Origin of the sequence: Bradyrhizobium sp. HKCCYLRH1030, assembly GCF_051168395.1 — a bacterium.
Lineage (GTDB): Bacteria > Pseudomonadota > Alphaproteobacteria > Rhizobiales > Xanthobacteraceae > Bradyrhizobium.
Window position 1 is genome coordinate 55852 of sequence record NZ_JBNPUY010000005.1, and the last position, 111706, is coordinate 167557.

Here is a 111706-nt window from a genome sequence, read left to right on the forward strand (position 1 = left end):
TCCGGCCCGACTACGTCGAGGCCTGGAACCGTCGCGCGACGATCTATTACCTCCAGAACGATTACGGTCGCTCGCTTGCCGACATCCAGCAGGTCCTGCTGCGTGAGCCGCGGCACTTCGGCGCGCTCGCGGGTCTCGGCATGATCATGCAGGATCTCGGCGAGGAGAAGCGGGCGCTGGACGCGTTCCGCAAGGCGCTCGAGGTCAATCCGCACCTGGACAAGGTGCCGGAGCTGGTCAAGACGCTGACCGAGAAGGTCGAAGGCCGCGACATCTAGCCTTGGCGGTCGATTAACCATGTCAGGACGGCCGTCCTTGCCGGCCGATCTGCGCCATCCCACCTGCCGTTGATCGGAGGACATCCGGCGAGGAGGTGGCGCAATGAGGCGTGCAGTGCTGACGGCAGCGCTCATCGGAATGACGGCGACGGCCGCCTGGGCCGAGGATCCGGATCTGTTCTGGGTGGTCGGCAACCGCGCCACCAATCGCTGCGAGATCGTGACCAGCAATCCGATCGTCACCCCCACCATGGGCGACATCTGGTTCGCGTCCGGGCCGTTCAAGTCGAAAGACGACGCCAAGCTGGCGCGATCGACGATCAACGCGTGCCCGAACAAGGACATCACGTCCGAGGACTGATCGGCGCAATCCGGCCCGGTCAGCCGACTCAGTGAAATGCGGTGCTGCGGCGGTCCGGCATGCCGTACTGCGCGGCTGCGGCATACAGCTGCGCGATCTCGGCCTCGAGATGCTCGTTGACCAGCAGCAGGGCCTTCAGCGCGCCGCGGAGATCGCCATTGCAACTTGCGACGATCTCGTCGATCGCAGCCTCGCTCGAACGAAAACTCATCGGTAACCCCCTCCCAAAACACCAAACAAAACGCAGGGCCGGTCATCGTGTTCAAACGACGCAATGATCTGACCGCAAGTAATTCACGGCCATCAGCCGATTGCGAGGAAATGTCCCGACCATGGTTATAAAATGGCCGACGACGCCATGATGACAGGATTGGCTTGACGGGACGTGGAATTGCGCGCTTTCCCGCGCAACCGCCTTCGTTCTGCTCCGTATCTGTCAGCGTGACACGTAGAAAAATATCAATGATTTCAATCACTATTGCGGTCGTTCTCGGTGGGCTCGCACTGGCCACGCGGGCCGGTATTGCGATCGTCGAAAAGCGCTATCCGCAGCAGGGGCAGGCGATCCCGGTGGCCGGTGCGACCATCAATCTTGTGGATATCGGGCCGCGCAACGCGTCCGGACCGCCGCTCCTGCTGCTCCATGGGGCGAGCTCGAACCTCGAGGCCATGCGCCGTCCGCTGGGTGATCTCCTGGCGCAGCGCCACCGGGTGCTCCTGGTCGACCGTCCCGGCCACGGCTGGAGCCCGCGCGCGCGCCCTGAGGATTCCACGCCCGCGGCTCAGGCCCGGATGCTGGACGAGGTGCTGGCGCGGCTCGGCGTCGGCCAGGTCGTCCTGGTGGTGCATTCCTGGAGCGGCGCGCTCGGCCTGCGCATGGCGCTCGACTTCCCCGACCGGATTGCGGGCCTCGTGATGCTGGCGCCGGTCGCCTATCCCTGGCGGGGCGGGGTCGGGCGCTACAACGAGGCCGTCACGACGCCGGTGGTCGGGCCGTTGCTGGCGCACACGATCACGCTGCCGCTCGGCCTGGCGCTGATGGCGCCCGGCGCCCGCGGCGTGTTCGCGCCGCAGGTGATGCCGGACGATTTCGTCGACCGGACCGCGACGCCGCTGCTGCTGCGCCCGCGCGAGTTCATGGCCAATGCCCGCGATCTCGTCACCCTGAAGCAGGCGGTGATCGAGCAGGCGCCGCGCTATGGCGAGATCAAGGTCCCGGTCACGATCGTGGCGGGCGAGGCCGACCGGACGGTCTATACCGACATCCATTCCCGCCCGCTCGCGCGGGTCGTGCCGCAGAGCCGCCTGATCGTCCTGCCCGACCTCGGGCACATGGTCCAGAACGCGGTGCCGGAGCTGGTGGCCGGCGAGGTCGACCGGATCGTCGCCGCGGTGACCCTGGCCGACGCTGTGGCGCCGTGATGTGAAAAAGCCCCGGCGGTCCGCCGGGGCTTTGCAGTCGAGGTGACGTGTCGGCCGGCGGCCGCTTACTGCTTCTGCTTGCCGTCCTTGTCGAACGACGAGACATAGGCCCAGAGGTTGTTGATCTCGGTCTCGTTCTTGATGCCGGCGAAGGTCATCTTGGTGCCGGGGATCTTGGCCTTCGGGTCCTTGATGTATTCCTTGAAGACCGCCTCGTTCCAGGTGATGCCCGAGTTCTTGTTGGCTTCCGAATAGTTGTAGTCCGGCGCGCTGCCCGACTTGCGGCCGTCGAGGCCGTTGAGTTCCGGGCCGACCTTGTTCTTCGCGCCCTCGCCGATCGCGTGGCAGGGCAGGCACTTGTTGAAGGACGTCTTGCCGGCGGCGGCATCCTGCGCCAGCGCGGCAGATGCCAGCGACGACGAGGCGAGGACGACGAGCGCGCTCAAAGTCATTTTCTTCATGGATCAGGCTCTGTGGGTTACGAGACGAGTTTGCGCGCAGGTTGTGGCATGGCCTCAGGCGACGCACAAGCGGGGAAGCACTGAGGCAAATCAGCATAATGGCGGAGCTTGTTGCTCTGCCGCAAACTTCGATGCGGATCCGCTGCCTATCCAAACCGTTTCCGTTGTGATTGATATGCCAGCACAAATCGAGGGCCGGAGGAACGCGATGGCGATCATGATGCCGGAAGCTGATCGGGCGGTGCTGGCGCGCCGCGACGAGATCGTTGCTGCACTGCGTGCGATCGTGCCGGGCGAAGGCGTCATCGACAGCGCCGCCGAGATGCTGCCTTACGAGTCCGACGGGTTGATGGCCTACCGCCAGCCGCCGATGGTCGTGGTGCTGCCGGAGACCACCGCGCAGGTCTCGCAGGTCCTGAAGTATTGCCACGGGCAGGGCATCAAGGTGGTTCCGCGCGGCTCGGGCACCTCGCTGTCCGGCGGCGCGCTGCCGCTGGCCGACGGGGTGCTGCTCGGGCTCGGCAAGTTCAAGCGCATCCGCGAGATCGATTTCGACAACCGCGTCGTCGTCACCGAGCCAGGGGTCACCAACCTCGCCATCAGCCAGGCGGTGGCGCATGCCGGCTTCTACTATGCGCCGGACCCGTCGTCGCAGATCGCCTGCTCCATCGGCGGCAACGTCGCCGAGAATTCCGGCGGCGTGCACTGCCTGAAATACGGCATGACCACCAACAACGTGCTCGGCTGCGAGTTCGTGCTGATGACCGGCGAGGTCCTGCGCATCGGCGGCAAGTGCACCGAGAACGCCGGCTATGACCTGATGGGCCTGATCACCGGCTCGGAGGGCCTGCTCGGCGTGGTCACCGAGGTGACGGTGCGCATCCTGCAGAAGCCGGAGACGGCCCGCGCCCTGATGGTCGGATTCGCCGAAGTGGAGGCGGCCGGGGAATGCGTCGCCCGCATCATCGGCGCCGGCATCATCCCCGGCGGCATGGAGATGATGGACAAGCCGGCGATCCACGCCGCCGAGGCCTTCGTCCATGCGGGCTATCCGCTCGACGTCGAGGCGCTCTTGATCATCGAGCTCGACGGCCCTGGCGTCGAGGTCGACGAGCTGATCGGCCGCGTCGAGGCGATCGCGAACGGCTGCGGCTCGACCACCTGCCGCATCTCGACCTCGGAGGCCGAGCGCAATCTGTTCTGGGCCGGCCGCAAGGCGGCGTTTCCGGCCGTCGGGCGCATCTCGCCGGACTATCTCTGCATGGACGGCACCATCCCGCGCGGCGCGCTGCCGAAGGCGCTGGCGCGCATCCGCGAGCTCTCGGAGAAGTACCAGCTCGGCTGCGCCAACGTGTTCCATGCCGGCGACGGCAACCTGCATCCGCTGATCCTCTACGACGCCAACAAGCCCGGCGAGATGGAGCGCGCCGAGGCGTTCGGCGCCGACATCCTGCGCTGCTGCGTCGAGCTCGGCGGCGTCCTGACCGGCGAGCACGGCGTCGGCATCGAGAAGCGCGACCTGATGCCGGAGATGTTTACCGAGATCGACCTCAACCAGCAGCAGCGCGTGAAGTGCGCCTTCGACAGCCAGGGCCTGCTCAATCCCGGCAAGGTGTTTCCAACCTTGCACCGCTGCGCCGAGCTTGGGCGCATGCACGTGCATGGCGGCAAGCTGGCGTTTCCGGATCTGCCGAGGTTCTGAGACCGGCGCCGCAGGGCAGGGCACCGTCATGTGACACCCCGCTCTCTCCCCGCGTCATTACGGGGCGCCCGCAGGGCGAGCCCGGAATCCATAGCCACGGGCCGATACGTGAGGCACGCGGGCAGCTCCATCCCGCTCGACCAACATCCGCCTGTGGTTATGGATTCCGGGTTCATCGCTGCGCGATGCCCCGGAATGACGGGGAGAGAGTCGTCCTCATCGCATCCATCTCCACTCCGCCGACACACGTCCGCATCCCCGCGACGTCCTCCGCCCGAGTGATGCCATCGACACCGCCCTCCAAAACCAATCGAGAGGGCGCAGGGAATGCCGGGTGAAGGCCTCACCCATGGCCCGCCTGCGAAAAAAAATGCAGGCGGCAGGTACCACAGGTTCAGCCGAACATCCGGCATTCCCTGCGCGGCGGTCTTAACGCTTATACGTGATCTCCTCGGGGACCGGCGTTCTTGCCCCCGTCGCCCGGATGCCCGTTGAAGAGCATCGCAGGGCTTGGCCTCAGCAACGGGAGGCCAGGACCACACGATTTCACGTCCGCATCGACGTCGTTCGTCGGCATGACCGGAATCACGCTGCGACCCGACACGGCCACCGCATCCCCGCCTCGCATATCGTGACGACCGCGCGTACGCCCCTCTCGGTGAGGCGGGATGGGCGCAGGATTGCATGATTTCTGTAAAAGCGAAAGATGAAAATTTGGTCGTCCGGAGGAGGCTCTGCGGTTGGCGTTGAAATAGTTGGCGAAATGACCTTTTCCGCGCGAGCCCTTTTTGCTTCCGCCGGCCCGCTTCCGTGCGGCGAGTTTGCGCAAAACAGCAAAGGTGATTTGCCCGACGCCTCGGAGAGGATCCTTTCCAAGGGCGTCTCAGCCGCAACGAGCAAAGCCGAATTACGGTGCACTCAGCTCCCAAGGGGCGTCATGATGCGTACCATATAGCTTCTTTATAACGATCTATTAAGTGCCGTCACCGTCATTGCGGAGGTAGCTCAAATTCGATGAGCCGATCTCGTTGCGAAAGTTAGTCGCACGGCACTATAAGATCTCGAAACCGTGCCCAGCCGTAAATGAATTCACGTATTTCGGCGACACGGCCTTCAGTTGCCAACTTGCCACTGCGCATAGAGATTGAAGCGGATTTCGCTAGCAACAAGTTTACCAGGCCAAGCCGATCAAAATACTGATCTTCATCGCTGTACCCAGGATTGAGCCATTGGATGAAAATATCGAAGTCGGACTTTGTAACGTAGTCGATGGTCTTGCTCACTTCCTCGGTATACTGCATAGAGCACAAAACGATCTTCGCGGTTTGATCGTCAAGAATGTCGCCAGCGTATTCGTTTCTCTCTTCGAAAGATCCGCTTACGAGGTAAACATCAACGCATTCTCCAGCTCTCAGTTCAAGAGGTCGCGAATACTTTCCACGCCGGACCGTTGCGCCGAAGAGGTCGTTCCAGGTTGATGACTTACCTGAGTTGCGATTCCCCAATGCGCCCACGAATAAACGATCGCCCATAGTTGCCCTCGCCAATCTTAGTATCAAAGGTTGTCACATCCGGCGTGCGCCGACAACGCCGATCAAATTGCGCGAGCCCGTGCTTTTCGGCGCGAATTACGAAGACAGTGGCACAGTAATTCTAGTTTCGTGAGGCTGCTCGAATTACCCTTGTGACCACGAAAGAAGCTGGGTCGTTGATCCAGACGCCGAGCGTCTTGTCGTAGTTCTGTTTGAAGTGCAGCTCAACATCCAATGCGTCCCCGGCTCCGAGAAGTACGTCACGCCGGTCAAGTTGATCGAGAAATCTCGCATCCGCTATGGGGGCCGATACCGGCTCACCGTTCCACTCGAAAGACCATTTCCGCTTTGCGTGGTTGAGCCACGCCTTTAATACAAAGAGGCGAGCACGCTTCTTCGTCGTTCGTGAAGTTGGCTCCTCATCGATCTTCGCGGGCCAATGGGCGATCCTAGGAAAGTCAGCGCGCGGGATGTTGAACTTCGGCGCAGGATCGCCGATCGAGCCTGTAATGCCGAAGTCTTTTACATTCTCGTCGGCTTCGAGCGCTGCAAACGTCTTCGCTAAGCCGCTTTGAACGGCAGGGTTTTTCTTCGCGTTCTCGGTGCCGGATTGTATCGCAGGCGTGATGATGATGGTGTACTTCCCTGTTTTGACGATCGTGCCGTCGGCGTTCACGATCACTTGGGGCGGCGGGTCGTTTTTCACATAGTTGTCGTAGATGTAATTCGAGACAATGCCCCAGAAGATGCCGCCCGCAACGGTGAGCAGTCCCCCATAGTCTTTCTTTATCCGGCGGATGCGAGTGCGGTAGCTTCCCGGTCCCGTGGCTTCGACCAGGATCTCTATGTCGGTGCCGGGATCGACGGTCGCGCTGATGGCGCGGGCCATATCCGCGAACCCGATAAGGGCCTCCGCGAGGGTATAGGCGTCTATGCTTCCTTCGGGGCCGCCGAAGTGCAGCACGATCGTATCGTCTTCGAAATCGTCGAACCGTAGAGTTTCAATTGCCATGTTTGCCCCGAGGCCATCCTACGGTTGCAGCCTTAGAGCGACAAGTTCCTAACGGAGCTGGCTCTAAAGTCGGCGAGCGCCGGTCGTAAACATCGGTGTCGTGAACAAAAGGGGAACTTTCTTGGCTTCAACCAAGGCCTTGAAGAATCGGTGCGTAGGGCGGATTAGCCGACGTAATCCGCCATGTGACGGGCAACGCTTCGCTAACCCGCCCCTACGGGCTCAACCCCCTAGCGCTTAAATGGTCCGGGGATTCTGCATGACTCAGACACTGAGAGACCTATTGGCTCTAGCCGGAGGTGGCGCCGTTGTCATCGGGGCTATCGCGGGATTCAGCTATTGGATTTTCAAGACCTTCAGCGAAAACTGGCTCGCGGCAAAGTTCAACGAGCGTTTGGAGGACTACAAGCATAAGCAGCAGCGGGAGTTGGAAGAGCTGCGGTTCAAAATTAACGCGCTCATGGATCGAACAACCAAGCTCCACCAGCGTGAATTTGACGTGCTGCCCGAGGCATGGGGTAAACTAGTGATTGCCCATGGAAACGTACAAGGGGTCGTTGCCGCTTTGCAGCAACATCCCGATGTCGATCGCATGAGCCCGGAGCAACAGGCCGAGTTCATTGACAAGTCAGCGCTGCGGGATTGGCAGAAGCAGGAATTGCGAAAGGCACCGAACAAAACTGAATATTATCAATCCGCGAGCCGCTGGGTGCGTTTTTGGGAAGTCCGAGACTTGTATCGTGACTATTTCATTTATCAACGGAAGAACGGCATCTTTATCCGAAGCGAGATAAAGTCGGGCTTCAAAGCAGTCTCCGATCTCATCCATAATGCGTTGGTCGAGTTCGAATTTGAGCTGCGACATGGCGCCGATTTCCGGCAGTGGGACGCGCGAACGAAACTCTCAAAAGAGAGTGATGATCTCATGGATGCGTTGGAAACGGTGGTCCAAAAAAGACTTTGGGACTCGCAAACTATCGAGCCAGATCAAGCGAAGCCGCCTCAATCATCTTAATCAGCTGGCTCAGAATGGCCGTGGGAATTAGGGTGATAGTGCTGGAGTGCACTTTGTTGAGCGGAGCGCGCCGGACGTTGTCGTTTGGGCGATAATGGATGCATAGATGCGAACCGCATTGTTACTCGATTGCAGGATTGCGCCATGGCTGACATTTCGAAGCTTGTGGATGAATTGTCGAACCTGACGCTGCTCGAATCCGCGGAACTCGCCGCGATTCTGAAGAAGAAGTGGCAACGGGCACAAGTGTCTCTGGCCGATATCAAGCGCGATCTTCCGCACTGGCCGGATGAGGTCATTGAACAATGGCTGTTTCACCTCGCCAACCGTGGCGATACGGGTTGGCCTCCACCGGAGCCGCTCGCCCTTCATGCGTGGGCCGCCATCCTCGGCTTCAGGCCGCTCTCATGGTGGCGCGAAGTTAGCTGGAAGCGCGAAAGGGCGAACTGTGTCTTCGTAAATCTTTGCAACGGCACGAAGGCTATCGTTACCGAGATGCTGGAGGAGAAGGCGAGCGGTACGATCGATGACGCGACGGCGAGGCGTTTCAAGAGAGGCGCCGACTATCTGATGAGAAATGGCGTGTTCGAAAAGCCGCCCCTCGCGATGAGGCTCACCGATGGTTTGAGCATCATCGACGGCAATCACCGGATAAGTGCATTCTGTGGCCTGGAAAATATACCCTCCGAGTTGCTGGAGCCGCGCGGCCTGAAGAAGCCAGCACCAGACCAGGAGCTGTGGATCGGAACGCACAGTCGCGGCGAGGTGCCGTTGGATTATCCGCCCGGCCTTTAGGTTGCATCGCCACGATCCCGCCTGCCGCGGAGTCCTGGAAGCTCCGCCGGAGCCCGTCCGCGGGCTCGCCAAAGGCGAGGCCCGGGGACGGGGTATCACAGCATTGGGATGACAAGAGCCCGAGGGCCAATTCCAAGGAAACGGTCGTCTAAATCAGCCCGTACTGCATCCGCTCGCGCCGTGCCAGCAGCGGCAGGGCCTGGCCGGCGATGTAGGTCTTGAAGTGATCGCTCTCCTGGTGGGCCTTGAACGCGGCTTCGTCGCGGAACAGCTCGTAGAACAGGAACTGCGCCGGGTTGTCCTTGGCGCGGGAGATCAGGAACAGTTTTGCGCCGGGCTCGCGCTGCGCCTCGGGCAGGAAGCGCGACAGGATCTCGGCGACGCGGTCGGCCTCGCCGTCCCTGGCCTCCCATTGCGCCACCACCAGCAGGCCGCCGCCGCTGACGGCCTCGTTCACGGTTTTCGTTGAGATGGCATATCCGGTCATTGTGATCGGTCCTTTCGTTGAAGTGCTGCAAGGGCAACGATACCGCAGTTCCTGCATCTGATCCTTCGATGGCGGAGGAAGGATGGATGTGCACATGAGGGCGTAGGGCGCATTAGCCGAAGGCGTCATCCGCCATGTGTCTCGGAAGGCGGCGGGTTACGCTTCGCTTACCCGCCCTACGGGCTGGGGAGCACGCGATGCCCGGGCTTGTTCCACCTGCGCGGCCCGGCGCCTCGCGGGGCGAAGGCCCGGCATCGACGTCTTTCCTTCTCCGGGTTCGACGACGTGGATGGCCGGGCCTTCGCCGCGCCGAAGCGGCTTCGGCCGCGCAGGCCGGGACAAGCCCGGCCATGACGACGTTGAAACAGCTCGGCCGGACTCTGACGGCGTCATATGCGATGGTCCTGCAGGGCAGCGAGGTCTCGATGCCGCAGAGCACGACGGCGGGGCCATGCAGATCGCGCGTGAACGTTCCGTCGTGGCCGCCCTTGTGTCCGGCCGGCAACGCTTTAGAAGGGCTGCAACGCCGGTGGCCGCGCGTCGCGCTGGGCCGCCGGTCATCATCAACGAGCAAGGCGAGCAGTGGTGGACGCCCTGAAAGTACGCAACGCAGCCGACGTGGAGGAGGTGGTCCGCTCGGCCATCGCCAATGAGCAGCCGCTCGACGTGATCGGCCATGGCTCGAAGCGTGGGATCGGCCAGGTCACCGCGACCAATGCCGTGCTCGACCTGTCGGCGCTGAGCGCGGTCGTCGCCTACGAGCCGAACGAGCTGATCATCACCGCGCAGGCCGGGGCGCCGCTCGCCGACCTCCTGTCGCTGATCGATTCGAAGAGCCAGCAATTCGCGTTCGAGCCGATGGATACGGGGCCACTGCTCGGCACCACCGGGCGCGGCACGCTGGGCGGCATGATCGCGGCGGGGCTGGCCGGTCCGCGGCGCATCCGCGCCGGCGGGGTGCGCGACCATCTGCTCGGGGCGCATGCCGTCTCCGGCTTCGGCGAGAGCTTCAAGACCGGCGGCAAGGTGGTCAAGAACGTCACCGGCTACGATCTCTGCAAGCTGCTGGCGGGCTCCTGGGGCACGCTCGCGGTGATGACCGAGGCGACCCTGAAGGTGATGCCGCGGCCGGAATCCGAGCGCACCCTGGTGCTGCGCGGGCTCGACGACCTCAAGGCCAACCGGGCCATGACGGCGGCGCTCGGCTCGCCGTTCGATGTGTCCGGAGCCGCGCATCTGCCGGCCTCGACGTTGCGGCCGGAGGTCGCCGGGCTGAGCCCGACCGGCTCGCCGCGCGAGGCGGTCACGGTGATCAGGCTGGAGGGCATCACGGCGTCCGCGGCGCATCGGGCGGCGTCGCTCGCCAAACAGCTCGCGGCCTACGGTGCGGCCGAGATCATCGCGGACGACGCCTCCGCCGATGTCTGGAGCGCCGTGCGCGACGTGTTGCCGTTCGCGGCCGATGGTCCGCTCGGGGCCTGGACGGCGTGGCGGATCGTCTGCCCGCCGGTGTCGGGCGGCGCCATCGGGCAGGGCTTGACGCGCCAGACCGGCGGCGAGGTGATCTATGACTGGGGCGGGGGGCTGATCTGGGCCGCGCTGCCGCCGCAGCCCGATGCGTCCGCGGGGCTGGTGCGCAAGCAGGTGGAGGCCGTCGGCGGCCACGCCACCCTGCTGCGCGCCTGGGACGAGATGCGGCTGGCGGTCGACGTGTTCCACCCGCAGCCGCCGGGTGTCGCCGCGCTGGAGGAGCGGGTGCGCGTCTCCTTCGATCCCAAGACCATTCTCAACCGCGGCAGGATGCGTCGGAGCGTTGCGCCATGAAGACCGAGTTCACCTTGGCGCAGCTCGCCGATCCCGACATCGCGGTCGCCGACAAGATCCTGCGCGCCTGCGTGCATTGCGGCTTCTGCACCGCGACCTGTCCGACCTATGTGCTGCTCGGCGACGAGCTCGACAGCCCGCGCGGGCGCATCTACCTGATCAAGCAGATGCTCGAGAAGGATCAGGCTCCGACCGCCGACGTGGTCAAGCATATCGACCGCTGCCTGTCCTGCCTGTCCTGCATGACGACCTGCCCGTCGGGCGTCCACTACATGCACCTCGTCGATCAGGCGCGGGTGCGAATCGAGCAGCGCTACCAGCGCCCGCTGACCGACCGGCTGCTGCGCGCCGTGCTCGCCTATGTGCTGCCGCGGCCGCGCGAGTTTCGGCTGGCGATGACCCTGGCGCGGCTCGGCCGGCCGTTGAAGGCGCTGCTGCCGGCGTCCTCCGCGTCGCGAACACCTGCGCCAAGCCTGCTGCGGCGCGTCAGGGCGATGCTCGACCTGGCGCCTGCCGCGGCGCTGCCGCCGCCGGGGCCGGCGGGCGGCAGCGTGTTCGCGGCGCAGGGCGCGCGGCGCGGCCGCGTGGCGCTGCTGCAGGGCTGTGCGCAAGCGGCGCTGGCGCCGCGCATCAACCAGGCCGCGATCAGCGTCCTGACACGGCACGGCGTCGAGGTCGTGCTGGTCAGGGACGAGCAATGCTGCGGTGCGCTGACTCACCACATGGGGCAGGATGCCGACGCGCTGGCGCGGGCGCGCGCCAATGTCGACGCGTGGACCGCGGAGATGAAACGCGGCGGTCTCGACGCCATCCTGGTGACGACCTCGGGCTGCGGCACCGTCATCAAGGACTACGGACACATGCTGCGCGAAGACCCGCAATATGCGGCGGCCGCGGCCGCCGTGTCGGCGATGGCGAAGGACATCACCGAGTATCTCGCCGGTCTCGAACTGGCCTCCGCCTCTCGGCGCGACGACATCGTCGTCGCCTATCACTCGGCCTGCTCACTGCAACATGGGCAGAAAATCACGAGCATTCCGAAAGAATTGCTTTCCAAGTCCGGATTCGTGGTGAAAGATATACCGGAGAGTCATTTGTGTTGCGGTTCGGCGGGGACCTACAACATTCTCCAGCCTGACATCGCGATGAAGCTGCGCGATCGCAAGGTCGCCAACATCGCGACCGTCAAGCCGAATGTGATCGCGGCGGGCAATATCGGCTGCATGATGCAGATTGCCAGCGGCACCTCTGTCCCCGTCGTGCACACCGTTGAGCTTCTCGACTGGGCGACGGGCGGTCCGCGGCCAGGAATGATTTGACGGATGGGCGCGTGCTGACTGCCGGCCCGTCCCGCCGGACGAGCTGATCGAACGGCGGCAACTGGAGGGTTTCTGATGGCGAAGGACAAGAAGGCGAAGAAGGACAAGAAAGAAAAGAAGAAGCTGATGGCGCAGGCCAAGTCAGCGAAGAAGGCGACGAAGAAGTCCGCCAAGAAGGCTGCAAAGAAGTCTGCACCGAAGTCCGCGAAAAAGGCCGCCAAGAAGGCTGCCAAGGCGCCCGCCAAGAAGGCGAAGAAGACCGTGAAGGCCGCGGCGAAGAAGGCGGCCAAGGCGCCTGCCAAGAAGGCTGCTGCGAAGAAGGCTCCCGCCAAGAAGGCCAAGACGTCGGCCGCAAAGGCTCCTGCCGCGCCGAAGAAGAAGGCCGCCAAGAAGCGGGCTCCCAAGATGGCTCCGCTGGTCGAGACCCCGGCGGTGAACGAGACCGAATCGGCTGCCGAGACCAGCTGGGCGATGCCGAGCGCGGCACCCGAGGAGCACGAAGACGGCGAGGGGACCGCCCCCGGAAACTGATCTTTCCGGTCCGGATCGTTCTCACCACCAGACGAATTCACATCGGGAGGCCGCGGCGGCAACGCTGCGGCCTTCTCGTTTGTTGCCGGCGCCTGTCGTCTGGCTTCTGGCTTCTGGCGTCTGCGTCGGCTCCTAATTGCCGATGGATCTGTTCGTCGGAGCCGTCGCCCCCCGCAGATCTACGGCCGGGCGAATCCGACCTCGCTACGCCGTGTCGTTTTGCTTGGGACACCACGATTCCAGCGCGTCGGCACAACCGAATGTGCGTCCTGGCGTGCGTTCGGACACGGAGATTTGTTGTTCAAATGCAACACGCGCTGACTACCTGCCGTAGAATTGTCAAAACGCCCAAAAAGGCGGCAGATGCCGCGCTTTTTTGCTTCACGTGCGGCGAGACCCTGGCACAAATTGCGTCTGGATGACGCAGCCGGTCTTGTTTGCGCCCTGGGGGGCCAAGGTGGGGCAGGCTTTTCGAAATAGGTAATGGGGATCGTCATGAAGAAGTGGGCTTTGCTGGCAACGGCGCTGGCAATGGTTTCGGGATCGGCTTCGGCGGCGGACATGGCGGTCAAGGCCTATAAGGCTCCGCCTCCGGTCGCGTTCGATCCCTGGGATATCGCGTTCGGCGCGGCGATCATGAACGACTACGTCTTCCGTGGCGTCACCCAGTCGAACCACAAGCCGTCGGTGGCCGCCTATTTCGAGCCGCGCTTCAACGTCAACAAGGACCTGCAGTTCTACGTCGGCGTCGCCGGCGAGAGCATCTCCTTCCCGAACCGCGCTGCTGCCGAGATCGACATCTACGGCGGTGTCCGCCCGACCTTCGGCGCCTTCGCGTTCGACATCGGCGTCTGGGGCTATCTGTATCCGGGCGGCACCTGCTACTACGGCGGTGGCGCCACGACGGACTTCGCCGGCCGCGCCCTGAGCGCCGAGTGTCAGGCCAACACCTTGACGAACTTCAACACCATGAAGAAGGACGTCAGCTTCTTCGAAGTCTATGGCAAGATGAACTACACGGTGAACGACAACTGGACGTTCGGCGTCACCGAATTCTACACCCCGAGCTTCCTGAACTCCGGCGCCTGGGGCAACTATACCTCGGTCACCGGCAAGTGGACCGCGCCCAGCACCACCTTCGGCTCCAGCGGCGTCGGCATGTATGTGTCGGGTGAGTTCGGCCGCCAGTGGTTCGGCACCACCGACAGCTTCTACGGCACCGCGGCCTTCCCGAACGGTATCAAGTACGCCGACTACAACACCTGGAACCTCGGCGTCGGCTTCACCTACAAGGTGTTCACGCTGGATCTGCGCTACTCCGACACCAACCTGTCGAAGGGCAATTGCAACGCCTTCACCGGCGACTTCACCGCCAGCGGCACCACCAACGTCACCCCGATCAACCCGGGTGGCCTGGGCTCGAAGTGGTGCGGCGCCACCGGCATCGCCAAGCTCTCGGTCGACCTGACGGCGATGACCAACCTGAAGTAATCACCGCAAGGCGGATCGAACTCATCACGAAGGGCGGCAGAGCAATCTGCCGCCCTTCTGCTTTGCTGGCGCAGCGGCGCTCGCGTCAGCTGCCTCCATCCGCGGTCGCGTCGGCCGCCTGTCCGGCCGGCCGCAGCGAGAACCGGTCGCCATCCCGAATCAGCTCGACCTTCCGATCGTGAAACTCGTGTAGGGTCGAGCGGTGGCCGATCGAGACGACGGTGGTCTGCGGCAGCCGTTCGGCGATGACCCGATAGATCCTGGCTTCGCTCGGCTCGTCGAGCGAGGCCGTGGCCTCGTCGAGGAAGAGATATTGGGGCGCGTGCAGCAGCGCGCGGGCAATTCCGAGCCGCTGCTGCTCGCCGAGCGACAGCATCCGGTTCCAGTGCGAGTCCTCGTCCAGGCGGTCCGCCAGTTGCGGCAGACCGACGGCCACCAGCGCCTCCCTGACCTGCTCGACGCTGAAAGCGTCCGCCGCCGCGGGATAGACGATCGCCGCCTTGAGCGCGCCGATCGGGAAGTAGGGCCGCTGCGGCAGCATCATCAGCTTGGCATGCGAGGGCACGCTGATGGCGCCGCTGCCGAACGGCCAGACGCCGGCGATGGCGCGGAACAGCGTCGACTTGCCGGCGCCGGAGGGCCCGGTCAGCAGCGTGCGCTCGTTGTTGCCGATGCTGAACCCGTCGGCCGCGACCAGCGGCAGGCCATTGGGCAGCTTCAGCAGCAGCTGGGCGAGATCGATGCTGTCGCCGGCATGGTCGACGACATCGATCGTCTGCGGCTCGCCCGAGAGCTTGTGCGCGCTCTCGATGGACATGTCGAAGCCGTCGAGGCGGGCGACGGTCGAGCGCCAGTCGGCAAGCGTCCGGTAAGTCGTCACGAAGAACGACAGCGCGCCCTGCACCGTCGAGAACGCGGACGCCGTCTGCATGATGCCGCCCATCTGGATCGACTTGGCGAAGTAGGCAGGCGCAACGAGCACATAGGGAAAGATCACGGCCGCCTGCGAATAGCCCGCCGTGAAGGCCGTCAGCCGCTTGGTCCGGCTCATGATCTGGTACCAGTTCTGCACGACCCGGCCGAAGCGGGTTCCGAGCTGACCTTGCTCGGCGCCTTCGCCGCGCAGCAGCGCGATCTGCTCGGAGCTTTCGCGCACCCGCACCAGGTTGAAGCGGAAGTCGGCCTCGTAGCGCTGCTGCTCGAAGTTGAGATTGACCAGCGGCGAACCGATCCAATGCGTCAGGATGGTCCCGAAGATCGCATAGATCAGCGCGATCCAGACCAGGTAGCCGGGGATCGCGATGTCGGTGCCGAACAGCTGCAGCGGGGCATCGGTCGACAGCCCCCAGAGCACCACCATGAACGATGCGAGCGAGACGATCGAGCTGAGCAGGCCGATGGTGATGTTCAGCGTCTTGTCGACGAACAGCTGCACGTCGTCGGCAATGCGCTGGTCCGGGTTGTCGGCGATGTCGCCCTTGAGCTGCATGCGATAGTGCGTGGCGTTGTCCAGCCAGCGGCGCAGGTAGACGTCGGTCATCCACCGCCGCCAGCGGATCTGCAGCCATTGATTGAGATAGAGCTGGTAGACGGCCAGGATGATGAAGATGGTCGCCAATACGGCGAACACGCCGATTTCCCAGATGAAGCTGTTCCAATCATACTGCTGCAGCGCGTTGAAGAACCTGTTCTGCCACTGGTTCACCAGCACCTGGATCGCAACGAGCGACAGTTCGATCGCAATGACGGCGGCGAGCAGGACGCGCCCGGCGACCTTGTCCTCGGAGCGGAAGTAGGGAATGGCGATCCGCCAGACGGTGGCGACGGTCGAGCGCAGATTGTTCACAGAGGGGCTGCTCCTGAGAAAATGTCTTAACGGGCTGACGAAAAACGAGAAAATCGCTGGTGTCGCCGCCTGCCTAGACTAAAGTCGTAATCTGGCGGGTGGCCGCCGGCTTGTCGGTCGCGTGTGACAAACCGTAGCATGGGGCAGGGGAGAGGGACTGCGACCGCCGCCAGATTTCGCGAGAATTTGAGCAGAGTTGGGCGTTGCCGGTTTTGTGATCTGCTTTTCCGACCTGTGCCAGGCTTGGGGGCCTGGGCGAGCAGACCTGATCCGTCCCGCCGGCCTCAGGTCCAACAACAAGAACGTGGGGGGAGAAGTCACGATGTGGAATCAAATCTACGACCCGCTGGGGAGCCCGGCGCTGTCGACGCTGGCCGCCGCCGTCCCGGTGGTGACGCTGCTGGTGCTGATCGCCAGCGGCAAGGTCAAGGCACACATCGCGGCGATCATCGCCGTGATCCTGACCAACCTGATCACGATCTTCGTCTTTACGATGCCGGCCAACATGTCGCTGCGCGCGACGTTTCTGGGCGTCATCACCGGGTTCTTTCCGATCGGCTGGATCGTCCTGAACGTCATCTTCCTCTACCAGGTCACGGTCTCCACCGGACGGTTCGAGCTTCTGAAGCGCGCCATCGGCGGCGTCACGGAGGACCGGCGGCTGCAACTGTTGCTGGTCGCCTTCTCCTTCGGCGCGTTCTTCGAAGGCGCGTCCGGCTTCGGCACCCCGGTGGCGATCACCGGTGCCGTGCTGATCGGTCTCGGCTTCTCGCCGCTCGCGGCCTCCGGCCTGTCGCTGATCGCCAACACCGCCCCGGTCGCCTATGGCGCGCTGGGCACGCCGATCCAGGGCCTCGCCTCGGTCACCGGTCTCGACCCTTACATCCTCGGCGCGATGGTCGGCCGGCAGCTGCCGGTGTTCTCGCTGATCGTGCCGTTCTGGGTGATCTGGGCGTTCGCGGGCTGGAAGGGCATGAAGGACATCTGGCCGGCGATCCTGGTCACCGGCGTCTCCTTCGCGGTGCCGCAATTCCTGATCTCGAACTACATCAATCCGTGGATCGTCGACATCGGCGCCTCGCTGATCTCGATGGGCGCGCTGATCCTGTTCCTCAAGGTCTGGCAGCCAAGGCAGCTGTGGCTGTCGCCAGCGTTGCGCGGGCGTGACGAATCGGCCGCCACGATGACGGCGGCGAAGCCGCTGGACCGCACGCCGCTGACGCAAGCCGAGCTCTGGGGCGCGCTGCTGCCCTGGATCATCGTCTGCGTCATCATGCTGATCTGGGGCAACGGCGCCTTCAAGGCCTGGGCGAACTCGATCTTCACCTGGAACTATCCGGTGCCCGAGCTCGACAAGCTGATCAACAAGATGCCGCCGGTGGCTGCGAAGCCGACGCCGGAAGGCGCGGTGTTCTCGTTCACCTACCTGACCTTCACCGGCACCGGCATGCTGATCGCCGCGATCATCTCCGGCTTCCTGATGGGTGTCGGACCGGGCAGACTGATCGCGGAATACGGCCGCACCATCCGTCTCTGCGCGATCTCGCTGATCACGATCTCGGCGATGCTCGCGATCGGCACGCTGACCCGGCTGTCCGGCGTCGATGCCACGCTCGGCTTGGCCTTCGCTGCGACAGGCGTGCTCTATCCGTTCTTCGGCACCTTGCTCGGCTGGTTGGGCGTGGCGCTGACGGGATCGGATACGGCCTCGAACGTGCTGTTCGGAAACCTGCAGAAGATCACCTCCGAGCAGCTCGGCCTGTCCCCTGTCCTGATGGCGGCCGCCAACTCCTCCGGCGGTGTCATGGGCAAGATGATCGATGCGCAGTCGATCGTCGTCGCCTCGACCGCCACCAACTGGTACGGCCACGAGAGCTCGATCCTGCGCTACGTCTTCCTGCATTCGATCGTGCTGGCCTGTCTGGTCGGCCTGTTCGTCACCTTGCAGGCCTATGTCTATCCGTTCACGGCGATGGTGCTGAAGTAGCAACACCGGCAGCGACAAAAGCCCCGCGCCGTAGCTGCGGCGCGGGGCTTGCTATGTTTGGAACACATTTGTGCGGGAGCCGTGCTGGCGGTCGCCGGGCCGATCGCTTAAGAGGCGAGCCCTGCACGTGATGATGTGTCGAGAGGAACGATGCGAGTAGTGAAGCGAGCTTGCGCCAAACTGGCTGCGGCCCTGTTGATGTCGGCCGTGCCCCTTGCCGCCGCCTCGGCGGAGGAATTTCCCTTCGGCATGGAGATGACGCTGGATGCGCTGCCGCAGCCGGGCTCGAAGCGGGTGCCGGATCTCGACATCGGCGACAACGGTGATGCTGTGCTCGAGCTGTGGTGCAAGGGCGGCAAGGGGCAGTTCTCGGTCGCCGGCAACACCATCGTGTTCATCGCCGGCAAGATCGAGGACCGCAACTGCCCGGCGGCGCGCGCGCAGGCCGACGACGAACTGATCGCGGCGCTGAGCGCGGTGACGAACTGGAAGCGTCAGGGCGACCTGATCATCTTCATCGGACCGAAGACGCTGCGCTTCCGGCTGAACACGAATTGAGTCGGGACGGTCGTTTCTAAATTCCCAGCCACACTGATCCAAGTGGAGCCCCGTCTTTCACCCTCCCCTGGAGGGGGAGGGTCGCCTCTCATGAGCGCAGCGAATGGGAGGCGGGGTGGGGTGATCTCTCCACGTGCCCCGGTGCCCGCGGCGTCACCCTACCCCGCTCGCCCGCTTCGCGCGCGATCGACCCTCCCCCTCCAGGGGAGGGTGGCATCTGAGATCGCGGCGCCATGCCGTCATGGCTCGCCTTACTTCCAGACCGAGTTGTCCGCATCCCAGCGCTTGGCCTTGAAGGCCTTCGCCAGCTCGTCGATGGCGCCGCCATCATCCCGCGTGTCGCCTTCCTCGTCGCCCGAGGATTCGTCCGACAGGATCAGCTTGGCGCTCGAGGCCTCATCGATGGTGGTCGTCGTCGGGCTGCTGATCCAGAGCATCAGCGCGTCGGCGCCGCCCGGCTTGTCCGCCGAGACGAGGCCGGTGACCTCGATGACGTCGGTGAGCTCCAGGGCCGGCATCAGCTGGCTCGGCCGCTTCAACGTCAATTTCAGCTTGCCGCTGACCGGATTCCACGCCGCGCTCGTCGGCTTGGCATTGTAGGTCCTGGCCAGGACGTCGGAGATGGCGCCCGCCAGCTTGTCGCGGTTGATCTTGTCACCGTCGCGCCAGTCGGCCGCCGCAAAGCGGATGGTGCGGTCCATCTCGATGGTGCCTGCGGTCCAGCCGGCCGTCACGACGCCGTTCATGCTCCGCGCTTTCGCGATCAGCGCGCCGGCGCGGTCAGGGTCGACCGTCATGCTGATGGTCTGCTCGCCCGCGCGCAAGGCATCGCAGCTCACGATCAGGCTCGACAGCGAGACTTCGACGTTCTCGCCCTTCAAGCTCTTGAGGAAGTCGGTCATCGCGTCGAGCTTGAGCCGGACCGAGACCGCCTCGGGCGAGACGTCGGTGAAGTCCTTCGGCTGGGCGCTGATGCCGTCGTCGCTCGACTGGCTCTCCTGGAACTCCTTCTCGCTGACGTCGGAATTGTCGGTCGACGCCACCTCGGTGACGCTCTTGCCGATCGTGATCTGGCCGCGGAACTCGAACGTGTCGCCGGTCGGCTTGCGATTGAGCTTCACCGTGACCGGCTCCTTGGCGCCGTTGCTCTGGGTCGCGCCGGTCAAGGTCTGGCCGTTGACCGTGAGGCTGACCACGAAGCGGTCCTTGCGATCCGAATTCTTTGCGACGGGATAGCAGACGTCGAGCGTGGCGGCGGTGACGGTCTTGCCCTGGCGCGTCTCCTTCAGGATCACGTCGGCATTGCCGTCCATCAGGCCGTCGATCGCGGTGAAATACCGAGTCTCGTTGGCGGGGGCCTTGGTCCCGCTCTTGCTCTGGGCCCAACCGAGTTCCGGCGCGGCCGCTGCAATCACGGCCAGCGCAAGCAAAATCGCGCGCATCTGAAAATCCTTGTGGGGGCAGAATCGGCCTTAAGCTGTAGCGCCGATTTGCGGTCGCTGCACCCCCGGTGCGGACACTCGGCCAAAAAGAAGGCCGCCCGGAGGCGGCCTTCCTGAATGTGAGATGTCGAAAGCAGGGCTCAGAAGCCCATGCCGCCCATGCCACCCATGCCGCCGCCGGCCGGCATCGCCGGAGCAGCATCCTTCGGCAGCTCGGCGACCATGGCCTCGGTGGTGACCAGGAGGCCTGCGACCGACGAGGCGTCCTGCAGCGCGGTGCGGACCACCTTGGCCGGGTCGATGATGCCCTTGGCGACCATATCGACATAATCCTCGGTCTGCGCGTCGAAGCCGAAGGTCTCGGACTTCTCGTCCAGGATCTTGCCGACCACGATCGAGCCTTCGACGCCGGCGTTCTCGGAGATCTGGCGAATCGGAGCCTCGAGCGCCTTCAGCACGATGTTGATGCCGGCCTGGACGTCCGAATTGGCGTTGGTGATGCGGCCGACCGCCTTCTTGGCGCGCAGCAGCGCCACGCCGCCGCCGGGGACGATGCCTTCCTGCACCGCAGCGCGGGTCGCGTTGAGGGCGTCCTCGACGCGGTCCTTCTTCTCCTTGACCTCGATCTCGGTCGCGCCGCCGACGCGGATCACCGCGACGCCGCCCGCGAGCTTGGCCAGACGCTCCTGCAGCTTCTCACGGTCGTAGTCCGAGGTGGTCTCCTCGATCTGCGCCTTGATCTGGCCGACGCGCGACTCGATGTCGGCCTTCTTGCCGGCGCCGTTGACGATCGTGGTGTTCTCCTTGTCAATCACGACCTTCTTGGCGCGGCCGAGCATCTTGATCGTGACGTTCTCGAGCTTCATGCCGAGATCTTCCGAGATCAGCTGACCGCCGGTCAGGATCGCGATGTCCTCGAGCATGGCCTTGCGGCGATCACCGAAGCCCGGCGCCTTGACGGCGGCGACCTTGAGGCCGCCGCGCAGGCGGTTGACGACCAGCGTCGCCAGCGCTTCGCCCTCGACGTCCTCGGCGATGATCAGCAGCGGGCGGCCCGACTGCACCACGGCTTCGAGCACCGGCAGCATGGCCTGCAGGCCCGACAGCTTCTTCTCGTGCAGGAGCACGTAGACGTCGTCCAGCTCGGCGGTCATCTTCTCGGCATTGGTGACGAAGTAGGGCGAGAGATAGCCCCGGTCGAACTTCATGCCTTCGACGATGTCGACCTCGGTATCGAGCGACTTGTTCTCCTCGACCGTGATGACGCCCTCGTTGCCGACCTTCTGCATCGCCTGGGCGATCATCTTGCCGATCGCGGCGTCGCCGTTGGCGGAGATGGTGCCGACCTGGGCGACCTCGGAGGACGAGGCGACCGGCTTGGCGCGCTTCTCGATGTCCTTGATCACGGCGGCCACCGCGATGTCGATGCCGCGCTTGAGGTCCATCGGGTTCATGCCGGCGGCAACCGCCTTGGCGCCCTCGCGCACGATGGCCTGGGCCAGCACGGTCGCGGTGGTGGTGCCGTCACCGGCGGTGTCGTTGGTCTTGGAGGCGACCTCGCGCAGCATCTGCGCGCCCATGTTCTCGAACTTGTCCTCCAGCTCGATCTCCTTGGCGACGGTGACGCCGTCCTTGGTGATGCGCGGAGCGCCGAAGCTCTTCTCGATGACGACATTGCGGCCCTTCGGGCCGAGCGTCACCTTGACGGCGTTGGCGAGAATGTCGACGCCGCGCAGCATGCGGTCGCGTGCGTCGCCGGCGAATTTGACGTCCTTGGCTGCCATTTCAGAATTCTCCTGGAGTAGACCTCGACGGCGAGGGGCGTGATCGCCCGTCTGTCGCCGGAACGAGGTTGCAGAGCATTTTCGCCCGGGGCGGCTGATCGCCGCCCCCGACAGGTCGGGATCAGGCGACGACGCCCATGATGTCGGACTCCTTCATGATCAGGAGTTCCTCGCCGTCCAGCTTGACCTCGGTGCCGGACCACTTGCCGAACAGCACGCGGTCGCCGACCTTGACGTCGATCGGGATCAGCTTGCCGCTCTCGTCGCGGCCGCCCGGGCCGACGGCGACGACTTCGCCCTGCGAGGGCTTTTCCTTGGCGCTGTCGGGAATGATGATGCCGCCCTTGGTCTTCTCTTCGGCGTCGATGCGCTTAACCACGACGCGGTCGTGCAGGGGACGAAACTTCGATTTGGCCATGACGGATCCCTTTTGGGGTGCTTGGATAAGTGTTGCTGTCGGAGGAAATCTGAATGCGGCCACATTGAACGCCCACTTGGCGCCAACTGGCTCGCAGCCTTAGCAATCCCGCCCTCCGAGTGCTAAAGACCGCTCGGGGAAATATGGCTTGCGGCTGTTCCTGTCAAGCAACGGCCAGCCGTTAAGCCGTTCTTGAGGCTGTTAGGGGATGTTGTCCCGGGCCAGACATGTTAGTGGAGCGGCGTCGTCATCCGACGTCATTGCTCTGACGAGCGTTTTGCGCTTGGTTGCCGGACGGGGCAGCCATGATCTTGTTCCTAAGGGGATGCCATGACGAGTTCACGGTGCGCGCGGCCGGTTGCCAATCTCGCGATCGCGTCAGCGCTCACGATGCTTCTGGGAGCGTGCACGGGCTTCAGCCTGTCGCCGTCGACCCCCATGCAGCAGACCGAGGCGCCGGTCGAGCCCGAGGTGCCGGCCACGATTCGCGCCGAGGATCTCGTGGGCAAATGGGGGCTTGCCGCCTACAACAACCCGAATGACCGCCCGCGCACCGAAAAGATGGCTTTGGCGCAGTGCAAACAGCCCTACGTCATCGGGGCAGGCACGTCCGGTGGTGTCGTGATGCACCTGGCCGACCAGGCGACTCCCCAGGAACTGCGCTTGAAGGGATCGGCCAGCGGCAAGAACTACATCGGCCCGGCCGGACCGCCCGGCGGCGAGCAGGACCGCGAGGTCGTCTCCTTCGACGGCCGTGTGCTGATCACCCGCTTCGTCGACAAGGATGCGGCGACCCGTTACCAGACGATGGTCTACGTCCGCTGCGGACCGCGCGCCTGAGATCCGGGCGAACATCCCGCAAAGGTCGAGAGTCGAACGAAAAACGCCGGCGATAGCGCCGGCGTTCCTGTATGGTGACGTTGCCTGGAGCGGTCGCTGGGACTGGCCGAGGTCAGTTGAACATCGCGTCGATGTCGTCCTGCGAAGCGTGGCCGACGTCGCCTTCCGCCTTCGGGCCGTTCAGCAGCCGGGCGTCGCCCTCGCGGTGGTCGACGATCGGCGGCGTATGCGCCTTGATGGCGTCGACGCCGCCCCAGATGTCCATCATCACCACGATGTGGTGCTCGATGAACTTCATCGTGGTCATGACCTTGTTGATGCGCTGACCGGTCAGGTCCTGGAAGTTGCAGGCCTCGAAGATCGAGACCACGCGCTCCTGGATCTCTTCGCTCAGGATCTTCTGCTGGTCGGCCGAGTCCACCTTGGACAGCGCGCTGGCGGCCTGGTCGATCGCCTCCGCGGCTTCCAGGATCTGCTGCGTCGCTTGCTCGGTGCCGCCGACGACCGCGCCGAGCTCGCCGTTGACCTTGGCCATCTCCTCGCCGTTGAAGCTCTTGGCATGGAGGGTCGCGATCTCGCCCTTGGTGCGGTTGATCGCGTCGTGGATCAGGTCGAGCTCGACCTTGAGCTTTTCGCACTGCTCGATCTGGGCGCGATAGGTCTCGAGCAGCGCGCGCGCTTCGGCGACCTCGCGTGCGGCGGACTCTTCGATGGCGGCGTTCGCCGTGTTGCTGCCGCCGCTGCGGATCGCATTGGCCATCTGGGAGCGGATCGCGCGCAGCTCGTCCATGATTTCCTTGTGGTTGGGGCCGATCTCGCCGCCCACGAATTCAGGCTCCGGCATATGGCCGACGATTGCTTCTTCGATACGGAAACGCTTGCGAACAGCCATGATAGTATCCCTGACCTTTTGCTCGGATCAGTTCTACGCAGAGGCTATTTAACATCGCGTTCACGCCAGGAACCGCCGTTGAGCAACGCTGGCGTGCATCGTGCGTCAACTATTAACCATGCTCCGCCGGCCTTCACGCAAAATAAACGCTAGCGATCAAAACCGCCGACGTATGCAGCGATGGTGAATCCCGGCGCCTCCCGCGTTTACCAAAGCGATCGGGTTTTGCTCTTTATTGACGATACGCGGCGGCGTTGCCGCCTCGCGCGACGAACAGTCTCCAGACGAAACAGTACAGAGTACGTCGATGTTCAAATCATTCTCCACAGCGCTGCTGGCCGGCGCATGCGCATTCCATTCAGGTCTGGATCGGGCTGCGGCCCAGGGATTTCAGCAGCCGACCGTGATTTACAACGGGCCGCCGCAGCAGTCCGCGCCGGTGCGCACCGCCTATGTCGAACGCTCGCGCATGGGTGGCGGCTTCATCGAATTCCTGTTCGGGGATCCGCAAGGCGGCCGCGGCGCGCCTCCGCCGGGACAGCCGATGTACCAGCAGCAGCCGTCCTACTACGAGCCGCAGCGGCTGGCGCCGGGCATGGTCCCGCAGCAGGGAGTACCGGATGAGGAGGCCTATGAGCAGACGCAGCGGCCGCTCGATCCGAAATACGAGAAACAGATCGTTGACTACGACGGCAAAGAACGGCCGGGCACGATCGTCATCGATACGCCGAACAAGTTCCTCTATCTGGTTCAGGGCGAGGGCAGGGCGCTCCGCTACGGCATCGGCGTCGGCCGCCCCGGCTTCACCTGGTCGGGCGTGAAGACGATCTCGGCCAAACGCGAATGGCCGGACTGGACGCCGCCGCAGGAAATGCTCGCGCGCCGGCCCGACCTGCCGCGGCACATGGAGGGCGGACCGCAGAACCCGCTCGGCGCACGCGCGATGTATCTCGGCTCGTCGCTGTATCGGATCCACGGTTCGAACGAGCCATGGACGATCGGCACCAACGTTTCGTCAGGCTGTATCCGGATGCGCAACGAGGATGTCATCGACCTCTATGGCCGCGTGAACGTCGGTGCTCGGGTCATCGTGCTCTGACGACCGCCGCTGCACGACATCCGCAACTGAAAAAGGCCGCCCGTGGGGGCGGCCTTTCGCATTCTTCAGTTCGCTGCGACCTGGGAGCATCAAGCGTAGTCGCTGCCACCGTCGTCGTCGCCATAGCCGTCATCGGCGTCGAAGTCGGCCGCGTCGTTGTCATTGCCGCTGTCGTCATAGTTCGCCTGGTCGAACAGGCCGGCACGGCCACCGTCGCCGCCCGAACGGCCGATGTCGTCGAGACCGGCGTCGCGCGCCAGCGAGCCGCTGGACTGGTCGCCGCTCCACGGGCCGGCACCACCGCCGCGCTCCTCGATGATCGTGGTGTCACCGAACGCCTGATGCGACCCGCCGCCCATCATCGAGCGGATGCCGCCGAGCAGCAGCGAGCCGCCGACCATGCCCGCCGCAGCGGCCGCCGCCGTTCCGAGGAACGAGCCGCCTCCACCGCCGAACATGCCGCCACGCGGCTGGCCGAAGCCGCCCTGATCGTAAGGGCCGGGCTGACCGGGATAGCCGGGCTGGCCCTGGTAGCCCGGGGGCATCGCCTGACCGCTGTTCCAGACCGGTCGGCTCTGCGACGGCGGCGGCACGTTGGGGACCGAACCGCGGCTGCCCGAGCCGAAGATGCTGTCGCGCATCGAATCGAGGAAGCCGCCGGACTGGGCCTGCTGCGGGGCCTGGGCGTGCTGCAGCTCCTCGATGCGGGCATTGGCGCGCTTCAAGGCTTCGTCCTGCACCAGCACCGTCTGCACCAGCGCGTAGACGGCATTGGGAGCCCGCTGCAGCGCCTGGGCGATGGCGGCGGCGGCCTCCGGATCACGCGGTGCACTCTCCAACTTGGCAAGCCGGTCGAACAGATCGTCGATGAGTTGGCGTTCTTGCGGTGTCATGTCGTTCTCCTGCCGCTTGCCTTGTTCCGGCCAAGCGCGGGCAAGATTTAGGGGGACTTTGTGGCCCGGCCAGCCGGGGCGCGGATTAAATTTCCGTATGCGACACAGCGTCTCTCGGGCTTGCGCAGCGTTTTGGACCTCGATGTTGCCCGCACTACAGGAGGAACGCAGCCGGGCGGCCTTTTGTTCGTCGCAGACCCGCAAGATCCGTTCAGGCCAGCGTCATCCGCCGGCGGTCGAGCAGCGCTGGAAAATGCTCGCCGGCGAGATAGGCGTGCTCGTGCTCGCGCTGGACGGTCAAAGGATCGAGCTCGATCAGGACGTCGTCGACGAAGCCGGGGTGGCACATCACCAGCCCGTCCTCGGGCAGCTCGTCCAGGAAGCCGTCCATCAACGTGGCGAAATCCGAGGTCTTGCTGAAGTCGTAGGCGCCGGCGAAGGCAGGATTGAAGGCGATCTCGGCCCGCTTGGCATGACGGCGGAATTGGGCGCTCAGGACGTCCAGCAGCAGCGCCTTCGGTGCCGTCAGCCGCTGCATCAGCGGCACGTTCCGCCCCCCCTGACGCACCCAGGCCGCCGGCGCGGCTTCCTTGACCGCGGCGAGGAAGCCCTCGCGCACCTGCGGATAGAGCTGGGCATGCTGATGGCCGTCGACGAAATCCGGGGCGCGGCCGAACAGCTCGCCGAACGCCGCAAGCTGCACCAGCACCTCGGCGCGGATCAGCTCGGGATCGAGCCGGCGGGACAATCCGGCGCGCAGCAGCTTGGGAAAGGGCAGGAACATGCCGCCCTCCGACGGGCGGAAGTGCATGGTGAGGGGCCGGAACGGCGCGGTCAGCGTGACATGCAGGCCGATGGCGCAGCGCGGGCTGTCGGACGCGACCTTGGTCAGCTCCGTCACCTCGTCGCGCCCGATCGCGGCGCCCACGGTCATCACCGAGGTGGCGTTCAGCCGACCGCGCGCGATCAGGTCGCGGATGGCGCTGTTGACCCCGGGGCTGATGCCATAGTCATCGGCGCACAGCCAGATGCGCCGGTGCGGCGTCGCGTTCATTCGGCGGCGTTCCTCTCGGCGCCGTCGCTCCGCGCATCGAGCGCTGCACGCTTCTCGCTGTGCTCGGCGACGAAGTAGATCGGACGCGCTTTCAGCTCGGACAGGATCTTGCCGATATACTCGCCCATGATGCCGATCATGATCAGCTGCACGCCGCCGATCGTCATCAGGCCGACCATCAGCGAGGGATAGCCAGGCACCGATTTGCCGGTTGTGAAGGTCTCCCAGAGGATCGAGAGGCCGAACAGGAACGCGGCCGAGGCCAGCAGGATTCCGAGCAGACTGGCGAAGCGCAAGGGCGCGACCGAGAACGAGGTGAGACCTTCGATCGACAGGCCTAGCAGGCCGGTCAGGTTGAAGGTTGTGACGCCATGGGCGCGGGCCGCTGGCTCATAGTCGACGCGGATCTGACGGAAGCCGATCCAGCTCGCCAGGCCCTTGAAGAAGCGGTTGCGCTCGGGCAGCTGCCGTAGCGCGGCCACCGCGCGCGGCGAGAGCAGGCGGAAGTCGCCGGCATCCTCCGGAATCTTCTGCCGCGCCCCCCAGTTGATGAGCGCGTAGAAGCCGTGAACGGCGACCCGGCGCAGGAACGGCTCGTTGTCGCGATGCGCCTTGGCGGTATAGACGACGTCGTAGCCGTCCTTGATCCAGTGCGTGACGAGTTGCTCGACCAGGGCCGGCGGATGCTGGCCGTCGCCGTCCATGAACAGCACCGCGCCGCGCCGGGCATGATCGAGGCCGGCCATCAGCGCGGCCTCCTTGCCGAAATTGCGCGACAGCGACACGACCTGCACATCGAGCGCATCGGCCTGCAGGGTGCGGGCAATCGCGAGCGTGTTGTCGCGGCTGCCATCGTCGACATAAACGAGCTCACAGGCGAGACCGAAGCGCTGACGCAGGGTGCGTGCGAGATTATTCAGCCGCTCGTGCAGCGCCGTCAGTCCCGCGCCCTCGTTATAGACGGGGATAACGATCGACAGTCCCTGCGACGCGGCGTCGGCCGCGGTCGTGGTCAGGTCGGACACGTCAGTTCCCAGCATCGCTCAGAGTCCTCGTTCTCCTACCAACATATGGTAGTCGCGCTCACCTGTCGCTACGATGAACGGCGATTTATGATCGCAGGAAGGCCTCGAGGCGGGCAAACAGCGGATTCTCGCGGTCGAGCACGTAGTCGAGCGAGGCGACCGAGACGGTCTCGGCACCATGCGCGCGCAGAAAGCTGCCGAGCGCGTAGATCTGCGCCGGCGGGCAGTGCAGGGTGAGCATGCCGGACGAGGTCGGGCCGCCGAACGGCGCCACGACGCCGAAACGGTTATGCGCCTCGGTCAGCATTGCTGCGTCGCACCCTTTGAAGCGGGTGCGGACCTCGCGGTATTTGCTGGCGCGGGCGCGGGCATGGATGTGGTCGAGAATGATCCGGGCGCTCTCGCGCGGACCCTCCGACCAGTCGGCGTCGCGCGAGGCGACCAGGTTGGCCTGGCTGCGCAGGATCACGCCGTCGTCCAGCACCTTCAGCCCGTTGGCGGCGAGCGTCGAGCCGGTGCTGGTGATGTCGACGATCAGCTCGGCGGTGCCGACCGCGGGCGCGCCCTCGGTGGCGCCGGCGCTCTCGACGATGCGGTAATCGACGATACCGTGGGCGGCGAAGAAGCTGCGCGTCAGGTTGATGTACTTGGTGGCGACGCGCATCCGGCGATTGTGCTGGGCACGAAAACCGGTGGTGACGTCGTCGAGATCGGCCATGGTCCGGACGTCGATCCAGGCCTGCGGCACCGCGACGACCACGTTGGCGCCGCCGAAGCCGAGCGTGTCGATCAGCAGCACGCGCTTGTCGGCATCGGTGATGCTCTCGCGCACGAGATCCTCGCCGGTGACGCCGAGATGCACGCTGCCGCGCGCCAGTTGCGAGGCGATCTCACTCGCAGAGAGATAGGCGATCTCGACATTGTCGAGACCTGCGATGGTGCCGCGATAGTCGCGCGCGCCGCCGGGCTTGGACAGGTTCAGCCCGGCGCGGCCGAAGAAGGCTTCGGCATTCTCCTGCAGACGTCCCTTGGAGGGAACGGCGAGGACGAGGGGGCCGCTCATGATGCTCTCCCGACCGGGGACTTGCCCGCGGCGCTGCTCTGGGCCAGGCGCTCGATCCAGATCGAGAAGCCGACGGCCGGAATCGACTCGGCGGCGCCGAGCTGGCTCAGCAGGCCGTCATAACGGCCGCCGGCGACCAGCGGCTCGTCGCCATTGTCAGGATGATGCAGCTCGAACTCGAAACCGGTGTAGTAGTCGAGGCCGCGGCCGAACGACGTGGCGAAGCGCACCTTGGCGATGTCGATGCCGCGCTGGGCCATGAAGCGGGCGCGGGCCTCCAGCGCGTCGATCGCGGCCGAGATGTCGAGCTTGGCATCGGCGGCGAGGGCGCGAAGCTGCTGGACGGCTTCGGTCGGGCTGCCGCTGATGGCCAGGAAGCGCTTGATGCGGTCCAGCGCGTCACGCGGCAGCGCCCCGCTCTTGAGGGTGGACTGCTCGAGGAAGCGGTCGGCGATCTCCGCCACCGTGCGGCCGCCGACGGCGGTTGCGCCGGCAATCGACATCAGGTCGGTGACCAAAGCGAGCGCCGCCTTGCGGTCGGAGCCGGCCAGAGCGGCGAGCACGCCCTCATACTCGTTGCGCGGCGCCACCGAGGCGATCGCCAGCCGCTCGAGGTCCTGCGCCAGGGTGCGCTTGCGGTTGAAGTCCTTGATCAGCCGCCGCCGCCAGACCGGATAGAGATCGAGGGCGTCGATCAAGGCCGTGAACAGCGCGACGTCGCCGGTGCGGATATCCACCGCGGCAAGGCCGGCGGCGGCGGTCGCCTCGATCGCCAGCGCCAGCATCTCGGCATCGGCAGCGGGCCGGTCCTGGCGGCCGAACGATTCGATCCCGGCCTGCAGGAACTCGCTCGGGCGGCCCTCGCGGTAGCGAAATACTGGACCAAGGTAGCTGAAGCCGGCCGGCTGCCCGGCGCGGGCCGAGCCGAGGTAGTCACGGGCGACGGGAATGGTCAGGTCGGGGCGCAGGCACAGCTCTTCGCCAGCGGCGTCGCTGGTCAGATAGAGGCTCTTGCGGATGTCCTCCCCGGAGAGGTCGAGGAACGGCTCGGCCGGCTGCAGGATCGCCGGCTCGGCCCGCTCATAGCCGGCCTGGGCGAAGGATTGCAGCAGCGTGTCCGCCCACGCGGCGGGTCCGGTCGGAGCGGGTCCGGTCATGTCGATTCGAGTTCCAAAGTGGCTTGGGCGCCCGCTGGAAGCGGCGGCTGCCCCTTAGCATGGCCGTTTGACGGTTTCGACTGGGAATGGCCGCGGCGCGCCACAATTGGTCGGATGCCTTAACCGCGGGCTCCGGCCCAGTCTCCGAGCGTCGCCTGAATCACGGCGAGGGCGGCGACGCCGGCCGTATCCGCGCGCAGGATGCGCGGGCCCAGGGCCAGCCTGATCACATGCGGCTGGCGCAGCAGCAGCGTCCGTTCATCGTCGGCGAAACCGCCCTCCGGTCCGATCAGCAGGTCGATGCCGGCCGCATTCTGGCCGCCGCGCAGGGCCTGCAGCGGATCGGCCAGTTCGGCCGCCTCGTCGCAGAACACCAGCAGCCGCTCGGGTTGCCGCTGCGCGAGGAAGCGCTCCAGCGGCACCGGGTCCTTGACGTCGGCGAGGCTGAGGATGCCGCATTGTTCGGCGGCCTCGACCACGTTGGCGCGCATGCGCTCGCTATTCACGCGCGACACCTGGGTGCGACGGGTGATCACCGGCTCCAGCCGCGCGGCGCCCATCTCGACCGCCTTCTGCACCATGTAGTCCAGCCGCGCGTGCTTGAGCGGTGCGAAGACGTAGGCGATGTCCGGCAGGTGATCCTGCGGCCGGCTCTGCTGCTGGATCGTCAGGCCATCCGGCCGCTTGCGGCCCTCGATCACGGCCCGCCATTCGCCGTCGCGGCCGTTGAAGGCCAGCACGTGATCGCCGGCGCCAAGGCGCAGGACGTTGCCGAGATAATTTCCCTGGTTGCGGTCGAGCGCGACCGAGCCTCCCTCCTGCAGGGGCGCGTCGACGAACAGGCGCGGGGCGTTGAAGTCGTATGCGGGCATGGAGCGAAGCGGAGCCGATGATGGACGTTGCTTACCGGACCCACGCGCCAGCCGCAAAGCCGGAAGGGCCGTCACGTGGTGTTGTATCGGATATCGGCGATGGCGCCTTTCGGCCGTGCTGTCGACAGATTTTACCGTTTCGATCCCGCCGGTCGTCCCCCCGGGACGGACATCCGACGATTCCGTAAGCCTCGATGCGGAGAACGGCCTTGATCTTGAGACATTCGACTTCGGCGCTTGCGATCTGGGCGCTGGTCGCGATCATCGCGGTGATGGTCGCCGCGCCGTCCCGGGCCGATGACAAGGCGGTCGCCGCGCCGCAACGGGCGGCCCCCGCGGTTCCGGGCGGTGCCAGCGTGGCTGGCTTCCGCCCGCCCGAGACCTGCCTGAAGGAGTTCACCCCGCTGCGGGACGAGACCGCCCGCCGGGCCAAGCTGCTCAAGGCGGCGACCGAGCGGCGCTTTGCGCCCGGCGAGGCCTGTCAGCTGGTGCATGACTACGAGCTCGCCCAGACCAAGATGATCGACTACGCGGTCGCGCATGCCTCGCTATGTGGAATCCCCGCCAAGATCACCGATCAGCTGAAGGCGAATCACGAAAACACCCTGGCCGTGATGCGCAAGGTGTGCACGGCGACGTGAACCGTCCCGCCGGCCGCTGAACTGGCGACTCCGGCTTGACCAGGTGGGCGAGGGCGCGGAGTGAACGGATTTTTGGGCTCCGACGTTCGGGAAGGGCCTCGTTTTGGGCCTCCGCGCCGGTTGGAACCCGGCTGCGTCTCTGCGCCGCGGATGTGATCAAATCCGCGGTTGTGCTGGACGGGCGAGAATCGTAAAAGCCCCGGATCGGATCGTGCTTTCATCCGGAAGTGTTGAGGATTCTTGGTCTTGCCGGAGAACCAGCCTTGATCGTCCGCCAGTCTTTCATGCCGCTCGCCATTGCCGCGCTGGTGCTCTCCACAGGGCAGGTCTTCGCGCAGAGCTCGTTTCCCGCGCCGATGCCTGGCCAGGCCCAGACCAGCAATTCGCCGTTTCCACCCATCAACGGTGCGGCGCCGACCCGGGCCGCAGCCCCGGCAAGTCCGTTCCCCAGTCCAGGCGCCTCGGCGTTCGGCGGCGGTGGCGGTGGCGGCTTCCAGCCGGCCCCGATGGGAGCCGCGCCGCAGGGTGGCCCGCCGGAGAGCTGCATGAAGGAGTTCATGCCGCTGCGCGAGGAAGCCGAGCGTCGCGGCAAGCTGATCAAGGCCGCGAGCGACCGCAAGGCCTCGCCTGACGAGGCCTGCAAGCTGATCGCCAATTTCGGCAAGGCCGAAGTGAAGATGATCAAATATGTCGAGGCGCATGCGGCGAGCTGCGGCATCCCCCAGCAGATCTCCGATCAGCTGAAGGCCGGTCACAAGAACACCGACGCGCTGGAAAAGAAGGTCTGTGCCGTGGCGGCGCAGATGCAGTCGGGGGCCGGAAGGCCCGCGGCTCCGAGCCTGAGCGACGTGCTGGGCTCGTCGGCTGCGCTGCCTGAGGCCAACATGACGAAGAAGGGCGGTTCCGCCTTCGACACCATGACTGGCAACGTTCTCACCCGATGAGCACGACCGCCGTCCGCGTTGCTGACGCGACCGGCAACTGGGTCGACACGCTGGCGCCGGTGTGGAGCCGGCCTTACCTGCGGCTCGCCCGCTTCGATCGCCCGATCGGATCCTGGCTGCTGCTGATGCCGTGCTGGTGGTCGGCCGCTCTGGCGGCCGGGATCGGCGGGGATCTGTCCATGCTGCCTGCGTGGATCGGGCTCTATTTCGTCGGCGCGTTCGTCATGCGTGGCGCCGGCTGCACCTGGAACGACATCACCGACCGCGATCTCGACGCCAGGGTGGAGCGCACTCGTTCGCGACCGATTCCGGCCGGGCAGGTCGGCGTGAAGCAGGCGCTCGCCTTCCTGGTGGCGCAGGCCCTGATCGGCTTGGTGGTACTGCTACAGTTCAACCGGTTCGCAATCGCCACCGGCATCGCCTCGTTGCTGATCGTCGCGATCTATCCGTTCATGAAGCGTGTCACCTGGTGGCCGCAGGTCGTGCTGGGTCTCGCCTTCTCGTGGGGCGCGCTGATGGGATTTGCGGTTGCGTTCGGCCGCATCGATGCAACCGCGCTGCTGCTCTACGCCGGGTCGATCTCGTGGGTGATCGCCTATGACACGATCTACGCACATCAGGACGCTGAGGATGACGCGCTGATCGGCATCAAGTCGACCGCGCGCCTGTTTGCCGAGCGGACACATCTGGCGCTGGTCGTCTTCTACAGTTTGGCCGTGATGCTGATAGGGGCCGCCTTCGCGACTGCCCATGTGCATGTCGCGGCGTGGCTCGGACTCGCGGGTTTTGCCGCGCATCTCGGCTGGCAGATATGGCGTCTGGATATCGCCGATCCGGCGCTGTGCCTGCGGGTGTTCAAGTCGAACCGCGATGCTGGGCTGCTGCTGTTCGCAGGGCTGCTGGTCGATGCCGTGCTACGCGCAACCTGATCAGTTGCGCGCGATGATCTCGCGCTCGCCGCGATGGACCGAGGCCGGATTGAGCTGGTAGCCGACACGGCGGCGCATCAGGAAGCGCGGGCGGCGCGAGCGGATCGCGTTGCGGCGACGGCGGCGCGGCGTCGCCTCGCGGCGCGCGTCCTGCAACTGCGGCAGCGCGAACGTCTCGCTCCACATCGCCCACGCAGCAACGATCTCGTTCTGGTCGTCGCTGACGCAGAGCGGGATGGTCAGGGAGGGGTCGCGGTGGACGAGCACCAGCATCACCTGCGTGGCGTCGATTTCGCGCACGCCGATGCCGAGGAAGTCGCTGACGCGGAGGTTCAGGGCCATGCGCATGCCGCTGACGGCACGCCGCAGGACCACGCGCTCCCGGTGCAATTCGATCTGCCGGATCCCGCCATCGGCACGGGTATCGTGCGCGCTGTACGAGACGGGCAGGGAAAGAGGGTCGAGCCGCAGGACGCGGCCCGACCCAGCGGAATTGCTTCCGCCTGTTGCTGTTTGACGCCTCACGGCTTGGTCTCCCCGCCGGGATTATGCTCCCGGTCGATGCGTGTGACCTTGCCACGCGGATCGCCCGTATCGGCTTAACAAGCCTGGTTAATCAGATCTCACGCATGATCCTCTCACCGTCATGATTGACAAGCGCTTGCCCCGCATGATTGACGAGACATTGCCGATTTGCCGACAATCCGATGTGCCGTCTGCCGTCCTGCTTGAAGTCGGCGTGAACAGGCCACATTTCGTTTGGATTGAGCCGTCTTCGCCGCCCACCTGACATCGATCGGATCGTGTTCGTGACCTCTTCCCCAGCCTCATCGTCGACATCAGCCCAATCAGATCTGCTCGACCAGTCCGCCCTGCGAACGCTCGCCGAGCGGCTGGTGGAAGCCGCGAGGAAGGCCGGCGCCGATGCCGCCGACGCCATCGCGGTGCGCGGCATCTCGCAGGGCGTCGAGGTCCGTGACGGGCGCGTCGAGGAATCCGAGCGCTCGGAAGGCGACGATGTCGGCCTGCGCGTTCTCGTCGGCAAGCGCCAGGCCGTGGTGTCGACCAACGACGTCAGCGGCGACGGCGTGGCGCGGCTGGCCGAGCGGGCCGTGGCGATGGCGCGGGTGGCGCCTGACGACCAATATGTCGGCCTCGCCGATCCGGCGCTGCTGGCGCGCGATATTCCCGAGCTCGACCTGCTCGATCCGCAGATTCCCTCGACCGCAGAGCTGGAACGCCGTGCCCAGGAGGCGGAGGCCGCCGCGCTCGGCGTGAAGGGCGTGACGAAGTCCGGTGGTGCGTCGGCCTCGACCGGCATCGGCGGCATGGTGCTGGTCACGAGCGACGGTTTTCACGGCGCCTATCTGCGTTCGAGCCAGAGCATCTCGACGACCGCCATTTCCGGCGAAGGCACCGGGATGGAGCGCGACTACGACTACACGGCGGCTCCGCACGGCGCCGACCTGCTGGCGCCCGCGGCCGTCGGGCGCAGCGCTGGCGAACGCGCGGTGGCGCGCGCCAATCCGCGCAAGGTTGCGACGTGCCAGGTGCCGGTGGTGTTCGATCCCCGCGTGTCCGGCTCGCTGGTCGGACATCTGGTCGGCGCCATCAACGGCGCCTCGATCGCGCGCAAGACCAGCTTCCTCAAGGACAAGCTCGGCGCGCAGCTCTTCGCCAAGGGCATCCGCATCATCGATGATCCGCTGCGCAAGCGCGGACTGCGGTCGCAACCGTTCGACGCCGAGGGCGTGAAGGTGAAGCAGACCGCGCTGGTCGACGACGGCGTGCTGACGACTTGGCTGCTGGACTCGGGCACCGCGCGCGAGCTCGGCATGGTGACGACCGGCCACGCCCATCGCGGCGTGTCGTCGTCGCCTTCGCCCGGTCCGTTCAATCTGCATCTCGAAGCCGGCGTCGTGACAGCCAAGGAGCTGATCTCGGACATCAAGCAGGGCTTCTACGTCACCGACCTGATCGGCTCGGGCGTCAACGGCGTCACCGGGGACTACAGCCGCGGCGCGTCCGGCTTTTGGATCGAGAATGGCGAGATCGGCTATGCCGTGAGCGAGGTGACGATCGCCGGGCATCTGTTCGAGATCTTCAAGTCGATGACGCCCGCCAGCGATCTGGAATTCCGCTATGGCGTCAATGCGCCGACGGTGCGCATCGAAGGATTGACGCTTGGCGGACGATGAGATCGAGAAACCGAACGAGACCAGCCTCGCGGCAGACGCCAGGCTCCTGAAGGAGGCGGTCCGCGAAGCCGGCGAGCTCGCGCGTTCGATGTTCGGAACGGAGCTGCGCAAATGGACCAAGGGGGCGTCGTCGCCCGTCTCCGAAGCCGACATGGCGGTCAATGCACTGCTCGAACGCAGGCTGCGATCCGCAACGCCGGACTACGGCTGGCTGTCCGAGGAAAGCGCGGATGATCGGGAAAGACTCGGCCGGTCGCGGGTCTGGATCGTCGATCCGATCGACGGCACGCGGTCCTATCTCGGCGGCCGCAACGACTGGTGCGTGAGCGTTGCGCTGGTCGACCACGGTGCGCCGATACTCGCCGCCGTGCATGTCCCGGTCAGCGAGGAGTTCTTCTTCGCCGCCCGCGGTAGCGGCACCACGTTGAACGAACAGCCGGTTCGGGTGGCGCCCGGACGAGAGCTCGAATTCTCGCGCGTGGCCGGTCCAAAACCGTTGGTTGAGCGGCTGGCTCCGGATTCTGCGCGGATTGAACTCCATCCGCGAATCGGATCATTGGCGCTGCGCCTGTGCCGTGTCGCGCATGGCGGGCTCGATGCCGCTTTTGCAGGCGGGCAAAGCCGCGATTGGGATCTTGCGGCGGCTCATTTGATCGTGCAGGAAGCGGGGGGTAAAATGACCGCGTTGTCCGGCGAGGCGATCCTCTATAATCGTCCGGAGGTGGTGCACGGGGTGCTGGTGGCAGCGGGCCGCGACCGACATGCCGACATCGTCGCGCAGTATCGCAGGTTACCGCCGGACTGATCGCCCTGGATCGCACCCTCCACGTCGCCTGCAAGGCGTTGACTAGGAAACGATACCGATGACAGATAGCGCCTCGCAGCAGCTCCTTCACCTCGTGATCGGCGGCGAGCTCATCAATCTCGACAAGAACGAATTCAAGGATCTCGACAAGGTCGATATCGTCGGCGTCTATCCGAACTACGCGGCGGCCCACGCCGCCTGGCGAGCCAAGGCGCAGATGACGGTCGACAACGCCCACATGCGCTATTTCATCGTTCACCTGCACCGGCTGCTCGATCCCGGTCAGGATGCGAAGTAAGACGCAAAGCTCGCGACTTGAAACATCTGATCCGTAATACGCTGCGTAGCGGCTGGTTCCAGCGCGCCGTCGGGTTTCTCGCGGCCGAGTACCTGCGGCTGGTGTGGCTGACCAACCGCTTCACCTATGAGCCGCCGGAGGTCTACGACATCGTCGAGCCGCAGATGCCGGCGATCTTCGCGTTCTGGCACGGCCAGCATCTGCTGACCCCCTTCATCAAGAACAAGCCGAGCTATCGCGCCAAGGTGCTGATCTCCCGGCATCGCGACGGCGAGTTCAACGCGATCGCCGCCGAGCGGCTCGGCATCGGAACCATCCGCGGCTCCGGCGATCATGGCTCCTCCTTCCACCGGAAAGGCGGGGTGGGGGCGTTCAAGGAGATGGTGCGGGCGCTCGAAGACAACTATAATGTTGCATCGACCGCCGATGTGCCGAAGCGGGCGCGGATTGCGGGTCTCGGCATCATCATGCTCGCGCGCGAATCAGGACGTCCGATCATGCCGTTCGCAATGGTCACGAGCCGCTTCATCCGCCTGAAGAACTGGGACAGCACCACCATCAATTTGCCATTCGGCCGCGGCGCATTGGTGGGAATCAAGGAAATCAACGTGCCGCGCGATGCCGACGCCGCGATGATGGAAGAGGCGCGTCTCGACCTCGAGGCGACGCTGAACGAATGCATGCGCCGCGCCTATGAGATCGTCGGCCGTCCCGAGGCCTGTCCTCCGCCGGTCGCGTCGGGAGCATCGAGTGCCTAGCCCGCTGCCGATGGCCCTGCGTGTCTACCGCGGGTTGTCCTCGGCGGCGGTGCCGCTTGCGCCGGCACTGATCAGACAGCGGCTCAAGCACGGCAAGGAGGATCCCGAGCGGACCGACGAGCGGCGCGGCCTGAGCCATGACACGCGCCCGCTGGGTCCGCTGGTCTGGATTCACGGTGCCAGCGTCGGCGAGGTGCTGGCGGCGGCGGCGCTGATCGAGCGGCTGCGTGAGCTCAACATCCGCATCCTCATCACGTCCGGCACCGTGACGTCGGCCGCCATCGTGGCCAAGCGCTTCCCGCCCGACGTGATCCACCAATACGTGCCCTATGACACGCCGCGCTTCGTGGAGCGGTTTCTCGATCATTGGCGTCCCTCGCTCGGGCTGTTCATCGAGTCGGACCTCTGGCCGAATCTCATCCTCGCCGGCGCCTCGCGGCGGGTGCCGATGGTGGTGATCAACGGCCGCATGTCGCCGCGCTCGTTCCCGCGCTGGCGCCGCATGTCCGGCACCATCTCCGCCTTGCTGGGACGCTTTGATCTCTTCCTGACGCAGTCGCAGGCGGATGCCGACCGGTTCGCCGCGCTCGGCGCGCGCAACGTCATCACCACCGGCAATCTCAAGCTCGACGTGCCGGCGCCGCCCGCCGATCCGGCGAAGCTCGATCGGCTCACGGCGATGACGCGCGGCCGTCCGGTCGTCGTCGCCGCCTCCACGCATCCCGGCGAGGACGAGATCCTGATCGCGGCCCACAAGGCCTTGTCGGTGTCCTATCCGTCGCTGCTCACCGTGATCGTGCCGCGCCATCCGCATCGCGGCCCGGCGGTCGCGGAGCTCGTCGCAAGCGCCGGCCTGCAGGGCGCCTTACGGTCGCGCGAGGACCAGCCGCTCGCCGGCACCGACATCTACGTCGCCGACACGATGGGTGAGCTCGGCCTGTTCTACCGGCTGGCGCCGGTCGTGTTCATGGGCGGCTCCCTGGTCGAGCATGGCGGCCAGAACCCGATCGAGGCCGTCAAGCTGGGTGCGGCCATCGTGCACGGGCCGCACGTGTTCAACTTCACCGACGTCTATGAGTCGCTGGACAAAGCCGGGGGAGCCAGGCTCGCCCACGATCAGGAGGCGCTGATCCGCCAACTCCGGCAACTGCTCGCTGATCCCGCAGCCGGCAACAGCCTGGTTGCGGCGGGAACGCGGGTGGTTGATCAGCTCGGTGGCGCGCTGGAGCGGACGCTGTCAGCGCTCGAGCCGTATCTGTTGCAGGTCAGGCTCGAGATGGGGGCCGCCGGCGATGCGTGAGCCGGCCTTCTGGCATCGGCCGGCCTCCTGGCAATCGCGTCTGCTGTCTCCGCTCTCGACACTCTACGGCGCCGTTGCCGCACGCCGGATGGCGCAAGGCGGCGTCGATGCCGGCCTGCCGGTGATCTGCGTCGGCAATTTCCATGTCGGCGGAGCCGGCAAGACGCCGACCGTGCTGGCGCTGACCGATATTCTGCGTGACCTCGGCGAGCGGCCGGTGGTGCTGAGCCGTGGCTATGGCGGCCGGCTGGGCGGTCCCGTCGTCGTCGATCCTGCGGTCCATGAGGCTGCCGATGTCGGCGACGAGCCGCTGATGATGGCCGCGCGGGTGCCGGTCGTCGTGGCGCGCAACCGCGCCGACGGCATCGGTCTCGTCAAGGCGCAAGGCGCCTCCGTCATCCTGATGGACGATGGCTTCCAGAATCCGTCAATCGCGAAGGATCTCGCGCTGATCGTGATCGACGGCGCGCGCGGCCTCGGCAATGCCGAGGTGTTTCCCGCCGGACCGTTGCGCGCGCCGCTGCCGCCGCAACTGGCGCGCACCGACGCATTGGTCGTGATCGGCAGCGGCGGAGCCAGCGAGGCGGTCGCCTCACATGTGTTGGCGGCCGGCAAGCCGGTGTTTTCAGCCGCGTTGCGGCCAGATCCGCAGATCGTTTCGGCGCTGCGGGGCAGGCCGCTGCTGGCGTTTGCCGGGATCGGCGACCCCGCCCGCTTCTTCCGCACCCTTCGCGGCGCTGGTCTCGACGTCAGGCGCGAGCGTGCCTTTCCGGATCACCACCCATTCACGGCGGGCGACGTCGTGGCCCTCGCCAACGAAGCCAGGCGTGATGGATTTGCCCTGGTGACCACGGAAAAAGATCTCGTGCGGTTCCGCGGCCACGAGGCCGCGCCCGATGTCACGGCATTCTCGGTGACACTGCAGTTCGACGATCTCGCCGCGTTGCGCGCGCTGGTTGTGCAACGGCTGTCAGCGAAGCGCAAAGATCAGCCGTTGGCCTTCAATGCGCCCGGATAATGCCGCTGCAGCACGGCGCTCGGCAGGGCGTAGGCTTCCTGCAGATCGACACTCCAATACTTCAGCTCGTCCAGCGGAATCCGCACATCGGTGACCGCGCAGCGCACATAGCTTCCCGGTGAGATCACCCGGAAATCGCCATCCAGATACTGCACCTGCGCCTCGCCCTGGCCCGAGGGACCAAACTTGTTGAGCACGTCCGCGATCTCCAATTCCTTGACGTGAAGTCCCCCTACGCGAGCGCCGCGCGCACACGACAGGCCGAATTTCGATGATTTCCTAGCATAGATGGGGGACGCTGTCCCCCCGCGCAAACCCACTGATTTGTGATGCTTCTGCTCGAAACTCCGTGCTAGCTAGATTGCGATATCCGCCGCTTGTCCCGCCCGGCTGGTTTGATGCGCTCCCTCGTCGCCATCGTCGTCTCACTGCTCTGCGCCACGGCGTTTCCAGCCTTGGCAGAGCCGTTGCCAGCGCCCGTCGCGGTCGAGATCCCCTCGGGAAGCTATGTGCTGCACGCCCAGCTCTACCGGCCGAAGGGGGCCGGCCCATTTCCGGTCGTCGTCGCGCTCCACGGCTGCGGCGGGCTTTCCGGCCGCTCCGAGCCGGTGCTGCCGCGCTATCGCGACTGGGCCGAGGAACTGGTCAGGGACGGCAAGGCCGTCCTGCTGCCGGACAGCTACGGCTCGCGCGGGTTGGGCCCGCAATGCCGCGTCAAGGAGCGTCGTATCAGCGGCCGGCGCGAGCGTGTCGCCGACATCGTGATCGCGCAGAAATGGTTGGCCGAGCAAGCCTGGGCGATGCCCGACCGGGTCAGCCTGGTCGGCTGGGCGGCCGGCGCGAGCGCGCTGTTGTGGGCGGTGCGCCCGCAATTGCCCGAGCATGTCTCGCCGGATTTCCGCTCGGCGGTGGCGTTCTATCCGGATTGCCGCGCCTCGTCCGGCCTCGGCTGGAGCACGCGCGTCCCGACATTGGTGCTGATCGGCGGCCTGGACGACGTCTATTCGCCGCCCGCGTGCCGGCAGATGATCGATGGCGCGCGCGGCCGCAGCGCGCTGACCCGCATCGTCATCTATCCCGGCGCCTATCACGATTTCGATCGTGTGAACCTGCCGCTGCATCAGGTCGCGGGATCCGACGCCGGGGCGCCCGAGCGCGGCCATGTCGGCTCGGATCCCGAGGCGCGCGCCGATGCGCAGAAGCTCGTGGCCGATTGGCTGGCGCGCTGAAGGCTACTCAGAACAGGCTGCCTTGGTCGGCGGGATCGGGCGTGCGCTTCGGTGCCGAAGGCTTGGCCTCGCGCGCAGGTTTCGGCGATGACGGCGCTGCCGGCGGAAGCGGGCGGTCCGCGCCCGCCGTGGCCGCGACCTTGCCGTCCGCAAATTCGATCGAGAGCGCGGCGCCCGGACCGATGCTCGCGGCATGGTGCAGCGGGTGGCCGGCCTCGTCACGCACCAGGGCAAATCCACGGGCCAGCACGCTGCGATAGGACAGCGCGGTGAGGAGCTTCTCGTTCTGGCCGACGCGGGCCGTCAGGCGCTGAAGCTGGGTCAGCAACGCGCGCCGGGCCCGCTCGGCAAGACGTTCGGTTCGGTCGCGCTCGCGGCCGATGGCCTGGCGCTTGGCCTGGGCATAGGCCTGGCGCGAGGCCTTGAAGCGGGCGTCGAGCACCTCGAATCGCTCGCGCCGCCGGTGCAACTGGCCGCGCGACGACAGCGACAGCCGCTCGGATGACGCGACGAGCCGATGGCGCGATTGCGCGATCTGCGCGTGCAGCACGCGCAGAGTGAGCTTGGCGCTCGCCGCCGCGAATTGGCGAAAGTGTACATGCGTGTTGGTCTTCAGCGCGCGTGGCAGGCCGGCGGCCGCCGAATCCAGCCGCTGCCTGGGAATGGCGAGCAGATCGCCAGCGCCGGGCAGGGCGCGCGCGGCGGCGCGCAGCTCGTTGCGGCGGCTCTCCTGGCTGCGCTGCCAGCAGACGCCGACACGGCGCGCGAGGCTTGCGACCTCCTGCATCAGCTCGCTGCGCACCGGCACCGCCATTTCCGCGGCTGCTGTCGGCGTTGGCGCACGTTTGTCGGCGGCGAAATCGATCAAGGTCACGTCGGTCTCGTGGCCGACCGCCGAGATCAGCGGGATCATGCTCTCGGCCGCGGCGCGGACCACGATCTCCTCGTTGAACGACCACAGGTCCTCCAGCGAGCCGCCGCCGCGCGCGACGATCAGCACGTCGGGCCGCGGGATCGGGCCATCCTGCGGCAAATCGTTGAAGCCGCGGATCGCGGCGGCAACCTGCTCGGCCGAGCCTTCGCCCTGCACCTTCACGGGCCAGACCAGCACGCGGCGAGGAAAGCGGTCCTCGAGCCGGTGCAGGATGTCACGAATGACGGCCCCGGTCGGCGAGGTGACGACGCCGATCACCTCGGGCAGCCATGGCAGCAGTTGCTTGCGTGCGGGATCGAACAGTCCTTCGGCCCCGAGCTTCCGCTTGCGCTCCTCCATCAGCGCCATCAGCGCGCCGATCCCGGCCGGCTCCAGCGCCTCGATGACGATCTGGTATTTCGACGAGTTCGGATAGGTGGTGAGCTTGCCGGTGGCGATCACCTCGAGCCCCTCCTGGGGCTTGAAGCGCATGCGGCCATGCACGCCCTTCCAGATCACCGCCTCGATCTTGGCGCTCTCGTCCTTGAGCGCGAAATAGCAATGCCCCGAGGAATGCGGCCCGCGAAAGCCGGTGATCTCGCCGCGCACCCGGACGTGGCCGAACTGGTCCTCGACCGTGCGCTTCAGCGCCGAGGACAGCTCGGTGACGGTGAATTCGGGCGCGTTGGGCAAGGCTTCCGCAGGCGGCATCGCTGTTTGATTCGGTTCGGGGAGCAGCAGCCAAGGTAGGGGCTTTCCGCGTCCGCCGCCAATCAAGCCGTTGCCTTTTCGATAGCTCTGTAGTACAGAGTACTCTGTAAAATGCAGAAGGGCTGGAGGAGAGCGTGCGACGCGGCGTGAAGTTCCTGTTTCGGGTCCTAGGATGGGGGCTCTGCCTCGTGGGCGTGCTCGCTTTGGCCCTGGCTGCGATGATCGCGACGCCACTCGTGCGCCCGCCCGAGCTCAAGTCGATCTCGGAGACGGCCGGCCAGGTCGACCGCAGCACCATGCCCGGCCTGCAGCGCTTCAGTGCCCGCGATGGCACCGAGCTCGCCTATCGCCACTACCCGGCGCGCGGAACGGCTGTCGGCAAGGTCGCCATCGTGGTCCACGGCTCCTCCGGCTCCAGCGTCGCCGTGCATGCCCTTGCCGATGCGTTGGCGGCGCGCGGCATCGATACCTTCGCGCCCGACATTCGCGGCCATGGCGGCTCCGGCACCCGCGGCGACATCGGCCATCTCGGACAGCTCGAAGACGATCTCGCCGACCTCGTCGCCGAGGTCAGGAGGTCGATTCCGGCCCAACCGATCGTGTTGCTCGGCCATTCGGCTGGCGGCGGCTTCGCGCTGCGCGCGGCGAGCGCCCCGATCCAGGATCTGTTCACGCGCACCGTGCTGCTCGCGCCCTATCTGGGTTACGACGCGCCGACCAACCGGGAGAATTCGGGCGGCTGGGCCGGTCCCGACATTCCGCGCATCCTGGCGCTCGGCGTGCTCAGGCGCATCGGCATGCCGTGTTGCGAGGCACTGCCTGTGCTGGCCTTTGCTGTCAGGCCGAACTCGGAGAAATTCCTGGCGCCGACCTACAGCTACCGGCTGTTCCGCAATTTCGCGACCCGTGGCTACAAGGCCGATTTCACTGCGGCGAAGCACCCGGTGACCGTCATCGCCGGCGCCGATGACGAGCTGATGCTCGCCGACAAATATGCAGATGCGGTGCACGCCGTCGTGCCGGGCGTTGACGTGAAGCTGATCGCTAGCGTCAATCACATGGAGATCGTGTCGGCGCCGCAGGCGGTGAGCGCGATCGCCGAGGACGTGGCGACGCACTAGAGGTCCAAACCGCATGATCGACAGCCTGGAAGCCGCGCGGGCGCTCAGCGACATCGAGGATGTGACGAAGCGCGTGCGGCAGTCGCAGATCTATCGGCTGTCGAGCCTGCTGATGATCCTCTGGGGCGTTCTCGTCTTCGCCGGCAATCTCGTGACCTATCTCGCGCCCAACTACGCCGACAAGGCCTGGCTATCGGTCTATGTCCTCGGTCTGGCCGGGTCGCTGGGGTTGGGCGCGACGGAGAAGGCGCGTTCCGGCGTACGCAGCTTCGATCTCCGGGCGCTGCTCGCCTTCGTCATGTTCTTTGCGTTCGGCTTCTTCGTCGAAGCGATCGGCCATTTCGGACCGCGCGAGATGGGCGCATTCTGGCCGATCTATTTCATGCTGTTCTACGGCCTCGCCGGCTTGTGGTTCGGCGCGGCGTTCACGGTGTTCGGCCTTTGCGTCACCGCGTTGACCCTGGTCGGCTACCTCTTCATCGGCAAGGCTTTCCCGTTGTGGATGGCGTTCGTCAATGGCGGCGGCCTGGTTCTCGCCGGCTTGTGGATGCGGCGGAGCTGACGGTTTGGCGGAGCTCGACGAGATCATCCACCAACCGCTGCGGCTGAAGATCATGGCGGCGCTGAATGCCCTGCCTGCCGTGGCCGGGCTGGAATTCGTCCGGCTGAAGAAGCTGACCGGCGCCACCGACGGCAATCTCGGCGCGCATATCGACACGCTGGCGCGCGCCGGCTACGTCGCCGTGGACAAGGCCTTCGTCGGCAAGAAGCCGCAGACCACGGTCACGGCGACCGCGGCCGGCCGTGCGGCCTTCGCCCGCTATGTCGCGAACCTGCAGGGCATCATTGCCGGCGCTGCCGCGAAGCCGCCGGAGCCATGATTTGACTCCGTTGCGAGGGCCGGGCAATTGGGGCGTCCAAATTGGCCCACCCCTCTGCGACGGCATCGACGATGAACATTCTGCTCCTTGGTTCCGGCGGCCGCGAGCACGCGCTCGCCTGGAAGATTGCCGGCTCGCCGCTGCTCACCAAGCTGTGGTGCGCGCCCGGCAATGCCGGGATCGCCAAGGAGGCCGAATGTGTCGCGCTCGACGTCGCCGATCATGCGGCGGTGATCGCCTTCTGCCGGGCGAACAAGGTGGATCTGGTGGTGGTCGGCCCCGAGACGCCGCTCGCCGCCGGCATCGTCGATGATCTCGAGGCTGCCGGCATCAAGGCGTTCGGCCCATCCAGGCTCGCCGCCAAGCTCGAGGGCTCCAAGGGATACACCAAGGATCTCTGCGCCGAATACGACATCCCGACCGGCGCCTACTGCCGCTTCGACAATGCCCCCGAGGCGCTCGCTTATGTCCGCGAGCACGGCGCTCCGATCGTCGTCAAGGCAGACGGGCTCGCGGCCGGCAAGGGTGTCGTCGTGGCCAAGACGGTTGCCGAGGCCGAGGACGCCATCAAGATGATGTTCGAGGGCGGCTTTGGCGTCGCTGGCGCCGAGGTCGTCATCGAGGAGTTTCTCGAAGGGCGGGAGGTGTCGTTCTTCGCGCTGTGCGACGGTGAGACCGCGATACCGCTGGCGTCTGCCCAGGACCACAAGCGGGTGTTCGATCACGACCAGGGACCGAACACCGGCGGCATGGGAGCGTATTCGCCGACGCCGTTCGTGACGCAGGAGATTCATGACGAGATCATGAATCGGATCATTCAGCCGACCATTGCCGGGATGAGCGCCCGGGGCACACCCTTCAAGGGCATTCTCTATGCCGGCCTGATGCTGACGGCTCAGGGGCCGAAGCTGTTCGAATACAACGTGCGCTTCGGCGATCCGGAATGTCAGGTGCTGATGCTGCGGATGATGTCGGATCTCGTGCCCGCCATGCTGGCCGCCTGCGATGGGCAGTTGAAGAATTTCGACCTGCGCTGGTTTCCCGACGCCGCCGTCACCGTGGTCATGGCCGCGAAGGGCTATCCCGGCGACTACGCGAAGGGTGGTGTCATCGAGGGACTCGACGATGCCGCGAGGATCGAGGGCGTGGAGATCTTCCACGCCGGCACGGTGGCGAAGGACGGCGCCATTCTCGCCAATGGTGGGCGCGTCCTCAATGTCTGCGCGTCGGGAAAGAGCGTCGCCGAGGCTCAGGCGCGGGCCTATCAGGCCGTCGACCGCATCAAATGGGCTGACGGCTTCTGCCGGCGCGACATTGCCTGGCAGGCGGTGGCGCAGGAAAGCGGCCGGGGCTGAGCATCGTGATCGCCGCACTCGGCCACGCAAGGCTATTTTTCCCGCGAGAATTGTGGCAGTTCCATAGACTCATGCCGTGATGGGATGAATCAGTTCCGCCGTGGAACGGAGGGGCCATGGAATGCGCGCGGTGCGGCAGGCAGAATCAGCCCGGGAGAGCCTCGTGCGACCGGTGCGGCGAGCCGCTCAGCCTCAGATGTGAGGCGTGCAACCAGACCAACAGCCAGTCGAATCGCTTCTGCGGCCAATGCGGCGCGCCGTTGCCGGGCCGGCTGGCTCAGCCGGATCAGAACGCCCAGCGGGTGCTACGGACCCTGAGCAGCAAGGGCGGTGAGCGCAAGCGACTCACCATCCTGTTTGCCGACATTCGTGACTCGACCCAGCTGATCGATAGTCTCGGCGATCCCGAACTCGCGATGCAACGGCTCGATCCGGTCCTCAACCTCATGAAAGAGGCCGTCCACCGCTATGACGGCGTCGTCAACAAGACACAGGGCGACGGCGTCATGGCCCTGTTCGGCGCGCCGGTGCCGCACGAGGATCACGCCGTGCGCGGCTGTCTCGGCGCGCTCGCGATGCAGGACTCGATCGCCCGCCTGGCGGATCCGCATCTGCAGGTCCGCGTCGGACTGCACACCGGCGAGGTGATCGTCCAGGTCGTCGAGAACAGCATGTACCAGACCTACGATGCGGCCGGCGCCAACGTGCATCTGGCCAATCGTCTGGAGCACATGGCCGAGCCAGGGACCATCCTCATCAGCAAGGAGACCTACACCGGCGCCAGGCAGTTCGTCGAAGCCGAGCCGCTCGGCACCCGCACGCTGCGCGGCATTGCCTCGCCGGTGTCGATCTACAAGCTGATCGGCCGCCTGAACGCGCCGGCGAGCGACGTCTTCCGCAGCGGCCAACGCCTGTTGCCGCTGATCGGGCGCAACGCTCAGCTTGCGGTGCTCGAACGCGAGCTCGACGACGTCCTGGCGGCGCGTGGCGCTGTGGTCGGCATCGTCGGCGAGGCCGGCATCGGCAAGAGCCGGCTGTGCTTCGAGTTCGCCGAGCACTGTCGCCGCCAGGGCATTCGCGTCTACGAGGCGCGCGTGCTGGCACATGGCCGCGCCACCCCGTTCCAGCCGGTGCTCGAATTGTTGCGCGACTTCTTCGGCATCCGGGCGAAGGAGCCCGTCGAGGTGTCGCGACAGCGCGTGGTCGACAGACTCGAGGCCCTCGGCATTCCCGATACGGCGCTGGTGCTGCTGCTGGACTTCATGAGCCTTGCCGATCCGTCTCGTCCTGCGCTTCGGCTCGATCCGGGCGTGTTCAAGACGCGTCTCCTCAACGTGTTCAAGACGTTGTTCCGCTCGGCGCCGGCGGATGGCGCCGTGGTGATCATGATCGAGGACCTGCATTGGCTCGACGAGGCCAGCGAGGAGTTCGTCGAGGCGCTCGCGGAGGCCTCGATCGGCACCAAGACGCTGCTGGTCGTGAACTACAGGCCTGGTTTTGCCGCGTCCTTCATGCAGCGGGCTCCGTTTCACGAGCTGCACATCGTGCCGCTCGCATCCGCCGAGGCGCGCAAACTGCTGCGCGGCGTCTTCGGCGACGACGCATCGCTCGAGGCGCTGGTCGGCGACATCATCGAGCGCGCGCAGGGCAATCCCTTCTTCCTCGAGGAGCTGGCGAGCGCGGTCTCCGAGAGCGGCGGGTTCGAGGGTGAGCGCGGCGCCTATCGGCTGAAGGGCGGGATCGGCCCGATTCCGCTGCCGCCGACGGTGCATGCCGTGGTAGCGGCCCGCATCGACCGTCTGAGCGAGACCGCCAAGAGCGTCCTGGAAACAGCGGCTGTGATCGGCCGCTCGGTCGCGCTCGCCGTGCTCAAGCCTGTCGTGGGGCTCAGCGAGGCGGACCTGTTCGACGCGCTCGCACAACTGAGGCATGCCGATCTTCTCTATGATATGCCGCCGTTCGACATGGGCGTGCTCGCCTTCCGCCATCCGCTGATCCAGGAGGTGGCCTATGCCATGCAGCTGCGCTCGCGCCTGAGCGGCGTGCACGTGGCCGTGGCCAAGGCGATCGAGGCGCTGGATTGGGGCACGCAGGACGAGTTCGCCGCCCTGATCGCCTCGCACTACGAATTCGCCGGCCAGACCATGCAGGCCGTCGAGCATCTGCAGCGCGCGGCGCGCTGGATCGGCCGCACCAATACGGCCGAGGCACTGCGGCTTTGGAAAAAGATCCGCTCCATGCTGCAGACGGTGCCGCCATCCGAGCACGTCGATCGCCTCAGGGCGCTTGCCAGCGGCCAGATCCTCAATTGCGGATGGCGGGAGGGCATCTCGGCCGAGGAGGTGAGGCCTTTCGCCGAGGAGGCGCTGCGCTATGCGCGCTCCTCGGACAAGATGCACGAGCCGATCCTGCTCGGCGCTTACGGCCGCGTCCTCGCCTCGACCGGCGCAGCCGACGACTACGTCAACCTCGTGCAGAATGCGGTCAAGCTGACCTCGGAGGAGGGCGATGTCGGCCGCTATGCGACCGTCAACGCCATGCTGGCGCAGGCGCTTCTGCTGTCGGGGAGAGCACGAGACGCGCTAGCAGCGGCGAACACGGCGCAGGCGACGATCGCTAACCAAGGTGGTTTTGACAGTAGTGTAACCCTGGGGCTGACGCCAAATCAGATCCTGGGATTCGATGTTGAATATTGGATCAAGTGCCTCAGGACGCGAATCCTGGTCCAGCTCGGCTGTTTCGCTGAGCTCGAAATTCAGCTTTTCGAATTGTTGAATACCCCTCCCGAACAGTTGGCTCCGGTGGTCCGTTTTATCCCGCACTTTGCCGCTGTTGAATTTGCTCGATGGCAAGGTCGTGCTGAGGCCGCGGCTCTGCACTCGGCCGAGCTGCTTCAGATCGCTGAAGCGTCGGGCATGCCGTACATTCGGGTGCAGGCGTTGGCAGGGGCTGGTCTTGCTCGGGCGGCTGCAGGCGATTTCACTCACGCCGCGTATGATCTCAGGGAAGCGATCGAGTACTCGAGGCGCGCCAGGGCAGGCCTCGAGTTCGAAGCGCGCATGATGAGCGATCTGGCTGACGTCCTTTATCGCGCAGGAGACCTCCGTGGTGCACTCGACGTTGCTGAGGAAGCCAGCGTCATCGCCCGACGCAGGACGGATAGGATCGGTGAACTCCACGCGGTGCTGCTGCGATGTTTGATCAGTTCGTCCGACTCCGATTTTCGGAACGACGCAGAAGCTGTCGGATCGCTGCTCGACGCCGAGCGCCTGCTGGAAGTCTCGGGTGCCGAGGTCTACAAACCCATGTTGATAGCGTGCCGATCCTCCCTTGAAGGTACTAGATGACCCGTGCAGTATGCCCGCTTTCCATGAAGCATTATTAGGAGGCTGGGCACATGGGGATGATGATTAAAGACAGTACGACGCTCGATATTCTCGTGCAGTTGAATAGGCGTTTCGAGGCTGAAGCTTTGCCGGAAATGGTCGAGCTGCAGCGCGAGTTTGGAGTTTTTTCATTGCAGCATGGCTTGCAGCAATCGTTCGCTTTGCTGGGGATCGTGCCGCAGGATTGGACTGAGCGTCGCCGGTGGTACCGTTTCTTGGAACACCTCAGGACCTATCCCTCCGATCTTGATGGCGTGAATGGTCACGACCGTGTCATCCGGGCGTTCAAGGACGACCTGGAATCCGAGAAGCCGCTTCCTGTTTCGATTGTCTGCCATTCGGCAGCGGACGATCCTCGGGTGACGGTTACGCAAGGCCGTCCGGTCGTGTTCTCGCTCGAAACGCATGTGATCGTTTCGATACCGACCACTCCCGGACGAGAGGCGCGTCAGAACCTGGCCGAAGTTGCTCGCACCAGGCGTGTTCAGAAGCGCGGCAAAAAATGAGCCTGACCGCAGGCGACGGCGCCGGACAAAAGGCTCCTTCTATTCAGGCCATTTGCTCCGACGTCGATGCCTACTACACCGCATGCGTCGCGCGTCATGGCGCGACGCCGCGGGGCGTCGACTGGTCATGCGAGGCGACGCAGGGCCTGCGCTTCGTGCAGCTGATGAAGCTGTGCGATGCGTCGGCGCCGTTCAGCCTCAACGACATCGGCTGTGGCTATGGCGCGCTGGTGCCCTTTCTGGCCGCGCGCTATCCGACCTGCGAGATCGACTATCTCGGCATCGATCTGTCGCGCGCCATGATCAGCCGCGCCCGTCGGCGCTTTGCTGGCCCGCAGCGGCGTTTCGTCGTTGCCGCGGAGAGCCCGCGCATCGCCGACTACTCGGTCGCGTCCGGCATCATGAACGTCAATGTCGGCTATCCGCGCCAGGCCTGGGAGAGTTACATCAAGGGCCTGTTGGGGCAGATGTTCGCCACCAGCCGCCGCGGCTTCGGCGTCAACTTCATGCGGGCCCACGGTGACGATGACGACGAGGCCTCCGATGCCGCGACGGCGCGGCTGTACCGGACCACGCCCGAGATCTGGGTGGCCCATTGTGAGCGCGAGTTTGCCGCGCCGGTCGAGGTCATCGGCGGTTACGGCATGAAGGAGTTCACCCTGCTGGTGCGCCGCAGACCCGAGGCGGCCGTCTCGGACGGCGATCCGTCGCACTGATGTCCGCAGCTCCGTTGCTCTCATCCAAGCCCGGTCGACACGCTGCCGCGATCGCGCGCGCGGTGGATGTGCTGATCTCCTCGAAAGGTCACGCCAGCCCCTTGCGGCTTGAACGGGCCTGCGCACTGTTGCGCCAGCACGCGCCGCTGCACTGGGTCGAGCGCCCGGGCGTGCGTCCGTTCTGGGCCGTCACGCGCCACGCCGACATCGTCGCGATCGAGACGCGGAGCAAGGATTTCGCTGCGGGACCCCGCACCTATCTTGCCAGCGAAGCCTCGGAGGCCGTGCTGCAGCGGGTCACCGGCAAGCCGCAGGCCGTCCGCAGCCTCACCGAGATGGATGCCCCGGATCACGCCGCCTATCGCGCGGTCATCCAGGGCGCCTTCGCGCCGCCGGCTCTGCGCGCGATGGAGAGCTGGCTGACGCAATGGGCCGCCGAGATCCTCGACAGGGTTGCTGCGCGTGGTGATGCTTGCGATTTCGCACGCGACGTCGCGCTGCCGTTCACCTTCCGCGTCATCGGTCGCATGCTGGGCACGCCCGAAGCCGATGACGCACGGCTTGCCCGGCTCGCCCAGGCGTTCGTGGCCGCCGAGGATCCGCAGCGGCGTTTTGCCGAGGCGCCCGGCGACACCATGCGCATGGCCATGCTGGCGTTGCGCGACTACTTCGAAGCCGTGGTCGCCGACCGCCGCGCCAGCCCGCGCGACGATCTCGCCAGCCTCATCGCGCAGAGCGCGCCGCATGGCGCCGCGATGCCGCATTACGAGCTGATCTCCTATTTCATCCTGCTGGTGACGGCCGGCCACGACACCACCTCGCTCGCTTTGGCCGGCGGGCTCGAGGCGCTGCTCGCGGACCCGGGCCAGCTCGCGCGGTTGCGCGCCGAGCCTGAGCTGCTCGATCCGGCGATCGAGGAGATGCTGCGCTGGACCACGCCGGTGCGCCATTTCATGCGGACGGCGGTCGGCGACACCGAGGTCGCCGGCCAGGTCATTCGCGCGGGCGAGGCGCTGGCCTTGTTCTTCCATTCAGGCAACCGCGACGAAGCCATGTTCGACGACGCCGGCACGTTCCGGATCGATCGCAGTCCGAATCCGCATATCGCCTTCGGCCGCGGTCCGCATGTCTGCATGGGGCTGCAGCTGGCGCGGATGCAGATGCGCGCGATGTTCGCGGAACTGCTCCATCGCACGGCGCATTTCGCGCTCGCCGGACGGGTGCGCCGGGTCGAGTCGCCGTTCATGAGCGGGGTCAGCGGCCTTCCCATCCACATCCGCTTTCGCGAATGATGCGGCCGGGGCGAGGCCTCGTCAGCGCCGCGCCTTGAAGAAGTCCTTGAGCATCTGCGACGCCTGTTGCTCGCCGACGGCCGAGTAGACCTCCGGCGCGTGGTGGCAGGTGGGCTGGCAGAAGAACCGCACGCCGGATTCGACGGCGCCGCCCTTGGGATCGGCGGCCCCATAATACAGCCGGCGGACGCGGGCGAAGGAGATGGCGCCAGCGCACATCGTGCACGGTTCCAGCGTGACGTAGAGGTCGCAATCGACCAGCCGTTCGCTGCCGATCGCCTGCGCGGCCTGGCGCAGCGCCAGGACCTCGGCATGGGCGGTGGGGTCGCGGTCGGTCAGAGTGCGGTTGGCGGCGGTGGCGATGACCACGTTGTCCCGCACCACGACGCAGCCGATCGGCACCTCGCCGGAAATTGCGGCCGATTCGGCCGCTTTCAACGCCAGATCCATGAAAGAAGGAGCGTTCATGGCTCGTAATGCCCGGATAAGTCTGGTACTGCATCGCCCTTCAGCAAAACCGGACCTCGATTTCCCGCGTGACAGGCGCTGCTCAGAGCGCGCGTACCACGCGACGTCCCGCACCTCAAAGTGAGACCTTCATGCCCCGCGACACCGACAAAGACAACGATTCCCGCGGCCGCCGCGGCGGCGCCCCGCGGGGGCGTTCCGAAGGGACTAAGGGACGCTCGGGCGCTGCGCGCGGCCCGGAGAAGAAGTTCGCCAAACGCGGCTTCGGCGACAAGGCGGCGGGGGCCAAGGGCAAGCGCTCGTTCGACGAGGGCCGTGCACCGCGCCGCCGCGACGACGGCGATGCGCCGCGCAAATCCTTTGGCGAAAAGCCGCGCTTCAACCGCGATGAGCGTCCGCGCGGCGACCGTCCGTTTGCCGCGCGTCCGCCGCGGGGTGAGAACGGCGAGAAGCGCGCCTTCAAGCCGCGCGGCGACCGGCCGAAATTCGACCGCGACGCGGGTGGCGGCAGCAAACGTCCCTACACGCCGCGCACCGATCGCGACGAGGCCCGTCCGGCGGCGCGATCCTCCGAGCGCAAGTTCGGCGAACGCAAGCCCTACGCGCCACGCGAGCGTGACGGTGAGAAGCGCCCCTATACGCCGCGCAGCGGGGGCGCCCGCGATCGCGGCGACCGTCCGCGCACCGAGCGCAGCTTCGGCGACCGGCCGCCGCGTGGCGATCGGCCGGAGCGGAAGTTCGGCGGCGAGAAGACTTTTTCCCGCGGCGCCGACGGTGATCGCGGCGAGCGCAAGTTCGGCGCCGGCCCGCGCGGTCCGCGCAAGGAATTCGGCGACCGTCCGGCCCGCGGCGAGTCCAAGCCGTGGCAGAAGCGTGAGGGCGGCGATCGACCGGAGCGCAGCGCCCGCCCGTCCCGCGATGGTGCGCGCAGCTTCGACCGTCCCAAGTTCGACCGTCCCAAGTCCGATCGCCCACGCGAGGATCGCCCCAAATTCGATCGTCCGAAGTTCGACCGGCCCACATCCGACCGTCCGAAATTCGACCGGCCGGGCGATCGCGGCGACGGCCGCAAGTTCGATCGCCCGCGTCAACGCCCCGAAGGCCGCAGCGAGTGGCAGGAGCATCCGCGTGGCGAAGGTCGGGGTGGTGATTTCGCCGACCGGCCGCGCCGCGACAATGAGGACGAGAGCCGGGTCTTCGCCAAGCGTCCGGCGTTCGGCGGCCGCGGTCCGTATCGCGAGCGCAAGCCCGAGACGGACAAGCGCACCAAGCGTGTCGTGCCCGACGAGGCGCCGAAGCCCGGCAAGGCTGGCGAGCGCATCGCCAAGGTGCTGGCGCGCGCCGGCCTTGCCTCGCGCCGTGATGCCGAGGAGATGGTGACGCAGGGCCGCGTCACCGTGAACGGCCGCATCATCAACTCGCCGGCGCTCGACGTCACCGAGAACGACGTGATCCAGGTCGACGGCGCGCCGTTGCCGGAGCGTGAGCGCACGCGGCTGTTTTTGTACCACAAGCCGCGCGGGCTGATGACGACGCACAGCGACCCCGAGGGGCGCCCGACGGTGTTCGACAATCTGCCGGAAGGGTTGCCGCGCCTGATCTCGATCGGCCGGCTCGATTTCAATACCGAGGGGCTGCTGCTGCTCACCAATGACGGCGGGCTGGCGCGCGTGCTCGAACTGCCGGACACCGGCTGGACACGCCGCTATCGTGTCCGCGCCCATGGCGAGATTACGCAGGCGCAGCTCGACCAGCTCGCTGCAGGCGTCGAGGTCGACGGCGTGAAATACGGCCCGATCGAAGCGACGCTGGAGCGCGACCAGGGCGCCAATGTCTGGCTGGTCGTTGCGATCCGCGAAGGGAAGAACCGCGAGGTGCGCAACGTGCTCGCCCATCTCGGCCTCGAGGTGAACCGCCTGATCCGCGTCTCCTACGGTCCGTTCCAGCTCCTGGAGCTGCCCGAGGGCGAGGTGCAGGAGGTCAAGACGCGGGTCCTGCGCGAGCAGCTCGGCGAGAAGGTCATCGCGCAGTCGGGCGCCGATCTCGGTCCGGCCGGCAAGGGTAATCGCGAGCCGTTGCCGGATCCGAAGCCCAAGCCGAAGCGCGAGGTCGTCGCCGACCGCAAGGGCCGGCGCGTGCTGGTTCAGCGCACAGGCAGCGAGGAGGCACGCGAGCGCCACGAGGCCGAGGCGCGCTTTCCCGGGCCGCCGCGGCGGCCGAAGCGCGGCTATCACGGCAAGCGCGATATCACGCCGCAGGACGAGTAGGGTGGTGCGATGCGTGTCGTCGGTGGACGGCTGAAGGGCCGCAACATCGCCTCGCCCGCCTCGCGCGACATACGGCCGACGCAGGACCGGCTGCGCGAGGCGCTGTTCAACATCCTCATGCACGCCTACGAGGATCCGATCGAGGGCGCACGCGTCCTCGACCTGTTTGCCGGCACCGGTGCGCTCGGCATCGAGGCGGCCTCGCGTGGCGCGGCGTTCACGCTGTTCGTCGACAACGGCGCCGAGGCAAGGGCGCTGCTGCGCAACAATGTCGAGGCGCTCGGCCTCGGCGGTGTCACCAAGGTCTACCGCCGCGATGCCACCAATCTCGGTCCGGCGCGCCCGGTCGAGCCGTTCTCGCTGGTGTTTCTCGATCCGCCCTATGGCAAGGGTCTGGCCGAGAAGGCGTTGGCCTCGTTGCGCGACGGCGGCTGGCTGGTGCCATCGGCGCTGCTCGTGGTGGAAGAGTCCAAGGCCGCCGCGTTCAAGGCGCCCGAGGGGTTCGAAGAGCTCGAGCGTCGCGCCTATGACGACACGGAGTTCGTGTTCTTGCGTGGCTCTTGATCCTTGCGAATGGCTCGTTGCGGAGGGCGTCGGCGCTATCTCCTCCCGAACAGCTTCTCGACATCCGCCAGCTTGAGCTCGACATAGGTCGGGCGGCCGTGATTGCACTGGCCGGAGTTGGGCGTGTTCTCCATCTCGCGCAGCAACGCATTCATCTCTTCCGGCTTGAGGCGGCGGCCGGCGCGCACCGAGCCGTGGCAGGCCATGGTAGCGGCGACGTGCATCAGGCGGCGCTCCAGCGGCAGCGCCTCGCCCCATTCCTCCATGTGCTCGGCGAGATCGCGCAGCAGCCCCGCCGCATCGATCTTGCCGAGCAGCGACGGCGTCTCGCGCACCGCGACCGCGCCGGGACCGAACGATTCGATCGCGAGGCCGAATGAGGCAAGCTCATCAGTCCGCGCGAGCAGCGTCTCGACGGTGGCTTCATCGAGCTCGACGATGTCCGGGATCAGCAGGATCTGCCGCTGCACACCATGCGCCGCGAGCGAGGCCTTGAGCCGCTCATAGACGATGCGCTCATGGGCGGCGTGCTGGTCGACGATGACGAGGCCGTCGCGGGTCTGCGCCACGATGTAGGTGTCGTGGATCTGGGTGCGCGCAGCGCCGAGCGGACGGTCGAGCAGGTCGGGCGCGGCCGGCTGCTCGTGCAGTCGAAGATCGGCGCGGGGCGTGCCGACGTCGAAGGCCGCTTGAGAGGATTCCGCAAGCCCGAACGACCCGAGATCTGGTGAGGGCGCCGCCGCAGGGACGGAGCCGCCGAAATGCGGCATCACCGGCGCCGACGGCGAGCGCTGCCAGTCCCAATTCATCGGACCGAGGTTGGGCCGCGGTGGCGCGAAGGCCGGGCGGAACGCGGCGATGGTCGCGCCGCCGTCATTGGCCGCGGTGCGGCGGCCTTCGCGGGCGAGACCTTCCTTCAACGCGTGGATGATCAGCGCGCGGACCAGGCCGGCATTGCGAAAGCGTACCTCGGTCTTGGCCGGATGCACGTTGGCGTCGACCTCGCGCGGATCGAGTGTGACGAACAGCGCCACGACAGGATGGCGGTCGCGCGGCAGATAGTCGGCGTAGGCTGCGCGCACGGCGCCGAGGATCAGCTTGTCGCGCACCGGGCGGCCGTTGACGAACAGATACTGCCCAAGCGCATTGGCGCGCGTCAGCGCCGGGGCCGCTGCGAAGCCTTCGACCACGACATGATCGCGCTCGCTGCGCACGGCGATCGCATGGCTGCGGAAGTCGGCGCCGAGGATGTCGCCGAGCCGCGTCAGCTGGCCCGGCGCGCCGGGCAGCGCGGCGGCCCAGGTCACCGGCGCGCGCTCCTCGCCGGCGAGCGTGAAGGCGATGTCGGGCCGCGCCATTGCCAGCCGCCGCACCACCTCGCGGATCGCCTCGGCCTCGGTGCGGTCGGTCTTGAGGAACTTCAGCCGGGCCGGGGTGGCGTGGAAGAGATCGGCGACCTCGACGCGGGTGCCCTGGTTCAGCGCGGCCGGCACGATCGGCGACTTGTCGCCGCAATCGACCGCGAGCGCCCAGGCATGCGGCTCGCTCTTGTGCCGCGTCGTGATCGACAGCCGCGCCACCGAGCCGATCGAGGGCAGCGCCTCGCCGCGGAACCCGAGGGTGCGGATTTGCAGCAGGTCCTCGTCGTCGAGCTTCGATGTCGCGTGGCGCTCGACCGCGAGCGCAAGATCGGCCGCCGTCATGCCGCCACCGTCGTCGGTGATCGCGATCTTTCGCCGGCCGCCACCGTCGGTGAAGATGTCGATGCGGCTCGCGCCGGCATCGATCGCGTTCTCGACCAGCTCCTTGACGACGCTCGCCGGCCGCTCGACCACCTCGCCGGCGGCGATGCGGTTGACGATCTGTTCGGGAAGCTGGCGGACGGGCATGGTGCGAACGAACTTGAAAGCTGGCTGGCTCGGATCTTGAAGGCGCGCGGCGCTGCGGCGGTCACGCTGCAAATCTCGGCGAGAATAGCTTTTTTCATGCGCTGCGGCAGAGAAAAGCAACCTTCTCCAACGGGATTGTGAGGCGGGCGGGGCCAGTATATCGTTTCGCAAAAATAACGATCAGCCGGAGGAAGCCCATGTGCCATCTGTTCGCACACCAGCCTCAGCGCGATTATGAGTCGCAGACCCGCTCGTTGCGGATCGGCGGCCATAGCACGTCGATCCGGCTCGAAATGGCGTTCTGGGACACGCTCGAGGAGATCGCCGCCAAGGAAGGCATGAGCCTCGCCAAGTTCGTGACCACGCTGTACGCCGAGGTGCTCGACCATCACGGCGAGGTGAAGAATTTTGCGTCGCTGCTGCGCTGCTCCTGTTTGATCTATCGGGCAAAGGCGACTGCGACGCTGCCGGAATTTACCGCGGCGGCGATCATGGACGCGGCCGAGTAGCCACTCGGGCGGTCTCTCGTCTCCCTCCCCCGCTTGCGGGGGAGGGCGGGGTGGGGGCGCCACATCGGCGGTCTTTCCTGAGCGTTCCCCCACCCGTATCGCATCTTCGATGCGATACGACCTCTCCCGCAAGCGGGGGAGGCGCTGACCGAGATCGCCGCAAGAGTTTTGCGTCACCATACCGATCGTAATCAAATCTCCTTCTTCTGCATCGCGCCAGCAATGTAGTCCGCCTGGCGGATCGCCAGCGCCACGATGGTGAGTGTCGGATTGCACGCAGCCCCCGTAGTGAACTGGCTGCCGTCTGAGACGAACAGGTTCTTGACGTCGTGGGTCTGGCCAAACTTGTTGACGACGCCGTCCTTGGCCTTCTCGCTCATCCGGTTGGTGCCGAGATTGTGCGTCGAGGGGTAGGGCGTGGTCGGGTAGGTCACGGTGGCGCCGACCGCCTCGTAGATCGCCGAGCCCTGCTTGTAGGCGTGGGCGCGCATCGCGACGTCGTTGGGATGATCGTCGAAATGCACTGAGGCGACCGGCATGCCGAACTTGTCCTTGGCGACAGGATCGAGCGTGATGCGGTTGGTCTCCTGCGGCATGTCCTCGCCGACCAGCCACATGCCGGCCATGCGCGGATAGGTCTCCATCGCCGCCGTGAAGCTGCGGCCCCAGGCGCCGGGATTGAGGAACGCGGCCATGAACGGCAGGCCGAGCGAGAGCGTCTCCATCTCGTAGCCGCCGACGAAGCCGCGCTTCGGATTGAACGCCGCCTCGTCGCGGACGATGCCGGCCATGGTGGTCCCGCGATACATGTGCACCGGGTTCTCGAACGTCGCATAGACGCTGCCGGTCATGTGCCGCATGTAGTTGCGCCCCACCTGGCCGGAGGAGTTGGCAAGTCCATCCGGGAACATGTTCGAGGCGCTGTTGAGCAGAAGCCGCGGGCTCTCGATCGAGTTGCCGGCGACGGCGACGATACGGGCCTTCTGCAACTGCATCTTGCCCTGGCTGTCGGCATAGACCACGCCGGTGACCTTGCCCGAGGCGTCATGCTCGATCTTGATCGCCATGCTGTTGGGCCGCACCTCGAGATTGCCGGTGGCCTCGCCCTTCGGGATCTCGGTGTACAGGGTCGACCATTTCGCACCGGACTTGCAGCCCTGGAAGCAGAAGCCGATCTGCTGGCAGGCGCCGCGGCCGTCGCGCGGCTGCGAATTGATCGCCATGTTGCCGGTGTGCACGGTCTTGTAGCCGATCTTCCGGGCGCCGGCTTCGAGCACCTTGAAATTGTTGTTGCCGGGTAGGCCCGGAATGTCGTTGGTGCGGGTGACGCCCATCTTGAACTCGGCCTTGGCGTACCACGGCTCCATTTCGGCCAAGGTCACCGGCCAGTCCAACAGGCTCGTGCCGGGCACGCCGCCATAGGTGGTGCGGGCCTTGAACTCGTGCTCGTCGAAGCGCAGCGAGGCGCCCGCCCAGTGCACGGTCGAGCCGCCGACCGCCTTGACGATCCAGGCCGGCAGGTTGGCGAAGTCCTTCGCCACGCGCCAGGTCCCGGATGTCGTGCGCATGTCGGTCCAGGCGAGCTGGGTGAAGCTCTCCCATTCGTCGTTGATGAAGTCGGGAATCTCGTAGCGATTGCCCGCCTCGAGAATGACGACCTTGATGCCCTTCTGCGCGAGCTCGTTGCCGAGGGTGCCGCCGCCGGCTCCCGAGCCGATGATGACGACGACGCTTGAATCGTTCTGGTCGAATTTTGCCATGGTGGTTTCCTCCGTGTTTTCTGTTGTTCGCCGGCGTCAGGCTTTCGGCAGCCAGTCGATGTCGGAGAAGCCACGGTTGATGTAGCCGCCATGCTCGGCGGAGGAGCCCTCGTAGCCGAACTTCGGCCAGAGCTCCTTCTGATTGTAGAGCGACACCACGAGGTCGCCGCGGAGCGTCTTGAAGAAGGTCGTCTGCTCGATGCCCTGGAGCAGCGCGACGCGGTCGGCCTCCCACGGCACCTGGGCGTAAGGCACCTTGTGGCGGTCACGCGCGTCCTGGTCGAGCCGGGCGACGCCGTCATTGATCATTGCCTTCACGGCGGCATCCTCCGCGGCCTTGCCGTCCCACGGCTTGACCGCGGTGATGTAGTAGCGGTCGGCGAGGAAGTCGTGCGGATAGATGTCGCGCGCGACCTTCACGAGTGTCTTCAGGGTGGCCGGCGTCAGCGCCTTGGCATCCTCCGCCCAGGCATCGGCAATGCCGAGGCCGGTCGCGGAAGCCACGGCTGCGGCCGGCACGGTCGAGGCCGCGCCCTTGAGAAAGACGCGGCGGTCGTATTTGTTGCGGCGATCGACTTCTCTCATGGGTATCCTCCGTTGGGTTTTTGTTTGGTGTATTTTCGTGGTCAGCGGCTCATCCGAAGCGGCCGCCGCGCTGGATGACCTCGATCTTGTAGCCGTCGGGATCGGTGACGAAGAAGAAGCGCGCGAGTGTCGCACCATTGTGCTTGAAATCGCGCAACGGGCCTGGTGCCAGGTTCTCGCGCTCGAAACGGGCATGCTCGGCATCGAGATCGTCGACCACGACAGCGAGATGGCCGTAGCCGTCACCGAGCGTATACGGCTCCTTGCGGTCGTAGTTGACGGTGAGCTCGACCTCGAACGGCGACGACGGATGGCGCAGATAGATCAGCGCGAAGCCGTCGAATCGCAGATTGTCTGATATCTCCAGGCCGAAGGCGCGCTTGTAGAAGTCGAGCGCCTTGGCCTCGTCGAGCACGCGGATCATGGAATGAACGGGCTTGGCCATCTCAATTGTCCTTCAGGTAGTTGATGATCGCGGCGCGCACGTCGGGCTTGGCCTGGCGATACGCCATCACGGCGCCGGGGATCAGCTCTTGCGGGTTGGTCAGCCAGGCATCGAGCCTGGTCTCGTCCCAGGTGAAATCAGCTTTCGCGAAGCCGGCCGAATAGCGGAAGCCTTCGACGGAGCCGGCGCGGCGGCCGACGACCTTCGAGAGCGGCGGCCCCTGGCGCATCGGCTCGGCGCTGCTCAGCGTGTGGCAGACGCCGCATTGCTGCTTGAACAAGGTCGCGCCGTCGGCAGGCTTGGGCGACGGCAAGGCCATCTGCGCCGATGCGATCGTGGTGCTCAGGACTGCGCCGCACCATCCTAGTCCTAAAACAAGCAGCAGCTCTTGCGCCGTACGCCGTCCCGACATCGATCCTCTCTCATCATTTTTGATGAGACTAGGTCGCAGCGAGAGCGCCGTGGTAGTAGCGGGCTGTTTCGGCCGGAACAAAGCGTGCGCAGGACTCGTCCAGCCGCAGGATATGTCAGCGTTGCGGACTAATCGTCGAAGCGGCGCCCACCGCGTCCCGCCTTGACGTCGCTGCGGATCTTCTTGCCTTCGAGCCGGCGCTGCTTGGAGCCGAAGGTCGGCTTGGTCGGGCGCCGCACCTTCGGCCGGATCATCGCCTCCTTCAACAGCGTGACGAGACGCTCGATCGCATCGGCCTTGTTGCGCTCCTGGGTGCGGAAGCGTTCGGCCTGGATGACGATGACGCCGTTCTTGGTCATGCGCTGTCCAGCGAGCCGCGCCAGCCGTGCGGCGGCGTCCTCGGGCAGGGTGATCCGGGTCGTGTCGAAGCGCAGCTGCGCCGAGGTCGACAGCTTGTTGACGTTCTGGCCGCCGGGGCCGGAGGCGCGGACGAACGAGATCTCGATGTCGTCTTCGTTGATGGCGAGGTCGCGGGAGATCCGCAGCATGGGGCACCAGTGGAATCGAGGTTTTCGCGCCCACCATAGCGGGTTTAGGGGAGGTGTGCGCGGGGCGTCATGGCGAGGCGCGGTTGGCGGCCCGAGACCGCCGCCAGAATCTCCACTGTCATCGCGGCGAACGCCGGGATCCATAACCCCAGGGAGCAGTTTGGGGCAGGCTGGCCGCTGACACCTCCCGCCTCACGTCGGCTGCGGCGTATGGGTGCCGGATCTGCGCCGCGCTGGCGCGCGTCGCAGCTTGTCCGGGACGACAGCGGTGTGCGAGGCGGATTCACGGTTCAAACAGCGGCCGCAGGTGACGACATGTCAGCGCGTTCTCGCGGCATCTGATGCCCGAGGTCTGCGATCAGTTCGTCCCTCGCGAGCATGCAGAGGGCGCGGGGAATGCCGGGCGCTGGCCGCACCCATGGCCCGCCTGCGAAAAAAATGCAGGCGGCAGGTACCACAGGTTCAGCCGAGGCATCCCGGCATTCCCCGCGCGATGGGCTTCACGCTTATACGCAGTCTCCCTGGTGCGCCGGGCGTGTTGGCCACCATTGCGCATGATGCTTGCGCATCAGCGCGTGATACCAGCATCGGGGTATCAGGACGCTGCGACTTCACGTCCGCAAGACATCGTTCGTCCGCGTCCTCGTGAGAAGACGCTGCGATCTCTCGCGGCCACCGCTCCCCGCCTCGCGTGTCGTGACGATCGCGCGCAACGCCCCTCCGCAGTGAGACGGGATGGGCGGATCAAATCATGAATTCCGAAAAATAGAAAGAATATTATTTTTATCGGAAGTCATCGCGCGGTCCTCCCGCGCTCCTCCCGGGCAAGCCGTCAGCGACGCGAAGCCTGGCTGACGGCGCCGACTCGGGACCCATTCGCCGCAGCCGAGGTGGGGCGGCAGATGCCAATGACCAAGCTGCCTCAAACATCGCCCTGGGGGTATGGGTCCCGGCTCAAGGCCGGGACGACACTGTTTTTGTGGCGCCAGCGGTGGTTGGCCACGATCGTTCGTCATGGCCGGGCTTGTCCCGCCTGCGCGGCCGAAGCCGCTTCGGCGCAGCGAAGGCCCGGCCATCCACGTGGCCCAGCGTCCTCGGAACGACGTAGATGCCCGGGACAAGCCCGGGCATGCCGAGCAACTAACAACGTGCTCGTAGGAGAGAAGCTCCGCGCCCCGCTCAGTTCGTCTTGGTCACCGGGGCCGTGGCCGGCGCCTGGGACGGTTCGGCGGCGGCCTGCGGGGTGCGGCCGACCACGGCCGTGAGCAGGCCCTGGCTCCAGAGCTGCTTCGCCGCCTTCTTCGCGTCGTCCAGGGTGACGGCGTTGACGATCTCGCTGCGCTTCTCGATGTAGTCGATCGGCATCTTGTCGAGCTGATATTGCAGCATCGCCTGCGCCAGCTTGGAGGAGGTGTCGAGCGCCAGCATCTGCGAGCCGTTGATGTAGGACTTGGCCTCGTCGAGCTCCTGCTGGGTCGGGCCTTCCTCGGCCATGCGGCGGATCTCCTGCTCGACGGCCGCGATGGTCTCGCCGGCGCGGTCGAAGCGGGTGGCGGTGTTGCCGATGAACAGCGCCGAATGATCCATCCACAGCAGCGCGTCGTAGACGGAGTAGGCGAGGCCGCGCTTCTCGCGCACCTCCTTGTAGAGCCGCGACGACAGGCCGCCGCCGCCGAGGATGTGGTTGACCACATAGGCCGCCATGAAGTTCGGGTCGTGGCGGCGGATGCCGGGACCGCCGAAGGTGATCACGGTCTGCGGCACGTCGAGCGGCACGAGCGCGCGCTGCGGCGGCATGGTGGCGACGACGTCGGGCACCGGCGTCAAGGTGGCCTTGGCCGGCAGGCTGCCGAAGGTCTGATCGAGGAGCTTGCCGAGCGTGGCCGGGTCGACGTCGCCGACAACCGCGACCTTCAGCGTGTCCTTGGCGAGCACGCGGCCGACATAGGCCTTGAGATCGTCGACGGTGATCGTCGGCACGCTGTCCAGCGTGCCGTTGGCCGGACGGCCGTAGGGGTGGTTGGGGAAGGCAAGCTCGAGGAACTTGCGGCCCGCCAGCGAGCTCGGATTGGTGGTCTCGCGGCGCAGGCCGGAGATCACCTGCGAGCGGATGCGCTCGACGTCGGCGCTGTCGAAATGCGGCGAGGTCAGCGCGGTGCGCAGCAGCTCGAACGCCTCGTCCTTGTTGTCGCGCAGCATGCGCAGCGAGCCGCGGAATTGATCGCGCGAGATCTGGAAGCTCAGCTCGATGGCGCGGCGGTCGAGCCGCTCGTGGAAGGTCTTGGAGTCGAGATCGCCGGAGCCTTCGTCGAGCAGGTCGGCCACGAGATTGCCGACGCCGGGCTTGCCTGCGGGGTCCTGCGAGGCGCCGCCCTGGAACGCATATTCCATCGCGATCAGCGGCACGGTGGCGTCCTGTACGAACCAGGCTTCGATGCCGCCGGGCGACACCAGGTGCTGGATCTTGGTCGCCGCGTGGGCGGCGGGAACGATCGTGAGCGCGGCGGCGCCGACGGCGAGAACGCAGGCGAAGCGGCGGGCGAAGGTCATTGTGTTCATCACGACCGCTTCTCCTCGCGCTTGGCCGCATTGTCCTTGATCAGATAGCCGGTGACCGAGCGCTTCTTCTGCAGCCAGGTCTGCGCCGCGGCGCGCACCTGCTCGGCGGTCACGGCACGGATGCGGTCGGGCCAGCTCCGGATGTCCTCGATGCTCAATCCGGTGGTGAGGCCGCCGCCATACCAGCGTGCCATGGTGGCCTGGTTGTCATTGGCGTAGATCGCCTCGGCGATGAGCTGCGTCTTGACGCGTTCGAGATCCTCGGCGCGGACCGGGTTTTGCGCGATCTCGGCGATGACGCTGTCGACGACAGCCTCGACCTGGGCGAAATCGACGCCCGGACGCGGCGCGACCGCGATCGAGAACTGGCTCGGATCGAGCGACGTGCCCTGATAGGACGCGCTGGCATTGACCGCGAGCGGCTTGTCGACGACCAGCGCACGGTAGAGATAGGAGTTGCTGCCGCTACCCATCAGTTGCGCCAACACATCCAGCGCGGCCGACTGCCCGGGGGCCGCGGTGGTGGCCGAGGGCACCAGATAGAAGCGGCGCATCGAGGGCTGCTCGACATGCGGGTCGGCCAGCGTGACCGTGCGCGGCGCCACCGGCTCGGGCTCCTGCGGCCGCAACCGGCGCGCGGGGATGTCGGGTTGCGCGGGAATCTTGGCGAAGGTCTGCTCCACGAGCGGGCGCACTTCCTTGGCGTCGGTGTCGCCGGCGATCACCAGGATGGCATTGTTGGGCGCGTAGAAGCGGCGATAGAACGCCAGCGCATCCTCACGGCCGAGCTTCTCGATCTCCGGCCGCCAGCCGATCACCGGGCGGCCATAGGGGTGGTTGACGTACAGCGCCGCCATGATCTGCTCGTTGAGGCGGGCTTCCGGGGAGTTGGCGACGCGCATGTTGTACTCTTCGAGCACCACGTCGCGCTCGGGCAGCACGTTCTCGTCCTTCAGCACGAGGCCGGTCATGCGGTCGGCCTCGAACTCCATCATCTTCGGCAATTGATCGCGCGGCACGCGCTGGAAGTAGCCGGTGTAGTCGACCGAGGTGAAGGCGTTCTCATTGCCGCCGATCTTCAGCACCGTCTTGGAGAACTCGCCGGCGGGATGCTTCTCGGTGCCCTTGAACATCAGATGTTCGAGGAAGTGCGCCAGGCCCGACTTGCCGGGCGTCTCGTCGGCGGAGCCGACCTTGTACCAGATCATCTGCGTCACCACCGGCGTGCGGTGATCCTGGATCACGACGACCTGCAGGCCGTTGGGGAGGGTGAAGCTGGCGGGGGGCTCGGAGGCGAACGTCGTTTGCGCCGAAGCGCCGGCCGTGAACGCGATGAGGGAGACGAGCGCGGCGGCGACGGATTTGAACCGGTGCGAGGACATCATGATCCTTCTGAAGGCCCGCAGGGAGGGGCGATCGGGTTTGAGCGCAGCATGCTACATCGCGCCGGACGGCGCCCGACGTCACAAAACAGCGACATCGTGCCGCCGCGAGACATTAAATTTCGCTAACGCCAGCGAAGCCGGCATCTCCGGGCGAACGGCTGCCGCCGTCACCGTTCCTTGCCGGTCATGATGTCCAGCTGCTTGCCGCCGATCGGCTCCTGCTTGCCGGTGCCATAGGCATAGCTCGGCGACGGCGTCTGATAGCCGGGCGGCGGCTGGGTCAGGCTCTCGCGCTGCGGCTCGCTGGTGAACGGCTTGGTTTCGCTGTCGCTGCCCTTGAACATGCCGAACAGGCCGCCTTTGAAGCCGAGCTGCGACGGGCTCATCATCGGGTTGTTGGCCACGCCGGGCTGAATCGGCTCAGTCGGCTTGGCGGCGGCCGTCCGCCCCATCTTCATCTCGGCCGGGGTCAGCGGACGGGCCGCATTGACCGGATCCCTGTTTTCCTTCTTGCGCGCGGCGGCCGCGGCCCGGCGTTGCTGCTCGTCGGGGTCCTTCGGCCAGTTTGGCGCGGTCGCCTGCGCCGCGGCGGCGGGCGGCGGCAGATCGAGCTTGGGCGGCACCACCAGGGGCGACCGCTCGCGGTATTCGATGGAGGGCGTCTCCATGTTGGTGCCGCCGAGACCGCGCATCAGATTGTCGATGATCTTCTCTTCGAATGTCTTGTCGTCTTCCTCGTCGTCCTGGGCACGGGCGGCGCCGGCGGCCATGACGAGGCCAATGCCGAGCGCAACGGCGGACAGCCGCAGGACGCGAATGGCCGCGTGGGTCATGATCCGGCCGCTGACTTCGGTCTTGCGCATGGCTTTCCCTGTCCTCGCTTGTCCAGTGCTCGTGCTCCGACGAACCGGCCGCGACCCACCGATTGCGATCCTCGATTCGACGGGGGCCGTCCAGGCATCGCGCCGATCTCGAAAACGTGAAGATCATCAGGCTCTTGACCCAGGATCGGCACCGGCCGGTATCGACCCGGATCAGGGCGCTTTTGCGGCGGGGGCCCCGAAGAAGGAGTCATATAGCAGGCCCGCCACCCCGGCAACGATCGCCACGTCGGCCATGTTGAAGATGTACCAGTTGTAAACCGTGCCGCCGATCTGGATGTGGAACAACGCGAAATCGACCACCGCGCCATAGGCCAGCCGGTCGATGCCGTTGCCGATGGCGCCGCCGATGATCAGGCCGAGCGACGCCGTCGCCAGCTTGCTTTCCGCACGCGCCATCCAGATGGCGAGGGCGATCACCGCGACGGCCTTCACCGCCATCAGTCCATATTGCGCCAGCGTGCTCTCACTCTGCAGCCAGCCGAAGCTGATGCCGATGTTCCAGGCGAGGTAGAGGTCGAAGAACGGGGTGATCTTGACGGTGCCGCGGTTGGGCAGGTCGAACACGTACAGCAGCCACAGCTTGGAGGCCTGGTCGATGACCAGGGTGGCGAAGCCGGCGATGAGGCCGAGGCGGAGGCGGGGGGTCATGGGGTGAGCGCGATCATGCCAAGCAACTCGCGGCAAATACCGCTGTCGTCCCGGCGAACGCCGGGACCCATACTGCGTGATGTGTGTTGGCGGAGAAAGTCTGGGTCATCGTCCTTCGTCAACATGAACGCCGGTGGTTATGGGTCCCGGCGTTCGCCGGGACGACAGTTGTGGGTGTCGCGCGATCACGCGTCACATACCGACCCCGAGCGCCTTCCACTCGCGCAGCGCCTGCGCGTCGCGCGGGGAAACGTCCGGGTACTCAGGGTCGTCGCCGACGCTCTCCAGGATCTTCCAGGAGCGGGCGCACTTCTTGCCCACGGCCTTCTCGACGACGACCGCCACGCCCGGCACCGCATCGAGCCGGAACGCATCGGCCGGGGCGTCACCTTCGCGGACCTCGTAGTTCGAGGTGATGCAGACCTCGGCGAGATCGGTGTCGAACAAGGTGCCGAGCAGCGCGCGGTCGGCGACGTAGATGACCGGCGAGGCTTCGAGCGAGGAGCCGATGGTCTTGGCGGCGCGGGCGAGCTCCAACGCGCCGGTGACGACGCGCCTGACGTTACGGATCGTCTCCCACTTCGCGGCGAGCGCATCGTCGCGGTATTGGTCCATCGCCTCCGGGAACAGCGTCAGATGCACCGACGGCTCTGCGTCGGGGCGGTACATCCGCCACGCCTCGTCGGTGGTGAAGGACAGCACCGGCGCCAGCCATTTCAGGACGGCATCGCAGATCAGGTCGATCGCGGTCAGCGCCGCCTTGCGCGCCACCGACGACGGCGGGTCGCAATACAGCGTGTCCTTGCGGATGTCGAAATAGAACGCCGACAGCTCCGTGTTCATGAACGCAGCCAGGCTCGCGATCACGGTCTTGTAGTCGAACGCGGCGTAGGCGCGGCTGATGACCTCGGCCTGCTGCGAGAGCTGATGCAGCATCAAGCGCTCCAGCTCCGGCATGTCGGCAAATGCCACGGCGTCGCTGCGCTTGTAGTGATGCAGGGTGCCGAGCATCCAGCGGATGCTGTTGCGCAGCTTGCGGTAGGTCTCGATGGTGTTCTTGAGGATCTCCGGGCCGATGCGCTGGTCGTCGGCATAGTCGGTGGCGCAGACCCAGAGGCGCAGGATGTCGGCGCCGGACTCCTTGATCACCTTCTGCGGCTCGACGGTGTTGCCGAGCGACTTCGACATCTTGCGGCCGTTCTCGTCGAGCGTGAAGCCGTGCGTCAGCACCACGTCGTAAGGCGCGCGGCCGCGGGTGCCGCAGCTCTCCAGCAGCGACGAGTGGAACCAGCCGCGGTGCTGATCCGATCCTTCGAGATACATCACCGTGTCCCGGCCGCCGTCGACCTTGCGCCTGATGCCGGCGAGGCCGGGGAAGTGCACGGGGTCTTCGAGCACGAAGGCGTGGGTCGAGCCGGAATCGAACCAGACGTCGCAGATGTCGTCGACCTTGTTCCAGTCCTCGTTGGCGCGGGACCCGAGGAAGCGCTCGCGTGCGCCGTCGGCGTACCAGGCGTCGGCGCCTTCCTTGGCGAAGGCCTCAGTGATGCGGGTGTTGACGGTCTCGTCCTGCAGGATCTCCGCGGAGCCGTCGCCGGTCTCGCGCACGAACACGGCGATCGGCACGCCCCAGGCGCGCTGGCGCGAGATCACCCAATCCGGACGGTTGGCGATCATGCCGGTGATGCGGTTCTGGCCGGCGGCCGGCACCCATTGCGTGACCGAGATCGCGCGCAGCGCGCGGGCACGCAGCGTATCCCCGGACTTCGCCTGACCTTGGTCCGCGATGTCCTTGTCCATCGCGATGAACCATTGCGGCGTGTTGCGAAAGATCACCGGCTTCTTGGAGCGCCAGGAATGCGGGTACTGGTGCTTGAGCCGGCCGCGCGCGAGCAGCATGCCGGCATCCGTCAGCGCCTTGATGACGGCCTCGTTGGCGTCGCCCTTCTCGCCCTTGTCGTTGATGACGCGTTTTCCTGTGAAGCCCGGCGCGTGGTCGGTCAGCGCGCCGTTCTCGTCGACGGTGTAGGGGATGGTGGTTGCGATGCCCCGGCCGTCGAGCTCGCGCGCATGCGCCATCCAGACGTCGAAGTCCTCGCGGCCGTGGCCGGGCGCGGTGTGCACGAAGCCGGTGCCGGTGTCGTCGGTGACGTGGTCGCCGGGCAGCAGCGGGACGACGAAATTATAGCCGCCGGCGAGGCCCTTCAACGGGTGCGCGCATTCGACGGCGTCGAGCGTGTCGCCGGGGATGTCGCGCAGCTTGTTGTAGCTCGTGACGCGCGCCTGCTTGAACACGCTGTCGGCCAGCGCGTCGGCCATGATCAGCTTGTCACCGGTCTTGGCCCAATTGTCTGCCGGCGCGTCCGCGACCTCATAGAGGCCGTAGGCGATCTTCGGCGAGAACGAGATGGCGCGGTTGCCGGGCAGGGTCCAGGGCGTGGTGGTCCAGATCACCACCGAGGCGCCCGCGAGCGCGCCATGCGCCGGCGACGTCACCGGAAACTTCACCCACACCGTGTCGGACTGATAGTCCTCGTACTCGACCTCGGCCTCGGCGAGCGCGGTCTTCTCGACCACGCTCCACATCACCGGCTTGGAGCCGCGATACAGCGTGCCGTTGGCGGCGAACTTCATCAGCTCGCGGGCGATCTGCGCCTCGGCCGGATAGGTCATGGTGGCGTAGGGATGGTCCCAGTCGCCGATCACGCCGAGACGCTTGAACTCCTCGCGCTGCACGTTGAGCCAGTGGTCGGCATAGGCGCGGCATTCCTTGCGGAACGCGACCATGGCGGCGGAGTCGCGGAAGTCGGGCTTGGTCTTGCCCTTCTTGCGGTAGTTCTCCTCCTCGATCTTCCACTCGATGGGCAGGCCGTGGCAGTCCCACCCCGGCACGTAGTTGGAATCGTGGCCGAGCATCTGCTGGCTCTTGGTCACGACGTCCTTGAGGATCTTGTTCAGCGCGTGCCCGATGTGGATGTTGCCGTTGGCATAGGGCGGGCCGTCGTGCAGGACGAATTTCGGCCTGTTCTTGGCGGTGTCGCGCAGCTTGCCGTAGAGGTCGATGTCGCTCCAATATTTCAGGATCTCCGGCTCGCGCTGCGGCAGGCCGGCGCGCATCGGGAATTCCGTCTGCGGCAGATAGAGGGTCTTGGAATAGTCCTTGGCGTCGGATTTTTGGGCGTCGGGCTTTTGCGGCTTTTCGGACATCGTGATCTGGCTGGCTGAGAGATGAGGCGCTGAGACGCGATTTCGATCGCGGGCGGCGGAACGAGCAGAGACATCCCGGTCTTGCGCCGAGCTCAAAGCTCAGGCGGAAGCCGGGCCGCTAATGCCGATGATGCGCCGTATCAACATGGGGCCTCCTCATAGCAGCCGGACTGCGGAATCGCAAAGCGATCCTGCGGCAGCAGCGCTACGGGATCGTCGTTCAGCGTCATTCCGGGGCGATGCGCCAGCATCGAACCCGGAATCTCGAGATTCCGGGTTCGGCCCTGGCGGGCTGCCCCGGAATGACGTCACCGATGGAGCAGGAGGATCAGCCGATCTCGCCGAGCCGGGGGAAAAGGCCGGGATGGGCAGCCAGCAAAGCGCGGGCCCTGGCGCTGTCGTCGTCCATCTGCCGGATCAGGGCCTCGATCGAGCTGAATTTGGCCTCCTCGCGGATGAAGCCGATGAAGGCGACGTCGAGGACCTCGCCATAGAGGCTGTCCTTGAAGTCGAACAGGAAGGTCTCGAGCAGCGGCGCGCCGTTGTCGAAGGTCGGCCGGCGGCCGAAATTGGCGACGCCGTCGATCAGCACCCGCTCAGCGCCGCGGCCGCGGCCGACCCGGACGGCATAAATGCCGTGGCGCAGCCCGCAATCGCGATCGAGCCGCATGTTGGCGGTGGGGTAGCCGAGATCGCGGCCGCGCTTCTCGCCGTGGATGACCTCGGAGCTCACGAACCAGGGGCCGCCGAGCATCGCGGTCGCCTCGCTGACCTGGCCCTCCGCCAGCGCTTCGCGGATCGCGGTGGAGGACACCGGCCGCTCGTCGATGTCGACATGGGCCTGGATGTCGACCTCGATGCCGAGCTTGGGGGCCTCGTTGGCGAGCAGGCTGGGCGAGCCGACGCGGCCCTTGCCGAAATGAAAGTCGTAGCCGACCGCGATTCCGGCGATCCCGAGCCGCCCGATCAGGTCATGGTGAATGAAATCCTGCGCCGAGGTCTGGGCGCGGGCCTTGTCGAAGGCCATGACCACGGCGCCGGCAAGGCCGGTTCCGGCCAGGAGTCGCAGCTTGGCGGTCTCGTCGGTCAGGCGGAACTGCGGGGTGTTGGGGCTGAAGAAGCGCCGCGGATGCGGCTCGAAGGTCAGCGCCAGCGCTGGGCGCCCCTTGGCCTTGCCCATCTCGATCGCCGCCTCGATCACGGCCCGGTGACCGAGATGGACGCCGTCGAAATTGCCCATCGCCACCACCGCGCCCTTGAGGATGTCCGACGGCGGGGTGGAATCGCGGATGATCTTGAAATCGGGCATGTGACGGAAATATCTCGCGGATTTCGGTGGGCTACCGGCGGACGGTGGTTGCCGTGACGGTGGGCGGCCGGCCCCGCGAAGTCAAGCCGAAGGGGTTCCTCCGCTCATGCAGCGCAGCAATAGCGACATGCAGCCGCAGCGCAGTTAACGCGCTGTTTAACGGCTGATGCTACTGCTGAAAGCGGATGGCGGGGTCGGTTACGACCCGTGCCGCATGAGCTTTTTTGTAACAGTCTGCGCGTTGTGTTCGCGTCTGGGGGAGTCAAGATGGCGGTTGATTTGACGATGCCGGTGCTCGTCGTCGACGATTACAGCACCATGATCCGTATCATCAGGAATCTTCTCAAGCAGATCGGTTTCGAGGACATCGACGATGCCAGCGACGGCTCGATGGCCCTCAACAAGATGCGCGCCAAGAAATACGGCCTCGTGATCTCCGACTGGAACATGGAGCCGATGACCGGCTACGACCTGCTCCGCGAGGTCCGCGCCGATCCGAACCTGGCGACCACGCCGTTCATCATGATCACGGCGGAATCCAAGACCGAGAACGTGATCGCGGCCAAGAAGGCCGGCGTGAACAACTACATCGTCAAGCCGTTCAATGCCGCGACCTTGAAGACCAAGATCGACGCGGTGTTCCCGGACATGGCAACGGCCTGACGCCCGCCTGATCCACTCCAACGAAAGACGCCCGGCACTCGGCCGGGCGTTTTGCGTTTCAGGATCCGTTCACCACTTCAATTCGCGCATCAGGGCGCGCGGCGGATGGCCGAACAGCTCCTTGATAGAGGCCGGGTCGAGCTGCTCGACGCCGGCGAACTCCTCGGAATGGATGCCGCGGGTCACGAACAGGCAGTCGATGCCGAAGCCGTGCGCGCCGGCGAGATCGGTTCGGACGGAATCGCCGATCGCCAGCACCTCCTCGCGCGCGACCGGCCGGCCGGCGTGCTGCTCGGCCAGCATCATGGCCCGCTCGTAGATTGGCCGGTGCGGCTTGCCGTAGAAGATCACCTCGCCGCCGAGCTCGCGATAGAGCTCGGCGATGGCGCCGGCGCAGTAGATCAGCCGGTCGCCGCGCTCGACCACGATGTCCGGATTGGCGCAGATCAGCGGCAGCTTGCGCTCGCGGGCGCGCAGCAGCATCGGCCGGTAGTCCTCGGCGGTCTCGGTCTCGTCGTCGTAGAGGCCGGTGCAGATGATGTAGGACGCTTCTTCGAGCGGCGACAGCGCCAGGTCGAGACCGCGATGAATGGAATTGTCGCGCTCGGGGCCGAGCCAGAACACCTTGCCGCCGGGATGATCGGCCACGTAGTGGCGGGTCAGGTCGCCGGAGGAGACGATGGCGCTGTAGACCTCGTCGGCGACGCCGAGCTTGCGCAACTGGCGCTGGACCGAATCGGCCGGCCGGGGTGCGTTGGTGATCAGGATCACCGTACCGCCCTGGCGGCGAAAGTGGTGCAGCGCGTCGCAGGCGTCGGGGAAGGACTCGAGCCCGTTATGGACCACGCCCCAGATGTCGCTCAGCAGCACCTGCTTGCGGCCGACCAGATCGCGCAGCCGCTCTTCGAAGCGGAGAACGGTCATGGCAGCCGGCTGATCTCAGAGGGTCCCGGCGGCACGGCGGGCGAGGGCGGCATTGCCGCTGCGCGTCGGAGCATTGGTGTGTGACGCGTCGAGAGAGGTGGTGCCGGCGGCATTGGGGTCCTGAATCTTGATGTCCTGCCCGCCCGATGGGCCGGCGGCGGCCTCGCCGGTAGCAGATGCGCCCTCGGGTCGCAATGGGCGGGGCGGCGCGAACAGGAAGCCCTGGCCGAAGCGGACGTCGTAGTCGAGCAGGTCGACGACGCTGTTCTCACCTTCGATCCGCTCGGCGATCAGGTCGATGCCGAAGCGGCCCAGCAGATCGGAGAGATCGGTCGGGTGAATGTCGGAGGCCGAGCTTTGCTTCGGGTCGAGCAGCAGCGCGGCCGGGACCTTGATGAAGCGGACTCCGCGATCGGCGAGCTCGCGCGGCTCGAACCGGAGGTCGGTGACATGGTCGATCGAGAAGCGGTAGCCGCGCTGTGCCAGGGCCGCGAGATGCTCGGTCCCGGTCGGACCGAGGCTGCGAAGGGTCGACTGCTTGAATTCGAGCACGAAGGACGGCGCCAGGGCGCGATTCGCTTCGAGGAAATCGAGGCATTGCGAAAAGTTTGCAGGGCTGCTGAGCGTCGCCGAGGAGATGTTGCAGAAGATGCCGACGTCCTTGTTGCGAACCATCAGGCGGCGCAGCACCTGGACGCAGCGAAGCAGAACCATGTGGTCGATGCGCCCGACCAGGCCGGCGGCTTCCGCGATGCCGATGAAGTCCTCGGCCGCGACCACCTGGTCGCGCTCGTCGCGAAGCCTGGTCACCGCCTCGTAGAAGCGCACCTTGCGCTGTGGCAGCGTCACCAGCGGCTGCAGATAGATGTCGAGGCGGTTGTCCTCGATCGCGCCTTTGACGGCGGCGAGGATCTGCGGCTGGCTGCGCGGCACGGCCGTGACCGCCGGGGCCTGCGGTTTGGGCGGCAGGGGGGCGGCAGCCGGTGCCGCGCTGAACGTGCCGGAGGTCTCGGCCACCTTCTGCTCGACGCCGCGCGACGGCAGCGCGTTCATCTCGAGCGCGCCGCTGGAGGAAGCGGTCGCCGGGAGCGGGCGATCGGCGTCGCGAACCGTGCCGGCCCCAGCTCCCGGCGGTGTTGCCGGCGGGATGGCCGCGATCAGGTCCTCGTGCTGGGCCACGGTGACGGCGAGCTGCTTCATCAGTCCGCCGAGCTCGTTGATCTCGCCGATGACCCCCTGCAGGCGATCGGCGCTGACCGAGCTCGACGACACGATGCGTCCCTCCACCGCCGACAGGCGGCGGCCGAACTCGGCGACCTGACGCGCGAGGTCGGCGGTGCCGCGCGACAGATCGGCTATCTGGCTGCCGATGTCGGTGCGGTCGCGCAGTCGCATCGATACGGCATTGTAGAGAATCAGGAACGTCAGTGCGGCGAGCGCGACGATCGCGGATTCCGAGCCACTGATACCGGCCACCGAATACAGGATCAGGCCGAGCGAGGCCGCGACCAGAACCATACAAATGGCAACGAAAATTGTGGAGATACGGATCATGCTTGGCGACGCTCCCAACCGAACGCAACCTTAGCACTTCTGTTGATTCGCGAGGATAGTGGGCGGGATTCAAATACCGGGAGACGCCGATGATTTCTCGTCTGCGTGTCATTTACGCAAGTTCACGTGGGAAAGCGGAGTGTCATCGTAGTGTCGCGGGTCCGTAGAACGCCGGAGTACGCGCCGTGCGGATTCCAGACATCTTTAGACATGCGCGCGGTGCCATGAGCTGATCAACGCGTGTTGCTGAGCAGCTCAATTGAGCCGGTGATTCTTCGATGTCCGTCGAACCGCGCCTGCCGCTGTCCGGGCAGGCTCACGTGCTGCGGTGACGCCGGCGCAGGGCGGCCACGCCGAGCAGCAGTGCCGCAACGGCGACACCGACGGGTACGTTGATCCGTCCGAGTGCGCCCGCAACTCCGCTCGCGTGATTCGTGGAAGTCGATGACGGTGCCAAGGGGATGGTGTCGGGATCGATCTCGTCCGCGTCGGGTTCCCGGGCCACGGGCGCTGCGATCGCCACGCGCAGCCGGCTGGAGAGCGACGGATAGTGCGGCGAAGGGCTGCGGAGCTTCACTGCCGCGACGATCGCGCAGATCGCCGCCAGCGCGATCAGGATGCCGCCGACAACCGCGAACGCGGTGAACAGGCCGTAGGTCATTTCCACCCAGCGGAACAGCGCGGTCAATCCGACGATGCAGGCGGCGATCAGGAAGATGCCCGCGGTGGCGAACAGCCCGGCGGCGACGGCGTAGGACGTCACCGTTCCGGTGGCCTGCCGGGCGCGATCCCGAATGTAGGATTGGGTGGCGCGCTTGACGCGGTTGAGCCTCTGTTCGAGCCCCAATCGTAGCAGCTCTCCTGGCGGTGCAAGCATGCGCGTCCTCCGACAATCCGCTCGCCGCGCGCAAACCGCCGGCTCGCGACATGAACGTGGAGGATTTGCGAAGGTTCCCGGCAGGAAGGCGTGCCGTTCTGCGGCAATCCTTGCAGGGCAAGCTATTTGCGATCGGGGATGCTCTCCCGCACGCCGGGTAGGAGCGGACTTCATAAGGTGATGGCGGCGCATGACCGATGCGGAGCCAGAGCGAGACCGTATGAATAGCTATGCCAACCAACGTTATTCCAGGGCAAGGCCGCAGGCCTTGAACCCGGAATCCAGATATTGTCTCGCGTCCCTTCCCAACAAGTACGAGATTCCGGGTTCAATCGCCAACGCGTGGCCGCGTTGACGATTGCCCCGGAATGACCGCTGCTGGGAAGCAGTCCAGATAAGGAAATGGCGGCCACCGGGGCCGCCATTGTTGTTGGCTGACGATGTCCGCGCGCGGCTTACGCCACGGCCTTGATGACCTTGCCGACCTTCTCGATGATTTCGCCGACCTGATCCTCGCTGACGATCAGCGGCGGGGTCAGGGCCAGTGTGTCACCGGCGATGCGCAGCATCAGGTCGTTGTTGTGGAAGGCGGTCTCCATCGCGGAGTAGCCGCGCTTGCCAGCCGCGTCGGGCAGCGGCGCGAGGTCGATGCCGGCGGTGAGACCAACCGTGCGGATGTCCAGCACGTTGGGCAGGCCCTTGAGCGACATCACGGCGTCGGCGAATTTCGGCTCGATCGCGCGGGCGTGCTCGAACAGCTTGTCGTCGCGATAGATGTCGAGCGTGGCGAGGCCGGCCGCGCAGGCGATCGGATGCGCCGAGTAGGTGTAGCCGTGGGTGAACTCCACCATGTGCTCGGGGCCGCTCATGAAGGCGTCGTGGATGGTGTCGCGTACCAGCACGCCGCCCATCGGTGCCGCGCCATTGGTGACGCCCTTGGCGAAGGTGAGAAGGTCAGGCGTCACGCCGTAGCGCTCGGCGGCGAAGGCGTAGCCGAGGCGGCCGAAGCCGGTGATGACCTCGTCGAAGATCAGCAGGATGCCGTGCTTCTGGGTGATCTCGCGCAGCCGCTTGAGATAGCCCTTCGGCGCCGGGATCACGCCGGTCGAGCCGGCCATCGGCTCGACGATCACGGCGGCGATGGTGTTGGCGCCGTGCAGGTTGACGAGGTTCTCGAGCTCGTCGGCGAAGTGCGCGCCATACTCCGGCTCGCCCTTGGTGAAGGCCTGCTTCTCGCGGTCATAGGTCGCCGGGATGTGGTCGACGCCGGTCAGCAAGGTGCCGAACAGCTTGCGGTTGTTGACGATGCCGCCGACCGAGGTGCCGCCGAAGCCGACGCCGTGATAGCCGCGGACGCGGCCGATCAGGCGGGTCCGGCTGCCCTGGCCGTTGATCTGGTGATAGGCGAGCGCCATCTTCAGCGCGGTGTCCGCCGCCTCCGAGCCGGAGTTGCAGAAGAACACGTGGTCGAGGCCGGCGGGCGCGAGATCAGCGATGCGGTTGGCCAGCTCGAACGCCTGGGGAATGCCGAACTGGAACGGCGGCGCGTAGTCGAGCGCCGCGGCCTGCTGGCCGATCGCCTCGGCGATCTGGCTGCGGCCGTGACCGGCGTTGCAGCACCACATGCCGGCGGCGGCGTCGATGATCTTGCGGCCATCGACGGTGATGTAGTGCATGTCCTTGGCACCGGCGAGCAGGCGCGGGTTCTTCTTGAAGGCGCGGTTCGCGGTGAACGGCATCCAATGCGCGGCAAGATCATTCGGAACGGTGACGGCGGGGCGGGGGCTCTTGTCCAGCATGGGGACCTCTCGGACGGTTGTGCGACGGCGGCAGCATGATCCGGAAAGGTGGCGAACCGGTGCCAGAAAAGCTTGCCGAAACGGATCGTGCTTGATGGGCCTGAATGCGTGCGCCGACGTTGTCAGCCGCTGATCCGGGCCGCCGCCAAGCTATCAGCTTCGCGGACGGACGGAAATGTCAAAGGTCCAGCGTTCCCGCTGCCCTGGTGAGCGGATTCTGCACAGCAGCAGCAGATTGTGCCGCATATTGGAAGTCGCTGCGTCATTTCGCGCCAACCGCGCCGGTGTGCCTCGGGCAGCCGCGTCTCAGACGAGATCGCGCGCGGTGATCCAGAACACTTCGCCCTCGGAGTCCTCGGTGTCGAGCCAGAGCAGCGGCAGGTCGGGATAGGCCGCCTCGATCTGCGGACGGTCGCGCCCGACCTCGCACAACAACCCTCCCTCCGCAGTCAGGTGGTCGCGCGCCTGGCTGAGGATGCGATGGATGATGTCGAGCCCATCGGTGCCGCCGTCGAAGGCCAGCGCCGGCTCGGCGCGGCATTCCCGAGGCAGGCCGGCCATGCCCTCGGCGTCGACATAGGGCGGGTTGGTGATGATCAGATCGTAACGGCGCTGGCTGAGCGGTGCGAACAGGTCACCGCGGTGCAGCGAGATGCGCTCGCCGAGGTCGTAGTCGGCGACGTTCTTCGCCGCAACGGCGAGCGCATCCTTGGAGATGTCGACGGCGTCGATCACCGCATTGGGGAAGTGGCGGCTGGCCAGGATCGCCAGGCACCCAGAGCCGGTGCAGAGGTCCAGCACGCTGTCCACGGCCAGCGGATCGTCGATCAGCGAGGTGCCGTCGGCTTCGGCGCCGCCGAAATGCGTCTCCAGCAGCTCGCCGATGAACGAGCGCGGCACGATGACGCGCTCGTCGACGTAGAACGGCAGGCCGCGCATATAGACCTTGTTGACCAGATAGGCCGCCGGCTTCCTCGTGGTGATTCGCGCCGTGATCAGGTCGAGGATCGTCTTGCCTTCGGCCGCGGTGACCCGGGCCGTGACGAAGCTCTCGAACTGATCGGGGCGCAGATGCAGCGCCTCGCCGATCAGGAAGGCGGCCTCCGACACCGGATCGGTGGTGCCGTGCGCAAACACCAGATCGGCGTTCTGGAAGCAGCTCACCGCGTAGCGCAGGTAGTCGAGCAGGCTCGCCAGCTCGCCCGCATTGACCTTCGGGAGCTTCGGCGCCGCCGCCTTGCGCGGTGCTGCCGTCTTGACCTTCTTCGCCATCACGACTTCCAGCGCGCCGCGGCGGCATCGTCGTGGCTCTTGGCCTCGACCCAGCCGCCGCCGTTCTCGGTTTCCTCGCGCTTCCAGAACGGCGCGTTGGTCTTGAGATAATCCATCAGGAACTCAGCCGCCTCGAACGCCGCCTGACGGTGGCTGGATGCGGTCACCACCAGCACGATGTTCTCGCCCGGCCGTATCCGGCCGAAGCGGTGAATCACGGTCATGCCCTGCAGCGGCCAGCGCGCCATCGCCTGCTCGGCATGGCGCATGATCTCGGCTTCCGCCATCCCTGGATAGTGCTCGAGCGTCAGTGCGCTGATCGGCGTGTCATGGTCGTTGCCGCGGCACAGGCCGGAGAAGCTGACGACGGCGCCGATGTCGGTGCGGCCATGGCTGAGGGCTGCGATCTCGGCCGCGGTGTCGAAATCCTCTTGCTGCACGCGGACGGTGACGATCGCGGTCATGGACAGATATTCCGTTACGTCAGCCGCCGGTCATCGGCGGGAAGAACGCGATCTCGCGGGCGCCGGCGATGGCCGCATCCGGCTGCACATGGGTCTGGTCGATCGCGGTGCGGATCACCTTCGGCCTCTCGAACGCATAGGCGTAGCCCTCGCCGCGCGTGGTGAGCCAGGCGATCAGCTCGCTGACCGTGCGCACGTCCGCCGGCGGCTCGATCGTCTCCTCGGCCTTGCCGACGCGCTCGCGCACCCAGGCGAAATACTTCACCTTCATCGCGAGTCCGCCTCGATGAGGTGGTGGATGCCGGCGCGGAAATAGTCGTAGCCGGTGTAGATGGTGAAGACCGCCGACAAGCCGAGCAGCCAAATTCCGATCCCGCTCACGATCGGGCCAACGGCCGTCGAGATCTGGGCGACCGCCGCATCGCCGGCCTCGCCCGCGAGCAGGAAGCCGATTGCCACCAGTTGCATCGTGGTCTTCCATTTGGCGACCTTGGTCACCGGCACCGAGACGCGCAGCGCGGCGAGATATTCGCGCAGGCCCGACACCAGGATCTCGCGGCACAGGATCACGATGGCCGCCCACAGCGACCAGTTCTGGATGGTGCTGTCGGCGGCCAGCATCAGCAGGCAGGAGGCGACCAGAAGCTTGTCGGCGATCGGATCGAGCATACGGCCGAATGCCGATTGCTGGTTCCAGATCCGCGCGAAATGACCGTCGAGATAGTCGGTGATCCCAGCCGCAATGAACACCGCGACGGCGACCCAGCGGAGCCACAAAGGATACATCCAGACCGACTGCGCGTAGATGCAACCGACCACGACCGGTATCGCGGCGATGCGCGTATAGGTCAGGATGTTCGGCAGGGACGTCGACGTCTTGCTGGGCACGCGTGTGGTCGCAATATTCATCCGGTGTACCAATACTGCCGCCGTTCGGACGTCAACCTCCGAGCCAAGCCGCTTCGGCAGGATGACGCAGATATGACGCGAATCGCAACGAAGTCTTGCGGAGATAGGAACTCTTGCGCATGCGGCAACGCGACCCGCAACGCTTCATTAAGCAACCGGACGCGGTCGCGCCAGTGCGCAGATCGGCGGGCGCGACGCACGGCTGGGACCTTGTTGCGGTGCAGTGACGGCTGCGCGAAGGCTTGAGCGAAAGCTCAGATCGCCTCCGCGCCATGCACCGCGCACCAATGCGCCTGGCGTTCCGCGAACACGCGGTCGCGGACATAGCCCAGCGTCTCCTCGTCCAGGGTCTCGATGACGTCCAGGCTGAACGCCTCCGCGCCGTGGGCGGTCCAGGCCGCCTGCAGGCCGCCGCGGCGATGGCCGCCCTGGCGCAGGGTGAACCAGAGGCGGTTCTGGATCTTGTCGAGGTCCGGCGCGCAGCCGACCCAGCGCTGGCCGGTGGCGGCGCAGGTCACGGCGAAGATGCCGGCAGGTGTCTTGCGTTCCTTATAGGCGGCGACGGCCGCCTTGCGCTGGTCGGGGGTCATGGTGGGGCTCCACTTTAACCCGGGTAATTTAGCGTATATTTTTATCCGGGTAAATTGTTTTTGCCGACAGCCTGCCAACTCGCCGTTTTTTTTTCTGTCCCGGCTTTCACATGGTGAGCACGACGCGGCGGGTGGCATCATCCCTGGCCCAATTGCGTTCGATCGCGTTCAGCGGGATCGGATCGGCCGCGATCTCGAGCCGGGCAGGGATGGCCGCCTGCAACAACTCATCGGTGAGCGCGATCAGACGCTCGAGCGGAATGCTGCCGATGCCGCTGCCCATCAATTCGATGGCTGATGCGCGCAGCACCGCGCTCGGCAGGGTGATGTCGCCGCTGCTGATGGAGCCGATCTGGACGAATCGGATCGGTCTCGCCTCCGCGCCCGCCTTGGCCGCTGCCATCAGCAGCCGCTCGGCGCTGGCGCCCCAGAGATAGTCGAGCACGACGTCGACACCCCCGGCGAAATGGGGCTTGAAACGTTCCTCCAGCGCGTCGCCATCGCCGACCAGGGGAATGACCGCGTCGGCGCCGAGCGCGGTCAGGGATTGCAGCGTCGCGGCGTTGCGCCCGGTCGCGATCACCTTGGCCGCACCGAGATGCTTGGCGATCTGAACCGCGAGCCGACCGGACGTTCCAGTGGCGCCATTGATCAGCACGGTGTCGCCGGCGCGGAGGTGTGCGCGCTCGCGCAGCGCCGCCCAGGACGACAGGCCAGGATTGGCGATTGCCGCCGCGGTGACGTCATCGAGATCATCGGGCAAGGCGAGGCATCGCGCCTTCGGTACCACCGTCTTTTCGGCCATGCCGCCATGGGGGGCCCTGGGAAGCACGAAGTAGACCCGGCTGCCGTCCTCACAGCGGCCGACGCCATCGATCCCAGCCACAAAGGGAAACGCGCCGGTTGAGCTGTAGTGCGTGCCGGAGGCGCGGGCCTTGGTGATCTGGCTGATCGCTGCGGCGGTCACGGTGATCAGATGCTCGTCAGGAGCAGCGATCGGGTTGGCGAAATCGGCGTAGACCGGCGGCTGCCCGGCTTTCTGGACAATAGCGGCTTTCATGGTGGAGCTCCGGATTATATGTGTATAATGCACATATATCCGGAGGGACTGATGTCGCCAAGGAATAATGTGCAAAATACACATATAAGTGAGCAGCTCCGCGTCCTGCACGGGGCGCTGCTCGACATTGTGGCCGTGATGAACCGGCCGCAGCGCGACGAGGCGCTGATCAGGGAAGCCGGCATCGCGCTCGACCGCGCGCTGTTTCCGCTGCTGGTCGGAATCGAGCGATTTGGCCCGATCGGTGTGGTCGAGATGGCGGATCGGGTCGGGCGCGACTACACCACCGTCAGCCGCCAGGTCGCCAAGCTCGAGAGCCTCGGGCTGGTGGCACGCCAGGCCAGCGCCGCGGACCGGCGGGTGCGCGAGGCGGTGATCACGCCGAAGGGCAAGGCCATGACCGACCTCGTCGACGCTGCGCGCGAGCGGATCGGCCGCGCCATCTTCGAAAGCTGGGAGATCCGCGATGTGGATGAGCTGGTGCGGCTGATGCGGAAGTTCGCCGATGCGGTGAAGCAGGAGCCGCCGGCTGCGGCTTGAGCCGCGATCGGCTCAGCTCGCGTTGCTGTGAAAATACTCGAAAATCTTCCGCGCGCTTTCGGCGCTCACGCCCGGCACCTTGCCGAGATCGGCGATCGAGGCGCGCTCGATCTCCTTCAGGGTGCCGAAATGGTGCAGCAGCGCGCGCTTGCGCGACGGGCCGATGCCGGGGATCTCCTGCAGGCCGGCCTCGCGGATGTCCTTCTTGCGCAGCTTGCGGTGCGAGCCGATGACGAAGCGATGTGCCTCGTCGCGCAGCCGCTGGATGAAATACAGCACGGGGTCGCGCGGCTCGAGCTTGATCGCCTCCCGCTCCGGGATGAACAGCGTCTCGCGGCCGGCGTCGCGATCGGGGCCCTTGGCGACCGACATCAGCGCGACATTGGTGACGCCGAGCTCGGTGAAGATCTCGCGGACGGCATTGAGCTGGCCGCGGCCGCCGTCGATGATGACGAGATCCGGCCATTGCGGCACGTCGTCCTCCTTGGCCGCGCGGGCGACATCCTTCTCCGACGGTGACACCAGCCGCTTGAAGCGGCGCTGCAGCACCTCCTTCATCATCGCGTAGTCGTCGCCGGGCGTCAGCCCTTCCGACTTGATGTTGAACTTGCGGTACTGGTTCTTCATGAAGCCGTCGGGGCCGGCGACAATCATCGCGCCGACCGCGTTGGTGCCCTGGATGTGGCTGTTGTCGTAGACCTCGATGCGCTTCGGGACCTGCGGCAGGCCGAGCGTCGTCGTCATCGCCTCCAAGAGCCGGCTTTGCGTTGCGGTGTCCGCGAGCTTGCGGCCCAGCGCCTCGCGCGCATTGGTCAGCGCATGGATGACGAGGTCCTTCTTCTCGCCGCGCTTCGGGCAGGACACCTCGACCTTGTGGCCGGCCTTGACGCACAGCGCCTCGGCGAGCAGCTCGGCTTCCTCGATCTCGTGCGACAGCAGGATCAGCTTCGGCGGCGGCTTGTCGTCGTAGAATTGCGTGATGAACGCCGACAGCACCTCCTCCGGCAGATAGCTCTTCTCCGCGCGCGGGAAGTAGGCGCGGTTGCCCCAGTTCTGCCCGGTGCGGAAGAAGAACACCTCGACGCAGGAATAGCCGCCCTCCTGGTGGATGGCGAACACGTCGGCTTCCTCGACCGTGCGCGGATTGATGCCCTGCTGCGAGGAGATCGCCGACAGCGCCGCGAGGCGGTCGCGATAGACGGCGGCAGTCTCGAATTCGAGCTCGCCCGACGCCTTCTCCATTTCGGCCGCCAGCAGCGCCTTCACCGCCTGGCTGCGTCCGGACAGGAAGTCGGTCGCCTCGCGCACCAGCTCGGTGTAGCCGGGGAAGTCGATCTCCTGGGTGCAGGGCCCGGCGCAGCGGCGGATCTGGTGCAGCAGGCAGGGGCGGGTGCGGCTCTCGAAGAACGAGTCGGTGCAGGAGCGGATCAGGAAGGCGCGCTGCAGCGCCGTGATGGTGCGGTTGACGGCACCGGCCGAGGCGAACGGACCGAAATAGCGCCCCGGCCTGGACTGCGCGCCGCGGTGCTTGAGGATCTGCGGCGCCCAATGGTCGCCGGTGATGAGAATATAGGGAAACGACTTGTCGTCGCGCAGCTGCACGTTGAAGCGCGGCTTGAGCTGCTTGATGAGGTTCGCCTCCAGCAGCAGCGCCTCGGTCTCCGTGGTGGTGGAGACGATCTCGACCGTCACGGTGGCTGCGATCATGCGCAGGATGCGCGCCGGCAGCGGCGCGTTGGCACGCGCATAGGACGACAGGCGCTTTTTGACGTTCTTGGCCTTGCCGACATAGAGCACGTCGTGCGCCGCGTTGAGCATGCGGTAGACGCCCGGCGAGGTCGGCGCCAGCCGCACCGCGTTCTCGATCGCCGCGTGGCCGATCGCGAGCGGACCTTCGCCGACCGCCTCCAGGCTCTCCTCGGCCAGCTCCGGCAGCCGGCCGTCATCGTCCTCGTCTGCGGCCGATGCGGCGGGATCGAGGTCGGGCGTGTCGATGGTCTCGGGCGGCAGGTCGGCCGCGCCACGCCGGCTCGGGGGCGCCGGCGCCTTGGGTGGATCGGAGCTGTGGGTGGTCATGTCCGCAAACTAAGCGCTGCCGCGCCGTCTCGCCAGCTTGCGATGGCGCCATGCACAGGGCAGGGCGGTAACGCTTCGTTAAGCACGTTAATGGCCGGGTAACCCGGCTTAACAACGGCTTAACCTAAAACTCTCGATAAATGCTCACGAAAGAAGCGAGAGTTCCGTAACCACGCCGGCCCGCGCACCACAGTCGCGCGGCGCAGGCTCCGGCGGGTGACGGCGAGTGGCGTGGAGTGAGCGATGAACAGGTTCTTGGTCGGTGCTGCCGCCGCGGCGGGCTTGGGCGCGGCGGCTCTCGGATCGGTCTCGGCCCAGGCGGCGGATCTCGGCTACGGGCGCGGCGCGCCCTATACCGTGAACCAGCCCCTCAACGCCTACAGCTGGGCCGGGCCCTACCTCGGCGGCACGCTGGGCTATGAATGGGGCACCGTCGGCAACAACCCGACCAAGCCGTCCGGTCTCACCGGCGGCCTGACCGCGGGTTACAATTGGCAGAACGGCCCGTGGGTGTTCGGCGCCGAGGGCGACATCAACCTGACCGGCGCCAATGACACCTTCGCCCCGTGGAAGTTCTCGAACCCGTGGTTCGGCACATTGCGCGGCCGCGCCGGCTACGCCTTCAACAACATCCTGTTCTACGGCACCGGCGGCCTCGCCTTTGGCGGCCTGCGCGCCGAGACCTTCGGTCTTTCGGAATCGCACACCACGGTGGGCTGGACGCTCGGTGCCGGCACCGAGTTCGGCCTCGCACAGAACTGGACCGCCAAGATCGAGTATCTCTACGTCGATCTCGACAGCAGCAATTTCGTGATCACGGGGGCGAAGAACGACTATCGGTTTGGAATTGTGCGCGCAGGCATCAACTTCCACTTCTGATGGCAACGAGGGAATAGGAAGAAGAAACGTCCAACGACAACCTCCCGGCCGCTCGCGCGGCCGGGATTTTTTTGTCGGAGCGCTCTGTGCAATCTGGCAGGCGCGCATCACTGCGCGCGGCCTGCACGTACGAGCCGGCAATGCTGTGCACGCGAGCAGGCGCTGCCGACAGCTTCCAAACCAGCGAAGAGGTGGCGTCGAGGCGCGCCCGGCTGCAATCATGCCGGCGCGTGAACCACCGCCAGGCGGGCTCGCCCTAAGACGACAGCACCAGGTTCACCGCTTTCGGGCCCTTGCCCTTCTTGTCCGGCTCGACCTCGAAGCTGATCCGCTGTCCTTCGGTCAGGTCCTTCAGGCCCGCGCGCTCCACCGCCGTGATGTGCACGAACACGTCGCGTCCACCGTCGTCCGGCTTGATGAAGCCGTAGCCGCGTTCGCCGTTGAAGAACTTGACCGTCCCAGTCATGGCCATCGGGAAACTCCTCCCCCGCAATGCTTCCTCCACTGCGCGCCCTGCGCAGCGTCCGACCGGACATCACTTTGATCGGAAAGCGTTGGCCACCTTAACGCCCAGCGCTCGCCGCGCCGGATCGCCGGATCTTGTTAGGCCTTGATCACCCCGCCGCAACCATTCGCGGAAGCGGAACGTAAAGCCAGTCTTACAATCGGACACAATAATACGGTTCCGCGCCGATTGACTACGGCTTTTCGACCAGTCGCCGTTTCAAGCTTTGGGGAATTCGAGTCGGAAGCGCGCCGCGCCGCCTTGGCCGAGGGGCTTCTGCAGTTCCTGCAGGATGAGCTTCAGCTCGTCATGTAATGTCCAGGGCGGGTTGACGATCAGCAGCCCGGTCGAGGTGAGCGCCTCGCCTTCGATCTGCGGCGCAACACTGAACTCGATCCGCAGAACCTTGCCCGGCGGCTTGGCCGCGGCTGCGAGCGCCGCGACACGATCGCTCAGCTCTTCCGTCGCACGCCGGCTCTTGGCGGGATACCACAGCACGTAGATACCGGTGGTCCACTTCGCGAAGGCCGCGGCGAAGCGATCGGCGAGCCGCTCGAACTCATCCTTCGCCTCGAACGCCGGATCGATCAGCACCACGCCCCGGCGCTCGTTCGGCGGCACGAAGGCGGGCAGGGCGACCCAGCCGTCGAGATCGACGACACGGGCCTGGGTGTCGCGGCGCAACTGATCGATCAACTGCTTGCGGGGGATCGGCGCGAGCTCGCACAGGGTCATGCGGTCCTGCGGCCGCAGCAGCGCGCGCGCGATCAGCGGTGAGCCGGGATAGGCGACCAGTTCGGCCTTGGGATTGAACGATCGGACGATATCCAGATAGGGCTGGACCAGCGCATAGGCCTGATCCGACAGCCGCGCCTGCAGCACGCGGGCGATGCCGGTGAGATACTCGCCGCTGCGCGTCGCCTCGTCGCCGGTGAGGTCATACAGGCCGGCGCCGGCATGGGTGTCGATCACCCGGAACGCGGCGGGCTTCTCCTGGAGGTAGACCAGGATGCGCGTCAGCACGATGTGCTTGATGACGTCGGCGAAGCCGCCGGCGTGGAAGGCGTGTCGGTAGTTCATGCCATCCGGGTTACGCCGTTCCGCGTCAAAAGGGTACCCCGTCGATGCGCCGGATGCCCTCCGGAGAGCCGCGGATGAGCGCCGCCGCAGGAGGCGCCGCAGGCCGACGCGCTGCGTCGCCCCGATTCGCAGCCGCTAGCCGCCGCGGACCGGCGGCATGTTGACCTCGTCGCGCCGGCAGGCCTGCCGGTCGATCTCGTCGCAGTTGCGAAACTCCAGATCCTTCGACAGACAGATCCGGACCTCGCTCAGCCTGGTGCGATTGCAGGTGACGGCAATGCCCGATGTCGTGAGCTTGGGGTTGGCCTTGATGAAGGCCTCCTCGATCGCCGCCGGCGCCACCGTCTTGGCCTCCGCGAGATCGAGGAATTCCGGGGGGATCTTGATGGCGGCGCGGGCCTTGCGGATGGCTTCGAAATAGGCCTTCGCCGACACGCCGGCGCAGGTGCCGTGCTTGTCCCACTCGTTGTAGATCAGGCCCGGCGCCGGCATCAGGTCGAGCATCGAGGTCATGATGTTGCGCGGCAGGCGCGGCGCCGGCTGCTCGCAATATTCGGGGTAGCCGTTCTCGTATTGCGGCCACAGCCCGTGCACGACGAACGAGTACGGTCGGCCGCTGCATTGCTGGGACCGGCTGCCGCGACCGCCGCGCTCCTCGGCTTCGGCGCAGTACGAGGGCGACCACGACAACGAGAGAACGTAGAAGTCGAACGCGCCCGGCGCATTCTGGCGGCGGTCCTGCGCCTCGGCGGCGCCAGCCGTGAGCACACCGAGCAAGAGGGCAAAGCAGGCGATCGTTCTGGACAACAGGACGGCAGGTCGGCACAGGCAATCGAACATGGCGTACTCCCCGGACAATGCCATGAGCCTACCAGCGCGCGGGAACATTTCAAGAACAAAAATGGCTGCCCCGAGGCAGCCATTCGTCAGCCGGCCGCCCGCGCGAGCGGCCGATACGCCGGGAAAGGCAAATCAGGGCTTGGCGGCGCGGCAGGCCGGATTGAAGGCCCAGTTGCGATCGAGGCCGACGACGCAGAACTCGACGCCCTGGTCATAGCCGGCGAAGCCGCCATCCTCGATGATCGAGAAGTTGACGGTGCGCGCCTTGCCGTCGCTGATCATCACGCTGCCGGTGCAGAAGCGACGCGGAATGTTGTCGGACTGCCAGGGCCGGAAGGCGATCTCATGGACATTGGCGACGCCGGTGATCGTCAGCGAGGAATTCCAGAAGGTGCTCTCCTTGTCCTGGAATCGCGAGACGATGGTCGGAATGGCCGCCTCGCAAGGCGCGACCCGGCCTTCGTATTTCGGACCGGACAGCCAGAAGTTCATCTCGAGCGGGTTGGCGGCCTGAGCCGGGGCGATGGCGACGATGGCGGCAAGCAGCGCGCCACAGGCGGCGCCGAACATCTTGAAAGGTGAGCTGAAGTCGCGCATGGGCCGTCCGCAAGGCTGATCCGGGAGCGTGGACCGTGCCGCGGCGGCCACAGGAGGTCAAGTGCAACGCGGCAACACTCCACGATTAGTCCTGTTAACGTGAGGCCGGTGTTCTTTTCTTGACCGGACAGGACCTTTAGAATGGCAGGCCAGATCGAGGAGAATGCAATGCGGACGCTGATGGCCGGATTCGTGAAGACTGCAGGCCTCGTGGCCGCTGGGATGGTGCTGGTTGCCGCGTCCGCCCAGGCCGACGTGGTGCCGCCCTTCAAGGGCAACGACACCGGCGGCATCATCGCCTTCCAGCTGGCCCAGACCACGGATGCGCGCCAGCTCGCGGTCGATCATTGCGCCTCCTACGGCAAGGTCGCGAAGTTCCGCGCCGTCGATGCGCGTTACGGTGGCTACGTTTCGTTCGCCTGCCGCTGGGTGCCCTATGGCTCGGCGCAGCGGCCGCTGCGGACGCTGTACTGACCTTCCATCAACTGCCGTTCTCCCAATTGCCACTTTTCTGCGGCATTCGCTCCGGCATCGATCAACGAGCCGGAACGGGGCATATGACCTGCACACGCATCGCAATTGGGCTGTTGGCCTGCTGCCTCCTGGGCGTGACCGCGAGCCATGAGGCACGGGCCGTCGACCTGCCGGTGCGCAAGGCCGGCCTGTGGGAGCTGAAGATGATCAGATCCGGCGGTCAGCTGCCGGAGGCGACGATGCAGCACTGCACCGACGCGGCCACCGACAAGGAGATGAACAACTTCGCCTCGCCGATGGCGCAGCAGGTCTGCTCCAAGCAGGACATCCAGAAGACCGCGACCGGCTACGTCTCCGATTCGGTCTGCAATTTCGGCGGCATCAATACGACGTCGCATGCCGACATCACCGGCGACTTCAACTCGGCCTATACGGTGAAGACGATGTCGCGCGTCACGGGCGGCGCCGCCGGCACCGGGGTGAAGGACACCGCGATGACGATCGAGGCCAGATGGCTCGGCGCCTGCAAGCCCGACCAGAAGCCCGGCGACATCGTGATGCCCGGCGGCATGAAGATGAACGTCAAGGACATGGCCAAGCTGAAGGCCCTGATCCCGGGCGTGAAGCAGTAGGCGGGCGCTCGTTGCGCGTGGTGGGCGCAGCGACGTGGATCGTCGCTCATTCGCGGACGTTGAGCATGATCTTCCCGATGTGCCGGCTCGTCTCCATGCGTTCGTGCGCATCGGCTGCCTCGGACAGGCGATAGGTGCTGTCGATGTGCGGCCGAATGGCCGTTCCGAGCAGGGGCGAGATGCGCTGCCGCAGCTTGCTTGCGAGGCGGCGTTTGATATCGAGTGACGTCGACCGCAGGAATGCGCCGGTGATGCTGGCCCGGCGCGCCATCAGGCTGCGCAGCGGCACCGCCAGCTCCTTGCCATGTCCGGCCGAGAGCAGGGCGATCCGTCCGCCCATCGCGAGCGCCGCAAGGTCCTGCGCGATGTGAGTGCCGGCGGAGGTGTCGAGGATGCAGTCGACGCCGCGCTTCCCCGTCGCCGCGCGGATCTGCTCGGCGAGATCGGGATCGGCATAGTCGAACACGGCGCCGCAGCCGAGCCCGAGTGCCAGGGCGCGCTTCTCTGCGGTGCCGGCGGTGGCAATGACGGGATGACCCAGCGCGCGCAGGAGCTGGATCGCTATCGTGCCGACGCCGCTGCTTCCGCCATGAATCAGGGCCGTCTCGCCGGGCGCCATGCGCATCAGCTCGAAGAAGTTGAACCAGGTCGTGAACAGCGCCTCGGGCAGGCCGGCGCCTTGGATCAAGTCGAGGCCGCTCGGCAAGTCCAGTGCAAGATGCTGGTCGGTGGCGACGTATTGCGCGTATGAACCGCCGTCGGTCAGTGCGATCACCGCTCTACCCAGCCGTTCCGGGGAAACGTTGGCGCCGCAGGCCACGATGCGCCCCGAGGCTTCCAATCCCGGTATGGGATTGGGCTCCCGCAACGGCCCGGCAGCGCGCTGGTTGCAGTCATGACGGTTGATGCCGGCGGCTGCGACCTCGATCAGCACATCGTCTGGTCCGAGGCGCGGCACCGGCCAGTCCTGTCGCTCCGACAGGACCTCCGGGCCGCCCGCGGCGGTGATGATGACGGCGCGCTGATCGTCCGGAATCATGCTTGGTCGCTCATGTGCTCACTTGCTGACCAGGCTGCACTTGCTGCGGTCGAGCGGGCGAAACGCCTGATCGGGGGCGATCTTCGTCACCAGCTTGACGAAGTCCCAGGGGCGCTTCGATTCGGCGGGGGTCTTGACCTGGACCAGATACAGGTCGTGCACCATGCGCTGGTCGTCGCGGATCTGGCCGTGGTCCGCATAGGCATCCGAGACCGGCGTGGCTTTCATTCGGGCCATCACAGTTGCGCCGTCGTCGCTGTCGGCATCCTTCACCGCCTGCAGATAGTGCCGCACGGCCGAATAGACCCCGGCCTGGATCTGTGACGGCATCGCCTTCCGGCGCGCGTAGAACGCGTCGGAGAAGCGGCGCGCGGCGGGAGAGGCATCCTCGAAGAAGCTGGTGACGATGAGATCGCCCTGCGTCGCCTTGAGGCCGATGGCCTCGATGTCGACGTTCTGGAACGACATCGGCACGATCTTCATGCCCTGGGCCGCAAGCCCGAATTCCTCGGCCTGCTTGATGGCCGTGGCATTGTCGCCGGCGACGTTGAGCGCCAGGATCTTGGCGCCGGAGGCCTGGGCCTGCAGCAGGAACGAGCCGTAATCCGGCGTGCCGAGCTGCGCCTTGACGCTGCCGGCGACCGTGCCGCCGAGCTCGGCGATGCGGGCGCGCGCGGTTGCCTCGACCGAATGGCCGAATGCGTAGTCGCCGGTGATGAAGAACCACGGCTCCTTGCTGGTCTGCATGATGCCCGACACGACGGCTGTCGCGGTCGAATAGGCGTCGTGCGTCCATTGCACCGAGGTCGGGGCGCAGGCCTCGTCGGTGAGCTGATTGGCGCCGGCCCCGGAGATGAGAAAGATCTTGCCGTTGCTGCGCACCAGCTCCTGGACGCCAAGGGCCGCGCCGGAGCTGCCGCCGTCGGCGATCGCCTGCACACCGTCCTGCTCGAACCAGCGCCGGGCGATCGCGACCGCGATATCCGGCTTGTTCTGATGATCGGCCTGAAGGATTTCGATCGGCCTGCCGTTGATCTTGCCACCGAACTCATCAGCGGCCATCCGGGCCGCTTCCACGGAGCCGGGCCCCATCGCGGTCGCGAAGATGCCGGTCATGTCGGTGAGCACACCGATACGGATGGCACCCGCCTTGATTTCGGCCTGCGCGGATGAGCCTGCAAGCAGCAGCAGGCCAGCGATGCTGGATCTGAGACAGCGCGACATGATGATCCTCCCCGGATTTGAAGATTTGGTTTTTTGTCGTGTTTGATTGGTGCGCCTCGCGGTTCTCCGCGAGGCGGAAACGTCAGGCTTCCAGTTCGGCAGTCACGGGATTGCGCAGCGCGCCGATGCCCGAGATTTCGACCTCGACCGTATCGCCGGGCTTCATGAACAGAGGCGGGGTGCGCTTGAAGCCGACGCCTCCCGGCGTGCCGGTGACGATCACGTCCCCGGGCAGCAAGGTCATGATCGTCGAGCAATAGACGATCAGATCGGGCACGTCGGTGATGAGGAGATCCGTGGTGGTCCGCTGCACGGTCTCGCCATTGAGGCGGGTCTGCAGCGTCAGCTTGGACGGGTCGGGAATTTCGTCGGCGGTGACCAGCCAGGGGCCAAATGCGCCGGACTGATCGAAGGTCTTGCCCGACAGGAATTGCGACGTGTGGCGTTGCCAGTCGCGGATGCTGCCTTCATTGTAGCAGGAATAGCCGGCGATGTGCGTGAGCGCGTCCTCGCGCCGGACATGCCGGCCGGCTTTCCCGATCACGAGCGCGAGTTCGCCCTCATAGTCGAAATGATCGGAGACACCAGGGCGAATGACCGGTTGCAGATGTCCCACCTGGCTGGTCGGAAAGCGCGCGAACAGCGCGGGCTTCTCGGTGACCGTTCGTCCGGTCTCTGCGACGTGGTCGCGATAGTTCAGGCCGACGCAGATGATTTTGCCGGGATCGGGGATGACGGGCGCGAAGGTGATCGCATCGAGCGGATAGTCGGGCGGTTCGGAGGTGAGCAGCGCGGCGGCGTCGCGAAGCGCATCCGCCTCGAGCAGCGCGCGCAGGCTCTTCGCCGGGAGCCGCCGGCCGAGGTCGACGACACCGTCTCCCTTCACCGCGCCGTAACCGGCACGCCCGTCGATCACAAAGGAAACCAGCTTCATACGTGAACCCTCTCAAAAAGAACGGAAACGCTCAGGCCGCGCTCGGCAGCGGTGCGAGGAAGGCGAGGCCTGACAACAGCGCCGCGGGATCTTCGCCCATGCGGACAGCACCCAGGATGTAGCGGTCGGGGCGCATCAGCACGGCGTCGAAGCCGTGCTGATCGAGCCAGCCGTCGAGGCCGCCAGCTTCCTCGCCGCAAATGACGGCGACGTCGGCGGCCGTCAGGCGGGCATGATGCTGCTCGATCATTGCGGTCCCGAGACCGGACCGGCATAGCAGCGCGAAGCGATAGCCGACGCGGTCGTCGCTGCGGCCGTGATCACGGCTGCGGAATTGCGGCGCCAGCTTTCCCGTCATGCTGCGTTCGCCGCAGGCAAGGCCCGGGCCGAGCACTGGCTTCTGCACGTCGAGCTTGAGCTGGCCGTCGCCCTGTGCCGTGCCGGTCGCAAGCGCCGCCTCGACCGCCTTGGTGTTGATCAGCCCACCCAGCCGGATCGCGAGCTCGATGAATTCGCGCACATGCGGCGCGCGCTCGCTCTGATAGGTGTCGAGAAGATCAGGCGTCGCCTTCCCGGCAATCACAAGCGCCAGCTTCCATGCGAGGTTGGCTGCGTCGCGAATGCCGGCACACATGCCCTGACCGAGGAAAGGCGGGGTCTGATGCGCGGAATCGCCTGCGAGCAGGAACCGTCCGGCACGCCATTGCTGGGCGACCGCGGAGTGGAATGTGTAGACGGCGGCGCGTTCGATCTCGGCCTCTGCGGGCCGGAGCCAGGGCGAGAGCAGCTCCCACACGCGAGCCGGTTGGGTGATCTCGACCCCGTCCTCGTCAGGACGAACCGTGATCTCCCACCGGCGCCGGTTGCCGGTGCCGCGAATATAGGTTGCGGGACGCTGCGGGTTGCAGTGCTGGACGCTGAAATCGCCGAGATCGGGCCGCTCCTCCCTCAGCAGCACGTCGCAGACGAGCCAGCGCTCGTGAAAGCCGAGATCGTCCAGCGCCGAGCCGATGAAGCGGCGCACCAGCGAACGTGCACCGTCGCAGCCGATGACATAGGCGCAGGAGATGTCGACGAGCCGGCCGGTGCCGAGGTCCTCATAGCGAACGCGCGCCCCCTCGCGGTCCTGCTCGAGCGCGAACACATCACAGCGCGTGCGCAGCTCGACATGAGGCCAGCGCTCGAGTCCCTTGTTGAGCACGTTTTCGAGATCGGGCTGGTGGAATCGGTAGCTCAGATTCCAGCCCATCGCGGTCGGCTCGCTGGGGCGCGGCCAGTCGAGCAGCAATCGTCCCCCCGCATCGACGAAGCGCATGCCGGGACTCAATGTAAGGTGGGGCAGGATGGCGTCGGCAAGGCCGATGGTCTGGAACACGCGCATGCATTCGTCGTCGAAATGCACCGCGCGCGGCAAATGATAGGCCTTGGCTTCGCGCTCCAGGATCAGCGTGCGGATGCCGCACAGGCCGAGCAGGTTGGCGAGCGTCGAGCCCACGGGCCCGCGACCGACGATGACGACGTCGAAGCTTCCGGAATGTGCGGCCATGTTGCTCATGGCCGCATCTGTTCCGCAACCGCCTCGCACCTTCAAGGCGCGGTCACGAACTGTCCGCGCAGCGGACGCTCAGGCCTGGACGGGGATCGCGGCCGCGGCGTCGCGCAATGGGGCCGCGTACTGAGCGACAGCCTCCTCGAGGGTCATGGCGGAGCGGATCCAGATGATCGAAATGCAGCCGAACACGACGTCGCCCCGCACGATCGGCACCGCGATCGACGACGTCTTCGGATTGAATTCGCCCTCGTTGCGGATCGCATAGCCGCGCTGAGACGTTTCCGTTATCATGCGCTGCAGCCGCTCGGGCGCCAGGAAGAAGAGGTCCTCGGCATCCTCGATGCGTCGCAGATGGTTGATGATGAGGTCCCGCTCTGCGGGCGGGCAGGAGGCCAGATAGGCCCGGCCGGCCGAGGTGTGCAGCATCGGCAGCCGCTTGCCGATCATGCTGCGATCGATCGAGAGCGGGCTGCGCGCATGCGTGGTCTCCTGGATGACCATCGCGCCGTTCTCATAAGTCGACAGATCGACCGGCCAAATCAGGCTGCGGCTGAGCTCGGCGAGATAGGGCGCGGCGACCTGGCAGATGAAGATGCCGGGATCATAGCCGTCGCCGAGGCTCAACGCGTGGCGCGTGACCCGGAAGCGGTCGTCGCTGGCGCTGCGCGCGACGTAGCCGAGTTCCTCGAGTGTTTCGAGCAACCGATAGACCGTGGGCCGCGGCAGATCGAGCTGGCGCGCCACGTCGCCGGCGCGGATGCCCCCGGACCGATTGACCGCGCGCAGCACGTCGAGCCCCCGCTTGAAGGCGCGGACACCCTCCGCAGGACGGGCCTGCGGAGATCGCGTCCGTTGCTTGGACACTTGGAAAATCCTCCCTGTTCTTCGTTTCCGTCCGCCGATACCGTCTTGAGAACGCGAGCCGGATGCAGGGGCGGCAGTCTACTGCAGGACCGCGCGGAGCTGATACGAAATTCCGCCCGCGCCTTTCGGGAGAAAACAAGATGGAAATAACGGCGCTCGGTTACATCGGCATCAAGTCGTCTCAAGCGGAGCAGTGGGGACGCATGGCGACCGAGCTCCTCGGGATGCAGCGCGTGGATCGCGCGGCCAGCGTGCAGGCCTATCGGATGGATGATCGCAAGCAGCGGCTGATCGTCGATGGCAGCGGCGATGGCGGGCTCGCCGTCATGGGCTGGGAGGTCGGCGACGCTGCCGCGCTCGCGCGGCTCGCGAGCCGTCTCGACGACAACGGCGTGAAGGTGGCCCGCGGTTCGCAGGCACTGGCCGACGAGCGTCATGTTAGCGAGCTGATCTGCTTTCAGGATCCCGCTGGCAACACGATCGAGGTGTTCTGGGGGGCAGCCGTCGCCTCGGATCCCTTCAGGCCGGGACGTCCGATCTCCGGCTTTCGCACCGGGCCGCTCGGCATGGGGCACGTCGTGCTCAACGTCGAGGACGTCGAGCCGCTGCTGCGGTTCTATCGCGACCTGCTCGGCTTCAAGGTGTCCGACTTCGGCCTGACGCCGTACAAGCTCTATTTCTTCCACGTCAACGGCCGTCACCACAGCTTCGCGATGGTCGGCTCCGGTCGCCGCACACTGCATCACTTCATGGTGGAGCTAGGTAGTCTCGACGACGTCGGCCAGGGCTACGACCTGGCACAGCTCGACGACGGGCGCGTGGCCTACACGCTGGGCCGTCACACCAACGACCACATGACCTCGTTCTACGTCAACACGCCCTCCGGCTTCTTCATCGAATATGGCTGGGGCGGCCGGGTGATCGATCCCGCGACGTGGCAGCCGCATGAGACCTTCGACGGCCCGTCGCTGTGGGGGCACGAGCGATTGTACCTGCCGGACGAGCAGCGCAAGCGCATGCGTGACATGCGGCTGTCCGCCGCCGCACGCGGCGTCCGCGTGCCGGACCCACGCGTTCCGCCGCTGAACTGCGCCTGGCTCGACGCCGTGATCGCGCAGGAATGAGCTGTGCGGCGCGCTACACCGGAATGCGCACGCTCGCCCGCAACCCGCCCATCGGGCTGTCGCCGAGGGTGATGTCGCCGCCATGGGAGCGGGCGATGTCGCGGGCGATGGCGAGGCCGAGGCCGGTGCCGCCCTCGTCCTGGTTGCGCGCGTCGTCGAGGCGCAGGAATGGCTTGAACACCTCCTCGCGCATGTCGGCCGGGATGCCCGGGCCGTCATCGTCGACGGTGATGGTGAGGTAGCGGTGGTCGCGGTGGCCGGTGATGGCGATCGCGTCGGCATGGCGGGCGGCATTCGAGACGAGGTTGCCGAGGCAGCGCTTCAGCGCCTGCGGCTTCACGGTCACCACCGGCAGGCCGTGGAACGACACCGTGGCGGAATGGCCGTTGCGCTCGGCGTCGCCGCGCAGCTCCTCGAGCGCGTTGGAGATGTCGGTCGGCTGCGCGATCTCGCCATTGTCGCCGCGCGCGAAGGCAAGATAATCCTCCAGCATGTGCGACATCTCGTCGACGTCCTTGCGCATGGCGTCGATCTCGGGACTGTCGCCGAGCAGCGCCAGCTCCAGCTTGAAGCGCGTCAGGATGGTGCGCAGATCGTGGCTGACGCCGGCCAGCATCGCCGTGCGTTGCTCCAGGGTGCGCTCGATGCGCGCCTTCATCTCCAGGAAGGCATGCGCCGCGCGCCGCACCTCGCGCGCGCCGCGCGGCCGGAAGTTCGGCACCTCGCGGCCCTTGCCGAAACTCTCGGCGGCGTCGGCAAGGCGCAGGATCGGCTTGATCTGGTTGCGCAGGAACAGCACCGAGACGATCAGCAGGATCGACGACGTCCCGACCATCCAGAACAGGAAGATGTCGGTGTTCGACGCATAGGCGGCGCCACGCTGCGCGAACACGCGCATCACGGCATCATCGAGCGCGATGCGGATCTCGACCAGGTTGGAGCGGCCGACGGTGTCGATCCAGAACGGTCGGCTGATCTGGCGGCCGATCTGGCTCGACAGCGACTGGTCGAGCAGGTTGAAGAACGGTTTTGGCCCCGGCGGCGGCATGTCGCCGGCCGGCAGGAAGTCGACCACCAAATTGAGCCGCTGCTGCGCGATCCGGCGCAGCATGGTGCGGTCCTTGTCCTGCGGATAGCCCTTGTAGATGTCGATCAGCGCGGCGACGTCCTGCACCACGGCGGCGGACAGCCGTCGTGTCACCGTGTTCCAGTGCCGCTCCATGAACACGCCCGCGACCACCGTCTGCAGGATCACCATCGGCACGATCATGATCAGCAGCGCGCGCGCATAGAGGCCGGTCGGCATCCAGCCCTTGAACGCGTTGCCGACGATGCTGTTGGCGCGCGAGACGCGGCGGGATGCGGTGCGGATGAGGGTGAGGCCGGTGTCGAGCGTGCTCATGCTGGGACGCCCTCGCTGCTTCCGTCATTGCGAGGAGCGAAGCGACGAAGCAATCCAGAGTCATCGCGGGCCTCTGGATTGCTTCGTCGCGCTCGCAATGACGTCGAGACCTTCACCTGCACCGCCTCAGCCCGTCACCATCAACCGATAGCCGATGCCGCGCACGGCCTGCAGGAACAGCGGGTTGGCCGGATCGCTTTCGAGCTTGCGGCGCAGGCGGTTGATCTGGACGTCGACCGCGCGCTCGTTGACGGTGCCGTTGCCGGTCAGCGCGCCGCGCGGCACGGTCTCGCCGCGGGCATTGGCGAGGATGCGCAGCATCTCGCGCTCGCGGTCGGTGAGGTGGACGATCTCCTCGCCCTGCTTCAGCTCGCCGCGCGCCAGATGATAGACGAACGGGCCGAACGCGATCTGCTCGACGACTTCCTCCGCCGGCGGCGGCGCGGCGCGCTTGAGGATGTTGCCGATGCGCAGCGCGAGCTCTCGCGGTTCGAAAGGCTTTGCGACGTAGTCGTCGGCGCCGAGCTGCAGGCCCTCGATACGGCTGTCGGGCTCAGCGCGCGCGGTCAGCATCACGATCGGCACCGACGATTGCGTGCGGATGAAGCGGGCGAGGTCGAAGCCGCTTTCGCCGGGCATCATCACGTCGAGGATCAGGAGATCGAAATGCAGCCCGGTGAGCTTGGCGCGGGCATCGCTTGCGCTCGCTGCCGTGGTGACGCGATAGCCTTCGCCGCGCAGGAAGCGCGACAACAGATCGCGGATGCGGCGGTCGTCGTCGACGAGCAGGAGATGCGGTGCGTCGTCGGCCGGCGTCTGCGGCGGATGCGGTGCGATGGCGGCGATCGTCACGGTCACTCCTTGGCGGCGGCGACAGGCGTCTTGAAGATGGCTTCCAGCACTTTGTCCGGATCGTCGCGATCGATCATCGCGCGCAGGAACTGCCGGACCTTTTCGGCGCCGGCCGGCCCGATCTGCTCCAGCGCATGATCGATGCGCCGCGTCTGCAGCCCGGCCAGCTTGGCGACCAGCGCCTCGCCCTTCGGCGTGGCGAAAAGAAGGCGCTGGCGGCGGTCGTTGTTGCCCGTCTTCTGCACGATGTAGCCCTCGTCCAGCAGCTGCTTGAGCACGCGGCCGAGCGACTGCTTGGTGATGCGCAGAACGTCGAGCAGATCGGCGACCTTCAGGCCGGGATAGCGTGTGACGAAATGCATCACGCGGTGATGCGCGCGGCCGAATCCGAACGCTTCCAGCTCGTGGTCGGCATCGCCCACGAAGTCGCGATAGGCGAAGAACAAGAGCTCGATGATGTCCCAGCGCAGCGGCTCGCCGGCCGTCGCGGAGGGCTCAGCCGCGCGCAGCTCGGGGCTCAACGTCGGAGACGAGAAATTTATGTCAGCCATATTGACGTTTCTGCGGTTCAATGTTACAAAACAATCGCCCACTGCGAAATTTTAGATCGCTTCATCGGCGGGCAATGGTCTCCAGGCGTGTCTCAACGGGCCGTAGGCAACCCCGACGGGCATCCTTGGGCGACGTATCGAACAACCGTGTGATGTCGAGCGGCATTTCGGCAAACCATACTGGACTTCTGCCGGGCGCAAAAGCATGTCCTGTGGTGGCATGCTTGCCCGGTGACCGGCTCAAAGCCGGTCGCGGCAGGTCCGAAATTCAGAAAGCCGACTGGCCCGATCGGACGGGTCGGCGCCAGAACTCGCGAATGGCGATCAGAGCGGGGGAAGCAAGGACATGACTTTGACATTCGACATCAAGCCGACGACGAACCCGACCTCCGACCAGGAGCGCGCGGCCAAGCTCGCCAACCCGGGCTTCGGCCGGGTGTTCACCGATCACATGGCCGTGGTCCAGTACAGCCAGGACAAGGGCTGGCACAGTGCGCGGGTCGAATCCCGCGCCAACTTCCCGCTCGATCCGGCCGCGGCCGTCCTGCATTATGCGCAGGAGATCTTCGAGGGCCTGAAGGCCTACAAGCGCGACGATGGCGGCGTGAACCTGTTCCGCCCCGATGCCAATGCCAAGCGGTTTTGGAATTCGGCCGAGCGCATGGCGATGGCGCAACTGCCCGAGGCGGTCTTCATCGAGGCGGTCGAGCAGCTCGTCCGCATCGACCGCGCCTGGATCCCGGGCGGTGAGGGCAGCCTGTATCTGCGCCCGTTCATGATCGCCAACGAGGTGTTCCTCGGCGTGAAGCCGTCGGCGGAATACATCTTCGCGGTGATCGCCTCGCCGGTCGGCTCCTATTTCAAGGGCGGCCCAGCGCCGGTCTCGATCTGGGTCTCGGAGAACTACACCCGCGCCGCGGTCGGCGGCACGGGCGGCGTCAAATGCGGCGGCAATTATGCCGCGAGCCTCAAGGCGCAGGCCGAGGCGATCGCGCATGGCTGCGACCAGGTGGTGTTCCTGGACGCGATCGAGCGCCGCTATGTCGAGGAGCTCGGCGGCATGAACGTGTTCTTCGTGTTCGACGACGGCTCGCTGTCGACGCCGCCGCTCGGCACCATTCTGCCCGGCATCACCCGCGATTCCATCATCAAGCTGGCGCGCGACGCCGGCCGTGAGGTGCGCGAGGAGGCGTACTCGATCGACCAGTGGCGGGCGGACGCCAAGAGCGGCAAGCTGAAGGAGGCGTTCGCCTGCGGCACCGCCGCGGTGATCTCGCCGATCGGCAAGGTGTGCTCGGCGAGCGGCGACGTCCTGATCAACGGCGGCGAGGCCGGCCCGGTCGCCATGGGCCTGCGCAAGCAGCTCGTCGACATCCAGTACGGCCGCAGCCCCGATCCGCATCAGTGGATCAGGGATGTGAAGTAGGGGCAGGGCTCGCTTGCGCTTGCAGGTTCTGGGCACAGTCTAGCCGTGATGACGGTTTGCTCCCTCCCCCGCTTGCGGGGGAGGGCTGGGGAGGGGGAAGCCCCGTAAAGACTGCCGCTGGGGCGCCCCCACCCCAACCCTCCCCCGCAAGCGGGGGAGGGGCGCACTGAATGCGCGGCGCAAGCTTGGCTCTTACTGAAATGCTGGAAACGGTGCCACGCGCCAGCGTGTGATCGGCCTTCGGGTTGCCGCCCCGGGCCCCGGCTGCTACCAACCAAGCAACGCATTCCATCCCGTAGGGTGGGCAAAGGGCCGCGTAGCGGACCGTGCCCACCACTTCGGCGTTTATCAGCCATGGTGGGCACGCTGCGCTTGGCCCACCCTACGTACCGGTCCCTATGTCCGACAAACCGAAGAAATCGCAGAAGCTCAAGGCGCGGCTGCCGCGCGGGCTGGAGGATCGCGGCCCCGCGGCGATCGCCGCGACGCGCGAGATGGTCGAGAAGATCCGCGCCGTCTACGAGCGCTACGGCTTCGAGCCGGTGGAGACGCCGGCGTTCGAATACACCGACGCGCTCGGCAAGTTCCTGCCTGACCAGGATCGTCCGAACGAGGGCGTGTTCTCGTTCCAGGACGATGACGAGCAGTGGATCTCGCTGCGCTACGACCTGACCGCGCCGCTCGCGCGCTACGTCGCCGAGAATTTCGACGCGCTGCCGAAGCCGTATCGCAGCTATCGCGCCGGCTACGTCTTCCGCAACGAGAAGCCCGGCCCCGGCCGCTTCCGCCAGTTCATGCAGTTTGACGCCGACACGGTCGGCTCCGGCTCGCCGGCAGCGGACGCCGAGATGTGCATGATGGCTGCCGACACCATGGAGGCGCTGGGGATTCCGCGCGGCTCGTATGTCGTGAAGGTCAACAACCGCAAGGTGCTCGATGGCGTGATGGAGGCGATCGGCATCGGCGGTGATGAGCACGTGGGCCGTCGGCTGACGGTGCTCAGGGCAATCGACAAGGCCGACAAGTTTCCGATTTCAGAGATCAAGAAGCTGCTCGGCGAGGGCCGCTGGGACGGCGGCGAGGTCGGCAAGGGGGATTTCACCAAGGGCGCGGGCCTGACTGAAAGTCAGATCGACGCCCTGCTGGCCTTCTTCGAGATGAAGGTCGCGGAGCCGCAAATCCAAGGTGAGGAGCAGGATCTGCAGTTCAACGCCCAGGTCTTGGCGAGCGTTGCTCAGCAGACATTGTTCATGTCCTCGCCGGCCTATGTGGAAGGCGTCGACGAGCTGACCGAGATCGCCAGGCTGTGCAGCGCTGCCGGTTACGGTTACAGCCGGGTCCGCGTCGAACCCTCCGTCGTCCGCGGTCTCGAATACTACACTGGCCCTGTCTACGAAGTCGAACTCCTGCTCGAGACCAAGGACGAGAAGGGCCGTCCAGTGCGCTTCGGCTCGGTCGGCGGCGGCGGGCGCTATGATGGTCTCGTCTCGCGCTTCCGCGGCGAGCCGGTGCCGGCGACCGGATTCTCGATCGGCGTGTCGCGCCTGCAGGCGGCGCTGACGATGCTCGGCAAGCTCGACACGCGCCCCGCCTTCGGGCCCGTGGTCGTCACCGTGTTCGATCGCGACCGCGTCGCCGACTATCAGAAGATAGTGTCGACCTTGCGTAGTCACGGCATCCGCGCCGAGCTCTATCTCGGCAATCCGAAGAACATGGGCAACCAGCTCAAATATGCTGATCGCCGCAACGCGCCCTGCGTCATCATCCAGGGCAGTGACGAGAAGGCGCGCGGCGAGGTGCAGATCAAGGACCTGATCGAGGGCGCCAAGGCGGCCGCCGCGATCGCCTCCAACCAGGAATGGCGCGAGAGCCGCCCGGCGCAGGTCTCAGCCAAGGAGGACGAACTGGTCGCCGCCGTCCGCGAGGTGCTCGCGCGCCACGACGTGAGCTGGGGATAACAAGACTCGTCATACGCGGGCTAGACCCGCGTATCCATCTCTTCAAACGACGCCATCGATTTCAGAAGATGGATCGCCGGGGCAAGCCCGGCGATGACGCAGCAGAGACAACAACAGGGAGCAACGAATGCCCGAGATCACCGTGAGCATGGCCGCCGGCCGCACCGACGAGCAGAAGGCCAACATGATGCGCGACATCACCAAGGCGCTGGTGACGCATCTCGGCGTCGATCCGGAAGCGGTGGTGATCCAGATCAACGAGGCGCCGCTGACGCACAAGATGAAGGGCGGCAAAACCTTCGTCGAGCGCCTGGCCGAGCAGAAGAAGTGACACGAGAGCGTCATTCCGGGATGGTTCGCAGGACCAGACCCGGCATCTCGAGATTCCGGGTTCGCGCTTCGCGCGCCCCGGAATGACCGGAGCAGTCATGGACGCACGTGAAATCATCAAGCCGGGGATGCGCGCCGAGCGTCTGCTGGTGGTGCCGCCGGAGCGCACCGTCGGGCATTTCGTACCGCACATGCCGATGGTCTATGCGACGCCGATGATGATCCTGGAGATGGAGATGACGTCGGGCGACGCCATCAACCCGGCACTGCCGCCGGGCTGGGTCACGGTCGGCACCGAGGTCAACGTCCGCCATCTCGCGGCCTCGCCGGTCGGCGCGACCATCCGCACGGTCGCCGAGGTGATCGAGGTCGAGCGCCGCGTCATCCGCTTCTCGGTCGAGGCCTATCATGGCGACGTGAAGATCGGCGACGGCCGCCACGGCCGCGGCCTCATCAATGTCGAGCAGTTCAAGAAGCGCTTCGGCGTGACGTAGCCGCTCAGCGCTAGACCGACTGGCCCGTCTTCAACAGCGAACAGCCGGTGATCCTGAGGCTGCCGTCGGGCTGGGTCCGCAACGTGTACAGAGCCTCCCACGCCTCGCCTTCGGCATCGACGATGTGCACGCGCTGCGCGATGCTGCCGTCCTCGACCTGCGCGGCGCCGAATTCGAAGCTGCGATGGCGATAGACCGGCGGATAGCCGCTTTTGACCATGCTCATGAAGATCTCGACGCTCGGAAACAGCGCCTGGATCTCCGGCGCGGCTTGGGCATAGGCGGTCGCTCCGTCGTCGCGCGCCAAAGCCTGTTCCTGGGCGCGAATGACGCTCTGCGCCGCGCTGGCGTCGGCAGCCTCGGCAGGGTGCATCAGCAGCGCCATCAGCAGGACGAGCGGCACCAGAATGCGCATGTTGTGCTCCATCGGCAGTTCAGATCGATCTATCATGCGCCACGCGCCGCCCGTGACAAGCCTGCCGTGGCGCGTCAATGTCACCGGCCGGCGGCGATCGACCGGCTGGATTGTGTCGCCATCGTCACGTCTTCGCGAGCCATGCGGCCCGCGCGGTGCCGGTGGCGATGGGACCGGCTTGATCTGGCCCGACCCGGCGCGAATCATGCATTCAGGCCGTGAACGAAGCAGGAGCCGCATGACCGATTTTTCCAGGACCCGATCGCTCTTCACGATACCTGAAGGGGTCATCTATCTCGATGGCAATTCGCTCGGCGCGCTGCCGTCGGCCGTGCCCGCCCGCGTTGGCCGCATGATCGAAGCGGAGTGGGGACAGGAGCTGATCCGCGGCTGGAACACCGCCGGATGGATGGTGCAGCCGCGCCGGGTCGGCGATCGCATCGCCCGGCTGATCGGGGCCGCGCCCGGCACGGTCGTGATGGGCGATACGCTCTCGATCAAGGTGTATCAGGCGCTCGCCGCCGCGCTGTCGCTCAATCCGGGCCGCCGCGTGATCCTGTCCGACAGCGGCAACTTCCCGTCCGATCTCTATATGGCGCAGGGCCTGGTTCGCATGCTCGGCGACCGCGCCACCTTGAAGGTGGTCGAGCCCGAGCAGGTGGAGGCGGCGATCGACGACAGCGTCGCCGTGCTGATGCTGACCGAGGTGGATTACCGCACCGGCCGCATGCACGACATGGCCGCGCTGACGAAGAAGGCGCACGCGGCCGGCGCGCTCACGGTGTGGGACCTCGCGCATTCCGCCGGCGCCGTGCCGGTCGACCTCGCCGGCGCCGAGGCCGACTTCGCGGTCGGCTGCACCTACAAATATCTCAATGGCGGGCCCGGCGCGCCGGCCTTCATCTATGTCGCGCCGCGTTACGCAGACATCGCGCCGCCGGCGTTGTCCGGCTGGATGGGGCACGAGGCGCCGTTCGCCTTCGATCTCGACTACCGCCCCGGCGGCGGCATCGAGCGCATGCGCATCGGCACGCCGCCGATCATTGCGCTCGCCGCGCTCGATGCCGCGCTCGACGCCTGGGACGGCGTGTCGATGCCGGACGTGCGCGCGGCTTCGATCGCGCTGTCGGAATTGTTCATCGCCGAGGTCGAGAAGCGCTGTCCGTCGCTGACCTTGGCGTCACCGCGTGATGCGACGCAGCGCGGTAGCCAGGTGTCGTTCCGCCACCCGGACGGCTATGCGATCATGCGCGCGCTGATCGCGCGCGGCGTGATCGGCGACTTCCGCGCGCCGGACGCGCTGCGCTTCGGCTTCACGCCGCTCTATATCGGCGAGGCCGAGGTGCGCGGCGCCGTGGGCATCCTCGCGGAGGTCCTCGACAACAGTCTGTGGGACAGGCCCGACTATCGCCAGAAGGAGCTCGTGACGTGAGCAGCGCGCCCTACGATCCCGCCACCGAGGGTGCGCGGATGAACTTCAAGGGTCGGATGTCCTATGGCGACTATCTGATGCTGGATCGCCTGCTCGATGCGCAGGCGCCGCTCTCGACCGCGCATGACGAGCTGCTGTTCATCATCCAGCACCAGACCTCCGAATTGTGGATGAAGCTCGCGATCCACGAGATCAAGGCGGCGATGGCCGCGATCGCCAAAGACGACGTGCAGCCGGCGTTCAAGATGCTGACGCGGGTGTCACGCATCTTCGAGCAGCTCAACGGCGCCTGGGACGTGCTGCGCACGATGACGCCGAGCGAGTACACGTTGTTCCGCGACAAGCTCGGCGAGTCCTCCGGCTTCCAATCGTTCCAGTATCGTTCGATCGAATTCCTGCTCGGCAACCGCAATCTCGCGATGCTGCGCCCGCATGCCCATCATCCGGAGCTGACCGCCGAGCTGGAAGCGATCCTGGCGAAGCCCAGTCTGTACGACGAAGCGCTGCGGCTGTTGGCGCGGCGCGGCTTCTTCACCGGCGCCGACGGCCAGCGCACCGACTGGCGCGGCACGCGCGCTGAGAGCGCGGAGGTCGCGGCGGCCTGGACCAGCGTCTACCGCGATCCGCAGCGGCATTGGGAGCTGTATGAGCTCGCCGAGAAGCTGGTCGATTTCGAGGATTATTTCCGCCGCTGGCGCTTCAACCACGTCACCACGGTGGAGCGCATCATCGGCTTCAAGACCGGCACCGGGGGCACCAGCGGCGTCAACTATCTGCGCAAGATGCTGGAGATCGTTTTGTTCCCCGAACTCTGGAAGCTGCGCACCGGGCTGTGAGCCCGCGCGCACATCAATCGATCAGGAGATCCTCATGCTCTATGCCGTCAAGGACTGGGACAACGCTTACGCCAACGGCCCGAACATCGCCGGCGGCGAGCGCTGGCCCGGGCTGTGGGTGGCGCCGGCGGAGAGCTATCGCGCCGACATGGTGGGGCAGGGCCGTGCCAAGCTCGACATCGCCTATGGCGCGCATGACCGGCAGCGCCTCGATCTGTTCCTGCCGGAGGGGGCGCCGAAGGGGCTCGTCGTGTTCGTGCATGGCGGCTATTGGATGCGGCTGGACAAGAGCTTCTGGTCGCATCTTGCGCGGGGGCCTATCGCGCGCGGCCATGCCGTGGCGATGCCGTCGTACCGGCTGTGTCCCGAGGTCGGCATCGCCGATATTTCGACGGATGTGGCGCAGGCCATCGCGCGCGCGATGGACGAGGTCGCAGGTCCCGTGGCTTTGACTGGCCACTCCGCCGGCGGCCATCTCGTCAGCCGCATGATCTGCCGCGGCGCGCCACTGCCGCCCGAGCGACAGGGGCGCATCACCAGCGTGGTCTCGATCTCCGGCCTGCACGATCTGCGCCCGCTGCAGCGGACCGCGATGAACGAGACGCTGCACATCGACGACGCCACGGCTGCGAAGGAGAGCCCCGCGCTGCTGGTGCCGATCGATCACGTCAAGGTCACTGCCTGGGTCGGCGGCGCCGAGCGCAACGAATTCCGCCGCCAGGCCCAATTGCTCGCGAATATCTGGATCGGGCTGGGGGCGACGACCGCGTATGTCGAGGCGCCGGATCGGCACCATTTCGATGTGATCGATGAACTGGCGGATGCGGAGAGTGGGTTGGTGCAGGCGCTGGTGGGGTGATCTCAAGTAGCGTCGATTGCAGCGCTCGCCCCGTGCTCCGTGCATGCGTTCTGCGGTGACGGCGCAGCGACCTCATCTCCCCTCCCCCTTGCGGGGAGGGGTTGGGGGTGGGGGTCCCCGGGCGCTGAACTTGACTACGTGCGCTGTCGATATTTCCCAGGATGCGAGTCCATTTGAAGCGCGGATCAGGATATCCGCTTGCGACGTGCCGGAAGCGCGTCCTGCGTCAACGATGGTGATGGTCTTCGCGGAGCCGCGGAGCTTCAGCGCTCCTCACATCGAGCGTGACTCGTGGACCCCCACCCCCGACCCCTCCCCGCAAGGGGGAGGGGAGTCCACCGTCATCGTGGCGATATCTCGAATCCGGCGCTGACCTCCTCACCGCTCCGCCACCGCATCGCCCCAGGCGTGGAAGATTTCCGTCGCGCCGCTGTTCACGTCGCCGTCCCGCATCACGATGCTGGGGCAGGCGAACTTCATCGGCATGGTTTGCACCGGCGCCGGCACGGTCTCGAACTTCGCTGTCAGCACGTCCATCACCTCCGCCGGCAGCCGGGTGTCGGCGCCGACCACGTCACCTTCGCTGGCGTCGATGCGCGGCTGGTGGATCGCCGTATCGAGATCCATGCCAAAGTCCATCACGAAGGACAGCATCTGTGCCACGGCGGGCAGGATGCGGCGGCCGCCGGAGGCGCCGAGGGCGAGGCGACGGCCATCGGCGGCCTGCGCCACCACCGGCGTGTAGTTGGTGAGGCAGCGCTTGCCCGGAGCCAGCGAGTTCGTCGTGCCGGGCGTCGGGTCGAACCACATGATGCCGTTGTTCATCATGATGCCGCTCTGCGGCGCCTGGAATTTCGAGCCGAAGCCCGACAGCAGCGTCTGCGTCACCGCCGCCATGTTGCCGTCGCGGTCCACCACCGAATAGTGCGTGGTGCAGGCCGGCGCGAGATATTCGGCGCCGAGCGCGCGCTTGCCAGGCGCATCGCCCATGTCGTTCAGCCGTTCGCGGTACGCCGACTGCACCGCCTCGGCATAGGCGATGAACGTGCTTGCATCCGGAGCCTTGCCCGATGCCGTCACGCGCGCCTGCATCAGCCGCAGCGCGTGAGCCAGCGTCGGGCCGGCCGTCAGCTCCGGCGTCGCGAACACCGTGCCGCCGCGATAGGGGATGCGCAGGGGATCGCGGACATGCGCCTCGAACGCGGCGAGGTCATCCACCGAGAGCGCGCCGCCGGCGGCCTGGATGTCGCGGGTCAGCGAGCGGGCGATGTCGCCGCGGTAGAAGTCGCGCGCGCCGGCGCTGGCAAGATGTGCCAGCGTCGCCTTCAGCTGCTCCTGCGGCAGCCGCGTCACCGCCTTGGCGCCCCATTGCGGATTCGGCGGCAAGCCATCCTTCAGATAGGCCGCGGCGCTGCCGGGATAGCGGCGCAGGTCGGCGGCGCAGCTCGAGATCATCACGGTGGTCCACCAGTCCACCAGCAAGCCCTCGGCGGCGAGCTTCACGCTCGGCGTGACGAGATCCTGCCACGGCAGCCGCGCGTAGCGGCGATGCGCCGCCTCCATGCCCGCGACGACGCCGGGCACTGCGATCGCGCCGGGGCCGTGCAGATTGCGGTCGTCCTTGACGCGGGGCCAGGGAAAGATGTCTGCCGCGACGCTGCCGTCATTGGCCAGCGGATAGTCCGCGGCATCAAGGCTGTCGGGCGCGCGCATGCCGTAGTCGATCACCTCGACGTGGTTGTCCCTGGCGCGGTACAGCAGCATGGCGCCGCCGCCGCCGAGGCCGCTCATCCACGGCTCGAGCACGCCGAGCGCAAAGCCGGTCGCCACCACGGCATCGACGCAGTCGCCGCCTGCGGCCAGCACCTCGGCCCCGACCTCGGCGGCGCGCCGTGACTGCGCCGCGACAATGCCGCCCTTGCTGGTCACCGCCGGCTTGCGGATCTGCTGACGATTGGAAAACTGATACGGCATGGCACTCCCCGATCCCGCCTGATGGTCCGGCGAATTGACACCGCCGGGCCTCGGCACACAATCGGCAACAGCGGGACGCTCCCCAGCCCGGATCGAATGACGGGGCCGCGCGTTGAGGAGATGTTTACCAATGGGTACTATGGTCTTCGGCAGACCAGATCGATCTCGATCAGCGCGTCATAGGCCAAGCCGGTGACGCCGACGCAGGTGCGGGCCGGCAGCCGGTCCGGCGGGAAGAATGAACGATAGGTTTCGTTCATCGCCGCGTAATCGCGCTTGAACTCGGTCAGGTAAATCCGAGACATCACAATATGTTCGAGGCCAAGGTTGAGACCTTGGAGGATGTACTTCAAGTTCTGCATCACCGCCTTCGTCTGATTCACGATCCCCTCCGGCAGCACGCCCGGCGCCTCCGGCGAGTCCGGCATCTGGCCGGTGACGAACACGAAGCCGTCGGTTTCGACCGCGTGGCTGAACGGCGCCACCGGCCTGGTCGCACCGGAGATCATGTGGAACTGCATAGGGATGGTCCTTTGTTCGGGGCTCGCTCGAAACACAACAACCGTCGTCATTGCGAGGAGCGAAGCGACGAAGCAATCCAGGGCCGAGCGTGACGCCCTGGATTGCTTCCGCCTTCGCTCTTCGAGCTTCGGCGAACAAGTCGCTTCGCTCGCAATGACGGAATTCCGGGACGCGGCGATTGGATCGAGAGTCAGCCCGCATCCTCGAACAGCCGCTTGCTCAGGATCGCGTGCACGCCCCAATTGCCGTCGACGACCTGCGTGACGCCGAAGTCCACCGCCGCCGACATCAGCGCGACCGCCTCGTCCTCGCTGAGGCCTTTGATGTGCATCAGGAAGCGGCGCATCTTGCGGAAGGCATCCTTCATCGCGAGGTCGAGCGAGGAGGTCGCGTAGACCTCGCTTTGGCCTTGCGCGCCGAACTCGGCGAGATAGTTCGGGTGGCTGAAGCCGGTCAGCACCCAGTCGGTCGCGGTCTCGATCAGCGGGTAAGAGAGATCGGCGAACGGCTTCCCCGCGAGCTGCGCCTTCTTGTGCAGGATGACCTGGAACGTGCCAGTCATCGAGCATTCGATCGCCGTGCCGCCGAGCTCGCCGTCGCCTTGCGTGGCGTGGGGGTCGCCGACCGACAGCAGCGCGCCGGGAACCGCGACGGGGAGATACACGGTCGCGCCCTTGCCCAGCCGCCAATTGTCAAGATTGCCGCCGAAATAGGACGGCGGAATCGAATCGACGAAGTCGACCTCGCGCGGCGCCACCGCGATCACGCCGAAATGCGGCCGCAGCGGAATGCGGATGTTGTCGAGCACGCCGTGGCGGCGCTTGATGCTGCCGGGCGCCACCGGCACACCGGGATAGTCGTAGGTCGCGTGGACGACTCCGGCCGGATCGGTCTGCGGCTCCCAGCGGTAGGAATAGAGCGCGCGCGCATGCGGCTCGGGATCGCCGGCAAAGATCTCGTAGATCGTCACCGCCTCGCGCGGCGCCGGTGCTGCAATCAGTTCGTTGTAGTGATAGCCCCACCACGCCGCGACGCTGGAGCCGAACACACGGCCTTCATGCGTCCTGCTCTTGCTTGGCCGCGGCACGATGTCGAGGATGCGAACTTCGAGCACGTCGCCGGGCTGCGCGTCCTTGATCGCGACCGGGCCGGTGCAGATGTGGACGCCAAAGCCTTCGCCGGCGCCGCGGCCGAACACGCTGGCGTCCATCGGACCGGCGCCGCGGCGGTCGACGTTCTTCTTGGCCTTGGTCCAGCCGAACACGCTGAGCGCAGCGGCATCGCCTGCGATCATCAGCTCGGGATCATCGGAGGCATGCTGGGTCAGCGTCTCCACCGTGATCGTGTCGCCGGATGCGATTTCGATCTGCGGCGGCAGCGAGCGGCTGAAATAGCCCCAATGCACCCGTTCGGCCGACACCGCGAGATGATGGTGATGCCGCCGCGCATCCTGGTCGTTGGCCGGCGCGGGTAGGGCGATGTCGCTCCTGGTTGACGCCGGCCTCTCGCAGACGCGCTGCTGCGCCAGCGCATCCTGCGGCCAGCCGCGCTGGCCGCGCGGAGTCGCCGACGTGATCGCCTGCTCGGCCTTCTGCTGCCGGAACTCGCGCGGCGACAGGCCGAAGCGGGCGCGGAAGCTGCGGCTGAAATGTGCCGAATCGGCGAAGCCGTAGCGATAGGCGATCTCCGAGATCGAATGGTTGGCTTCGGCCGGATTGGACAGGTCGGTCCAGGCCCGCTGCAGCCGCCGTTCCCTCACGTAGTGACTGAAATTATCACCAGCGCCTTCGAACAATTTCTGCAGATAGCGCTCTGAGATGCCTTCGGCCTGGGCCACCCGCGCCGGCGTCAGTTCGGCATCGTCGAGCCGCCGCTCGATGGTCTGGCAGATCCGGTGAAGGATCGCGGCCTGCGTCGCGCTGCTGCCGGCCTCCGTTGCCGGCACCGCTTGTTGATGGGCGAGCGTCAGCAGCAGATCGACCAGGCTCTGTGCGACCGTGCTCCATTCGGCATCGCTGAGGGTTTCGAGCGCCCGCGCGGTGGCCTCGATGGTGCGGCAGACCACGTCGGCAAGACCGCTCGGCGCGATCACCTGGGGCCTGGCCAATTTCAGCTTGCCGCTGATGCGGCCATGCAGGGCGTCCGCCGTCACCGACAGCACGATCGCGCGCAGGTCGCGCTGGAAGGCGATCCCCCAGTCTCCCGTGCGCGGCAGCAGCATCAGATGCCCCGCGGGCACGATGCGGTGGCTGTCGCCGCTCCGGAGCACGGCGCCGTCCTCGATCGCCAGCAGCACGATCGGCAGGTCTTCGTGGGGCTGCGGAACCGCAGTGACCACCTGCGCGCCGGCCGACAGCCGCGAGAGCGCGATGCCCGGCGCATGGCGATGCGAGGCGGTGGCATGGCCATCATAGAATGGCGTCTTCGCCGCGGGCTGCAGCCCGACCGCATTCAGCACGTCGCGCCACGCTTCAGGGCGTTCGTCCCTTGCATAGGATTCGCTGGTGAACGGACGAAAACTCATGGCACGCCCCGGGTCCGGGAATTCGAAGCAACCCCCGTGCCAGATGAGTTTGACGGTGT

The 111706-nt window shown here is 66.2% G+C and carries 106 protein-coding genes and 1 pseudogene (1 of these 107 cut by a window edge); 48 read left to right on the top strand and 59 right to left on the bottom strand.

Translation table 11 applies throughout. The features are described from left to right. Window positions 1–278, top strand: the final stretch of a protein-coding gene (locus ACQR1E_RS16035) for a tetratricopeptide repeat protein (RefSeq protein WP_316187081.1). It extends 352 nt beyond the left edge of the window; only the last 278 of its 630 coding nucleotides appear in the window; its start codon lies off the left edge, out of view; it ends in the stop codon at window positions 276–278. 103 nt (window positions 279–381) lie between these two features. Further along, the gene (locus tag ACQR1E_RS16040) at window positions 382–639 is read left to right on the top strand and encodes a hypothetical protein (protein WP_315716645.1); all 258 of its coding nucleotides are present in this window, start codon (window positions 382–384) and stop codon (window positions 637–639) included. Window positions 640–667: 28 nt separating this feature from the next. On the opposite strand, the gene ACQR1E_RS16045 is transcribed toward ACQR1E_RS16040, so the two are convergent. After that, the gene (locus ACQR1E_RS16045; RefSeq protein ID WP_315716646.1) at window positions 668–850 is read right to left on the bottom strand and encodes a hypothetical protein; all 183 of its coding nucleotides are present in this window, start codon (window positions 848–850) and stop codon (window positions 668–670) included. A gap of 251 nt (window positions 851–1101) precedes the next feature. Here ACQR1E_RS16045 and ACQR1E_RS16050 point away from each other — a divergent pair, with 251 nt between their 5' ends. Then, window positions 1102–2061: an alpha/beta fold hydrolase gene (locus tag ACQR1E_RS16050; RefSeq protein WP_434897275.1), complete on the top strand. Its 960-nt coding sequence runs from the start codon at window positions 1102–1104 to the stop codon at window positions 2059–2061. A gap of 65 nt (window positions 2062–2126) precedes the next feature. On the opposite strand, the gene cycA is transcribed toward ACQR1E_RS16050, so the two are convergent. Continuing rightward, on the bottom strand, window positions 2127–2522 hold the full coding sequence (gene cycA, locus ACQR1E_RS16055) for a cytochrome c-550 CycA (protein ID WP_315716648.1): 396 nt from the start codon (window positions 2520–2522) through the stop codon (window positions 2127–2129). A gap of 208 nt (window positions 2523–2730) precedes the next feature. Here cycA and ACQR1E_RS16060 point away from each other — a divergent pair, with 208 nt between their 5' ends. Beyond that, window positions 2731–4224, top strand: coding sequence for an FAD-linked oxidase C-terminal domain-containing protein (locus ACQR1E_RS16060; protein ID WP_434897276.1), 1494 nt, complete (start codon window positions 2731–2733; stop codon window positions 4222–4224). Between the two features lie 1037 nt (window positions 4225–5261). On the opposite strand, the gene ACQR1E_RS16065 is transcribed toward ACQR1E_RS16060, so the two are convergent. Both ACQR1E_RS16065 and ACQR1E_RS16070 read right to left on the bottom strand, forming a co-directional pair. Beyond that, window positions 5262–5756, bottom strand: a complete 495-nt coding sequence (locus tag ACQR1E_RS16065; protein WP_434897277.1) for a GTPase — start codon at window positions 5754–5756, stop codon at window positions 5262–5264. A 121-nt stretch (window positions 5757–5877) separates the two neighbouring features. Beyond that, entirely contained in the window at window positions 5878–6768 is an 891-nt protein-coding gene (locus ACQR1E_RS16070) for a hypothetical protein (RefSeq protein WP_434897278.1), read from the bottom strand. Between the two features lie 259 nt (window positions 6769–7027). Here ACQR1E_RS16070 and ACQR1E_RS16075 point away from each other — a divergent pair, with 259 nt between their 5' ends. Both ACQR1E_RS16075 and ACQR1E_RS16080 read left to right on the top strand, forming a co-directional pair. After that, window positions 7028–7783: a hypothetical protein gene (locus ACQR1E_RS16075; protein ID WP_434897279.1), complete on the top strand. Its 756-nt coding sequence runs from the start codon at window positions 7028–7030 to the stop codon at window positions 7781–7783. 144 nt (window positions 7784–7927) lie between these two features. Further along, window positions 7928–8578 carry a hypothetical protein gene (locus tag ACQR1E_RS16080; RefSeq protein ID WP_434897280.1) on the top strand — a complete coding sequence of 217 codons (651 nt, stop codon included), beginning with the start codon at window positions 7928–7930 and terminating at the stop codon, window positions 8576–8578. A 148-nt stretch (window positions 8579–8726) separates the two neighbouring features. Here the strand turns inward: ACQR1E_RS16080 and ACQR1E_RS16085 are convergent, their stop codons facing one another. Beyond that, on the bottom strand, window positions 8727–9065 hold the full coding sequence (locus ACQR1E_RS16085) for a putative quinol monooxygenase (protein WP_434863448.1): 339 nt from the start codon (window positions 9063–9065) through the stop codon (window positions 8727–8729). A 585-nt stretch (window positions 9066–9650) separates the two neighbouring features. On the opposite strand from ACQR1E_RS16085, the gene ACQR1E_RS16090 reads away from it, so the two are divergent. The 4 genes from ACQR1E_RS16090 (at window position 9651) to ACQR1E_RS16105 (ending at window position 14230) form a co-directional block, all read left to right on the top strand. Continuing rightward, window positions 9651–10889: an FAD-binding protein gene (locus ACQR1E_RS16090; RefSeq protein WP_434897281.1), complete on the top strand. Its 1239-nt coding sequence runs from the start codon at window positions 9651–9653 to the stop codon at window positions 10887–10889. Continuing rightward, window positions 10886–12208: a glycolate oxidase subunit GlcF gene (gene glcF / locus ACQR1E_RS16095; RefSeq protein WP_434897282.1), complete on the top strand. Its 1323-nt coding sequence runs from the start codon at window positions 10886–10888 to the stop codon at window positions 12206–12208. The genes ACQR1E_RS16090 and glcF overlap by 4 nt, the downstream gene beginning before the upstream one ends. Window positions 12209–12283: 75 nt before the next feature. Then, window positions 12284–12739 (top strand): hypothetical protein, encoded by a 456-nt coding sequence (locus ACQR1E_RS16100; protein ID WP_434843218.1) that lies wholly within the window; start codon window positions 12284–12286, stop codon window positions 12737–12739. Window positions 12740–13234: 495 nt separating this feature from the next. Then, window positions 13235–14230, top strand: coding sequence for a TorF family putative porin (locus tag ACQR1E_RS16105; RefSeq protein WP_315810766.1), 996 nt, complete (start codon window positions 13235–13237; stop codon window positions 14228–14230). A gap of 85 nt (window positions 14231–14315) precedes the next feature. Here ACQR1E_RS16105 and ACQR1E_RS16110 read toward each other — a convergent pair whose 3' ends face one another. Further along, window positions 14316–16076, bottom strand: coding sequence for an ABC transporter ATP-binding protein/permease (locus ACQR1E_RS16110; protein WP_434897283.1), 1761 nt, complete (start codon window positions 16074–16076; stop codon window positions 14316–14318). 322 nt (window positions 16077–16398) lie between these two features. Between ACQR1E_RS16110 and ACQR1E_RS16115 the strand changes: the two genes are divergently transcribed. Further along, complete coding sequence (locus ACQR1E_RS16115) at window positions 16399–18063, top strand: L-lactate permease (RefSeq protein ID WP_315716663.1); 1665 nt, start codon at window positions 16399–16401, stop codon at window positions 18061–18063. Between the two features lie 150 nt (window positions 18064–18213). Then, window positions 18214–18621, top strand: a complete 408-nt coding sequence (locus tag ACQR1E_RS16120) for an META domain-containing protein (RefSeq protein ID WP_409977975.1) — start codon at window positions 18214–18216, stop codon at window positions 18619–18621. Between the two features lie 251 nt (window positions 18622–18872). Here ACQR1E_RS16120 and ACQR1E_RS16125 read toward each other — a convergent pair whose 3' ends face one another. From ACQR1E_RS16125 to groES, 3 genes are all read right to left on the bottom strand, one after another. Continuing rightward, window positions 18873–20063, bottom strand: a complete 1191-nt coding sequence (locus ACQR1E_RS16125; protein ID WP_315753414.1) for a hypothetical protein — start codon at window positions 20061–20063, stop codon at window positions 18873–18875. A 140-nt stretch (window positions 20064–20203) separates the two neighbouring features. Beyond that, a complete protein-coding gene (gene groL / locus ACQR1E_RS16130; protein WP_315716666.1) occupies window positions 20204–21847 on the bottom strand; it encodes a chaperonin GroEL in 1644 nt (547 codons plus the stop codon). A gap of 121 nt (window positions 21848–21968) precedes the next feature. Continuing rightward, the gene (gene groES, locus ACQR1E_RS16135; RefSeq protein WP_008961387.1) at window positions 21969–22265 is read right to left on the bottom strand and encodes a co-chaperone GroES; all 297 of its coding nucleotides are present in this window, start codon (window positions 22263–22265) and stop codon (window positions 21969–21971) included. A 330-nt stretch (window positions 22266–22595) separates the two neighbouring features. Here groES and ACQR1E_RS16140 point away from each other — a divergent pair, with 330 nt between their 5' ends. After that, window positions 22596–23105 carry a hypothetical protein gene (locus ACQR1E_RS16140; protein ID WP_315716667.1) on the top strand — a complete coding sequence of 170 codons (510 nt, stop codon included), beginning with the start codon at window positions 22596–22598 and terminating at the stop codon, window positions 23103–23105. Window positions 23106–23217: 112 nt separating this feature from the next. Here ACQR1E_RS16140 and ACQR1E_RS16145 read toward each other — a convergent pair whose 3' ends face one another. Next, window positions 23218–23997, bottom strand: a complete 780-nt coding sequence (locus ACQR1E_RS16145; RefSeq protein WP_315716668.1) for a protein phosphatase CheZ — start codon at window positions 23995–23997, stop codon at window positions 23218–23220. Window positions 23998–24304: 307 nt separating this feature from the next. Between ACQR1E_RS16145 and ACQR1E_RS16150 the strand changes: the two genes are divergently transcribed. Beyond that, window positions 24305–25096, top strand: a complete 792-nt coding sequence (locus tag ACQR1E_RS16150) for a L,D-transpeptidase family protein (protein ID WP_434897284.1) — start codon at window positions 24305–24307, stop codon at window positions 25094–25096. Window positions 25097–25185: 89 nt separating this feature from the next. Here the strand turns inward: ACQR1E_RS16150 and ACQR1E_RS16155 are convergent, their stop codons facing one another. The 6 genes from ACQR1E_RS16155 to ACQR1E_RS16180 form a co-directional block, all read right to left on the bottom strand. After that, complete coding sequence (locus ACQR1E_RS16155) at window positions 25186–25989, bottom strand: DUF2076 domain-containing protein (protein WP_315716671.1); 804 nt, start codon at window positions 25987–25989, stop codon at window positions 25186–25188. 211 nt (window positions 25990–26200) lie between these two features. After that, window positions 26201–27043 (bottom strand): ChbG/HpnK family deacetylase, encoded by an 843-nt coding sequence (locus ACQR1E_RS16160; protein ID WP_434897285.1) that lies wholly within the window; start codon window positions 27041–27043, stop codon window positions 26201–26203. Then, window positions 27040–28083, bottom strand: coding sequence for a glycosyltransferase family 2 protein (locus ACQR1E_RS16165; protein ID WP_315716673.1), 1044 nt, complete (start codon window positions 28081–28083; stop codon window positions 27040–27042). The genes ACQR1E_RS16160 and ACQR1E_RS16165 overlap by 4 nt, the downstream gene beginning before the upstream one ends. Window positions 28084–28153: 70 nt before the next feature. Next, on the bottom strand, window positions 28154–29131 hold the full coding sequence (gene hisG, locus ACQR1E_RS16170; protein ID WP_316184194.1) for an ATP phosphoribosyltransferase: 978 nt from the start codon (window positions 29129–29131) through the stop codon (window positions 28154–28156). Further along, window positions 29128–30288: an ATP phosphoribosyltransferase regulatory subunit gene (locus ACQR1E_RS16175; RefSeq protein WP_434897286.1), complete on the bottom strand. Its 1161-nt coding sequence runs from the start codon at window positions 30286–30288 to the stop codon at window positions 29128–29130. Before ACQR1E_RS16175 ends, hisG begins: the two co-directional genes overlap by 4 nt. Before the next feature lie 119 nt (window positions 30289–30407). Then, window positions 30408–31160: a 16S rRNA (uracil(1498)-N(3))-methyltransferase gene (locus tag ACQR1E_RS16180; RefSeq protein WP_316184192.1), complete on the bottom strand. Its 753-nt coding sequence runs from the start codon at window positions 31158–31160 to the stop codon at window positions 30408–30410. Window positions 31161–31369: 209 nt separating this feature from the next. Here ACQR1E_RS16180 and ACQR1E_RS16185 point away from each other — a divergent pair, with 209 nt between their 5' ends. The 3 genes from ACQR1E_RS16185 (at window position 31370) to ubiA (ending at window position 33674) form a co-directional block, all read left to right on the top strand. Beyond that, window positions 31370–31801 (top strand): hypothetical protein, encoded by a 432-nt coding sequence (locus ACQR1E_RS16185; protein ID WP_316171666.1) that lies wholly within the window; start codon window positions 31370–31372, stop codon window positions 31799–31801. A 266-nt stretch (window positions 31802–32067) separates the two neighbouring features. Then, on the top strand, window positions 32068–32745 hold the full coding sequence (locus ACQR1E_RS16190; RefSeq protein ID WP_434897387.1) for a hypothetical protein: 678 nt from the start codon (window positions 32068–32070) through the stop codon (window positions 32743–32745). Next, window positions 32742–33674, top strand: a complete 933-nt coding sequence (ubiA, locus tag ACQR1E_RS16195) for a 4-hydroxybenzoate octaprenyltransferase (RefSeq protein WP_434897287.1) — start codon at window positions 32742–32744, stop codon at window positions 33672–33674. The genes ACQR1E_RS16190 and ubiA overlap by 4 nt, the downstream gene beginning before the upstream one ends. Here the strand turns inward: ubiA and ACQR1E_RS16200 are convergent, their stop codons facing one another. Next, window positions 33675–34199, bottom strand: a complete 525-nt coding sequence (locus ACQR1E_RS16200; RefSeq protein ID WP_315753424.1) for a DUF6101 family protein — start codon at window positions 34197–34199, stop codon at window positions 33675–33677. 284 nt (window positions 34200–34483) lie between these two features. Between ACQR1E_RS16200 and ACQR1E_RS16205 the strand changes: the two genes are divergently transcribed. The 6 genes from ACQR1E_RS16205 to lpxK are packed head-to-tail and all read left to right on the top strand — an operon-like array spanning window position 34484 to window position 40051. After that, on the top strand, window positions 34484–35872 hold the full coding sequence (locus ACQR1E_RS16205) for a TldD/PmbA family protein (RefSeq protein ID WP_409998678.1): 1389 nt from the start codon (window positions 34484–34486) through the stop codon (window positions 35870–35872). 1 nt (window position 35873) lies between these two features. Continuing rightward, a complete protein-coding gene (locus tag ACQR1E_RS16210; protein ID WP_434897388.1) occupies window positions 35874–36677 on the top strand; it encodes a 3'(2'),5'-bisphosphate nucleotidase CysQ in 804 nt (267 codons plus the stop codon). Between the two features lie 58 nt (window positions 36678–36735). After that, entirely contained in the window at window positions 36736–36975 is a 240-nt protein-coding gene (locus ACQR1E_RS16215; protein WP_009031572.1) for a DUF4170 domain-containing protein, read from the top strand. Between the two features lie 17 nt (window positions 36976–36992). After that, the gene (locus tag ACQR1E_RS16220; protein WP_315716682.1) at window positions 36993–37733 is read left to right on the top strand and encodes a lysophospholipid acyltransferase family protein; all 741 of its coding nucleotides are present in this window, start codon (window positions 36993–36995) and stop codon (window positions 37731–37733) included. Next, window positions 37726–39033 (top strand): 3-deoxy-D-manno-octulosonic acid transferase, encoded by a 1308-nt coding sequence (locus tag ACQR1E_RS16225; RefSeq protein ID WP_434897288.1) that lies wholly within the window; start codon window positions 37726–37728, stop codon window positions 39031–39033. The genes ACQR1E_RS16220 and ACQR1E_RS16225 overlap by 8 nt, the downstream gene beginning before the upstream one ends. After that, on the top strand, window positions 39026–40051 hold the full coding sequence (lpxK, locus tag ACQR1E_RS16230) for a tetraacyldisaccharide 4'-kinase (protein WP_434897289.1): 1026 nt from the start codon (window positions 39026–39028) through the stop codon (window positions 40049–40051). Before ACQR1E_RS16225 ends, lpxK begins: the two co-directional genes overlap by 8 nt. On the opposite strand, the gene ACQR1E_RS16235 is transcribed toward lpxK, so the two are convergent. After that, complete coding sequence (locus ACQR1E_RS16235; RefSeq protein WP_315716685.1) at window positions 40021–40248, bottom strand: DUF2093 domain-containing protein; 228 nt, start codon at window positions 40246–40248, stop codon at window positions 40021–40023. The two genes, lpxK and ACQR1E_RS16235, sit on opposite strands and share 31 nt — an antisense overlap. A 201-nt stretch (window positions 40249–40449) precedes the next feature. Here ACQR1E_RS16235 and ACQR1E_RS16240 point away from each other — a divergent pair, with 201 nt between their 5' ends. Beyond that, window positions 40450–41280, top strand: coding sequence for a dienelactone hydrolase family protein (locus ACQR1E_RS16240; RefSeq protein ID WP_315716686.1), 831 nt, complete (start codon window positions 40450–40452; stop codon window positions 41278–41280). A 7-nt stretch (window positions 41281–41287) separates the two neighbouring features. Here ACQR1E_RS16240 and xseA read toward each other — a convergent pair whose 3' ends face one another. After that, window positions 41288–42904, bottom strand: coding sequence for an exodeoxyribonuclease VII large subunit (xseA, locus tag ACQR1E_RS16245; RefSeq protein WP_434897290.1), 1617 nt, complete (start codon window positions 42902–42904; stop codon window positions 41288–41290). Between the two features lie 218 nt (window positions 42905–43122). Here xseA and ACQR1E_RS16250 point away from each other — a divergent pair, with 218 nt between their 5' ends. The 8 genes from ACQR1E_RS16250 (at window position 43123) to ACQR1E_RS16285 (ending at window position 52161) form a co-directional block, all read left to right on the top strand. Continuing rightward, complete coding sequence (locus ACQR1E_RS16250; RefSeq protein ID WP_434897389.1) at window positions 43123–44025, top strand: alpha/beta hydrolase; 903 nt, start codon at window positions 43123–43125, stop codon at window positions 44023–44025. Between the two features lie 13 nt (window positions 44026–44038). Then, entirely contained in the window at window positions 44039–44587 is a 549-nt protein-coding gene (locus tag ACQR1E_RS16255) for a hypothetical protein (RefSeq protein WP_434897291.1), read from the top strand. Window positions 44588–44591: 4 nt separating this feature from the next. Continuing rightward, complete coding sequence (locus ACQR1E_RS16260; protein ID WP_315716689.1) at window positions 44592–44906, top strand: transcriptional regulator; 315 nt, start codon at window positions 44592–44594, stop codon at window positions 44904–44906. A gap of 71 nt (window positions 44907–44977) precedes the next feature. Beyond that, entirely contained in the window at window positions 44978–46261 is a 1284-nt protein-coding gene (gene purD, locus ACQR1E_RS16265) for a phosphoribosylamine--glycine ligase (protein ID WP_316226945.1), read from the top strand. Window positions 46262–46377: 116 nt separating this feature from the next. Further along, a complete protein-coding gene (locus ACQR1E_RS16270; RefSeq protein ID WP_434897292.1) occupies window positions 46378–49608 on the top strand; it encodes an AAA family ATPase in 3231 nt (1076 codons plus the stop codon). A gap of 50 nt (window positions 49609–49658) precedes the next feature. Further along, window positions 49659–50153, top strand: a complete 495-nt coding sequence (locus ACQR1E_RS16275) for a hypothetical protein (RefSeq protein WP_315716692.1) — start codon at window positions 49659–49661, stop codon at window positions 50151–50153. Next, complete coding sequence (locus ACQR1E_RS16280; RefSeq protein ID WP_316171663.1) at window positions 50150–50869, top strand: class I SAM-dependent methyltransferase; 720 nt, start codon at window positions 50150–50152, stop codon at window positions 50867–50869. Before ACQR1E_RS16275 ends, ACQR1E_RS16280 begins: the two co-directional genes overlap by 4 nt. Beyond that, window positions 50869–52161, top strand: a complete 1293-nt coding sequence (locus ACQR1E_RS16285; protein ID WP_316171662.1) for a cytochrome P450 — start codon at window positions 50869–50871, stop codon at window positions 52159–52161. Before ACQR1E_RS16280 ends, ACQR1E_RS16285 begins: the two co-directional genes overlap by 1 nt. A gap of 21 nt (window positions 52162–52182) precedes the next feature. Here ACQR1E_RS16285 and ACQR1E_RS16290 read toward each other — a convergent pair whose 3' ends face one another. After that, window positions 52183–52629, bottom strand: coding sequence for a nucleoside deaminase (locus ACQR1E_RS16290; protein WP_315825385.1), 447 nt, complete (start codon window positions 52627–52629; stop codon window positions 52183–52185). Between the two features lie 131 nt (window positions 52630–52760). Between ACQR1E_RS16290 and ACQR1E_RS16295 the strand changes: the two genes are divergently transcribed. Together ACQR1E_RS16295 and rsmD are read left to right on the top strand one after the other, a co-directional pair. Next, window positions 52761–54896, top strand: coding sequence for a pseudouridine synthase (locus ACQR1E_RS16295; protein ID WP_434897293.1), 2136 nt, complete (start codon window positions 52761–52763; stop codon window positions 54894–54896). Window positions 54897–54905: 9 nt separating this feature from the next. Continuing rightward, entirely contained in the window at window positions 54906–55460 is a 555-nt protein-coding gene (gene rsmD, locus ACQR1E_RS16300) for a 16S rRNA (guanine(966)-N(2))-methyltransferase RsmD (RefSeq protein ID WP_434897294.1), read from the top strand. Between the two features lie 35 nt (window positions 55461–55495). Here the strand turns inward: rsmD and mutL are convergent, their stop codons facing one another. Beyond that, on the bottom strand, window positions 55496–57349 hold the full coding sequence (gene mutL, locus ACQR1E_RS16305) for a DNA mismatch repair endonuclease MutL (RefSeq protein ID WP_434897295.1): 1854 nt from the start codon (window positions 57347–57349) through the stop codon (window positions 55496–55498). A 197-nt stretch (window positions 57350–57546) separates the two neighbouring features. On the opposite strand from mutL, the gene ACQR1E_RS16310 reads away from it, so the two are divergent. Then, window positions 57547–57858: a ribbon-helix-helix domain-containing protein gene (locus ACQR1E_RS16310; protein WP_315716699.1), complete on the top strand. Its 312-nt coding sequence runs from the start codon at window positions 57547–57549 to the stop codon at window positions 57856–57858. A 191-nt stretch (window positions 57859–58049) separates the two neighbouring features. Here ACQR1E_RS16310 and ACQR1E_RS16315 read toward each other — a convergent pair whose 3' ends face one another. From ACQR1E_RS16315 to ACQR1E_RS16365, 11 genes are all read right to left on the bottom strand, one after another. Then, window positions 58050–59618, bottom strand: a complete 1569-nt coding sequence (locus tag ACQR1E_RS16315; RefSeq protein WP_315753452.1) for a GMC family oxidoreductase — start codon at window positions 59616–59618, stop codon at window positions 58050–58052. Window positions 59619–59654: 36 nt separating this feature from the next. Next, window positions 59655–60203 (bottom strand): gluconate 2-dehydrogenase subunit 3 family protein, encoded by a 549-nt coding sequence (locus tag ACQR1E_RS16320; RefSeq protein ID WP_315716701.1) that lies wholly within the window; start codon window positions 60201–60203, stop codon window positions 59655–59657. A 49-nt stretch (window positions 60204–60252) separates the two neighbouring features. Next, entirely contained in the window at window positions 60253–60648 is a 396-nt protein-coding gene (locus tag ACQR1E_RS16325; protein ID WP_315716702.1) for a VOC family protein, read from the bottom strand. Between the two features lies 1 nt (window position 60649). Next, window positions 60650–60967 carry a c-type cytochrome gene (locus tag ACQR1E_RS16330; protein ID WP_316184315.1) on the bottom strand — a complete coding sequence of 106 codons (318 nt, stop codon included), beginning with the start codon at window positions 60965–60967 and terminating at the stop codon, window positions 60650–60652. Window positions 60968–61188: 221 nt separating this feature from the next. After that, window positions 61189–61608 (bottom strand): alternative ribosome rescue aminoacyl-tRNA hydrolase ArfB, encoded by a 420-nt coding sequence (gene arfB, locus ACQR1E_RS16335; protein ID WP_315716703.1) that lies wholly within the window; start codon window positions 61606–61608, stop codon window positions 61189–61191. Between the two features lie 1179 nt (window positions 61609–62787). Further along, window positions 62788–64167 carry a M16 family metallopeptidase gene (locus tag ACQR1E_RS16340; protein WP_316187668.1) on the bottom strand — a complete coding sequence of 460 codons (1380 nt, stop codon included), beginning with the start codon at window positions 64165–64167 and terminating at the stop codon, window positions 62788–62790. Then, window positions 64167–65552 (bottom strand): M16 family metallopeptidase, encoded by a 1386-nt coding sequence (locus tag ACQR1E_RS16345; RefSeq protein WP_316226210.1) that lies wholly within the window; start codon window positions 65550–65552, stop codon window positions 64167–64169. Before ACQR1E_RS16345 ends, ACQR1E_RS16340 begins: the two co-directional genes overlap by 1 nt. Before the next feature lie 167 nt (window positions 65553–65719). Continuing rightward, complete coding sequence (locus ACQR1E_RS16350) at window positions 65720–66385, bottom strand: hypothetical protein (RefSeq protein WP_315713662.1); 666 nt, start codon at window positions 66383–66385, stop codon at window positions 65720–65722. A gap of 201 nt (window positions 66386–66586) precedes the next feature. Further along, window positions 66587–67084, bottom strand: a complete 498-nt coding sequence (lspA, locus tag ACQR1E_RS16355) for a signal peptidase II (protein WP_315713617.1) — start codon at window positions 67082–67084, stop codon at window positions 66587–66589. A gap of 192 nt (window positions 67085–67276) precedes the next feature. After that, complete coding sequence (ileS, locus tag ACQR1E_RS16360; RefSeq protein ID WP_434843203.1) at window positions 67277–70291, bottom strand: isoleucine--tRNA ligase; 3015 nt, start codon at window positions 70289–70291, stop codon at window positions 67277–67279. Window positions 70292–70619: 328 nt separating this feature from the next. Further along, entirely contained in the window at window positions 70620–71600 is a 981-nt protein-coding gene (locus ACQR1E_RS16365; protein WP_316165829.1) for a bifunctional riboflavin kinase/FAD synthetase, read from the bottom strand. A 267-nt stretch (window positions 71601–71867) separates the two neighbouring features. Here ACQR1E_RS16365 and ACQR1E_RS16370 point away from each other — a divergent pair, with 267 nt between their 5' ends. Further along, window positions 71868–72263, top strand: a complete 396-nt coding sequence (locus ACQR1E_RS16370) for a response regulator (protein ID WP_006613531.1) — start codon at window positions 71868–71870, stop codon at window positions 72261–72263. A gap of 69 nt (window positions 72264–72332) precedes the next feature. On the opposite strand, the gene ACQR1E_RS16375 is transcribed toward ACQR1E_RS16370, so the two are convergent. From ACQR1E_RS16375 to ACQR1E_RS16420, 10 genes are all read right to left on the bottom strand, one after another. Further along, window positions 72333–73187 (bottom strand): TIGR01459 family HAD-type hydrolase, encoded by an 855-nt coding sequence (locus ACQR1E_RS16375; RefSeq protein WP_315713614.1) that lies wholly within the window; start codon window positions 73185–73187, stop codon window positions 72333–72335. Between the two features lie 15 nt (window positions 73188–73202). Continuing rightward, on the bottom strand, window positions 73203–74741 hold the full coding sequence (locus tag ACQR1E_RS16380; protein ID WP_315754467.1) for an EAL domain-containing protein: 1539 nt from the start codon (window positions 74739–74741) through the stop codon (window positions 73203–73205). Between the two features lie 316 nt (window positions 74742–75057). Further along, complete coding sequence (locus tag ACQR1E_RS16385) at window positions 75058–75618, bottom strand: phage holin family protein (RefSeq protein ID WP_315825376.1); 561 nt, start codon at window positions 75616–75618, stop codon at window positions 75058–75060. Window positions 75619–76073: 455 nt separating this feature from the next. Then, entirely contained in the window at window positions 76074–77417 is a 1344-nt protein-coding gene (locus tag ACQR1E_RS16390; protein ID WP_315754462.1) for an aspartate aminotransferase family protein, read from the bottom strand. Between the two features lie 306 nt (window positions 77418–77723). Beyond that, window positions 77724–78689: a 50S ribosomal protein L3 N(5)-glutamine methyltransferase gene (gene prmB / locus ACQR1E_RS16395; RefSeq protein WP_315754460.1), complete on the bottom strand. Its 966-nt coding sequence runs from the start codon at window positions 78687–78689 to the stop codon at window positions 77724–77726. Beyond that, window positions 78689–79153, bottom strand: a complete 465-nt coding sequence (locus ACQR1E_RS16400; protein WP_316187094.1) for a molybdenum cofactor biosynthesis protein MoaE — start codon at window positions 79151–79153, stop codon at window positions 78689–78691. The genes prmB and ACQR1E_RS16400 overlap by 1 nt, the downstream gene beginning before the upstream one ends. Before the next feature lie 19 nt (window positions 79154–79172). Beyond that, a complete protein-coding gene (gene moaD / locus ACQR1E_RS16405) occupies window positions 79173–79424 on the bottom strand; it encodes a molybdopterin converting factor subunit 1 (RefSeq protein WP_315754458.1) in 252 nt (83 codons plus the stop codon). After that, complete coding sequence (gene pgsA, locus ACQR1E_RS16410) at window positions 79421–80062, bottom strand: CDP-diacylglycerol--glycerol-3-phosphate 3-phosphatidyltransferase (protein ID WP_315754456.1); 642 nt, start codon at window positions 80060–80062, stop codon at window positions 79421–79423. Before pgsA ends, moaD begins: the two co-directional genes overlap by 4 nt. 254 nt (window positions 80063–80316) lie before the next feature. Continuing rightward, window positions 80317–80652, bottom strand: coding sequence for a GIY-YIG nuclease family protein (locus ACQR1E_RS16415; protein WP_316174354.1), 336 nt, complete (start codon window positions 80650–80652; stop codon window positions 80317–80319). 106 nt (window positions 80653–80758) lie between these two features. Continuing rightward, on the bottom strand, window positions 80759–81823 hold the full coding sequence (locus ACQR1E_RS16420; RefSeq protein ID WP_316187095.1) for a quinone oxidoreductase family protein: 1065 nt from the start codon (window positions 81821–81823) through the stop codon (window positions 80759–80761). Between ACQR1E_RS16420 and ACQR1E_RS16425 the strand changes: the two genes are divergently transcribed. Beyond that, complete coding sequence (locus tag ACQR1E_RS16425; RefSeq protein WP_315713604.1) at window positions 81764–82252, top strand: MarR family winged helix-turn-helix transcriptional regulator; 489 nt, start codon at window positions 81764–81766, stop codon at window positions 82250–82252. The genes ACQR1E_RS16420 and ACQR1E_RS16425 overlap by 60 nt on opposite strands. Before the next feature lie 12 nt (window positions 82253–82264). Here ACQR1E_RS16425 and uvrC read toward each other — a convergent pair whose 3' ends face one another. Continuing rightward, window positions 82265–84328: an excinuclease ABC subunit UvrC gene (gene uvrC, locus ACQR1E_RS16430; protein ID WP_315713603.1), complete on the bottom strand. Its 2064-nt coding sequence runs from the start codon at window positions 84326–84328 to the stop codon at window positions 82265–82267. A 243-nt stretch (window positions 84329–84571) separates the two neighbouring features. Here uvrC and ACQR1E_RS16435 point away from each other — a divergent pair, with 243 nt between their 5' ends. Then, entirely contained in the window at window positions 84572–85207 is a 636-nt protein-coding gene (locus ACQR1E_RS16435; RefSeq protein WP_315713602.1) for an outer membrane protein, read from the top strand. A 256-nt stretch (window positions 85208–85463) separates the two neighbouring features. On the opposite strand, the gene ACQR1E_RS16440 is transcribed toward ACQR1E_RS16435, so the two are convergent. The 4 genes from ACQR1E_RS16440 to ACQR1E_RS16455 all read right to left on the bottom strand — a co-directional run bounded on the left by ACQR1E_RS16440 (window position 85464) and on the right by ACQR1E_RS16455 (window position 88229). Beyond that, window positions 85464–85679 carry a cold-shock protein gene (locus ACQR1E_RS16440; protein WP_006612991.1) on the bottom strand — a complete coding sequence of 72 codons (216 nt, stop codon included), beginning with the start codon at window positions 85677–85679 and terminating at the stop codon, window positions 85464–85466. Between the two features lie 252 nt (window positions 85680–85931). Then, entirely contained in the window at window positions 85932–86792 is an 861-nt protein-coding gene (locus tag ACQR1E_RS16445; RefSeq protein ID WP_315713601.1) for a 23S rRNA (adenine(2030)-N(6))-methyltransferase RlmJ, read from the bottom strand. Window positions 86793–86927: 135 nt separating this feature from the next. Then, entirely contained in the window at window positions 86928–87632 is a 705-nt protein-coding gene (locus ACQR1E_RS16450; protein ID WP_315754447.1) for a ribonuclease T2, read from the bottom strand. A gap of 132 nt (window positions 87633–87764) precedes the next feature. After that, entirely contained in the window at window positions 87765–88229 is a 465-nt protein-coding gene (locus ACQR1E_RS16455) for a hypothetical protein (protein ID WP_315825371.1), read from the bottom strand. A gap of 168 nt (window positions 88230–88397) precedes the next feature. Between ACQR1E_RS16455 and ACQR1E_RS16460 the strand changes: the two genes are divergently transcribed. Continuing rightward, window positions 88398–88703 (top strand): hypothetical protein, encoded by a 306-nt coding sequence (locus tag ACQR1E_RS16460; RefSeq protein ID WP_315713661.1) that lies wholly within the window; start codon window positions 88398–88400, stop codon window positions 88701–88703. A gap of 83 nt (window positions 88704–88786) precedes the next feature. Next, window positions 88787–89335 (top strand): DUF3617 domain-containing protein, encoded by a 549-nt coding sequence (locus ACQR1E_RS16465; RefSeq protein WP_315754445.1) that lies wholly within the window; start codon window positions 88787–88789, stop codon window positions 89333–89335. A 46-nt stretch (window positions 89336–89381) separates the two neighbouring features. Here the strand turns inward: ACQR1E_RS16465 and ACQR1E_RS16470 are convergent, their stop codons facing one another. The 5 genes from ACQR1E_RS16470 to ACQR1E_RS16490 all read right to left on the bottom strand — a co-directional run bounded on the left by ACQR1E_RS16470 (window position 89382) and on the right by ACQR1E_RS16490 (window position 94948). Further along, window positions 89382–90374, bottom strand: coding sequence for an NAD(P)H-quinone oxidoreductase (locus tag ACQR1E_RS16470; RefSeq protein WP_434897296.1), 993 nt, complete (start codon window positions 90372–90374; stop codon window positions 89382–89384). 18 nt (window positions 90375–90392) lie between these two features. Continuing rightward, complete coding sequence (locus tag ACQR1E_RS16475; RefSeq protein WP_434863540.1) at window positions 90393–91598, bottom strand: ABC transporter substrate-binding protein; 1206 nt, start codon at window positions 91596–91598, stop codon at window positions 90393–90395. Between the two features lie 82 nt (window positions 91599–91680). Continuing rightward, window positions 91681–92532 (bottom strand): fumarylacetoacetate hydrolase family protein, encoded by an 852-nt coding sequence (locus ACQR1E_RS16480; protein WP_434863539.1) that lies wholly within the window; start codon window positions 92530–92532, stop codon window positions 91681–91683. A gap of 31 nt (window positions 92533–92563) precedes the next feature. After that, window positions 92564–94087, bottom strand: coding sequence for a bifunctional 3-(3-hydroxy-phenyl)propionate/3-hydroxycinnamic acid hydroxylase (locus ACQR1E_RS16485; RefSeq protein ID WP_434897297.1), 1524 nt, complete (start codon window positions 94085–94087; stop codon window positions 92564–92566). 69 nt (window positions 94088–94156) lie between these two features. After that, entirely contained in the window at window positions 94157–94948 is a 792-nt protein-coding gene (locus ACQR1E_RS16490) for a DNA-binding transcriptional regulator (RefSeq protein ID WP_434897298.1), read from the bottom strand. Window positions 94949–95088: 140 nt separating this feature from the next. Between ACQR1E_RS16490 and ACQR1E_RS16495 the strand changes: the two genes are divergently transcribed. After that, window positions 95089–96072, top strand: coding sequence for a VOC family protein (locus tag ACQR1E_RS16495; protein ID WP_316171640.1), 984 nt, complete (start codon window positions 95089–95091; stop codon window positions 96070–96072). A gap of 13 nt (window positions 96073–96085) precedes the next feature. Here ACQR1E_RS16495 and ACQR1E_RS16500 read toward each other — a convergent pair whose 3' ends face one another. The 3 genes from ACQR1E_RS16500 to ACQR1E_RS16510 form a co-directional block, all read right to left on the bottom strand. After that, complete coding sequence (locus ACQR1E_RS16500) at window positions 96086–97474, bottom strand: ATP-binding protein (protein WP_316171639.1); 1389 nt, start codon at window positions 97472–97474, stop codon at window positions 96086–96088. Between the two features lie 126 nt (window positions 97475–97600). Further along, entirely contained in the window at window positions 97601–98332 is a 732-nt protein-coding gene (locus tag ACQR1E_RS16505) for a response regulator transcription factor (protein ID WP_315825365.1), read from the bottom strand. After that, a complete protein-coding gene (locus tag ACQR1E_RS16510) occupies window positions 98329–98877 on the bottom strand; it encodes a MarR family winged helix-turn-helix transcriptional regulator (protein WP_315754431.1) in 549 nt (182 codons plus the stop codon). Before ACQR1E_RS16510 ends, ACQR1E_RS16505 begins: the two co-directional genes overlap by 4 nt. A 346-nt stretch (window positions 98878–99223) precedes the next feature. Here ACQR1E_RS16510 and ACQR1E_RS16515 point away from each other — a divergent pair, with 346 nt between their 5' ends. The 4 genes and pseudogenes from ACQR1E_RS16515 (at window position 99224) to ACQR1E_RS16530 (ending at window position 103085) form a co-directional block, all read left to right on the top strand. Then, the gene (locus ACQR1E_RS16515; protein WP_315713588.1) at window positions 99224–100303 is read left to right on the top strand and encodes a branched-chain amino acid aminotransferase; all 1080 of its coding nucleotides are present in this window, start codon (window positions 99224–99226) and stop codon (window positions 100301–100303) included. Window positions 100304–100797: 494 nt separating this feature from the next. Next, entirely contained in the window at window positions 100798–102261 is a 1464-nt protein-coding gene (hisS, locus tag ACQR1E_RS16520) for a histidine--tRNA ligase (protein WP_434897390.1), read from the top strand. 124 nt (window positions 102262–102385) lie between these two features. After that, window positions 102386–102592, top strand: a pseudogene (locus ACQR1E_RS16525) (tautomerase family protein); the annotation flags it as partial. A 97-nt stretch (window positions 102593–102689) separates the two neighbouring features. Further along, window positions 102690–103085 (top strand): thioesterase family protein, encoded by a 396-nt coding sequence (locus tag ACQR1E_RS16530; RefSeq protein WP_315713585.1) that lies wholly within the window; start codon window positions 102690–102692, stop codon window positions 103083–103085. Between the two features lie 10 nt (window positions 103086–103095). On the opposite strand, the gene ACQR1E_RS16535 is transcribed toward ACQR1E_RS16530, so the two are convergent. Further along, entirely contained in the window at window positions 103096–103500 is a 405-nt protein-coding gene (locus ACQR1E_RS16535) for a DUF4864 domain-containing protein (protein WP_315713584.1), read from the bottom strand. Between the two features lie 238 nt (window positions 103501–103738). Between ACQR1E_RS16535 and kynU the strand changes: the two genes are divergently transcribed. From kynU to ACQR1E_RS16550, 3 genes are read left to right on the top strand one after another with little or no spacing between them, the layout of a single operon-like run. Further along, on the top strand, window positions 103739–104932 hold the full coding sequence (kynU, locus tag ACQR1E_RS16540) for a kynureninase (protein ID WP_315754425.1): 1194 nt from the start codon (window positions 103739–103741) through the stop codon (window positions 104930–104932). Further along, complete coding sequence (gene kynA / locus ACQR1E_RS16545) at window positions 104929–105768, top strand: tryptophan 2,3-dioxygenase (RefSeq protein ID WP_315754423.1); 840 nt, start codon at window positions 104929–104931, stop codon at window positions 105766–105768. The genes kynU and kynA overlap by 4 nt, the downstream gene beginning before the upstream one ends. Before the next feature lie 34 nt (window positions 105769–105802). Beyond that, a complete protein-coding gene (locus ACQR1E_RS16550) occupies window positions 105803–106627 on the top strand; it encodes an alpha/beta hydrolase (protein ID WP_316174335.1) in 825 nt (274 codons plus the stop codon). Window positions 106628–107005: 378 nt separating this feature from the next. Here ACQR1E_RS16550 and ACQR1E_RS16555 read toward each other — a convergent pair whose 3' ends face one another. From ACQR1E_RS16555 to ACQR1E_RS16565, 3 genes are all read right to left on the bottom strand, one after another. After that, window positions 107006–108601, bottom strand: coding sequence for a gamma-glutamyltransferase (locus ACQR1E_RS16555; RefSeq protein ID WP_316201712.1), 1596 nt, complete (start codon window positions 108599–108601; stop codon window positions 107006–107008). Between the two features lie 137 nt (window positions 108602–108738). Continuing rightward, the gene (locus tag ACQR1E_RS16560) at window positions 108739–109122 is read right to left on the bottom strand and encodes a RidA family protein (RefSeq protein WP_316165848.1); all 384 of its coding nucleotides are present in this window, start codon (window positions 109120–109122) and stop codon (window positions 108739–108741) included. Between the two features lie 191 nt (window positions 109123–109313). Then, window positions 109314–111647 (bottom strand): acetamidase/formamidase family protein, encoded by a 2334-nt coding sequence (locus ACQR1E_RS16565; RefSeq protein ID WP_316174333.1) that lies wholly within the window; start codon window positions 111645–111647, stop codon window positions 109314–109316. Between the last annotated feature and the right edge of the window lie 59 nt (window positions 111648–111706).

What these genes read in the sequence shown, in the direction of transcription:
- ACQR1E_RS16040 (WP_315716645.1), top strand. Translation starts at nt 382, where the DNA reads ATGAGGCGTGCAGTGCTGACGGCAGCGCTCATCGGAATGACGGCGACG.
- ACQR1E_RS16045 (WP_315716646.1), bottom strand. Translation starts at nt 850, where the DNA reads ATGAGTTTTCGTTCGAGCGAGGCTGCGATCGACGAGATCGTCGCAAGT.
- ACQR1E_RS16050 (WP_434897275.1), top strand. Translation starts at nt 1,102, where the DNA reads ATGATTTCAATCACTATTGCGGTCGTTCTCGGTGGGCTCGCACTGGCC.
- cycA (WP_315716648.1), bottom strand. Translation starts at nt 2,522, where the DNA reads ATGAAGAAAATGACTTTGAGCGCGCTCGTCGTCCTCGCCTCGTCGTCG.
- ACQR1E_RS16060 (WP_434897276.1), top strand. Translation starts at nt 2,731, where the DNA reads ATGGCGATCATGATGCCGGAAGCTGATCGGGCGGTGCTGGCGCGCCGC.
- ACQR1E_RS16065 (WP_434897277.1), bottom strand. Translation starts at nt 5,756, where the DNA reads ATGGGCGATCGTTTATTCGTGGGCGCATTGGGGAATCGCAACTCAGGT.
- ACQR1E_RS16070 (WP_434897278.1), bottom strand. Translation starts at nt 6,768, where the DNA reads ATGGCAATTGAAACTCTACGGTTCGACGATTTCGAAGACGATACGATC.
- ACQR1E_RS16075 (WP_434897279.1), top strand. Translation starts at nt 7,028, where the DNA reads ATGACTCAGACACTGAGAGACCTATTGGCTCTAGCCGGAGGTGGCGCC.
- ACQR1E_RS16080 (WP_434897280.1), top strand. Translation starts at nt 7,928, where the DNA reads ATGGCTGACATTTCGAAGCTTGTGGATGAATTGTCGAACCTGACGCTG.
- ACQR1E_RS16085 (WP_434863448.1), bottom strand. Translation starts at nt 9,065, where the DNA reads ATGACCGGATATGCCATCTCAACGAAAACCGTGAACGAGGCCGTCAGC.
- glcF (WP_434897282.1), top strand. Translation starts at nt 10,886, where the DNA reads ATGAAGACCGAGTTCACCTTGGCGCAGCTCGCCGATCCCGACATCGCG.
- ACQR1E_RS16100 (WP_434843218.1), top strand. Translation starts at nt 12,284, where the DNA reads ATGGCGAAGGACAAGAAGGCGAAGAAGGACAAGAAAGAAAAGAAGAAG.
- ACQR1E_RS16105 (WP_315810766.1), top strand. Translation starts at nt 13,235, where the DNA reads ATGAAGAAGTGGGCTTTGCTGGCAACGGCGCTGGCAATGGTTTCGGGA.
- ACQR1E_RS16115 (WP_315716663.1), top strand. Translation starts at nt 16,399, where the DNA reads ATGTGGAATCAAATCTACGACCCGCTGGGGAGCCCGGCGCTGTCGACG.
- ACQR1E_RS16120 (WP_409977975.1), top strand. Translation starts at nt 18,214, where the DNA reads ATGCGAGTAGTGAAGCGAGCTTGCGCCAAACTGGCTGCGGCCCTGTTG.
- ACQR1E_RS16125 (WP_315753414.1), bottom strand. Translation starts at nt 20,063, where the DNA reads ATGCGCGCGATTTTGCTTGCGCTGGCCGTGATTGCAGCGGCCGCGCCG.
- groL (WP_315716666.1), bottom strand. Translation starts at nt 21,847, where the DNA reads ATGGCAGCCAAGGACGTCAAATTCGCCGGCGACGCACGCGACCGCATG.
- groES (WP_008961387.1), bottom strand. Translation starts at nt 22,265, where the DNA reads ATGGCCAAATCGAAGTTTCGTCCCCTGCACGACCGCGTCGTGGTTAAG.
- ACQR1E_RS16140 (WP_315716667.1), top strand. Translation starts at nt 22,596, where the DNA reads ATGACGAGTTCACGGTGCGCGCGGCCGGTTGCCAATCTCGCGATCGCG.
- ACQR1E_RS16145 (WP_315716668.1), bottom strand. Translation starts at nt 23,997, where the DNA reads ATGGCTGTTCGCAAGCGTTTCCGTATCGAAGAAGCAATCGTCGGCCAT.
- ACQR1E_RS16150 (WP_434897284.1), top strand. Translation starts at nt 24,305, where the DNA reads ATGTTCAAATCATTCTCCACAGCGCTGCTGGCCGGCGCATGCGCATTC.
- ACQR1E_RS16155 (WP_315716671.1), bottom strand. Translation starts at nt 25,989, where the DNA reads ATGACACCGCAAGAACGCCAACTCATCGACGATCTGTTCGACCGGCTT.
- ACQR1E_RS16160 (WP_434897285.1), bottom strand. Translation starts at nt 27,043, where the DNA reads ATGAACGCGACGCCGCACCGGCGCATCTGGCTGTGCGCCGATGACTAT.
- ACQR1E_RS16165 (WP_315716673.1), bottom strand. Translation starts at nt 28,083, where the DNA reads ATGCTGGGAACTGACGTGTCCGACCTGACCACGACCGCGGCCGACGCC.
- hisG (WP_316184194.1), bottom strand. Translation starts at nt 29,131, where the DNA reads ATGAGCGGCCCCCTCGTCCTCGCCGTTCCCTCCAAGGGACGTCTGCAG.
- ACQR1E_RS16175 (WP_434897286.1), bottom strand. Translation starts at nt 30,288, where the DNA reads ATGACCGGACCCGCTCCGACCGGACCCGCCGCGTGGGCGGACACGCTG.
- ACQR1E_RS16180 (WP_316184192.1), bottom strand. Translation starts at nt 31,160, where the DNA reads ATGCCCGCATACGACTTCAACGCCCCGCGCCTGTTCGTCGACGCGCCC.
- ubiA (WP_434897287.1), top strand. Translation starts at nt 32,742, where the DNA reads ATGAGCACGACCGCCGTCCGCGTTGCTGACGCGACCGGCAACTGGGTC.
- ACQR1E_RS16215 (WP_009031572.1), top strand. Translation starts at nt 36,736, where the DNA reads ATGACAGATAGCGCCTCGCAGCAGCTCCTTCACCTCGTGATCGGCGGC.
- lpxK (WP_434897289.1), top strand. Translation starts at nt 39,026, where the DNA reads ATGCGTGAGCCGGCCTTCTGGCATCGGCCGGCCTCCTGGCAATCGCGT.
- ACQR1E_RS16240 (WP_315716686.1), top strand. Translation starts at nt 40,450, where the DNA reads ATGCGCTCCCTCGTCGCCATCGTCGTCTCACTGCTCTGCGCCACGGCG.
- xseA (WP_434897290.1), bottom strand. Translation starts at nt 42,904, where the DNA reads ATGCCGCCTGCGGAAGCCTTGCCCAACGCGCCCGAATTCACCGTCACC.
- ACQR1E_RS16250 (WP_434897389.1), top strand. Translation starts at nt 43,123, where the DNA reads ATGATCGCGACGCCACTCGTGCGCCCGCCCGAGCTCAAGTCGATCTCG.
- ACQR1E_RS16255 (WP_434897291.1), top strand. Translation starts at nt 44,039, where the DNA reads ATGATCGACAGCCTGGAAGCCGCGCGGGCGCTCAGCGACATCGAGGAT.
- purD (WP_316226945.1), top strand. Translation starts at nt 44,978, where the DNA reads ATGAACATTCTGCTCCTTGGTTCCGGCGGCCGCGAGCACGCGCTCGCC.
- ACQR1E_RS16270 (WP_434897292.1), top strand. Translation starts at nt 46,378, where the DNA reads ATGGAATGCGCGCGGTGCGGCAGGCAGAATCAGCCCGGGAGAGCCTCG.
- ACQR1E_RS16275 (WP_315716692.1), top strand. Translation starts at nt 49,659, where the DNA reads ATGGGGATGATGATTAAAGACAGTACGACGCTCGATATTCTCGTGCAG.
- ACQR1E_RS16280 (WP_316171663.1), top strand. Translation starts at nt 50,150, where the DNA reads ATGAGCCTGACCGCAGGCGACGGCGCCGGACAAAAGGCTCCTTCTATT.
- ACQR1E_RS16285 (WP_316171662.1), top strand. Translation starts at nt 50,869, where the DNA reads ATGTCCGCAGCTCCGTTGCTCTCATCCAAGCCCGGTCGACACGCTGCC.
- ACQR1E_RS16290 (WP_315825385.1), bottom strand. Translation starts at nt 52,629, where the DNA reads ATGAACGCTCCTTCTTTCATGGATCTGGCGTTGAAAGCGGCCGAATCG.
- ACQR1E_RS16295 (WP_434897293.1), top strand. Translation starts at nt 52,761, where the DNA reads ATGCCCCGCGACACCGACAAAGACAACGATTCCCGCGGCCGCCGCGGC.
- rsmD (WP_434897294.1), top strand. Translation starts at nt 54,906, where the DNA reads ATGCGTGTCGTCGGTGGACGGCTGAAGGGCCGCAACATCGCCTCGCCC.
- mutL (WP_434897295.1), bottom strand. Translation starts at nt 57,349, where the DNA reads ATGCCCGTCCGCCAGCTTCCCGAACAGATCGTCAACCGCATCGCCGCC.
- ACQR1E_RS16310 (WP_315716699.1), top strand. Translation starts at nt 57,547, where the DNA reads ATGTGCCATCTGTTCGCACACCAGCCTCAGCGCGATTATGAGTCGCAG.
- ACQR1E_RS16315 (WP_315753452.1), bottom strand. Translation starts at nt 59,618, where the DNA reads ATGGCAAAATTCGACCAGAACGATTCAAGCGTCGTCGTCATCATCGGC.
- ACQR1E_RS16320 (WP_315716701.1), bottom strand. Translation starts at nt 60,203, where the DNA reads ATGAGAGAAGTCGATCGCCGCAACAAATACGACCGCCGCGTCTTTCTC.
- ACQR1E_RS16325 (WP_315716702.1), bottom strand. Translation starts at nt 60,648, where the DNA reads ATGGCCAAGCCCGTTCATTCCATGATCCGCGTGCTCGACGAGGCCAAG.
- ACQR1E_RS16330 (WP_316184315.1), bottom strand. Translation starts at nt 60,967, where the DNA reads ATGGCCTTGCCGTCGCCCAAGCCTGCCGACGGCGCGACCTTGTTCAAG.
- arfB (WP_315716703.1), bottom strand. Translation starts at nt 61,608, where the DNA reads ATGCTGCGGATCTCCCGCGACCTCGCCATCAACGAAGACGACATCGAG.
- ACQR1E_RS16340 (WP_316187668.1), bottom strand. Translation starts at nt 64,167, where the DNA reads ATGAACACAATGACCTTCGCCCGCCGCTTCGCCTGCGTTCTCGCCGTC.
- ACQR1E_RS16345 (WP_316226210.1), bottom strand. Translation starts at nt 65,552, where the DNA reads ATGATGTCCTCGCACCGGTTCAAATCCGTCGCCGCCGCGCTCGTCTCC.
- ACQR1E_RS16350 (WP_315713662.1), bottom strand. Translation starts at nt 66,385, where the DNA reads ATGACCCACGCGGCCATTCGCGTCCTGCGGCTGTCCGCCGTTGCGCTC.
- lspA (WP_315713617.1), bottom strand. Translation starts at nt 67,084, where the DNA reads ATGACCCCCCGCCTCCGCCTCGGCCTCATCGCCGGCTTCGCCACCCTG.
- ileS (WP_434843203.1), bottom strand. Translation starts at nt 70,291, where the DNA reads ATGTCCGAAAAGCCGCAAAAGCCCGACGCCCAAAAATCCGACGCCAAG.
- ACQR1E_RS16365 (WP_316165829.1), bottom strand. Translation starts at nt 71,600, where the DNA reads ATGCCCGATTTCAAGATCATCCGCGATTCCACCCCGCCGTCGGACATC.
- ACQR1E_RS16370 (WP_006613531.1), top strand. Translation starts at nt 71,868, where the DNA reads ATGGCGGTTGATTTGACGATGCCGGTGCTCGTCGTCGACGATTACAGC.
- ACQR1E_RS16375 (WP_315713614.1), bottom strand. Translation starts at nt 73,187, where the DNA reads ATGACCGTTCTCCGCTTCGAAGAGCGGCTGCGCGATCTGGTCGGCCGC.
- ACQR1E_RS16380 (WP_315754467.1), bottom strand. Translation starts at nt 74,741, where the DNA reads ATGATCCGTATCTCCACAATTTTCGTTGCCATTTGTATGGTTCTGGTC.
- ACQR1E_RS16385 (WP_315825376.1), bottom strand. Translation starts at nt 75,618, where the DNA reads ATGCTTGCACCGCCAGGAGAGCTGCTACGATTGGGGCTCGAACAGAGG.
- ACQR1E_RS16390 (WP_315754462.1), bottom strand. Translation starts at nt 77,417, where the DNA reads ATGCTGGACAAGAGCCCCCGCCCCGCCGTCACCGTTCCGAATGATCTT.
- prmB (WP_315754460.1), bottom strand. Translation starts at nt 78,689, where the DNA reads ATGGCGAAGAAGGTCAAGACGGCAGCACCGCGCAAGGCGGCGGCGCCG.
- ACQR1E_RS16400 (WP_316187094.1), bottom strand. Translation starts at nt 79,153, where the DNA reads ATGACCGCGATCGTCACCGTCCGCGTGCAGCAAGAGGATTTCGACACC.
- moaD (WP_315754458.1), bottom strand. Translation starts at nt 79,424, where the DNA reads ATGAAGGTGAAGTATTTCGCCTGGGTGCGCGAGCGCGTCGGCAAGGCC.
- pgsA (WP_315754456.1), bottom strand. Translation starts at nt 80,062, where the DNA reads ATGAATATTGCGACCACACGCGTGCCCAGCAAGACGTCGACGTCCCTG.
- ACQR1E_RS16415 (WP_316174354.1), bottom strand. Translation starts at nt 80,652, where the DNA reads ATGACCCCCGACCAGCGCAAGGCGGCCGTCGCCGCCTATAAGGAACGC.
- ACQR1E_RS16425 (WP_315713604.1), top strand. Translation starts at nt 81,764, where the DNA reads ATGTCGCCAAGGAATAATGTGCAAAATACACATATAAGTGAGCAGCTC.
- uvrC (WP_315713603.1), bottom strand. Translation starts at nt 84,328, where the DNA reads ATGACCACCCACAGCTCCGATCCACCCAAGGCGCCGGCGCCCCCGAGC.
- ACQR1E_RS16435 (WP_315713602.1), top strand. Translation starts at nt 84,572, where the DNA reads ATGAACAGGTTCTTGGTCGGTGCTGCCGCCGCGGCGGGCTTGGGCGCG.
- ACQR1E_RS16440 (WP_006612991.1), bottom strand. Translation starts at nt 85,679, where the DNA reads ATGGCCATGACTGGGACGGTCAAGTTCTTCAACGGCGAACGCGGCTAC.
- ACQR1E_RS16445 (WP_315713601.1), bottom strand. Translation starts at nt 86,792, where the DNA reads ATGAACTACCGACACGCCTTCCACGCCGGCGGCTTCGCCGACGTCATC.
- ACQR1E_RS16450 (WP_315754447.1), bottom strand. Translation starts at nt 87,632, where the DNA reads ATGTTCGATTGCCTGTGCCGACCTGCCGTCCTGTTGTCCAGAACGATC.
- ACQR1E_RS16455 (WP_315825371.1), bottom strand. Translation starts at nt 88,229, where the DNA reads ATGCGCGACTTCAGCTCACCTTTCAAGATGTTCGGCGCCGCCTGTGGC.
- ACQR1E_RS16460 (WP_315713661.1), top strand. Translation starts at nt 88,398, where the DNA reads ATGCGGACGCTGATGGCCGGATTCGTGAAGACTGCAGGCCTCGTGGCC.
- ACQR1E_RS16465 (WP_315754445.1), top strand. Translation starts at nt 88,787, where the DNA reads ATGACCTGCACACGCATCGCAATTGGGCTGTTGGCCTGCTGCCTCCTG.
- ACQR1E_RS16470 (WP_434897296.1), bottom strand. Translation starts at nt 90,374, where the DNA reads ATGATTCCGGACGATCAGCGCGCCGTCATCATCACCGCCGCGGGCGGC.
- ACQR1E_RS16475 (WP_434863540.1), bottom strand. Translation starts at nt 91,598, where the DNA reads ATGTCGCGCTGTCTCAGATCCAGCATCGCTGGCCTGCTGCTGCTTGCA.
- ACQR1E_RS16480 (WP_434863539.1), bottom strand. Translation starts at nt 92,532, where the DNA reads ATGAAGCTGGTTTCCTTTGTGATCGACGGGCGTGCCGGTTACGGCGCG.
- ACQR1E_RS16485 (WP_434897297.1), bottom strand. Translation starts at nt 94,087, where the DNA reads ATGAGCAACATGGCCGCACATTCCGGAAGCTTCGACGTCGTCATCGTC.
- ACQR1E_RS16495 (WP_316171640.1), top strand. Translation starts at nt 95,089, where the DNA reads ATGGAAATAACGGCGCTCGGTTACATCGGCATCAAGTCGTCTCAAGCG.
- ACQR1E_RS16500 (WP_316171639.1), bottom strand. Translation starts at nt 97,474, where the DNA reads ATGAGCACGCTCGACACCGGCCTCACCCTCATCCGCACCGCATCCCGC.
- ACQR1E_RS16510 (WP_315754431.1), bottom strand. Translation starts at nt 98,877, where the DNA reads ATGGCTGACATAAATTTCTCGTCTCCGACGTTGAGCCCCGAGCTGCGC.
- ACQR1E_RS16515 (WP_315713588.1), top strand. Translation starts at nt 99,224, where the DNA reads ATGACTTTGACATTCGACATCAAGCCGACGACGAACCCGACCTCCGAC.
- hisS (WP_434897390.1), top strand. Translation starts at nt 100,798, where the DNA reads ATGGTCGAGAAGATCCGCGCCGTCTACGAGCGCTACGGCTTCGAGCCG.
- ACQR1E_RS16530 (WP_315713585.1), top strand. Translation starts at nt 102,690, where the DNA reads ATGGACGCACGTGAAATCATCAAGCCGGGGATGCGCGCCGAGCGTCTG.
- ACQR1E_RS16535 (WP_315713584.1), bottom strand. Translation starts at nt 103,500, where the DNA reads ATGCGCATTCTGGTGCCGCTCGTCCTGCTGATGGCGCTGCTGATGCAC.
- kynU (WP_315754425.1), top strand. Translation starts at nt 103,739, where the DNA reads ATGACCGATTTTTCCAGGACCCGATCGCTCTTCACGATACCTGAAGGG.
- ACQR1E_RS16550 (WP_316174335.1), top strand. Translation starts at nt 105,803, where the DNA reads ATGCTCTATGCCGTCAAGGACTGGGACAACGCTTACGCCAACGGCCCG.
- ACQR1E_RS16555 (WP_316201712.1), bottom strand. Translation starts at nt 108,601, where the DNA reads ATGCCGTATCAGTTTTCCAATCGTCAGCAGATCCGCAAGCCGGCGGTG.
- ACQR1E_RS16560 (WP_316165848.1), bottom strand. Translation starts at nt 109,122, where the DNA reads ATGCAGTTCCACATGATCTCCGGTGCGACCAGGCCGGTGGCGCCGTTC.
- ACQR1E_RS16565 (WP_316174333.1), bottom strand. Translation starts at nt 111,647, where the DNA reads ATGAGTTTTCGTCCGTTCACCAGCGAATCCTATGCAAGGGACGAACGC.